Raw genomic sequence first — 90,402 nt, 5'->3', positions numbered from 1 at the left:
CGGCCGGCGGGCTGCTGACCGTCCGCGGCCTGCGGGACGAGCCGGCGCCCGTGGCCGCCGTGCAGTCCGTCCCGAGCACGCCGCCGGTCACCACCGCGTCCGCCCCGACGACGACCCCGCCGGCCACAACGACCACCACCCCTCCCCCGCCCCCGAGCAGCACCACGACCACCCCGCCCCCGCCGCCGAAGCCGACCAGCACGACGACGAAACGCACCACGACCACCACGAAGAGCACCCCGCGCGCCGACACGTCCCTCACTGGCCAGGTCCTGACACTGGTCAACGCCGAACGCGCCGCCGCCGGGTGCGGCCCCCTGGGCGCCGACTCCCGCCTCGCCACCGCCGCCCAGAAGCACAGCGACGACATGTCCGGGCGCGGCTACTTCTCCCACACCACACCGGAAGGCCGCACCTTCGCCGACCGCATCAAGGCCGCCGGCTACCCCAGCCCCGGCGCGGAGAACATCGCGAAGGGCTCGACGACCGCCGAGCAGACCATGAAGATGTGGATGAACTCCGACGGCCACCGGCGCAACATCCTCAACTGCTCCTACACCAAACTCGGCGTGGGCGTGGCGAGGTCCGGCTGGTACTGGACGCAGGACTTCGGCTTCTGAGCGTCCCGGCGCTGCGACAGCAGGCCTCCGCCCAAGCGGGTCAGGGCTCGATCCCGGCGGCTCGCAGCCACACGACCTGACAAGTCTCGGCTGCCTGGTCGAGCGCCTCGCGGGACACCGCTGAGGCGTGGTAGAAACTCCGCTCGATCATCCAGCACAACGCGCGCGCGACGGCCGGTGCGCCGTCCGGCCCGTCGTGGTCCGCGGCGCCGGCACGGATCAGGATCGCGGTGATGGCGTCGATGAAGATCTCCGCGGTCTCCGTCCACAGCGCACCGATCTCGGGGATGGTCGAGGCCTGGTCGATCGCGACGCGCATGATCAGGCCGTGCTCACGCCAGCGGTCGCGGGTGCGCCTCATGGCCGTCTCGATCGCGTCCCGCGGAGGTGCGGGATCGTCGGCCGCGGCGCGGGACTTCTCCCGAAGCGCCTCGACGGTCCTGGCGAAGAGCGCGACCAGCGCCTCCTGCTTGGAGCTGAAGTAGAAGTACATCGACGCCCGGGAAAGCCCCGCGCGTTCGGCGATGTCGTTGATCGTCAGCGCATCGAAGCTCTTCACCGCCAGCAGATCCTCGAGGACCTCGAGGATCTTCAGCTCCCGCAGGTCACCTTTGGACGGCGCGCCGGCCCGCCGCCGCCCCGCCTTGACCGGATCAGGCATCGCCCGCCCCTCCCCTTTCCGTCGACGGTCAATTCGCCGCGATCTGGTGGCCGTCCGGGAAGTCCGTGGACCGCGACAGCTCCTCCCACGCTTCGATGTCCGCGGCCACCGCAGCCCGCCCACTCGCCACGAGACGCAACGCATCCGAACCGAGCAGCAGATGCACCGGAGGCTTGTCCGCCTCGACCACCTTGAGCACGGCCTCGGCGGCCTTGGCGGGATCGCCGAGCTGGTTGCCGCTGGCCGCCTGCCGGGCCGCGCGGATCGGATCGAACAGCTCGTCGTAGTCCGCGATCGACCGCTCGCTGCGCACCATCGAGCGGCCCGCCCAGTCGGTGCGGAACGAGCCGGGCTCGAGGATGGTCACCCGCACACCGAGTCCCGCGACCTCCTTGGCCAGGGTCTCCAGCATGCCCACCACCGCGTACTTGCTGCTGCAGTAGTACGCCAGCCCGGGGACGGTCATCAGCCCGCCCATCGAGCTGACCGCGAAGATGTGTCCCGAGCGCCGCTTGCGCATCCCCGGCAGGACCGCGTGGACAGTGGCCGCCACACCGAACACGTTCGTGTCGAACTGCGCGCGCAGCTCCGCCATCGACGACTCCTCGAACACCCCCTCGTGGCCGTAGCCGGCGTTCGCGATCAGCACATCGATCGGCCCGACGCTGCGCTCGACCTCGCCGACCACGTCGAACACCGCTTGGTCGTCGGTCACGTCGAGCCGGCGCGCGTGGGCGAGCCCGGGCGCGAGGGCTTCGAACTTCTCCAGGTCTTCGGCTTTGCGCACCGTGCCGACAACGGTGTGACCGGCCGCCAGCGCGCCCTGCGCGAACGCGCGACCCAGGCCACTGCTCGCGCCGGTGATCAGGAAGGTTCGCTTCGTCATACCCGAAACTCTACACCACGTAGAAAGAAATCGACGATGTGTTGACGATCCACGCGTTGAACCGCCCGTGCGGACCCGACGTATCCCCCGTCGCCGGACGAACCCGACGACGGAGGACTGATGCGTCTACTGATCGTGCTGCTCGGACTCGTGCTCGCCGCGTGCGGGACCGGTCCCGCGAGCCCCGGCGGCAACGACGCGGACATCCGCTTCGCGCAGAAGATGGTGCCCCACCACGAGCAGTCGGTGCGGCTGGCCGGGCTCGCCGAGCAGCGGGCGGAGTCGGAGTTCGTCCGCGCCACCGCGCACGCGATCGCCGAGGAGGAGACCGCCGAGATCGCGCGCATGAACGGCTGGCTGCGCGACTGGAACGCAGGCCACGGCGGCGGCCACTCCGGGCACACGATGCCGGGAACGCTGCCGGAAACCACTTTCACCGCCCTGGAGGACAGCTACGGCGCCGAGTTCGACCGCGCCTGGCTCACCACGATGGCGCAGCACCTCGGCGCCGGCGTGGCGATGGCGCAGGCCGTGCTGTCCACCGGCCACCACGCGGAAACCCGCGCGCTGGCCGAGGAAATCGTGCGTGAACAGCAGGCGCTGATCGGCGAGATCAACGCGCGGCTGGCCCGCTGAACGTGTCCAGCAGCAACTCGGTCAGCACCTCCGCCCGCGCCGCGAACGCCACGCTGGCGTTCGGTTCGCCGGTCGCGTTAGGACGGAGGTCCATCACGGTGCGGCCGACGGTCAGTGCGCCGGTCGTCTCGACCTCCACGCGCACCGGTCGGGTCGTGATCACCTCGGGCCGCACCAGGTAGGCCACGCACACCGCGTCGTGCACGGGAGCGGAATCGGGTGCGTGCACGCCGTGGCCCGCGGAGTAGGCGTCGATGCGGCGGGTGATCAGGTCGGCGGCCGCGCGGCCGGCGGCGGTGCCCAGCCCGGCGAGTTTCGCGCAGTCGGCGCGGGTGACGAGCGCCTGGTGCGTGGCGTCGAGCGGGACGAGCGTCAGGCGCGGGAACCCGGCCGAGAACACCATCGCGGCGGCCTCCGGGTCGGTCCAGATGTTGAACTCGGCCGACGGGGTCACGTTGCCGTAGGCGTGCGCACCGCCCATGATCACGATCTCGTCGAGGGCGTCCCGGACGCCCGGGTCGGCGGCGAGCACCGTGGCGATGTTGCTCAGCGGCCCCACCGGCACCAGCGTCACCGGCTCGGTGGTGTCGCGCAGGGTGTGCAGCAGGAACTCCACGGCGGACTCGTCCCGCGCGGCGGTCACCGGCGCGGGCAGCGGCAGCGCCGAGCCGTGCATGTCCCGCTCCGAGTCGCGTTCGAAGTGCATCTGCCCCGGGAAGCCGCGGCGCGCGATCGGGTGCGCGAGGCCGGGGTGCACGGGGATGTCCGGCCGCCCGATCGCGTCCAGCACGCGCAGTGTGTTGGCGGTGGTGGCGGACAGCGGCACGTTGCCGTTGACCGTGGTCACCGCGGCCAGGTCGAGATCGGGGTGCAGGGCGCCCAGCATGATCGCGACCGCGTCGTCGGTGCCGGTGTCGACGTCGAGGATCACCTTGCGTGTCACGCGGGCAGCGTCCCACAACGGGAGGTCGTCATCATCCCGATTCCGCGGCGCGCCGCAGCCCGTCGGCCTCCATGGTCACGAACCGGCGGATCCGCGCGCCGAACAGGAGCCCGGCGAGCGGGGCGAGCGGACCGCGCTGCTCGACGCCGAGGACCGCCGTCACCGCGCCGTCACCGTCGGCGGTCAGCCGGTGCCAGCCGATCGACGTGACGCCGCGGGCCTGGGCCTGCCAGGTGAAGCTCCGCCGGTCGGTCAGCTCGGTGACCCGCCACACGAGCGGCGCCAGCCCCGGCTGTTTCACCACCGCTTCGCTGCCCACTCGCAGCCGGCCTGGGGTCCGCAGCCGGACCGAGGACATCGACGCCGTCCAGGACGGCCACTTCGCCACGTCGGTCAGGACGGCCCAGACGGTGTCCAGCGCGGCGTCGATCCGCCTGGTGACCTCGAACTGCATGGCCGGACCGTAGCGGACCCGGCCGCGACCGGGTACCGCCGGACGCGGATCTCCCGCTGTGGCAGGGAAACCCGCGTCCGGCGGCCGAGGATCAGGCGTCGATCTTCCCGAGTTGCGTCAGCATTTCCAGCTGGTCGAAGTAGAGGTGGCTGTCGGTCATCTTGCCCGCCTGCACGCGGTGCACCTCGCAGAACGGGATGTCCACCGTCCGCTGCGTCGCGGCGATCTCGCCGGCCGGGGTGACCAGCGGGCCGGTGTGGGTGCCCTGGAAGCGGCCTTCGAGCACGCCACCGTTGTCGTCGCCGTAGATGGCCACCACGGTGATCCGGTTGTCCGGGAACGCGTCGTGCCACGTCGACCACTCCGCGTCCAGCGCCTCCCGCCCGGCGAGCCGGAAACCGCCGGGGCCGCGGGTTTCGAAGGCCGACTGGTCGGTCATCGCCTGCCAGCCCTCGCGGTCGCCGGCGTTCCACAGGTCGGTCCAGCGCTGGGTGAGGCTGTTGGTGCCGCCCTCGCGGACGGTGGTGAACAGCAGCCGGTACTCGCCCACCGACCGCACCTGCGCGTGGACCCGCGCGAGCGTGTCGGCGCGCAGCCGGGCCACCCCGGCGCGGCTGGCGGCCAGGTGCTCGGCCGTCTCGTAGGCCGCGATCACCTGGCAGCGGCCCTCTTCGCGGTCGACCAGCATCTGGGCGCTGCACAGCCCCTCCATCTTCAGCAGGCCCGGCAGCGCGGTCTCGCGGAACGCCTGGACCGCGGCGCCGACCTCGCCGGGCGGGCAGTCGATGGTGGTCACCCGGATCCCCGCGCCGGGACCCGGCCTGCTGCGGCGCGCGAACACCGCGACCTCGAAGTGGTCCACGGTGATCATGCCGTCGGCCAGTTCGGCGGCCTCCTTGCGGGAGGCCTCCACGGCGTGCTCGGACAACGTCATCGATTCCGCGGAGTCCCAGTAGGACCCGACGACGGTGATGCCGAGGGTGCTGTCGGTCAGGACGGCCAGCCCGCGGTTGCCGGCCTGCGCCTCCACGAAGGGGCGCACGGTGGTTTCCAGGTAGTGCGTGACCTCGTCGATCCGGGCGGGGTCGCCGATGAGCGTGTTCATCCTTGCGTACACGGAACCCTCCCTGGGAAGTGCTGATGGTGCCCGGAACCTTCCAGGGTCGTCCTCGGCCGTGGCGGTGGCTAGGGCCGAAAGACCGGGGCTCAGGCCGGCTGGCTGCCCTCACCGGCTGCCGGCGGGGTCGGTGCCGGCGCATCCTCCGCGTCCCCGGGATCGGCCCGGTAGGCGTCCAGCGCGTCCAGGCCCGGCCGGAACCCGGAGCTGACGAGCTCACCCAGCACCCGCCACATGGCGCGTTCCTCGTCGAGCGTCCTGGGAAGCGTGAGCGCGAGTGCGGTGGCCAGGGGTTGCCTGCCGAGGTTGACCATCGCCCGGACCGCGCCTGCCCATTCATCGGTGGCCACGACGGCCAGGCGGTACCAGATCACCGTCAGCGGCAGCAGACCGGCCATGGTGGCCACCACCAGCCAAGGACGTGCGGCGCCCATGGCGAGGTCGATGGCGGCGGCCCCGGCGACGACCAGGTGGCCGTAGAGCAGGCAGATGAAGAAGTCGACGCTCATCCGGGCCTCGTCGGTCTGCTTGCGCACCGGTTCGGGGACGGCGGCGTTGAGTTCGAACCACAGCACCTGCGAATCGAGCCGGTACCGGTCGTACCCGTACTCCTCGAAACGCCGGATCGCGTTGCCGAGCCGGGTCGGCGCGACCTGCCCGTCGTCCAGCGGGTACCGGTGCAACCGCTCGTCCAGCACCGCGAACCAGACCGGGCCCTTGCGGAGATCCCGCGCGAGGTGGCGGCTGATGACCGGGTGGGCCCGGAAGGCCTTCAGTGCGGCCCGCTCGTCGTCGGTCAGGTGGCCCGCTCGTTCCCGCCCGGCCAGTGACGCGGCATCGAGGCGGTTGCGCAGCAGGTGCTTGCGGGCCAGGTGCCGCCTGCGGCGAACCCGGGCAAGCCAGTTGGGCCAGCCGAGGTAGCCTTCGAGGACGCGGTAGAGCGGGGTTTGCAGGGCGGCCAGGACCAGGCCGAGCACCGCGCTGGCGACCAGACCGAAGATCACGGACCGGGCCGCCTGGGCTCCGAGCGCGTCGAACCTGCTCAGTCCCGGCACCACGGCGAACCCGAGGATCAGTACGTTGATCAGGCTGGGCAGGACCCAGCCGACCAGCAACGCGCGCCCGCCGCCCAGGGCACTCTGGAATATCCCGGTCACTGACTACCCACGTCGCCGCCGCGACGCGAAGGCGCGGCGGAACCACGGCTCGCGCACATCGTCGTAGGGCCCGGGGACGCCCGTCTCCGGTGACGCCGCGGCAGCGGATTGCGCCACGACCTCCTGGGCCAACGGCAGGGCGCGCTCGTACAACCCGTCCAAGAGCGCCTGCCGCCGCTGTTCGGCGGGATCTTCGTAGAACCGCGGGCCGGCCGAAGGGCGCGCGCCGATCCGCCCCTCCGGCAGGGCACGGGGCGCGGGCGGAGGCTCGTCGAGCGTCGCGACGGTGACGTCGAGCTGCTCCTTGGACACGGCGAGCAGCACCTCGACTCCCGTGCTGGTGTGCGTGGTGAAGGACGCGTTCGCGACCCGGCGGCCCTCGAGGAACGCCGCCAACGCGACTCGCGGGTAGTAGGGGGCGATGCGCGGATGGGCGTCGGCGCCGCGGAGCACCATTTCCGCCCACGCGGGCATCACGGGTGCCACACTGGCGTCGAGCTCGTCCACCACCGCCTTCAGCGCGGCCCGTGCGCCTTCCGGCTCTGCGGCGTCCGGCTTCGTTCTCGTCCCCTCGCGGCGCAGTTGATCCAGAGCCCGGCCGAGGGCTTCGTGCACGGTGCGGACCACTCGCTCAGCCTCGGTCACGCGCTCACCGTACTCGACTTGCTACTGACGGTCCGCGAAATCGCGAAATTGGCGACCGGCGGGGGCGCCTCCGCTGTTCAGATCCCGCGGCCGGCTTCCGTGAGCTTGGCGACGGCGGTGGAGTCGCCTTCGAATTCGACGCGCACGGCGTCCCGGCCGAAGACGAACAGCAGGAGTTCCACCGGGTCGCCGAGGACGGTGACCTGCTCGGCGCCGCCGCGCACGGTGGCTTCGCGGCCGTCGGTGGTGCGCAGGGTGACGCCGACCGGCACGCGTCGGAGGTTGACCTTCGCCGCGCCGCGGGCGGCGCGCCAGGCGGCCGCGTCGCGTGCGGGGTCGGCGGGGCGCGGTTCCCAGCCCGGCCGTCCGCGGCGCACGTCCTCGTGGTGGACGAGGAACTCGGCGGTGTTGGTGAGCTCGTCGAGCCTGCCGATCGAGGTGGGCCAGTACCAGGCGGGGCCGCGGCGCACCCGCTCGACCAGCCGGGACCACGGCTGCGCGGCGATGCCGTCCTGCACGCGCCGGGTGTGCCCGGCCAGCGGCGGCAGGAGGATGCCCAGCGCGGCGTCGGGACGGCTCTCCCGCACGACGAGGTGCGCGGCGAGGTCGCGGGTCAGCCACCCCTCGCACAGGGTGGGCGCGTCCGGCCCGGTCTCGTCCAGCAGGCGGCTCAACTGACGTCGTTCCTCGGCGGCGACACCCATGACGCCACCCTACCCGCCGGTAACGCTCACCTGCGTGCGGAACGAGCAGCCGGCGGCGCCGCGGTGACCGGGTAGCCGAAGCGCAGCAGCGCCTGCGGCCGGCCCGGCAGGGCGAGGCGCTCGATCAGCTCGCCGCGCACCTCGTGCAGGTGCAGCGGCTGGGTCAGCACCGATCCGGCGAGGCCGTGGGTGATCGCGGCCAGCCAGGTCTCCTGCAGCGCGGTGCCGGCGAGCACGTGGTCGCGGCGGGTGTCGCCGTCGGTGAGAACGACGAGCATCGACTCGGCGGCGATCCGTTCGGCCAGCGTGACCGGGTCGGGCAGGCGGGTGTCGGCGCGGACCAGGCCGGACCAGGGCAGCGTGGTCGCCGCCGCGGGCACCTGGCGGAACTGCGCGGTCCACGCCGTCAGCTCGCGCTGGTAGGCCCAGTCGTCCCGGAGCACGAGTCCCGCGTGGCCGAGCAGTTCGGCCAGCGCGCCGGACTCGGTGCGTGGTTCGACCAGCCGCGCCCCGGCGCCGGGCGCGACCGCCGCGTGCGCCAGTTCCCGCAGCACCGGCGCCGGGACCGGGTGCAGGGCGAACGGGGCGCGGTAGCTGCTGCGCCGGTAGATCGCCGAGTACCGGCCCAGTTCGGACGGGCTGGGCTCGCCGCGGGCGGACGTGCGGACCTCGGCGACGACGTCGGGGCGGGGCAGGAGCGTGACCTGCGGGCGTCTGCCGAGCACCGAGAGCGCGAGCCGCAGGTTCACCAGCGCGGCCCCGCAGGACATCAGCCGGTCGCGGCCCTCCGGGTCGTGCCGGGGCAGCTCGACCTCGGTCCGTTCCCGGAGTTCGATCACGTCGTCGCCGGGCACGAGGGCCCACGGCTGCGAGTTGTGCACCGACGGCGCCTGCGCGACGGCCCTGGCCAGCACGCCCAGCTCGGCCGCCGTCCAGGTCACGACGGGGCTTCCGCGAGGTGCTGCGTCACCTGGTCCACCGAGCGGCGCCGGGTGGCCGGCGCGCTGAAGCCGTAGCCGAAGCGCAGCACGGCCTGCGGATGGGTGGGCCGCCCGAGCAGGCGGCGCAGGCCGGCCCGCGTCGCCGGGACCTCGACCGCCTGGGACAGGAACGACACGCTCACCCCGGCGGTGGTTGCGGTGAGCAGCACGCGTTGCAGCGCCTGGCCGGTGCGCACCTGCGCCAGCGGCACGTCGGTGTAGGAGGACAGCACGGCGAGCAGCGGGGTGCGCTCGTAGGGCCGCTCGCCGCCGCCCCCGCCGAAGCGGCGCAGCGCGAGCTGGGTGCCGGGTTCGGCGCGCGGACCGCCGGCCACCAGCGGCACGCCGTCGTCGCGGGCGCCCTCGGTGACGGTCCAGCGGGCCAGTTCGTCCTGGAACCGCGGGTCGGCGCGCTGGGTCCGCTCCGCGCGGCGCAGCAGCATGGCGAGTTCACCGGTGAGGCCCGGCTCGCGCACCAGGGTGAGTTCGGCGCCTTCGGCGATCGCGGCCCGCACCAGCGCCTCCCGCACGTGCGGGGGCACGGTGCGTTCGGTGAAGGGGCGCCGGTTGCTGCGGCGGTAGGCGACCGCCCTGGCCAGCGCCTGGTCTTCGGCGCCGGGTGCCCGCGGGCCGCCGACACGCACCGTGGCCAGCCGCACCGGATCGGAGTGGAGCTCCACGACGGGCGTCCGCCCGGCGGCCCGGATCGCGACGCGCAGGTTGAGGATCGCGGCGCCGCAGGACAGCCGCGCCTCGCGGCCGTCGGGGTCGGCTGCCTGGAGAACGCGGTCGCCGTCGAGGAGGACGTCGATCCGGTCGCCGGCGACCTCGAACCGCCAGGGCTGGGAGTTGTGCGGCGACGGCGCACGCACCGCCGCTTCGAGGGCGGAGCGGATCACGGACATGTGGTTCTCCCGGGACGGGCTGGAGTGCTTGCCCGCTCCACTGTTCCCGGACGCGGCCGCGCGGGGCAGAGCACAAGGGGCCCGACGGCGGGGACTTCGGTCCCTCAACGGCCGCGGCCGGGCCGAGCCGCGCTGCGGGCACCGGCCGGCACCGCCCGCGCGGTCCCGGCACCGCCCGGCACGTTCCCAACCGCCGCCCGCGCCGCGCCCGCACGTTGCGGGTTGGTGCCCGCGTGTTCGCGGGCCAATGCCCGCACCGTCCCAGCCGCCACCCGCACCCGGCCGGTGCCTGCGCGGTGCCGGGTGGCGGCTCGCGCGGCCTACGCGCTGACCGCCTCCTCGTCCGCGCCCACGATGTGGTCCACGAACCCGTAGGCGAGCGCCTCCTCGGCGTCGAACCAGCGGTCGCGGTCGGCGTCGGCCACGATGCGCTCCACCGGCTGGCCGGTCTGGCGCGCCGTGATCTCCGCGAGGCGGCGCTTCATGCGGCCGAAAACCTCCGCCTGGATCGCGATGTCGGTGGCCGCGCCGCCGATGCCCGCCGACGGCTGGTGCATCACCACGCGGGTGTTCGGTAGCAGATAGCGCTTTCCGGGCGTGCCCGAGGACAGCAGGAACTGGCCCATCGACGCCACGAAACCCAGGCCCCACGTGGAGACGTCGGGCTGGATCAAGCGCATCGTGTCGTAGATCGCCATGCCCGCGGTCACCGACCCGCCCGGCGAGTTGATGTAGAAGGTGATGTCCTTGCGTGGATCCTCGGCCGCCAGCAGCAACAGCTGCGCGGTGATCCGGTTGGCGACCGCGTCGGTCACCTCCGAACCGAGGAACACGATGCGGTCGCGCAACAACTGCTCGAACACCGAATCGTCCAAAGAGGCCGACGCGTTGGCCGACGGAAGAATTCGCAGGGTCATGCCCCGAACGTAGGCGGTACAACCACTTCCGGACAGGCGTGTTCGCCCTGAGCGTGGCGAGTTCGCCACGAGCGATCAACCCGCGTCGATCAACCCGCGTCGATCAGCCCCTCGCGGATGGCGAACAACGCGGCCTGCGTCCGCGACGGCAACTGCAGCTTGGTCAGCACGTGGCTCACGTGCGTGCGCGCCGTCCGTTCGCTGATGGACAGCTTCGTCGCGATCTGCCGGTTGGACAGACCCTTCGCGACCAGCGCCAGGATCGTCCGCTCGCGGGCGGTGAGCGCCGCCAGCCCCATCGGCGGCGACACCAGCTGCCGCGTCAACCGGGCCGCCACGGCCGGGTCCAGGTGCACCTCGCCGCGCGCCGCGGACCGGATCGCGGCCGCGACCTCGTCCGGGTCGGCGTCCTTGAGCAGGTACCCGGCCGCCCCGGCCTGCAGCGCCACGTGCACCCGCTCGGTCTCGCCGAAGCTGGTCAGCACCACCACCCGCACGCCCGGGTACTTCGCCGCGATCGCCTTGAGCGCGGTGATGCCGTCCACCTTGGGCATCAGCACGTCCATCAGCACGACCTGCGGCAGCTCGCCCTGCGCGGCCAGCCGCGCGAGTTCCGCCAGCGCCCGTTCGCCGTCGGCGGCTTCGGCGACCACCTCGATGCCCTCGGCGCTTTCCAGGTAGGCCGCGATGCCGCGCCGCACCACGGCGTGGTCGTCGACCACCAGCACCCCGATCACGCCGGTCACCGCGGGCATGGCATCCGCACCCTGACCCGGCACCCGGCGGCGGTGTTGCCGATCTCCATCGTTCCCCTCCAGCGCTGGGCTCGTTCCCGCATGGACACCACGCCGAGCCCGCCCGCGGGCGGCCCGGTCAGCCCGATCCCGTCGTCGCAGATCTCGACCACCAGTTCCCCGCCCGCCCTGGACACGCTGACCACCGCGGTGGTCGCCTGGGCGTGCTTGACGACGTTGTGCAGGCCCTCCTGCACGATGCGGAACACGTCCTCGGCCTGCTCGGCGGGCAGTTCCGGCTGCTCGCCCGACCAGAACCGGATCTTCACGCCGGAGGACGCCTGCACCGACTCGGCCAGCGTCCGCACCGCCTCGCCGAGCCCGCGCCCGGCCAGTTCCAGCGGGTGCAGCTGCAGCACCAGGCCGCGCAGGTCGGCCAGGGCCTGCTGGGCCAGGTCGAGCAGTTCGTCGGCGATGTCGCGCACCTTGCCGTCGCCGGCGTGCGCGCGCAGCGCCTTGGCCTGCATGCGCATCGAGAACACCTGCTGCACCACCGAGTCGTGCAGCTCGCGCGCCAGCCGGGCCCGCTCCTCCAGCCGCGCCTCCTGGCGGGAGCGGGCCAGCAGGTCGGCCGAGTCGACGGCCATCGCGGCCTGGTCGGCCATGGCCTCCAGGAACTCCAGCATCTCCCCCGCCGGGTCCTCGCCCGGCGAGTAGAACGCGTTGAGCACGCCGACCGCGCGGCCGCGCACCACGAGCGGGACCGCGGCGAAGGTGTCCCAATCGGGAGCGCCCATGATCGCGTGCAGCGGGCCCCACGCGGGATCGGCCAGCACCGCGGCCTTGCGGTGCGGCACGACGATCCGCTTCTGGGCCTGGAACGCTTCGACGAACATCAGCCGGGCGCCCAGCTTGCGGCACTCCTCCAGGCGTTCGGTGAAGTCGTCGGCGTCGGTGAACCCGGCCTTGCCGACGACCCGCATGGTGCCGCCCTCGACGCGCAGGATCTGCACGGCCGCGATGTGCGTGGCCTGCACCACCTCCCGCGCCACGACGTCGAGCGTCACGCTGAGCGAGGCCGCGTCGGCCACGCTTGAGGCGGCGCGGGCGATCGCGGCGAGCCGGCGTTGCCCGTCCCCGGCCGTCCGCGCACCGTGGTGGCAGGCGCTCGTCAGTTCGGTCAAGCTGGACCCCTTCGTTCAGCGGCCCCCAGTCTCACCAGCGCAAGCGCCCGCACGCAAGTGATCCGCGACAGATGTCCTACTCCGGACGGGCGGGTCGATGCCGAGCCACCGGAACGCGTTGCGCCACAACAGGTCCGCTTCCTGCTCGGCGGGGAGCCCGAGCAGGCGGGCGGTGCGGCCGGCCGGTTCCTCGCGCGGCATGGCCGGGAAGTCGGAGCCGATCAGCAGCCGGTCGGCGCCGAGCAGGTCCACCAGGTAACGCAGGGCGCGGACGTCGAACACCATCGAGTCGTAGTAGAACCGGCGGGCGTACTCCAGCGGCGACGGGCCGTCGTCGGGCATGATCGCCCGCTCCCGCACCGGGGGCTCCTCGTTCCAGGTGCCGCTCCAGAAGTACTGGGCCCGGGTCACCATCAGCGGGAAGCCGCCCGCGGCGTGGCTGAAGGAGATCCGCAGGCCGGGGCACTTGGCCGCGGTGCCGCCGCTGATCAGCGAGGCCGCCGCGAGCGCGCCCTCGATGCCGACCACGTAGGTGCCCATGGCCGACGCCGGCAGGCGGCCCATCGGGGCGGGCATGGCGTGCACGAACACCGGCAGGTCCAGCCGCTCGGCCTCGGCGAAGAACGGCAGGAACCGTTCGTCGCCGATCGAGGCGCCGAGCACGTTGGACGCGATCTCCACGCCACGCAGCCCGGCCTCGGCGATCGCGGTCAGCTCGGCGGCCGCGGTGTCCGGGTCCTGCATCGGCACCATCCCGAACCCGGCGAACCGCGCGGGGTCGGTGGCGCACAGCTGCGCGGTGAACTCGTTGACGTGCCGGGCGAGCGCGAGCCCGTCGGCGAGGGGCAGGTCGTAGCGCAGCAGCGGCGGCATCGGGGTGAGCACCTCGAAGTCCACCCCGGACGCGGCCATCTCCTCGATCCTGCGCTCGGCATCGAAGAACGCGTCCCGGGCGCGGAACCGCAGCGACCCGAACAGCAGCTCACGGGCGGTGTCGCCGTCGACGGGCGTCATGCGCGGGAAGCACTCCGGGGCGTCGGCCGGGTAGTCGCGGGGCAGCAGGTGGGCGTGGGCGTCGGCGAGCATCGGGCTCCTCACGGGTGGACGGAGACGTGGACAGCGGACTCGCCGGGCACCTCACCGGCGAGGGTCTCCATCGCCAGCGCCGCCTGTTCGAGGCCGAAGGTGTGGGTGTGCAGCTTCGCCAGCGGGTACCGGCCGGATTCGATGATGGCGATGGCCTGCTTGTTGGCGGTGGCGTCCACCCCGAACGCGCCGACGACGGTGAGCGCGCGGTTGATGATCAGGTCGGTGGGCACCGGGATCTCGCGGCCGCCCTTGAGCCCGGCCAGCACGACCCGCCCGCCCTGCCGCGCGGCCTTGAACGCGTCGGTGACCGGGGCGGCGGCCATCGGGGTCAGTTCCAGGACGACGTCGGCCATCGCGCCGCCGGTGACGTCGCCGACGAACTCGACGGTGTCCACGGCGTCGTCGCCGTCCACGACGATGGCGTGGTCGGCGCCCAGTTCGAGGGCGAGGTCGAGCTTGTGCCGGTCGGACTCCAGCCCGGTGACGATGATCGTGCCCGCCCCGGCGTGCCGGGCGGCGATCACGCAGGACAGGCCGCGCTGCCCGGCGCCGAGCACCAGCACCGTGTCGCCGAGCCCGACCTGGCCGAGCCCGCACGCCCACCGCACCCCGGCGCCCAGCGGGTTGAACATGGCCGCGACCTCGACCGGCACCGACTTGTCGATTTTGTGCAGCACCGCGCCGGGTGAGAGGTAGAGGTGCTCGGCGAGCCCGCCCCACAGCGACGGCGCGACGTCGATGCCGGTGACGCCGTGGCCGCGGGTGCGGTTGGGGCAGAACTGGTACCGGCCGGTCAGGCAGTGGTGGCAGGACCGGCACGGGATGATGACCTCCAGCGCGACCCGGTCCCCCGGCCGCACGCCCCACCGCTTCGCGGCTTCGTCGCCGATCTCCTCGACGATACCCAGCGGTTCGTGGCCGGGGATCACCGGGCCGCCGGAGCCCATGCGCAGGTGTCCCTTGTAGGCCTCGACGTCGCTGCCGCAGATGCCGTTGGCCTCCACGCGCAGCAGTCCGGTGTCCGGTCCGATCTCCGGGCGCGGGAACTCCCGCATCTCGATGGTTCGCGGGCCGGTCTGCACGGCGGCGCGGACGGTTTCTCCCATGGCGAGGCGCCTTTCTGTTCAGCCGGCGAGCCGGGTCAGGCGGGACTTCATCTCGGAGCGCTCCAGCGATCCGGGCGGGACGAGGGTGACCGCGGCCCGCACCGAAAGCCGGGAGCGGATCAGGTGCTCCAGTTCGCCGCGCAGCTGGTCGCGGTCGCCGGGGTGCTCGCCCCATTCGGCCTCGACGCACAGCGGCGGTTCGACGCGCGGGCCCGGTCCGGGCAGCACGATCTGCACCGCGCCGGTGGTGCGCGGGTGCAGGGTCTGCACCAGGTCGCGCACGGCGGAGGGGAACACGTTGACGCCGAGCACGATCAGCATGTCGTCGGTGCGCCCGACGCAGCGGATCAGCGGGGCGCCGTCGGCCGCGAGGCCGGTGACGACGACCCGGTCGCGGGTGCGGAACCGGACCAGCGGGCAGCATTCGCGGTCGACGGAGGTGTAGACCAGCTCGCCGGTGGCGCCGGGCTCGGGGACGACGGGCTGACCGGTCTCCGGGTCGATCAGCTCGACGACGACGTGCCGCCCGCCGGTGAACCGCATCCCGCCGGTGCCCGGTTCCTCGCCGAACAGGACCGGCGCCATGTCGGCGTTGCCGAGCCCTTCGGTGACGGTCGCGCCCCATTCGGCTTCCACGTGCGCCCGGAACGCCGGCTCTCCCCCACCGGGTTCGCCGCCGACGAACACCTTCCGCACCCCGAACTCGCGGGGGTCGCGGCCGTGCGAGCGCAGGTACTCGGCGAGGTAGCGGGCGTAGGACGGGGTCGAGTGCAGCGCGGTGACGCCGAGGGTTTCCAGTGCCAGCAACGCTTTCTCCGACGCGCCGGTGCCGATCGGGATGACGGTGGAGCCGATGGATTCGAGCGCGTCGCGGATGGGCAGGCCGCCGACGAACAGGGTGAGCCCGGCGCCGTGCAGGACGACGTCGTCGGGGCGGGCGCCCATGGTGCGGAAGGCGCGGGCCACCATTTCGGTCCAGGACTGGGCGTCGCGGCGGGTGACGCCGACCCAGCTGGGTTTGCCGGTGGTGCCGGTGGAGGCGTGGACGCGGATCACGTCGGCCAGGCCGGTGCCGGCGTGGCGGCCCAGCGGCGGCGCGGCGGCCTGCGACTCGCGCAGCATGGCCTTGGTGGTGAAGGGCAGTTTCGGCAGGTCGGCGAGCGAGTCGACGGCGGCGGGCTCGACGCCGTGCCCGGTCCAGAGGTCGGCGTAGAACGGCGACCGCGCGGGCAGCTCCCGCAGCTGTCCGCGCAGCGCTGCGGTGACGGCCTCGCGGTCCGCCGGCGCGACGAAATCGGGTGTGACCACAGGAGGACCTTTCTTGTGAAGCGGCGGAGCCGCTTGCGGTGGGCCGTCAGCCGGCACCGCCGCGGGTTCTGGGCGGCCCAGCCGCGCGGAGCGCGTCCGTTGAGGGTGGTGGTGGGCCGGCGGGTGGGAATTCATGAGGAGGCGATCCCACAGCGAGGGGCCGTCTCAGGTTCCGCCACCCGCACCGCCACGCAGGCCGCGTCCTACTGGCATCGCGGTGAGCGCGGGCCGCGTGAGGTGGGGAAGGACCTCGGCGCCGAGGAGGGCGATGTGCTCGAGGTCGTGGATGTCGTAGATGTGCAGGTACACGGTGTCCGCGCCGGCGTCGGCCAGGTCGCCGATCCGGTCGACGACCTGGGCCGGGGTGCCGACGGCGGCGTGCTCGCGGATGAAGTCGGAGCCGATGATTTCGCCGCGGCGGGCGGCTTGGGCGGGGGTGGCGCCGCAGGCGACGGGCAGCACCGCGGACAGCCGCGGCTCGGCGGGGTCGCGGTCGATCGCCTCGCAGGCCCGGTGGAAGGTCGCGTAGCGTTCGCGCAGGTCGCCGCCGAGGGCGCCGTTGAACTCAGTGGCGTAGCGCGCCGCGATCGCCGGGGTGCGTTTCGGGCCGCTGCCGCCGACGATGACCGGCGGGTGCGGGTCCTGGACCGGGCGGGGCGGGGTCCGGTTGTCGTCGATGCGGTAGTGCTTGCCCTCGAAGGAAAACGGGCTCTCGCGCCACAGGCCGGTGATGATCGCCAGCTGTTCCTCCAGCCGGTCGAACCGCTCACCGGTGCCGGGGAACGGGATGCCGAACGCGGCGTGCTCGCGTTCGTACCAGCCGGTGCCCAGTCCGAGCTCGGCGCGGCCGCCGCTCATCTCGTCGAGGCTGGCGACGATGGTGGCGAGGATGCCGGGCTGGCGGAACGTGGCCGCGCCGACCAGCGCGCCGAGCCGCACCCGGCTGGTGTCGCGCGCGAGGCCGCCGAGGGTGGTCCAGCAGTCGGTGGGCCGGTAGGTGGTGTCGGCGGGGTCGACGCCGAGCAGGTGGTCGGAGCGGAAGAACGCGTCGAAACCGGCGTCCTCGGTGGCTCGGGCCAAGGCGAGGATGTCGTCGTAGCGGGCGCCGTGGCGGGGCTCCATGAGCACCCGCAGCCGCAGGTCAGAGCGTGCCACGCAGCGACACCGCCTTCACCTGGGTGTAGTCGAGCACGGCGTCGGCGCCCATGGTGCGGCCGAAGCCGCTGCGCTTGTAGCCGCCGAACGGCGCGCCGGTGACCCCGGCGCCGAGCGCCGCGTTGACCGCGACCTGCCCGGCCTGCAGTCCCTTCGACATCCGCACCGCGCGCCCGAGGTCCCGCGTCCATACCGAGGCGACGAGGCCGTATTCGGTGCCGTTGGCCACGTCGAGCGCGTCCTCTTCGGACTCGACGGGGATGACCGACAGCACCGGGCCGAAGATCTCCTCCTGGGCGATGCGCATGTCCGGGGCGACGTGGTCGAACAGCGTCGGCTGGACGAAGAAGCCGCGGTCGAACCCGTCCGGCACGCCGCCGCCGAGGACCAGTTCCGCGCCCTCCTCGCGGCCGAGGCGCACGTAGTCCAGGACCCGGGCGTGCTGCTTGGCGTTGATGAGGGGGCCCATCTGGACCGGCTCGTGCCACGGCCCGACGCGCACCTTCGCCAGCTGCTCGGCCAGCCGCTGCACGACCTCGGCGTGCACGGACCGCTCGACGACGACGCGGGACCCGGCGGCGCAGATCTGCCCGGTGTTGAGCGTGATGCCCGTGGTGATCGCGGGGATCGCGGCGTCCAGGTCGGCGTCGGCGAAGATCACCTGCGGCGACTTGCCGCCCAGTTCCAGGTGCAGCGGCACGAGGTTGCGTGCGCAGGCGGCCATCACGAGCGAGCCGGTTTCCGGGGAGCCGGTGAAGCTCATCCGCCGGATGCCCGGGTGCACCGGCAGCGCCGCGCCCGCTTCGCCGCCGTAGCCGGTGACGACGTTGACCACGCCGGGCGGGATGCCCGCGTCGAGCGCGAGCCGGGCCAGCGCGAGCGGGGTGAGCGGCGCGTCCTCGGCGGGTTTGACGACGATGGTGTTGCCCGCGGCGATGGCGGCGCCGACGTCGTTGACGAACATCGGGCCGGGCGCGTTCCACGGGATGATGCTGCCGACCACGCCGTAGGGTTCGCGCAGCGTCAGGCCGAGCACGCCGGGGCCGGCGGGCAGCGACACGCCCTGCACCTTGTCGGCCTGCCCGGCGATGAAGGTGAGGATCCGCGCCAGCGGCGGCGGTCCCCAGTGCGGGCGGCCGACCTCGCGCGATTCGAGCTGGTCGATCTCGGTCTCGTGCTGCTCGATCAGCTGCACCCACCGCAGGATCAGCTTGCCGCGCTCGGTGGCGGGGGTGTCGCGCCAGGCCGGGAAGGCGGCCTGCGCGGCGGTGACCGCGGCGTCGATATCGGCGGCGCCGCCGCGGGGCACCCGGGCGAGGACGCCGCCGGTGGCCGGGTCGAGCACGTCGATGCTGTCCCCGCCGGCCGCGGGGACCCAGTCGCCGCCGACGAGGTGGGTGTTCTCCGTGACCAGGGCCCCGGGGCCCGGCAGAACAGTCGTCATAACCGCTCTCCTCGCTGTTGGTGAACCCGACTCTGCCGGGCCCGCGGCGAGCGGAGCGAGGCGTCTTTCGCGACGCGGAAAGGGTTCGCCGGGTGCCCCCGCCGATGCGGACGGGAGCACCCGGCGGGAGGTCAGAGCTTGCTGCTGGTCTTGGCGAGGACGCCGGCGAGCAGGTCGTAGTCGACGTCCTGCCAGATCCGGTACTCGTCGAGCAGGCCTGCCGCCGCGAGGGTCTCGGTCAGGCGGCCGGTGTTTGTCTCCTTATCGGCCGGACTGGCGGGGGTTCCGCCAGGTGGCGCTGTCGACGAAGTGGTTGTCGTAGCGCTCTTGTGCGCCGAGGACGGTTTCCGGTCCGGCGGCGCCGTTGCGGACCTGGTCGAGGAGCCGGAAGTACCCGAACCGCTCCACGCCGGGGGTGAACACGATCAGCAGGTCCGCTGGGGCGGGTGGGGCTCCTCCTCGCGCCGGCGCAGGAGAAGGTGTTCACGACGTTCGGGCTGCAGCGGGGCGAGTTCGACGTCCTCGCGGCGCTGCGCAGGTCGGGCGATCCGTACACGCTCACGCCGTCCCAGCTCTCCGCGACGCTGATGCTGACCCGGGCCGGCATGACGAGCCGGCTGGACCGGCTGGAGGCGGCGGGGTTCGTCGAGCGCACGCTCGACCCCGGGGACCGGCGCAGCTTCCGCGTCCGGCTGACCGACAAGGGCTTCGCCACGGTGGACGAGGCGATGACTGCGCACACCGCCAACGTGACCCGGCTGCTGTCCGCGCTCGACGGGAAGCGACTCGGCGCGCTCGACGACCTGCTGCGGATCCTGCTGCGCGCCCTGGACGGTTAGAGCCAGGTCGATGCGACATCCGTCGCGGGCCGCGCGCGGCAAGGGGCCGACGACGTGCGCCCGCCGTGCTCCTTTACTGGAGGCACCCGTTTCCTCCAGAGTCGAAGGTGGGTGGCTGCCGCATGGCCGGTTCGACACCCAGCAGGGCCTCGATCCTGCTGGCCAGCTGCGTCGGGACGTCGATCGAATGGTACGACTACTACGTCTTCGGCAGCGCCTCGGCGCTGGTGTTCGGATCGTTGTTCTTCCCGTCGTTCTCCCCGGTGGCCGGCACGCTCGCGGCGTTCGGCACGTTCGCGGTCGGCTTCATCGCGCGCCCGCTCGGCGGCGCGGTGATCGGGCACTTCGGCGACCGCATCGGCCGCAAGTCGATGCTCGTGCTGACGCTGATGCTCGCCGGGCTGGCCACGTTCCTGATCGGTCTGCTGCCGACGTACGCGGCGATCGGGGTGGCCGCGCCGATCCTGCTGGTGTTCCTGCGGCTGGTGCAGGGGTTCGGCGTCGGCGGCGAGTGGGGCGGCGCGGTGCTGGTCGCCACCGAGCACGCCAGCCCGCGGCAGCGCGCAGTGTACGGCAGCTTCGCGCAGTTCGGCGTACCGATCGGCGTGCTGACCTCGAACCTGGTGTTCCTGCTGGTCGTGGAGACCACCGGCGACGGGTTCGCCACCTGGGGCTGGCGGATCCCGTTCCTGGTCAGCGTCGCGCTGCTGGTGGTCGGGATGCTGGTGCGGCGCACGCTGACCGAGAGCCCGGAGTTCCAGCGGGTGCGCGAGAAGCGGCAGGTCAGCCGGGTGCCCGCGGCGACGCTGCTGCGGGAACGGCCGGGCACACTGCTGCTGGCGAGCCTGGCCGCGATCGCGCCGCCCGCGGTGGGTTACACGGTGATGGTCTACATGCTCAGCTACGGCACGCAGGCCGCCGGGTTCGGGCGCAGCACGCTGCTCACGCTGATCCTGGCCTCGACGGTGCTGTGGATCGCGGGGATCTACGTGGCGGCGCGGTGCGCGGACCGGTGGGGCAGCAAGCCGGTGTACGCGATCGGCGCGGGTTTCGCGGTGGTGTGGGCGTGGCCGCTGTTCCTGCTCGTGGACACCGGGAGCGTGGGCGCGGCGCTGCTGGCGTTCATGGTCGCCGGGATCGTGCAGGCGATCATGGCCGGGGCGCAGGGCGCGCTGTTCACCGAGATCTTCCCGGCGCGGATGCGGTTCAGCGGCGCGTCGATCGCCTACCAGATGGGCGGTCTGGTGGGTGGCGCGGTGACGCCGCTGGCCGCGACCGGGTTGTACGGCGCCTACCACTCGTCGACGCCCATCGCCGTCTACTTGGGACTGTTGTGCGCGGTGAGCCTGGTGGCGGTGCTGGTGCTGCCCGCGCCGTCGCGGGCCGCGGTGCCCGAGGCCGTCGGGAGCGTGCGATGACGACCGCGGCGGGCCGGGTGCTGGCGGTGCTATCGGCGTTCGGACCGCGGCACCGGTCGCTGACCTTGAGCGACATCGCACGGCGGGCCGGGCTGACGTTGCCGACGGCGCACCGGCTGGCGGGCGAGCTGGTGTCGTGGGGTGGCCTGGAGCGGGACCCGGCGGGCCGGTACTCCGTGGGGTTGCGGTTGCTGGAGCTGGCGGCGCTGGCGCCGCGCGGGTTGCAGTTGCGGGAGGCGGCGTTCCCGTTCCTGGACGATCTGCACTCGCTGACGCGCGGGAACGTGCACCTGGCCGTGCGGGACGGCCGCGAGGTCGTCTACGTGGAGACCCTGCGGGCCAGGGCGGCCGCGACGAACAGCCGGGTGGGCGACCGCTGGCCGATGCACGCGACCGGCACCGGGCTGGTGCTGCTGGCGCACGCGGAGCCCGCGTTCCAGGCCGAGGTGCTGCGCTCGCCGCTGGAGCGGTTCACCCGCTACACGATCACGGACCCCGGCGAGCTGCGGCGGCAGCTGGCGTTCATCCGACAGTCCGGGGTCGCGGTCGCGAGGGGCACGATCACGCCGGACGACCTGGTGGTGGCCGCCCCCGTGCGGGACCCGTCAGGCCGGGTCGCGGCGGCGATCAGCGTGGTGGTGCAGGTGGCCGGCGCCCGGCCGCGCGAGCTGGCACGCCTGCTGACGGCCACGTCGCGGTCGTTGTCGCAACGGCTGGCGCGAGGCTCGGCGCGGGTGGTAGAACCCGCTGGGGGACGGCCGGCGGGGTGGGCTGCAGCAGTCGCGTGCGCTGCCGACCGCTGACCGAGCCCATAGCTTGGGCGGCGCCGACCGCCGACCGCCTGCCACGGTCAAGTGCGGCCGGGTCGTAGCCGGCCGATGGAGACTCGGCATCATGAACGGCGATGACCGAGAGCAGGCGATCCGCGTCGCTCTCGACGTTGGAAGGTCACCACCTCACTACCACCTCGGTCCCGCCCAGGTTCCACGGCCGTGCGGCCCGCTGCCGCGCCGCCATCGTGGGCTCGTGATCACGGTGCGCTCCACAGGCGCTCATGTCACCCGGCCGAGTCGAGGGGCGGCAGGGCGCGGCCCGAGAACAGTGTCCAGCACGGCGCTAGCCATGCTGTCACGGTCAGCCCACCGGAACCGGGACGTTCACCGGGCTGACCAGGCTCCCGGACGGGGGTCGGGGCTTGGCAACCTCGGCCGGGAGACCACCGCGCGCCGAGAAGGGATCCCGAGTGTCCGAGACCATCGCCGGTTTTGGTTACGAGCTGGGAATTCTGAAGCGGATCCGCCGCTCGGGCTGGTGGCACGCGTCGCTCAGTTGGCCGGGCTCCTGGCCGCCGAGGAAGGCATCGGCGCGCGCGGCCTACCTCGCCATCTGGCACGACTCCCAGGAAACCCGCACCGGGGACCTGCCCCACACCGCCCAGCCCGGTGCCCGCGACGCGGACAAGCTGGAAATGCTGCTCCAGGCTGTGGAGTACCGGGAGACCGGCGTCCAACGGGTCCGGGGCTGGATCGAGAGCGCCCCGGCAGGCCTGACGACCGCGACTGCCCGGCGAGTCACCGAAGCGGGCATCTCCCTGTCCCCGCTCGCTTGGCGCGAGCGGTGAACTCAAGCCGGACTGAAGAATGGGCGGCGAACAACCGGAGCCGGGCGTCCGAGCAACAGCGATCGGCGCTGCTCTGTGTACCGGACCAAGAATGACGAAAAAGAGAGGCGGAGGTTGTAGCCGAAGTGGCGATACCCCGGAGCGAAGAAGCCGATGCCCCAGGCATCCGGCTCTCCGATCGGGACCCAGCAGCACGTCCAGCCATCGACCGTTTCACCCCAGGCGACCACCCCCGCTTCCGCGGGATGGACAGGTGGAAGCACGTCACGCGCGACAGCGCCGCGCACCCCTTGGCTGGTACGCCTCAGCAGGTCGAAAAGGTCAAGAGCGGGCGAATGAGGTACGGCTATACGCACATCGAGGAACGAGCCGGCTCCATGGTCCCGGACGAACAGCCGGTAGTCTTCCGGGAGACGCAACCCCAGTTCGTCGTGAACGGCTGCCCAGTCAACCGGGTCCGGCTCCTCTCTTCCTGAGCCCAGGAGCCGCTGCAACGCCGGGTAGTCACCCTTCACCCGCGGCGCCGTCCCCCAAGAATTCGGTCCCGCATTCCAGTAACCCCTGCCGCCTGGCAAACCACTCGAATTTCCCTGGGCAATTCGCAGCACGGGCGCACCGGGCGCGATTTTCATCCCCAGCGGCGAACCGTTGATCTCACCCGCGACCAGCTTGGACAGAAACTCACAGGCCGTACCCGAGGATCTCCCCCAGCGCTCGAACTGAGGAGAACACACCACGGTCGGCCATCGCTCACAATCGCCTTCGGTGAGCCAGAACAGCAACCCGTGCTGTCTCGTGCGCCCCCACGGAAGCAGACCGCCGGGCTCCGGATAAATGGGGAACGGGAAGCGCCGAGGCTCCCGCGCCCTCCACTCGCGCATCGTTTCGAGCCGCTGGAGGTAGTAGCCCGGGTACTCGTCTCGGGGAGATCTGTGATCGCCGGGACGAATGACGTGCACCGAACCCTGGAACAAACCCACCGGAAAGAGATCGGCGATTTTCTTGTAATCCGATGGCAACCGGACGCCCAATGACGCCTCGACTGCGTCCCAGTCATAGCCCTGAGACTCGGAGGTCTCGACCCTGACCGTCCGAGCCAACGCGCCTACACAGTCCGTCAACGTCCTTCCCTTGCTTCTCCCGAGCGGTCGGAGTGGCCGGAACAGGTCAACGGCCACTCCGGCACGACCGCCGCTGCGGAGACTGCTTACCACGTCCAGGCGACGGGGGCGGGAGCGGCCGGCGGACCCCCCGAGGGCCCGCCGGCCGAGTCGCCTCAGACGAGCGACGCTGTGAGGCCGCCGTCGAGGACGTAGTGGCTTCCGGTGATCCACGTGGCCCGGTCGGAGGCGAGGAACGCGGCCACCTCCGCGATGTCCTCGGGGGTGCCGAGCCTGCCCTGCTTCATCGCCACCAGGTCGCCGAAGGGGATCTGCGTCGCCGCCTCGAAGTCCGGCACCAGGCGCTCCACCATCGCGGTGTCGGCGAAGCCCGGGCAGACCGCGTTGACCCGCACGCCCGCAGGCCGCATCTCCACCGCCGCGACCCGGGTCAGCTGGATCAGCGCCGCCTTGGTCGCACAGTAGGAGCCGAGCAGCGGGCTGCCGCCGATGCCGGCGATCGAGGCGATGTTGACGACGTTCCCCTTCGACGCCACCAGGTGCGGCGTCGCCGCCTTCATCGCGACGAACGGGCCACGCACGTTGACCGCATAGATCCGGTCGAAACTCTCCGTCGACTGCTGCAGCAGCGGCGAGGAGATCTCGATGCCGGCGTTGTTCACCAGGACGTCGAGGCCACCGAGCAGGTCGGCCGCCTGCTGCACCGCGGCCTGGACCTGGGCTTCGTCGGTGACGTCGCAGTTCGCCACGCCCGCGGCGCCGATCTCGTCGGCGGCCCGCTTGGCCGCGTCGGCGTCAATGTCGCTGACCACGACACGCGCGCCGCGGTCGGTGAACAGCTTCGCGATCGCCTTGCCGATCCCGGCACCGGATCCGGTGACGAAGACCCGCTTACCGTCCAGTTCGGACATCTGTGTTCCTCTCACTTCGTTGTGGGATGGGATCTCGGTCGTGCGCGGTCGCTACATGGCCTCGACCTTCGGCATGATCTCCTCCTTGAGGCGCTTGAGGTCGTCCAGCGTCTTCGCGACCGGCACGTCGGCGAACGGCGGCCACAGCATCGGCATCGTCAGGCCGGCCTCCCGGTAGCGCTTGAGCATGTCGGTGATCTGCGTGGCGGAGCCCGCCAGGAGGTTGGTGCCCTTGCCCATCGGGGTCTGGTCCATGTCCTGGTCGGTGATGACGAACCAGATCATGCTGCTGATCTCGAGGTCGTCGATCGAGCGGGCGGTGTCGAGTTCGTCCAGCTCGCGCTGGATCTCGCCGCGCCACCGCTGGATGTCCTCGGGCGAGTCCTGGATGCCGATCCAGCCGGCGAGGCCGTACGTGGCGACCCGGTTCGCCGCGCGCTTGGGGTCCTTCAGGCCGCTGAAGAAGATCGGCGGGTGCGGCTGCTGCAGCGGCTTGGCCCCGAACCCGCACGGCTCGAAGTCGGCGAACTCGCCGTGGTACTCGAAGACCTCGTTGTTCCAGATGCCCTGGATCACCTCGATCGTTTCGCGCACGTGCTTGTTGCGCTTGGGGAAGATGTGCGAGGCGCTGGACGCGGCGAACTCCTCGGGCATCCAGCCCGCGCCGAGCGCGACGTTGAGCCTGCCGCCCGAGAGGTGGTCGATGGTGCCGAGTTCCGCGGCGAGCACACCCGGCGCGCGGTAGGGCGTGTCGATGACGCTCATGCCGATGCGAACCTTGGACGTCTTCGCGGCGAGCCACGGGATCAGCGGCATGCCCTGGAACCACTGGCCCCGCGAGGACACCGGCAGGCCCTTGGGGAAGCCTTCGATCATGCCGAAGGCGTACTGCAGCTCCTGCCGGTCCGACGACTCGGGCACGACGATCCGGTCCAGCGTCCAGACGGAGTCGAAGTCGAGGTCCTCGGCGAGGGCGGTGAGGTCCTCGAGTTCTCCGACGGTCACCTTTTCGCGGAAGTTGGGCAGGTACAGGGCGAGCTTCACGGTGCGGCCTCCTTGCGGCGACGTGAACGGGTGGCGCCTCAGCGGGTGCTGAGCCGGGAACGGATCTCGGTCTTGAGGACCTTGCCGACGGTTGAGCGGGGCAGATCGGGCCAGATCTCGATCTGCTTGGGCGCCTTGACGCCGCCGATGCGCGCTTTGACGAACGCGGTCAGGTCGTCGAGGTCGATCCCGGCGCCGGGCTGGAGCTGGACCACCGCGGTGACCCGTTCGCCCCACTTCTCGTCGGGCAGGCCGACCACGGCGCAGTCGCGCACGGCGTCGTGAGCCATCAGTGCCTGCTCGACCTCGGCGGAGTAGACGTTGAAGCCGCCGGTGATGACCATGTCCTTGGCGCGGTCGACGATGTGCAGGTAGCCGTCCGCGTCGAGGTACCCGATGTCGCCGGTGTGGTGCCAGCCGTGCGCGGAGACCTCCGCGGTCGCGTCCGGGTTGCGGTAGTAGCCGGCCATCACCAGGGAGCCGCGCACGCAGATCTCGCCCCGCTCGCCGCGCGGCACGGGTTTGCCGTGCTGGTCGAGGATGGCGACGGTGACCAGCGGAGACGGCTTGCCGGCGGAGGACAGCCGGGCGGTGTTGATCGTGCCGTCGGCGTTGCGGTGCTCGGCAGGCGACATCGTCGAGATCATCATCGGGGCCTCGGACTGGCCGAACAGCTGCGCCATCGGCCCGATGCGGTCGAGGGCCTCGGCGAGCCGGGCCGCGGACATCGGCGCCGCGCCGTACCAGAAGCACTGCAGCGACGACAGGTCCGTCCCGTCGAGCGCCGGGTGGCCGAGGACCATGTAGATCACCGTGGGGGGCAGGAACGTGTGGGTGACGCGATGCCGCTCGATGAGTTCGAGGAACCGGCCGACGTCGGGCTTGGCCATGATCACGACCTCGCCGCCGAGCGCCAGCACCGGGAAGCACAGGACGCCGGCCGCGTGGGTCAGCGGCGCCAGCGCCAGGTACACCGGGCGGCCGTGGAACGGGTAGCTCATCAGCGTGATCGCCGACATCGCCTCCAGGTTGCGGTCGGTGAGCATCACGCCTTTGGGGCGGCCCGTGGTGCCGCCGGTGCCGACCAGCGCCACGACGTCGCCGGGCGGCGCCGCCTCGGCTGACGGGTCGTCGCGGGCGGCGTCGAGCCAGCCGTCGAAGCCCGCGGCGAGGTCGTCGCCGTCGCCCAGCCGGACGAGCGTGGTCAGCTTCGGCAGGTTGGGCGCGATCGCGGCGACCAGGTCGTCGAACGCCGGCTGGTAGATCAGCGCCGAGCAGTCGAACAGGTCGAGCAGTTCCGCGTTCTCCGCCGCCGCGTTGCGCGGGTTGATCGGGCACCACACCGCGCCGGCCCGCGCGATGCCGAACACGCAGGCGAAGGCAGTCGGATCGTTGGCCGAGAGGATGCCGACCTTGTCCCCTGGCGCGACGCCCGAGCGGCGTAGCGCCCTGGCGACGGCGTGTGACAGGCCGGCGACCTCGCCGTAGGTCAGGGACTTCCCGTCGAGCGTCAGGCAGGGTGCGTCCGGGTCGAGGGAAGCGCCTTTGTCCAGGTAGAAGGTCAGGGACACCGTTGTCTCCGTCGGTCGCCGGGCGCGGGAAGGTCCGGATCGGAAGTGCGGCCGCCCGCGTCGGCGGCCTGACAGGACTGTTTCTCATCCTTGGACAGTTGTCAAGATTTTCTTGGACGCTTGGTTAAGAAAACGCTCAATGGGTATCGTCTTGGGCGTGACCAGCTCAGCAGCCGCGCGGCGGCGACCCCGTGCCGACAAGTTCGAGGACCGCAGGCGGGAACTCGCGGATGCGGCGCTGGCGACACTGGCCGACTTCGGGTACGCCCGGACGAGCCTGCGCACGATCGCCGACAACACCGAGTTCTCGCACGGGCTGCTGCACTACTACTTCGCGGACAAGATCGAGCTGATCACCTACTGCGTGCGCCGCTACAAGACGGCGTGCGTGCAGCGCTACGAGAACCTCCTGGCCGAGGCGTCCACCCTCGACGGCCTCGCCGCCGCCTGCGGGGACGGGCTGGCGGCCACGCTCGCCGAGGCGCCGCTGATGCACCGGCTCTGGTACGACCTGCGCACGCAGTCGATGTTCGAGGAGGCGTTCCGGGACGACGTCGCGGAGATCGACGGCAGCCTGCAGAACATGATCTGGCGGGTCGTCTGCGCGTACGCCGACCTGGGCGGCATGGAGCCGGCCTGCTCCCCCTCGCAGGCCTACGCCCTGTTCGACGGGCTGTTCCAGCAGGCGCTGCTGCGTCACCTGGCCGGTTCGGAGACCGCGCTGGACGACCTCCGCGCGGGGGCGCGCGACCTGCTGCCGCGCCTGTTCGCCTGACGGCGCCGCGCTGCGTAGGGGCGGCCGGAGCCGGGTGAGTTCTGGAGCCGGGTGCGGGCCCGACCGCGTGTGTCACTCGACCCAGCCCTTGTGGAGCGGGTGATGTTGGTGGAGTGCGGATGCGCCCGCGCGATCGTGGAATCGACCGAGGTCGCCCGGCCGATCCGCCCGACCGCGTCCGCGGTGGCGAGCAGGCCCTGCAGCACGGTGTCCCACGTGCCGCCGACCGCGAGACCACCGGCAGCGTCCCGAGAACCAGCCCCGATCTTCGTCGGACACGCAGCCGGTCACGGGGCGGACACGGGGCCGGCCGGTTCGGCACTCTGGCTCGCAGCCCGCGGGTCGGCGCGCCGGGCACGGGGCACGAGCGTCACGAGCACCGCTCCGAGAAGCGCCGGGGCGGCGAAGGCGTAGAACAGCGAGGCGGTGGGCAGCTCGGCGGAGAGCAGCATCCCGCCGTAGAGCGGGCCGAGGATTCCCCCGAGCCGGCCCACCGACAGCGCGACGCCGATCGCGGTCGCGCGCACGTGGACCGGGTACCGGCCGGCGATCAGCACGTTGATCAGGATCTGGGTGCCCACCGTGCCGACCCCGGCCAGCACGACCGCGACGTAGCGGAACACGAGCGGCATCGGCTGGCTGAGCACCGAAATGCCGACGACCGCGAGCAGGAACGAACCCGCGGTGGCGCGCTGGGAGCCGACGCGGTCGGCGAGACGCCCCACGAGCAACGGTCCGGCCGCGGTGCCGACGTTGAGCACGACGAGGAACGTCAGCGCGGACCCCAACTCGTGGCCCGCGGACCGCATCAGCTGCGGGAGCCAGGTGTACAGCCCGAACAACACCAGCAGCGACGCGAACGTGGTCAGGCAGAACAGCACGGTGGTCACCGCGTACCGGCGCGAGAAGAGCACCGCGAGCCGCCCGGTCCCCGCTCCGGCGGCGGCAGCCTCGACCGGCCCGGCGGGCCCTGGATCGAGGCGCAGGCGCGCGGCCCAGCGGCGAAGCTCGTCGCCGCGTCCCGTGGCGCGCAGGTAGACCAGCGACTCGGGCAGGTAGCGCACGGCCAGGGGGAGAACGACGAGCGCGCCCAGCCCGCCGATCAGGAACTCGGCGCGGAACCCGGCCGCGGGAACCACGACGGCGGCGACGACCGCGGCCAGGGCGCCCCCGGTGCCGACGCCGGCGAAGGCCAGTGCGGTGTCGAGGTTGCGACGCCGGGACGGGGAGTATTCGTAGACCAGGGCGGCGATGGACGGCAGCACACCGCCGACGCCCAGTCCCACCAGGATCCTGCCGAGCGCGAACACGGGGACACCGGGAGCGAGGGCGCACACCAGCATCGCCGCGGAGAACACGGTCACGCTCGCGAGGATGAGCCTGCGGCGGCCGACGATGTCGGTCAGCAGGCCCGCGGCGACGGCGCCGGCGAGCATGCCGACCGGGGTGAGGGTGCCGAGCACACCGGCCTGCGCCACGGTGATCTGCCACGAGCGGTCGGCGAGCAGGAACGGGAGAGCCGCGCCGTAGGCCACGACGTCATAGCCTTCGAGGGTCATGCACGCGAGGCAGAGCAGCAGCACGCTGCGCGGTGTCCGGGCGGGTTCCGCAGGTGACGGGGACACGGGCGAGGACATGGCGACGCCACCTTTCGGTCAGTCCAAAGAGGAGTGTGCAGTCAGGGCCGGGCGAGTTCGAACCGCTCGCCCAGCCAGCCCGCGATCTCCGCGGCGGCCAGCTCGTTGCCCGTGGGTTCACCCTCGGCGATGGGGCCGCCGAAGTGCAGGCCACGCACCACAGCGGTGCTGAGGTCCGTCGCGCCGAGCGCTCCGATCATCCGGCGCGAATCGGCCGGGAACGCGGCCTGGTCGCCGGTGAGCTCGATGAACAGGGTCGGGGCGGTCACCCCGGGCGCGCAACGGACGAAGTCGGCGTTGGAGCTGATCCCGGACCACGTCGACAGCCACGCTTCCGGGGTCGTGAGCCTGCCGAACCCGGCCTGGCCGTAGTTGATGAGATCGGGACGCTTGCCGAACAGCGAGCCGTACGGGCGTTCGCTGGGATCGAGCGACAGGTCGACGGTGCGCGGGTCGGCGTCGGTTCGGTAGACGGTGATGATCCGGGGCGCCAGCGAGCGGCGGCGGTCCTCGGCGCGGCCACCGGCCTTGAACGCGGCGCGCGCCTCGGCCGCGCGGGCGAGGTGGTGGCGGGCGACCGCGTCGATGCGTGCGACGCGGTCGCGCTGGGCCGCCCGGTACCGCTGCAGGAACTCCGCCTCGTAGGCGGAACTGGCCGGTGGCTCGGCGAATCCGTTGGCGGGGTCGAAGGGATCGAGTTCGGGCACGACGGACAGCGGGTCGGACTCGTCGGCGACCGACGGGTCGATGCAGGCCAGCAGGAGCCTGCCCTGCCCGGGGTGCGGGGCGAGGAAGACGGCGCCGTCGGCGAGCGGCATGGTCGCGTCGGCGAGCCGGGTGGGGCGACCGCCGGGGGTGGTGGCGATGCGCGCGCCTGGTGCGAGCGCGGCCTGTTCGAGGTAGAAGGCGTAGAGCGTGCCGCCGCCGGAGTGTCCCAGTAGGACGATCGAGTCGAAGTCCCGCTCCCGCAGGAAGACCAGACCCGCGGCGACGTCCAGCAGCGCCTGCTCGTGCACCAGGGTCAGGTCGTTGTTGACCGAGCGGGTGTGCTGGGTCCACACCGCGGCCCCGGCGTGCAGCAGCAACGGGACGAGCGGGTGGTGAGTGACGTCCTGGCGTGGGTGCATGAGGCACACCACGGTGCGCGCGCCGGGCACGGTGGTCAGCACGCCGCGCACGGTGGCGCCGTCGGCGGTGGTCAGCTCGTGCACGGTGGTGACGGCCGAGGCCGGCCGCTCCCCCGCGGCCAGGTACCGGCCGGCGCCGAGCCGGGAAGCGCTTTCCGTCACGCCGGCTCCACCCGCAGCGCGTCCTTGTCGTGCTGGGTGATGCGGCTGTCGCGGGCGACCCCGCCGACGGCGGAGTACCAGACCGCGTGGCGGCAGCCGGTGGCCCGGCGGTCGATCACGATCGCGCCCGCCGCGCTGATCTCGAAGTAGGGCCCGATCCGGCCGACGGTCACCGCCGGGTCCTCCGCGGCGACCTTCGCGACCGGCGTGTTCTCCGGGACGTCGAGGATGTAGAGCGTCGTCATCGGCCGCTCTCCTGCGCGAGTTCCCAGTCCGCGGCCCGCTCGACGATGAGTTCCGCCTTGCGCGCCAGCAGCTTGCCGAAGGTCGGCTCGGGCTCGCTCACCACGTCGATCAACGCGTCGATGGTGAGGTTCGCGTCCAGGTCCTCCTGCGGCGTCACCGGCCGCATCGCGCGGGTGATCTCGAACATGTAGCCGTTCGGGTCGTGGGTGTAGATCGACTCGATCGTCTCGTGCTGGATCTGCATTTCCACCGGCCAGTCGCTGGCGTCGAGGCGCCGCCGGTACTCCAGCAGGTCCTCCTCGTCCTCGACGTGGATCGCCAGGTGGCGGGACCGGACGAAGAACTCCGGCACGTCGGCGCCGAACCGGGCGTAGACGTCACCCTTCGCGCCCGGCTCGCCGCCGATCTCGCGGCCGGCGCCGAAGTAGTAGAAGAACGCGATCCGGTCGTCGTTGCCGATGTCGAAGAAGAAGTGGATGAAGTCCGGGTGGTCCTCGGGGCCCCAGCCCGCCGCGCAGATGGAATGCACGACCGGGAAGCCCAGGACGTCCCGGTAGAACCGCACCGTCGCGGCCGGGTCGAACGTCGGGAACGCGACGTGGTCGACCCCCTGCACGCGGTGGTCCAAGTCCGTCATAACCGGCCTCCTGCCTGATGGGAATGCGCCTTGCCGCACCGACGTTACGCCTCCGTTGACGAATGCGTCAACAGTTTGACTTAAGCGAAGAAGCCGGGGCCCTATGTGGTTGTCAAGCCGCAGCGGGCGTGGGCTTGGGTTGCGGGGTTCGTGTGAGCAGGCCGCGGATGCGGTTGCTCAGCCGGGTGGCTTCACCGGCCAGGTCGTCGTCGAACCCGACCAGCACCTCCGGCTCGGCCAGGGCCTCGTCACCGGCGTCGACCTGGTGGTGGCCTACCTGCCCGGCCTGGCGATGCGGCGCGTCGCCGATCTCTACCCGGGTACCGCCAAGACCGACGCCCGGGAGTGGTGCCCGCAGGCGCGGGCGACCGCGACCGGCAGTGCACCAATCCCGGTTGATCGACCACGACCAGCAGGGCCCGTGGGCGGCGCGCTTGTCGAACAGCGCCCGCAGTTTGGGTTCGCTGTTGGGAAGCGCCCCGTCACGCAGCCGCTACCCAGTCGGATCCAGGCCGACGGCGTGATGGCAGCCCTTGCCGAACATCCAACCCGAGGAACACGCCATGACCGCTGGTCATCCACCCCGGACGCTCGTCCGGCCGGCCAACGGCACCGGGCGGAGCGACTCCGCCACGGCGTCGAAGCCGTCGGCGGGAGTCAGTCCTTGAGCAGGCGTTCCAGGTGGTCGAGGTCCTGGCGGAGCATCTTCAGCGCGGCCTCGGGCCCCTCGCCGTCGAGGGTGTGGTGGTCGGGGCGCCGCAGCGCGGCGATCGCCATCTCGGCGAGCTGGTCGGTCACGGTCTCCACGTCATCGCGGCCGCCGGGGTGGAACCACCAGGCCACCCAGTTGCACATGCCCAGCACGCCCAGCGCGGCGACGCGGGCGTCGACCGGCCGGAACTGCCCGGCCCGGATCCCGTCCTCGACGACCTCGGCGATCGTCTTCAGCACGGCGCGACGGCTGTCGTCGTAGGCCGCGGTCAGTTCGTCCGGGAGCTCGGCTTCGGAGCGGATGAGCAGCCGGAACCGCGCCGGTTGCGTCGCACGGCGCCGCACGATGATCTCGACCAGCGCGCGCAGCTGGCCGACCGGGTCGAGGTCGGTGTGCGCGACCAGTTCCTTGAGCTCGTTCAGCGGCCCGTCGGTGACTTCCGTGACCAGCTTGGCGAGCAGTTCGTCCTTGCTCTTGACGTAGTAGTAGAGCGCCGGACGGGTGATGCCGATCGCGTCCGCGATGTCCTGCAGGCTCGTTCCGGCGAACCCGCGCTCGGCGAACAGCCGGGTGGCCTGCTCGTACATCTCGTTCTCGACGAGCTCGCGGCGGGCGGTGCTGGCGCGGGCCGGCTTGTCGCTGTCCGCCGCGCCGTCGCGCCGGGCCCGCGAGGACGACTCGGCCTTCCGCCGTGCGGGCGTTCGCCGCGAACCACTGGTCATGGCGGCCATTGTAGGGGAGCCGGTCCGGGCGCCGGGTTCATCGCGCCGCCGCCCGCTCCGCCGCCAAGAGGCGGCCCGCGCCGGGCAGCACGGTCGGCAAACCGAGGTGGCGCAACAGGGTGAACGCGCCGGCCGTGGCCGCGGAGAGGACGGGGATCCCGAACTCCGCCTCGGCGGGGCCGATCAGGTCCAGTGACGGCATCTGCACGCAGGCGGAGATGACGAGCGCGTCGGCGCCGGACAGGTCCAGGCCGCGCGCGGCCGCCATCACCCGGTCGCCCGGGATGCAGCCGACCTCGGCGTTGTCCCCCACTTCGAGCGCGGCCCAGTCGAGCACTTCGAGGCCCTCGGACTCCAGGTAGGACACCACCTGCTCGGCCAGCGGGCGCAGGTACGGGGTGACCAGGGCGATGCGGCGGGCGCCGAGGGCGGCGAGTGCCTCGACGAGCGCGCCGGCGCTGGACAGCACCGCGGGCCGCTGCCCGGCTTGCGCGAGCTGTTCGGTCACCGCGGCTTCGGTTCGCCGGTGCTCGCCAGGACCTTGCGCCATGAGCGCGACGAGGCAGGCGTAGAGCACCGCGTCCACCCCGGCGTCGGACAGTTCGCCGATGCACCGTTCGCGTTGCGCGTTCATCGCCCGCAGCTCCTCCGGGGACACCTTGTGCATCCGCATCCGGCTGGAGTGGAAAGAGAACCGCGCACCGGGGTGACGCCCGAGCAGGGCGGGAACCTCCGTTTCCACGGTGACGTTGGAGCTGGGCACGACGAGCCCGATGCGGTGGGTGGTCACGGATTTCCTCCTGAGGTGGTTGCGGGAGCCGTGCTGCGCGGCCGCCCGGTCCCGGCGCGTTCGGCGGCGACCTTGCGGGCGATGTCGGCGTGCAGGCGTTTCTTGTCCATCTTCCCGACCAGGGTGCGCGGGATTTCGGCGATCAGCTCGATGCGTTCGGGCCACTTGAACTTCGCCACCTGCAGGGCGGCGAAGTGGTCCTGCACGTCGCGCAGGGTGAGCGGCTCACCGGGCACGACGAGGTAGGCGCACGTGCGCTCGCCCAGGCGCGGGTCCGGCATGGCGACCACGGCCGCGGCGGTGATCCGGGGATGGCGGAGCAGCAACGACTCCACCTCCTCGGCGTTGATCTTCTCGCCGCCCCGGTTGATCAGATCCTTGATCCGGCCTTCGATCGTGAGGTACCGCTCCCCGTCGATCTTGCGGACCGCGGCGAGGTCCCCGGTGCGGTAGAAGCCGTCGGAGGTGAACGCCGTCGCGTTGTGCTGAGGGGCGTCGAAGTAGCCGCGGAGGGTGTAGGGGCCGCGGCAGCAGAGTTCGCCGATCTCCCCGTCCGGGACTTCGGTTTCGGTGCCGGGTTCCAGGATCCGGACTTCGTCCATTGGGGACAGTGGGGTGCCGACGGTTTCCGCGCGGGCTTCGCGCGGAGCGCCCGGGCGCGTGGTGATGAAGAGTCCTTCGCCCATGCCGAACAGCTGCCCCGACCACAGACCGCGGCGTTCCAGTCCGTCGAAGAGCGCGGGCGGCACCTTCGTGCCCGACAACACCACCTGGGTCACCGATTTCGTCGCCGCCGCGAACCCGGGCAGGCCGGCCGCCTTGAAGTGCCCGTGCCCGAGCAGGACGTGCGTGACCCGCTCCTCGGCCATCAGCGGGAACGAGACCTCCGGGTCCGCGGTGCCGAGGACCAGGCACGCGCCGACGCTGTGCGGCCCGTGGACCGCGCACACGATGCCCGCGTTGTGGATGACGGGGATCAGGTGGGCCACCCGGGTGTCCGGGCCCCAGCCCCAGGAACGCGCGTAGGCCAGGGCGTTGTACCAGTATTCGGCGTGCAGCCGCGGGATCACCTTCGGCACCCCGGTGGTGCCGCCGGAGAGCTGGAAGACCGCGACGTCGTCGGGATCGATGCCCCGCTGGATGTCCTCGACCGTCGCGCGGGCGGCCCGGGGATCGACGCCGGCGCCGAGCGACTCGACCGCGACGCCCGCGGCGCCGGCGGAACCGCCCAGCACCAGCACGTGACGCAGCGTGGGGTGGTCCCGCTGCTGCTCGACGGCGAAGCCGACCAGGTCGAACCCGCGGTTGTCCGCCTCCACCAGGTGGGCGACGGCGCCGACCCGCCTGCTGATCTCGCCGATCTCGTGGCCGCGGTGCGCGGCCAGGGTGCACACCGGCACCAGCCCGGCCTTGAGCACCCCGTACCAGGCGAGGATCGCCCCGAGCCGGTTCGAGACCTGGAACAGCACCGGATCACCGGGCGTCAGCCCCAGCCCGGCCAGGCCCGCCGCGAGGAGGTCGGTGCGCTCGTCCAGTTCCCGGAAGGTGACCCGCCCGTCGAGCGCGACGACCGCGTCGCGCTCCGGATGGGCCAGCGCGACCGCGTGCAGTTCGTCCGCGATCGTGGCGGTGCCCCACAGGCCCGCCTCCCGGTACCGGCGCACCACGTCACCGGGGTAGGTGACGAGCCGCTCGCCCCACCGGCTTGTCCTCATGCCGCCTCCTCGGTGAACGAGACCAGATCGCACCGGCCGCTGACCAGACCGGCCGCGAGATCGCCGCGCAAGCTCGGCGGGCCGTCCACGACCACCAGCCCGCCCGCCTCCGTGCGGACCCGTTCGGCCAGGTCGAGCCGGGTCAGTACGGCCGGCCGGTCAGCGGGGCCGGTGAACCGGAAACCGTCGGCCCCGTCCCGTCGAGCTTGACGCGCCCGCGCGACGACGGCATCTCCGGCGTCGTCCCAGGGATCGGCGACGACGTCGGCGAACGTGGTGAGCGCCAGGCCGGCGGGAACAGCCGGGAGAACGCGTCGCGGGAATTCGCCCCGCTCGTGCCGCAGGGGTTGTTCCAGCACCCAGTCGACCAGGCCCTGGGCCGGGGGTGTCGAGTTCGCGTACTGCTCGGCCGCGGCGGCGACGACGTCCGGGCTGGTGGCGGCGAAGCGGTCGAGGGGGACGTTGCCCGCCCTGGTCATGTAGGCGACCATCAGCCGCTCGACCGGGATGTGCAGCCGCGACGGGAACGACTCCCACCACAACTGGCTCCGTCGCGCCAGCTCCTGCATCCGCTCCACGTCCGGGCGGCGGGAGGCCTCGTAGCGTGCGAACGCCGCCGCCGCATCGGGTTCTCCGGCCAGCGCTTCGACCAGTCCGATCGCGTCCTCCATCGCGAGCTTGGTGCCCGAGCCGATGGAGAAGTGCGCGGTGTGCGCGGCGTCGCCGAGCAACACGACCCGCCCGGACGACCAGCGCTTGCACCGCACGGTGCGAAACCGCGTCCAGCGGGTCCGGTTGCCGATCAGCGGGTGCCCGCGCAGCTGCGCGGCGAACACCTGCTCCAGGTAGCGCAGCGAGGTGGTGTCCGACGCGTCGGGCGGTGTGGCGTCCGTGGAACGGTCGAACCCGGCGCGGCGCCACGTCTCCTCGTCGGTTTCGATCAGGAACGTGCTGCGGCCGCCGGAGTAGGGATAGGCGTGGGTGACGAACACCCCGTGTTCCGTGTCCACCGGGGCGAACATCGCGTCCGGCAGCGCGAACTCCGCGCCGCACCACAGGTAGAGCCCGCGGCCGACCTCGATGTCCTCGCCGAAGCCGCCGGTGCTCCGGGTGGCGCTGCTGACCCCGTCGGCGGCGATGACGATGTCCGCGTCGAGCTCGTCGGCCGCGCGCCGGGCGCCGTATTCCATGCGCACGCCCGCCTTCTCGGCGTGCCGCCGGAGCACGGCGAGCAGTTCGGTGCGGGCGACACCGATCAGGCGGTCGTTGCGGACCCGCGCGCTCCGGTCCCCCACGGTCATCGTCATGTCGTGCCGGTGCCCGGCGGCCAGGATGTCGCGCAGGGTGTCCGCGTCGGCCGCCTCGAGCCTGCGTTGCGTGCCGGCCGCCAGCCCCACCCCGAAACCGAACGTCTTGTCGGGCTCGCCCTGCTCGTGCACGACCACGTCGCACGAGGGCTGGGCCAGCTTGAGCAGACGCGCGGCGTAGAGACCGCCCGGGCCCCCGCCGAGCACCGCGGCGCGGCGTACTTGCATCCCGACCTCCAGGTTTGACGGCACTTCCCGCTCGTTGACTTCGGCGTAGAGTATTCGACGTACACGATGACAAGTCAAGCGCGGACGAGCTTGACTTCAAACACAGGCGTTTAATAGTCTACGTTGCCGTAACCACTCGTGGAGCCTGGGCGTGCCCACCTCGTCGGTGCCCCCGCGGTCTCAATCCACGCAAAGGAGCGTGAGTCATGGCGTATGTCATCGGCGTGGACGTGGGCGGTACGTTCACGGACGCCGTTCTCGACGACGACGCGGGCACCGTCCTCGCGGCCAAGTCGCCGTCCACCCCGCCGGACTACTCCCGGGGTGTTCTCGACGTGCTGGAGCTGCTCGCCGAGCAGCTGGGCAAGCCGCTGGAGGAGATGCTCGCCGACACCCACCACATCGCGCACGGCACCACGTCGTCGCTGAACGCGCTGGTCATGGGGAACGTGCCACCGGTCGGTTTCCTCACCACGAAGGGACACCGGGACTCGATCTTCATCATGAACGTCGAGGGCCGCTACCTCGGCCGGTCCCCGCACGAACTGCAGAACGTGCTGGGACAGGCCAAGGACCACACGCTGCTGCCGAAACGCCTCGCGCTCGAGGTGACCGAACGGATCGACCGCGACGGCAACGTCGTGGTCGGCCTCGACGAGGACGAGGCCCGCGCCGCGATCCGGACGCTGCTCGCCGACGGTGTGCGGGCGATCGCCGTGTCGCTGTTGTGGTCGTTCCGCAACCCGGTCCACGAACGGCGGCTGCGGGAACTGGTCGCCGAGCAGGACCCCGAGGTCTTCGTCGCGTTGTCCAGCGAAGTCAGCCCCCGCATCCGGGAGTTCGCCCGCAACGCCACCACGATCATGAGCACCCAGATCGGCCCCGGGCTGCGGGACTACCTCACCACGCTGGAGAACGCCCTCCGCGAGAACGACCTCGCCGGCCCGCTCCTGGTGATGCAGAGCAACGGCGGCGCGGTCGCGGCCAAGGAGGCCCCGGCCACCGCGATCAGCACCGTCGGCTCCGTCCTGACCGGCGGTGTCGTCGGCTCGGTGGCGCTCGGCCGCCAGCTCGGGCACCGCAACATCATCTCCACCGACGTCGGGGGCACGACCTTCCTCGCCGGGCTGGTCGTCGACGGCGAACCGGTGCGCGACACCACGACCGTGATCAACCACCACCCGATCAACGTGCCCACGCTGCGGGTGGACGCGATCGGTTCCGGTGGTGGCGCGATCGCCTGGCTCGACGCCGGCGGCAACCTCCGCATCGGGCCGCGTAGCGCGCAGGCCGTGCCCGGCCCGGCCTGCTACGGCAACGGCGGTACCGAACCGACCAACACCGACGCGAACCTGGTGCTGGGCATCCTGCCCGAGCGCGGCCTGCTCGGCGGGCGCAAACCGCTCTCGCTCGAGCTGGCCAGGCAGGCCATCGACACCCAGATCGCCAAACCGCTCGGGCTCTCGGTCGAAGAGGCCGCGGCCGCGATCTACACCGTGCAGAACGCCCAGACCGGCGACCTGCTGCGCAAAACCGTCGTCGAGGCCGGTCACGACCCGCGCGAGTTCGTGCTGTACGCCTTCGGCGGCGCCGGCCCCGCGCACTGCGCCGGCTACGCCGCCGAAGTGGGGGTCGACGAAGTGGTGGTGCCGCTGGGCCCGGTCGCCTCCGCGTTCTCCGCCTACGGCCTCGCGTCCTCGGACATCGCGCTGGCCGCCGAGCTGTCCGATCCCACCGTCGTGCCGTTCGACCCGGACCGGGCCGAACAGAACTTCCGGGACCTGGAAAAACAGGTCCGCGAAGGGCTGGACCGCCAGGGGGTGCGCTTCGACACCGTCGAGGTCCACCGCGAGATCGACATGCGTTACTCCATGCAGCTCGCGGAGGTCACCACCCCGGTCGCGGGCGGACCGCTGGACATGGCCGCGATCGAGCAAGCCGCGGCGGCGTTCGAGGAGCGCTACGCCGCGCTCTACGGCAAGGACGCCGGGTTCCGGGAAGCCGGCATCCAGGCCATCACCTTCCGGGTCCGGGGAATCGGGGTGCTGCCGTTCTCGCCGGAGCTGCCCGCGATCCCCGCCGCCACCTCGCCGGATCCGTCCGGGGCGCGGGTGGGCCACCGCCCGGTGTGCCTCGACGCCGCCACCGGCTACGTGGACACGCCCGTCTACGACTACCGCGAACTGCGTGCCGGCCACGAACTCGCCGGGCCCGCCATCGTCGAGGTCCCGACGACCACGGTCGTCGTGCCGGCCGGCACCACCGGCACGGTGGACTCGCTCGGCAACCTGACCATCCGCCGCACCTCCGCCAGGAGCGCCTCATGAGCATGCCCATCCCCGGTTCCGAGGTCTTCGCGAGCCGCCCGGTCGACCCCGGCGAGCTGCAGCGCTCGCTGCCCTCCACCCTGCCCACCCACACCGTCACCCAGGAGCAGATCGACGCGCTCGACCCGCTCACCTACGAGGTGGTGCGCCACCGGCTCTGGTCGGTCACCGACGAGATGGGCGAGGCGCTCAAGCGCATGTCCGGCTCGCCGATCGTCACCGACGCCAACGACTTCGACTTCGCCATCTCCGACGAACTCGGCCAGGAAGTCCAGGTCGGCCTGTACAACACGATGCTCGTCGGCGCGGTCGACCTGGCCATCTACTGGACGCTGCGCAACCGCGCCACCAACCCCGGCATCGCCGAGGGCGACATGTTCCTCACCAACGACCCGTGGGTCGGCGGCGGGCTGCACCAGAACGACGTGATGGTGTACCAGCCCGTTTTCCACGACGGCAAGCTGTTCGCCTGGACCAGCGCGATCTGCCACGAACCGGACCTCGGCGGCGTCGGGCTCGGCTCCTTCTCCCCCGCCGCGCAGGACGTGTTCGCCGAATCCCTGCCCACCCCGCCGGTCAAGGTGGTGCGCGACTTCCAGTTGCAACGCGACGTCGCCGACCTGTGGGTCCGGCGCTCCCGGGTGCCCATGCTCGTCGCACTCGACCTGCGCGCGAAGGTCGGCGCGAACAACGTCGGCCGGGAACGGTTGCACGCCCTGATCGAGCAGTACGGGGCCGACACGGTCAAGGCCGTCATGAAGCGGATGATGGCGGACGCGGAGGCCCGGCTGCGCGGCAAGCTCGCCGCCCTGCCCGACGGCAGCTGGACCGCGACCGGTTACCAGGACCAGTCCCACGAGGGCGACCGCGGCCTGCACAAGATCACCGTGACCACCACCAAGACCGGCGATCACCTCACGTTCGACTTCACCGGCACCGACCCGCAGTCCGGCGTCGTGAACTGCACCTACGCCGGGATGCGCGGCGGCGTGATGCTCGCCCTCCTCCCCGTGCTGGCGGGCGACATCCCGTGGTCGGCAGGCGGGCTCATGCGCTGCTTCGACCTGGTCACCGAGGAAGGCACGCTCAACAACGCGACCTACCCGGCCGCCGTCGGCCGGGGCCCGATCGGCCCGGCCTGGCTCACCGGCAACCTCGTCGCCGAATGCCTGGCGCAGATGCTCGACCGCGACCTCGAACTCGGCAAGAACGTCCAGGCGACCTGTTGCGGCACCTGGGACACCGCGGTCATCGCCGGACTCGACGAGCGCGGCGAGCAACCGGCACCGTTCCTCAACATCATCATGGAGCCGATGTCCGGCGGGTACGGCGCGCGGCCGCACGCCGACGGCATCGACACCGGCGGGCTCTTCTGCATCCCGATGGGCCGCATCCCCGACGTCGAGATGACCGAGTTCCTCTACCCGGTGCTGGCCCTGTGGCGGCGTGAGGTCCCGGATTCGGGCGGACCGGGGCGGCACCGCGGCGGGGTCGGGGCGTCGATCGCCATCACCCCGCACGGAACCAGCATCCCCATGGGACTCGTCCTCGCCTCCAACGGCAAGGCGGTGTCCCAGAACGGCGGCCTCGCCGGCGGGCACCCCGGCAACACCGGGCTCGACGTGCTGGCCCGGCACAGCCGCGTCACCGATCTCCTCGCCGCCGGGCGGATGCCCAGCGAGCTGTCCGAGGTCAGCGAGCACCTCGAACCGGCGCAGAACTACGCGTCCAGCCACCTGGCGCCGGGTGAGGTGTTCGTGATGACCTGGCAGGGCGGCGGAGGCTACGGCGACCCGCTGAACCGGGACCCCGAGGCGGTCGCCCGCGATCTCCGGGAACAGAAGATCACCGCCGGCGCCGCCCGGTCCGTCTACGGCGTCGTCGTCGAGAACGGCGCCGTGGACGAGGCGGCGACCGCGGCCGAACGGGACCGCCAGCGGTCGGCGCGGCGGCAACGCTCCCGGGTCCTTCGCGTGCCCAGCGGCCGCAAGACAGACGCGACCTCGGTGAAACGGCTCGACGACAACCTCGTCGAGGTCACCGACGGGGCGCAGGCCGCGGTGGCGTGCCGCCACTGCCACGAGATCCTCGGTGACGCCACCGAGGGCGACGACCTCGCCCTCGCGGTCTACGAAGGCCCGGCCACCGACGCCGGGCCCCAGATCATTGCGAACGCCGCGGACTACGTGGACGCTCCGGTGGTCTTCCGGCAGTACTGCTGCCCGTCCTGCTGGACGGCGCTGTACTCGGCGGTCGTACCCGCCGATCACCCCACGCCGCCGCTCGCCGGGCTGATCGCGACCCCGGCAGCGTGAGGCGGGCCGGCCGGGTGGGACGATGACCGTCCACCCGGCCGGCGCACCGGGATCAGCGGGCCAGGCGCAGCGCCGAGACGAGGAAGAAGATGCCGCCGAGCACCGCGTAACCGGCCACTGTGGACAGCGACGAGTCGGCGCCGCCGGCTCCGACGACGAAGCTGATGCCGGCCAGCACGGAGATGCCGCCGCTGAGGATCATCGGCCACTGACCGCCCATCCGGCGGCGCACGAGCGCCACGACCAGCTGAACGAGCCCGGCGACGATGGCCCACACGCCCCACACGACCAGGACCGCCGGCGCCCCGGAAGCGCTGCCGATCGCCACGCCGATGGCGGCGAGCAGGCTGATCCCGATGTTCACGTACAGCCCGCGGGCCGCCCCGGTGGCGCGGGACGAGCGGGCGTCGACGACCGCCGCGGCCACGTCGAACAGGGGGTACACGACCACCAGCGCGGCGCCGGCCGGCGAGAGGCCGGACTTGGTGGTGAGGAACAGCAGGATCGCCCAGACGATGGCGAACGCGAACCGGGCGAAGTACAACCGGCGCAGAGCACGGGCGATCCCGCTTGCCGCGGGTGTGCCGACAGTGGTCACGATGATCCCTTCACAGGCCTGGTCGTTCGGTCGCACTACCACGAGACCGAACGTTCTATCTGCGACAAGGATGAGGCCCGTACCGCCGGCGTGTCAAGACCGATCGTTCTATCTACGTCTGTTTGGCAAGACCGAACGTTCTCCCCGTACACTCGGGGTGAGCGGAAGGCAGGTGAGAGGGTGTCGGAAGCACGATCCCGGCTGCTCGGGACAGCCAGCCGGCTCTTCTACGCGGAAGGGCTGCACTCGGTCGGCATCGACCGGATCGTCGCCGAGGCGAAGGTGACCCGCGCGACGCTGTACCGGCACTTCCCGAGCAAGGACGACCTGGTCGTCGCCTACCTGACCGGGGCGGACGACCTGATCCGCGCCCAGATCGACACCGTGCGCCAGGCCGGGCACTCCCCCGCCGACACGGTGCGCGCGGTGGCCGGGACCATCGCCGAGGGCATCCGCTCCGACGGGTTCCGCGGGTGCGCCTTCCTCAACGCGGCCGCCGAGTACCCCGCGCCCGACCACCCGGTGCACCGCGCCGTCCTGACCCACCGGCAGTGGTTCCTCGACACGATCACCGAGCTGATGGCCGACACCGGCGAGACCGACCCCGAGCCGCACGCCCGCCACTTCGTCATGCTGCGAGACGGCGCGATGGCCGCGGGCTGCCTCGCCGACCCGGCCGCGGTCTGCGAAACGTTCCTGCTCGGCGTCGAGGGGATTCTGAAGTACCGCGACGCCCCGGTGGTGGACCAGGCCGCGGTGACGACCCGCCAACGCCGCCGCCCGGCGCGGGCGTCAGTCTGACAACTGCCCGCCCGGACCGGCCGGCCGGAGATCCCACGTGCCCGTCGCCGGCTTCGGCGAAGCGGGACTTCCCGGACGCGCCGTCAGACTCCTAGGCGGGGCGTCGCTCAGCGCTCGTCGATCTGGATCGTGTGCATCGCGGCCTCTTCGGCCGACGCGCCAGCTCCGTCGATGCCGATGTCGCGCGCGTAGAGGTCCACCTCGGCCTCGCCGTCGGCCAGGGCGATCAGCCGGCCGGTCCGCGAGTCGCCGACCTCGTCGTCCAGCAGCTCGCCGTCCGTGTCGTACGCGTCGCCCAGGCCGTCGCCCTCGTCGGCGCCGGACTCGGCCACCTCGCGCGCCAGACGCGCGGACAGCTCCTCCCCCGTCGCCTCCTCGCGCGCCGTCGTGCCCCAGCCCTGCGTGGCCCACGGCCGTTCCGCCGCCGAGTAGCCCTCGTCCAGCGGGTCGGCCGGACCCCTGGTGTCCAATGTGTCCGATGCGTCCAGCTGCTCGTAGACGTCGTCGTCGATCTCGTCGCGGTCCATGGTGCGCTCCCGTTCGTGCGAGCCTGCGCACAGCATCGCACGAACGGGAGCGCGCGCATCAGGGCGTCAGGATCGCGCGGCCCCGGATGCGGCCCGCATCGAGGTCGTCGATCGCGTCCTGGAACCGCTCCAGCGGGTACTTCGTGGTGTGCAGCCGCACCTTGCCCTGCGCCGCGAGCACCATCAGCTCGCACAGGTCGGTGTAGGAACCGACCAGGTTGCCGATGAAGTTGATCTCCGTGGAGATGATGTCGATCGTCGGCACGTCGATGTTCTCGCCGTACCCGACCACGTGGTAGTCCCCGGCCCGGCGCAGCATCCCGACGCCGTCGCGCGTCGCGCCGCCCTCCCCCACGAAGTCCAGCACCACCTCGGCCCCGGCGCCGCCGGTCAGGTCGAGCACCTCCTCCACCTGCCGCCCCTCGGCGACGACCCCGTGGTCGGCGCCGATCGACACGGCCAGCTTCACCGCGTCCGGGTTGCGGTCGACCACGATCAGCTCGGCCGCCGTCAGGGCCTTGAGCACCTGGATGCCGATGTGCCCGAGCCCGCCCGCGCCGATCACCACGCACCGGTTCCCCGGCCGCAACCGCCGCGCCGCCTTGGCCGCCGCGTGGTAGGCGGTGAGCCCGGCGTCGGCCAGCGCGGCGACGTCGGCCGGCTCCAGCGAATCGTCGATGCGCACCACGCTGCGCGCCGAGGTCTTCAGGTACTCCGCGTACCCGCCGTGCGTGTCGATGCCCGGGAACGCACTCGCCGAGCAGTGCACGTCGTCCCCGGCCCGGCACGCCGCGCACAGCCCACACGTGATCAGCGGGTGCACGATGACCTTGTCGCCTTCCGCGACGTTGGTGACCGCGCTGCCGACGGCGTGCACCCAGCCGGCGTTCTCGTGGCCGATCGTGTACGGCAGGGTGACGCCGGACTTCTCGGCCCACTGCCCTTCCAGGATGTGGATGTCGGTGCGGCACACGCCGGCCCCGCCGATCTTCACGATCACGTCCCAGGGCCCGGTGACCTCCGGTTCCGGCACCTCGGTCATCCGCAGGTTCTCGTGGTAGCCCACGACCTGTACTGCCTTCACGACACCTTCTCCTTCACGGGTGACTGGTCCGCCGCCGACTCCGGGTAACGCGTCCGGAGCAGGCCGCGGCAGAAATGGGCGTTGCCGTCGATCGAGATGCGGATGGACCGCGCGAACCGCAGCCGCAACGGCACTTCCTCGCGCGGGTAGCGGTTGCCGTCGTCGTCGACGAGCGCGAACGCCGACGGCTCGGTGCTCAGGCCGAGCGCCTCGCGGCGGCGCAGCAGCGCGGTCGTCGCCGGGCCGGGCGGCAGGTCGCCGAGGACGACGTCGTGCAGCCCGTCCTCGGGCAGGCCTGCCCGCAGCATCGCGGTGAGCACGCGTTCCATCGCCGCGGTGTGCGCCTTGCGGCGGAACGTGGCGCGCAGCTCCGCCAGGCTCTCCTCGGCCTCGTGCCCGAAGGTGCCGCGGTAGCCGGCGTCGGCGGCCAGCCCGCGGTTGATCAGGTCCGAGTCGTGGTGGTCGTCGAGGAACACCGCGACCTCACCGGCGCCCGGCAGCGCGGACAGCGCGTCCTTGGCGTCGGAGGCCATCAGGTAGGCGAAGTTCGGCGAGCAGAACGACGTCGGCAGCCGCAGGTGCACGGTCACGGCGGACCCGTACACCTCCAGGGACCGCACGAACCCGAGGTCGGTGATGGGCTCGTCCAGCTCCGGGTCGATCACCGTGTCCAGCGCGCGGCGGGCCTGCGCTTCGGTGACCATCACGCCACCGCCACGGCCTGCGGCTCCTCACGCGGGAGCTGCAGCTCGGCGGGCACCGGGATGTCGTACATCGCGGCGGCGTTGAGCCCGAGGATCTTCTTCTTCTGCGCGGTGGTCAGCGGCGCGTACTCGGTCATGTCCTCCGGGATCTGGAAGTCGACGAACCGCTCGACCAGCCACCGCGGCGTCCAGAGCGCGTAGTCGCTGGAGAACTGGATGCGGTTCTCGTCCAGCCAGTACAGCAGTTCGCCGATGATCTGCGCGAAGTACCGCGGTCGGGTGTGGATGAACGGGATCGCGACCGCGAGTCCGGCGTGGACGTTGGGCTCCTGCGTGGCGATCCAGCAGAAGTCCTCCAGCCGCGGCAAGCCGCAGTGCTCGACGACGAAGTTCAGGTCGGGGAAGTCGGTGGCGACCTTGTCGATGTCGGCGACGTCGAAGGCGTCCCGGTCCAGCGGCCGGATCGTCGGTCCCTTGTGGACGTGGATGTTGCGGATCCCCAGTTCCTGCGCGGCTTCCAGGTACTTGTAGGACCACGGATCGTCCAGTTTGTACCCGCGGGAGTCGCCCTGCCATTCGGCGGTGTAGAGCTTGACGCCCTTGAGGCCGAAGCGTTCCGCGTCACGGCGCAGCTGGTCCAGCCCGGCCTGCTCGAAGCGCGGGTCCCAGAAGTGGTTGTAGGTCAGCTTGTCCGGGTGGGCCTGGGTGAGGGCGAAGGCTTCCTCGGTCTGGCCGAAGCCGCGCTCGTAGAAGGCGCCGAGGTGAGCGGGCTGGAAGATGGCGTGGTCCACGTAGCCGTCTTCGAACAGATCCTTCATCAGGCGCACGCCGCCCTGGTAGAGGTAGTCCTCGTAGGGCCACACCTCGGACTCCGGGCTGAGGTTGCGGTGGTAGTCGTAGAAGCAGTCGATGAACTGCTTGCCGTGGATGTTGCGCTGGTTCTCCGGGCGGGCGTCCCACAGCGCGATGTGGGCGTCGACGATGAAGTAGCTTTCGCCGTCCTTGGTGTACATCAGTCCGGGTCCTTCCGACGTGGCGACCGTGGCACGTGCACCGGTGACGGTAGGTAGCCGGACGCCGCGGCGGGCCCCCGTGGAGTCTCAATATGAGACAGTCGGACGACCTGCCTGTCCGGCACGGCGCGGTAGCCTCGCCGGAAGACGCAACGATGCGGACGGGAGGTCGCCGATGGTGGATCAGCGGGCGGTCCTGCCGCCCCGGCTGGCCGCGTCCTGGCAGCGCAGCAGGCAGTACGGGGTGTCACCGGAGACGGTGCGGCCGGCGTTCACCGGCACCGTCGACCACGATTCGCTGTTCTTCGAGTGCGGTCAGGAGGTGCTCTCCGGCCTGCACACGACCCTGGCCAACGAACCGGTCAGCCTGATGCTGACCGACAGTGACGGCCTGGTGCTGAGCCGGCTGTGCGACGACAGCACCATCCTCCGTTCGCTGGACCGGGTCCACCTGGCACCGGGCTTCTCCTACGCGGAGCGCGACGCCGGCACCAACGGGCTCGGCCTCGCGCTGGCCGACCGCGCCCCGTCACTGGTGTCCGCCGAGGAGCACTACTGCACGGGCCTGTGGGGCTACACCTGCGCCGCCGCGCCGGTGCTGGAGCCGGGCACGAACCGGTTGATCGGCAGCGTCAACCTCACCACATGGTCGAGGTCGTCGAAGGAACTGCTGCTGGCGCTGGCCCAGGCCGCGGCGGGCAACACGGCCGCGCTGATGCTCGCCCGGTCGCACGGCCACCTCGCGCCGCCCAGTCCGCGTGGCGAGGTCTTCCACGTCTACTCCGACCGGTTGCCCGACGTCGCGGCGAACCTGTCCGGCGCCTGGTCCGACGCGCTCGCCGAAGCCCGCACGGCCATGGAGCACGGCCGTGTGGTGTGTGTGACCGGCGAGCCGGGCAGCGGGAAGGCCGCGCTGGCGTCGATGGCCCGCCGGTCGGTGCGCCCGCGGGAACGCGTCCTCAACGCCCGGCCGCCCGCGCCGCAGGACGCGGCGTCGTGGCTCGCGCTGTGGACGCCGGAGGTGGGCAAGGCCGACACGTGCGTGATCCTCTCCGGCGCCGACGCGCTGCCCGCCTACGCCGCGGAGGAGCTGGCCGCGCTGTTCGCCTCGGCGCGCGGAGGGTTCGTGTTGACGGCCGCCGACCACGCGGGCGTGCCGGACGCGCTGCGGGCCCTGGTCGACACGGTCGTCGAGGTGCCGGCGCTGCGGTACCGGCCGGACGACGTCCTCCCGCTGGCCGGGCACTTCGCGCGGGAGAGCCGCGGCCGCCCGGTCACCTTCACGCCGGCCGCCTCGCGGGCGCTGACGGCCTACCCGTGGCCGGGCAACGTCCGCCAGCTGCGGCAGGTGGTGCGCGAGGCCGTGTCGCGGGCTGATGTCGTCGATACCCGGCACCTGCCGCCGGAGGTGTTCACCAGCCCCGGCCGCCGCCTGACGCGGATGGAGGCCGTGGAGCGCGACGAAATCGTGCGCTGCCTGACCAAACCGGGCACGACGGCCGCGCAGGTGGCGTCGATGCTGGGCATGAGCCGCGCCACGGTGTACCGCAAGATCGCGCAGTACGGGATCAAGGTGCCGCGCCGGTAGGTACGCTTCCGCGTCATGCCCACCGAACGTCCCGGGATCCCGACCGTCGGCGGTGAGCGCGAACTGCTGCGCGCCCACCTCGACTACCACCGCGCCACGCTGGCCTGGAAGTGCGACGGACTGTCCGATGCGGACCTGCGCAAGCAGTCCATGCCGCCGTCGACGCTGTCGCTGCTCGGGCTGGTGCGGCACATGGCCGAGGTGGAGCGCGCGTGGTTCCGGCGGACGATCAACGGGGAGGCGGAGCTGCCGCTGGTGTGGTCGGACGAGGGCGATTTCCAGGTGGCCTACGACGCGCGGGAGTCCACGCGGTCGGAGGCGTTCGCGGCGTGGCAGGCCGAGGTCGAGCACGCCCGGCGCATCGAGGCGGCGGCCGATTCGCTCGACCTCGTCGTGCACTCGCCGCGTTGGGGCGCCGACGTGTCGCTGCGCGCGGTGATGCTGCACATGATCCACGAGTACGCCCGGCACAACGGGCACGCCGACTTCCTGCGCGAGGGCGTCGACGGGGTCACCGGCGCCTGACGTGCGAACCGCGCCGCGGCGCGGTAGGTGTGGTGTCGTGGACCCGGCACAGGCTTTGCGGCAGATCGCGTTCGAGCTGGAGCGCGCGGGCGCGCCGACCTACCGGGTGCGGGCGTTCCGGCGCGCGGCGGCCGTGGTGGCGGGGTTGCCGCCGGACGAGCTGGCCGAGCGGGTCCGGCTCGGCACCCTGAAGGCGCTGCCGGGCATCGGTCCGGCGACCGCGCAGGTGGTGGAGCAGGCGTGCGCCGGCGAGCAGCCGGACTACCTGGCGAAACTGCTCGCGGAGGCCCCGGAGCCGGACCGGTCGGGGCTGCGGGGTGAGTTGAAGGGCGACTGCCACACCCATTCGGACTGGTCGGACGGCGGCAGCCCGATCGAGGAGATGGCCGAGGCAGCGCGGGCGCTGGGGCACGAGTGGATCGCGCTGACGGATCACTCGCCGCGGCTGACGGTGGCGAACGGGCTGTCGGCCGAGCGGCTGCTGCGGCAGCTCGACGTGGTGGCGGAGCTGAACGAGAAGCTCGCGCCGTTCCGGATCCTGACGGGCATCGAGGTCGACATCCTCGAGGACGGTTCGCTCGACCAGCGCGACGACCTGCTGGAGCGGCTGGACGTGGTGGTGGCGAGCGTGCACTCGAAGCTGCGGATGCCGTCGGAGCCGATGACCGAGCGGATGCTGGCGGCGGTGCGGAACCCGCTGGTCGACGTCTTGGGGCACTGCACGGGGCGGATGGTGATGGGCCGCGGACGCCCCCAGTCGCAGTTCGACGCCGAGCGGGTGTTCGAGGCCTGTCGTGAGAGTGGGACCGCGGTGGAGATCAACTGCCGCCCGGAACGCATGGACCCACCCGACGACCTGCTCGCGATGGCCGCCGGGATCGGCTGCGTGTTCACCATCGACACGGACGCGCACGCGCCGGGGCAGCTGGACTGGCTCGGGAACGGGACGGTGCGCGCGGAGGCCGTGGGCATCGGGCCGGAGCGCGTGCTGAACACACTGAGCGCCACACAACTGGGCGGCTGACGAGGCTGGTTCCTCCCACAGCCGTCCCGCACGTGGCTGGTCTGTAGCCGTCACCGCGAGGTCGGCGAGCTATAACCGCAGGCGCCCTGCACTTGGCGCCCCGCCCGTCCGCTCAGCCGTGCACCCCTCCGGTCGTGCGCCCTTGCGCCCCCGGAACTTGCGGCCTGCCCGCCCCCGCACCCTCGCGGCACAGCCACAGCCCTCGCACCCTCACGGCCCGGCGCCGTCGCGGCCCGCCGCCTCCGGCGGCATCCGCGGCACCGCCGGGAACCCGCCCCACCACCCCTTCCCGCCAGCTCTCCCCCAGCTCCCCCGGCCCCTCTGCGCAGCTCACCCGCCCGCAACCGCTGCCGTGCGCGCCACTCGCGCCCGTGTCACCGTGATGTTGTGTTGACCGTGCTGCTGGCGGTGCTCGCCGCCGTCGCGAATGCCGCGGGTGCCGTCCTGCAGCGGGCCGGGGCGCGGAGGCAGCAGGGCAGCGACCTCGACGTCGGCGCGCTCAAGGGGCTCGTCAGGACCCCGGTGTGGGTCGCGGGGGTCGTCGTCATGCTCACCGGGCTCGTGTTGCAGGCGGCGGCGCTCGCGACCGGGCCGATCGTCCTCATCCAGCCGATCATGGTGTCCGAGCTGGCGGTCACGCTCGTCCTGGCGGGGCTGGTCTTCCGCACCCGCCTCGGCGTCCGGGACTGGGTCGCCGCGGTCGGGATGGCCGTCTCCGTCGGGCTGTTGCTGTTCGCGCTCGCCCCCGGCGGTGGGGACGCCCGGGGCGTCTCCGCGCTGGAGTGGCTGCTCGGCTGCGCCGTGACGGTCACCTGTGTGGGCGTGCTGTTCGTTGCGGGCAAGCGGGACGAGACCACCCACAGCGCGGCGTTCCTCGGCGCCGCGGCGGGGCTGTGGTTCGGGTTCACCGCGGTCCTCATGGCCGGGGTGACCGCGGCGCTCACGGCGGGCGGCGTGCCGGGGTTGTTCAAGGCGTGGCAGACCTACGCGATGCTCGTCGCCGGGCCTGCCGGGTTCTTCCTGCTGCAGACCGCACTCCGGGCCGGGCGGCTCGTCGCCGCCCAGCCCGGGCTCGTCCTGGCCAACCCGCTCGTCGCGCTGGGCTGGGGTCTGCTGGTGTTCGGGGAGCACGTCCGCGGCGGGCCGTGGATCGCGCTGGAACTGGTGGCCGCCGGTGGTCTGGCCGGGTGCACCGTGCTGCTGGCCGGGTCGCCGCTGCTGCGCGACGAGGACCCGGCCCCGCAGCCCGCCTGACTCACACCCCGGCCGGGACGCGCTCCACCCGCTCGGCCGCGCGGCGGCGCAGCAGGCCGCTCAGCGCGAACCGGCCCGGCCCGGCGACCGCGATCAGCAGGAACACCCACGCGTACAGGGCCGCGGTCTCGCCCATGTTCTGCAGCGGCAGCAGGGCCAGCGGCTGGTGCACGGAGAAGTAGGCGTAGGCCATCGCGCCGGAGCAGATCAGCGCCGCGCCCCGGGTGCCGAGGCCGAGCAGCACCAGCACCCCGCCTGCCAGCTCGATGACGCTCGCCCACCAGGCCGGCCACGCCCCGAGCGGCGCGGCGCCGCCCTGTCCGTCGATGCCGCCGAACGCGCCGAACCCCTGCAGCCCGTGGAAGGCGAACAACAGTCCGACCACGATGCGGACGACGCCCAGGACGACGGGGGTGAGGTGGGTCTGCGAAACCGGAATGCGAGCCATGATCGATCCTTCCTCCGAAGTTGCTGTCACCAACACGTCGAAGGAACCCGAGCCGGATCGACTACTCGCCCGATTATTTTTCCGGCGAAGTCACCATTGCTGCGGCGGCGGGCCGTAACCCGGCGGCGGCGCCTGGTACGGGACCGGCTGCTGCGGCGGGCGCTTGCCCCACTCGCACCAGCGGCCGGTGAGCGGCACCAGCGCCAGGACGAGCGTCGCGATCGCGGGCGACAGCGCGACCAGCAGGCCGCCGAAACCACCGCCGATCGCGGTCGCGCTGTCGAGGTCCCTGGTGAACCGGTCGTCCGAGGACAGCACGACCAACGCGACCAGCCCCTGCGCGATGTGCAGCGCGCTGCCCGCGGCGACCAGCCAGCGGCCCGCGGGCTTGCGCAGGAACAGCAGGATCGCGCCGGGCAGCAGGGTGGCGAACTCGAGCAGGTACACCGTGCCCTGGAAGATCACCAGCCACTTGAGGTCCTCGACCACGTCGTCGACGACGCCGAAGTTCATGATCCCGATGACGACGCCCCACAGGGCGCCGAGGATGGCCAACACCCCGGCGGTGATCGCGGTGCCACCACTGGGCGGTTGCCGGAGGGAGTACTGGTCGCCGGGGTAGGGCGGGGGCGCGGCCGGGTACTGGCCCGGCTGGGGCGGGTACGTCATGGGAACCTTCCGATCGGACTTGACCGGCGTGATCCAAACAGACGGGCCACCCGCGCGTGGCGGAAGTGACCGATTCGCGACCCGGATCACCGGTGCGAGTGAGGCGCCCAGGAGTACGGGCCGCGGCGCGCGCGCCGGCCACCGCCCGCGGCGGTCTCGTCGATCGCGGCACCTCGCGCACTCGCCGGAGCTGACAACGCCCGGACAACACCTAAGATCAGCCGGTGGCCCAGACCGAGCAGCAGCAGGCGTTCTTCACCGCCGACGGCGACGAGCTGGCGCCGGATCCGGTGGCGCGCAGCTGGTGGAACCCGGCGATGATCCACGGCCGCCTGCTGGGCGGGCTCGCCGCGCGGGCGCTGGAACGCGAGCAGGCCGCGCCGGGCCTGCACTTCAGCAGGCTGACCGTGGACCTCTTCCGCAACGCGCCGCTCGCCCCGGTGCGCGTCGAGACCGCGCTCGTGCGCGACGGGCGCCGGATCCGGGTCGCGGACGCACTGGTGCACGGCGCGAACGGGCTCGTCGCGCGTGCGACGGCCGTGTTGCTGCGCAGCGGTGAGCAGCCCGCCGCGCCCGTTCCGGCCACCCCGGCCTGGGACGCGCCGCCGCCCGAGGAGCTGTGGGAGCCACGGGAACAGGGCTGGTCGATCTGGCGGTTCGACGAGCACAACCAGCCGCTGCGCACCGGCCGTGGAACGGGGCGGCGCCGGGCGTGGCTGCGCGAGTCGCGGGAACTGGTCGCGGGCGAGGCGCTGTCGCCGTTCGTGCGGGCCGCGCTGGCGGCCGACAGCGCGAGCCCGCTCGCCCACGCCGGCGCCGAGAGCCTGGACTTCATCAACGCCGACTACACGTTGTCGCTGAGCCGGCTGCCGCTGTCGGACGCCATCGGGCTGGAGTCCTCGGGTCACCTCAGCGAGGACGGGATCGCCGTCGGGCACTGCACCCTGCACGACACCGCCGGGCCGATCGGGTTCTGCCTCACCACGGCGGTCGCGAACCCGGGCCGCAAGGGCTGACGGTTCCGTTTGGGCGGCCGGCCGGCGGGAATCCGACCGGATCACCGATGGGAGGCTCCCATGAACGGCAACGCGAACAACCAGCCGGAGTCGGCGCCGGGCATCCCGGAGTCCGATCCGCCGCAGGGCGGGCCGAACGCCGACAACGACACGCCCAACCCGGCCGACCTCGCGCCTGGTTTCGGCGGCACGTCCCGCACCCGTCCGCTGAGCACCGAGGAGGAGGACCAGACCGGCAACGGCTCGTGACCCCGGCCTGATCGAGCCCGCCGCCGCGGGCGCCGGAGCCGCCGGCCCGGCGGCATGAGCGCGGAGGAGTCGTTCCGGCAGCGGCGCGGATCGGCGCGCGCGGGTTTCGCCGGTCACTGGACCGGGGGACCTCCCGCTCCGCGGCGGCGCGCCGGTGCCAAGATGACGATCTTGGGGGACGTGGCAGGGGGCCGCGTCGTGACTGGGGGACACGATGGCGGCGCTCGGCCACGCACGGATCACCCACGCCCGCCTGCGCTGGATCACCCGCGCCGCCGCCGTGGTCCTCCTCCTCACCACGGTCGGCTGGGTGCTCGTCTTCCAGGGCTTCCTCGACCTGCACGTCTACCGCACCGGCGGCTTCGCCTGGCGGACCGGCACCGCGCTGTACGAGCCGGGCTTCGCGGCCCTCGTGCCGGGCATGCCGCTGCCCTTCACCTACCCGCCGTTCGCCGCGATCCTGTTCGCGCCCGTCGAGCTCCTCCCGTGGCATGTGGCGAAGTTCGCGATCAGCCTCGCGTCCGCGGCCGCCCTCGCGGTCACCACCACGATCACCGCCCGGCGCCTGGTCGCCGACCGCGCCGCCGCGGACGCCCTCGGCATGTCGGTGGCCGCCCTGTGGGCGCTCTTCGAGCCGGCCCGGCAGACCATCGGGTTCGGCCAGATCAACCTGATCCTGATGGCCCTGGTCGCCGCCGACTGCCTGCTCCCCCGCACCCGCTGGCCGCGCGGGCTCCTGGTCGGTGTGGCGGCGGCGACCAAGCTCACCCCGGCCGTTTTCGTGCTGCTGTTCCTCCTCCGCGGCCGCTACCGGGCCGCCGCCACCGCGGTCGCGTCCTTCACCGCCTGCGGGCTCGCCGCGCTGCTGCTCGCGCCCCGCGACTCCGCGCAGTACTGGCTGCACACCCTCTTCGACCCGGAACGCATCGGCGGCCTCGCCTACGCCTTCAACCAGAACATCCAGGCCGTCCTGGTCCGCCTGCTGCCCGCGAACACCCTGCTCTGGGCCGTGCTGGCGGCCGCCGTGATGGCACTGGCCGCGACCGCCGCGCGCCGCGCCCGCGACGACGTCACCGCTCTGCTCGCCATCGCCGCGGGCGGGCTCCTCGCCTCGCCGGTGAGCTGGTCGCACCACTGGGTCTGGGTCCTGCCCGCCGCCGTGGCCGTGCTGGTCCGCGCCCCGCGCTGGACCCCGGTGCTGCTGGTCTTCGCCGTCGCGCCGCATTCGTGGCTGCCGCAGACCCACGACCTCGAGATGCATTGGACGTGGTGGCAGCACCTGCTGGGGTCGTCCTACGTGCTGGTGACCATGGTCGCGCTGTATAGGTCGTTATACGCCGGGAATTCGGCATCGGCCCCGATCGTTGAACAACACGGCCGCCGGTTTCGCCCGTCCCGATCTGGCGACACCGGCGGCCCTGGTACCGGCACCGCCCGCCCGGTAGCGTCCGGGGAGTCCGAGGACGTGATCAACACGGTGAGGTGAGACGGTGCCGTCCCTGCTCGTCGCGAACCGGGGCGAGATCGCCGTCCGGATCCTCGGAACCGCCGCCGGCCTGGGCTTCCGCACCGTCGCCGTGCACCCGCCGGACGACGCCGACTGCGCCCACGTCACCCGCGCCGACCACGCGGAACGCCTCGACGGCAGCTACCTCGACGCGGCCGCGATCGTGGCCGCCGCGCAGCGCACCGGCTGCGAGTTCCTGCACCCCGGCTACGGATTCCTGTCCGAAAGCCCCGAACTCTCCCGCCGCTGCGCCGAGGCCGGCATCCGCTTCGCCGGACCGTCCCCGGAAGCCCTCGAACTGTTCGGCGACAAGACCCGGGCCCGCGCACGCGCCCGCGAGCTGGGCATCCCCGTCCTCCCGGGCACCGACGGCCCCACCGACGCGGCCGCGGCCGAGGCGTTCTTCGCCGAGCACGGCGCCGTGATGGTCAAGGCGCTCGCCGGTGGCGGCGGACGCGGCATGCGGCCGGTGACCGACGCCGCCGACCTGCCCGCCGCGCTGCGCCGGTGCGCCTCCGAGGCCGCGGCCGCGTTCGGCGACGGCTCGGTCTACCTCGAACGCCTCCTCCCCCGCGCCCGCCACGTCGAGGTGCAGATCGCCGCCGACGGCGAGACGGTGCTCGCGCTCGGCGACCGCGACTGCAGCCTCCAGCGCCGGCGCCAGAAGCTCGTCGAAATCGCGCCCGCGGCGCTTGACCGGGACCTGCGAAAGCGTTTGCACGAAGCCGCCACCGCGCTCATCGGGTCCACTGTGTACCGCGGTCTGGCCACTGTGGAGTTCCTGGTCGACGGCGACGACTTCGTGTTCCTGGAGGTGAACCCGCGGCTCCAGGTCGAGCACACCGTCACCGAGGAGGTCACCGGGCTCGACCTGGTCGAGATCGGGCTCCGCATCGCCGCCGGCGAGCCGCTGGACCACACCGCCCCCGAGCCGCGCGGGGTGGCGATCCAGGCCCGCGTCAACACCGAGACGGTGCGACCGGACGGGACCGTGCTGCCCGGCGGCGGCACGCTCACCACGTTCCAGCCGCCCACCGGGCGCGGCGTGCGCGTGGACACCCACGGCTACCCGGGCTACGCGGGCAACCCGCGCTACGACTCGCTGCTGGCCAAGGTGATCGTCACCGGCCCCGACCTCGCCGCGGCCGCCGCCCGGGCCCGCCGCGCGCTCGGCGAGTTCGCCATCGCCGGACCGCCCACGAACCTCGCCCTGCTCCGGGCGCTCCTGGCCGAGCCGCTCGACGCGGCCGACACGACGTTCGTGGACCGCCGCCTGCCCGATCTGGTGGACGAGATCGCCGGGCCTGCCGCCGCGCCCGGCACGGTCACCGCGCCGCAGCAGGGTGTCGTGGTGCAGGTGTGCGTGGCCGAGGGCGAGACCGTGACGGCCGGTGCGGAACTCGTCGTGCTCGAGGCGATGAAGATGGAGCACGTGATCACCGCCGAGCGGGGTGGCGTCGTGCTCGGTGTCGCGGTCAAACCCGGCGACGCGGTGAGCGCCGGGGCGGTGCTGGCGACCCTGCGGGAGAACGGCGACACGACCGCGGCCGGCGAGGTGACCGACGCCGATCTCGACCACGTGCGGCCGGACCTCGCGGAAACCCTGGCGCGGCACGAGATCGGCCTGGACGCCGCCCGCCCGGACGCGGTGCGCAAACGCCACTCCGCCGGACGCCGGACCGCGCGTGAGAACGTCGAGGACCTGTGCGATCCCGGCAGCTTCACCGAGTACGGCGCTCTCGCGATCGCGGCACAGCGCCGCCGCCGGGATCTCGGCGACCTGATTCGCCGCACCCCCGCCGACGGCATGGTCACCGGAACCGCGACCGTCGGCGGCCGTCCGGTCGTGGTGCTGGCCTACGACTACACCGTCCTGGCCGGCACGCAGGGCGTGCACAACCACCGCAAGACCGACCGGATGCTGCGGATCGCGCGCGACCGGAAGCTGCCGGTGGTGCTGTTCGCCGAGGGCGGCGGAGGCCGGCCGGGTGACACCGACACCTCCGCGGTCGCCCAGCTGGACGTGCCGACGTTCCGGATGGCCGCCCAGCTGGCCGGCGAGGTGCCGACGGTCGCGATCGTCTCCGGCTACTGCTTCGCCGGGAACGCGGCGCTCGCCGGGGTGTGTGACGTGGTCATCGCGACCGAGGGCAGCTCGCTGGGCATGGGCGGCCCGGCGATGATCGAGGGCGGCGGCCTCGGCGCCGTCGCGCCCGGGGACGTCGGGCCGATGCCGGTGCAGTACGCCAACGGCGTCGTCGACGTGCTGGTCGCCGACGAGGCCGAGGCGGTGGACGTCGCCCGGCGTTACCTGTCCTACTTCGCCGGCCCGGCCGAGGCGGGCGAGCCGGACGACCAGCGACGGTTGCGGCACCTGGTCCCGGAGAACCGCGTCCGCGCCTACGACGTCCGGCCGGTTCTGTCCACAGTGGCCGATCCGGGCAGCCTGCTGGAACTGCGGTCCGGGTTCGGCGCCGGGGTGATCACCGCGCTGGCCCGGATCGGCGGGATCCCGGTCGGCGTGCTGGCGAACAACCCGGGCCACCTGGGCGGCGCGATCGACGGCGACGCCGCCGACAAGGCCACCCGGTTCGTGAACCTGTGCCGTGCCCATTCGCTGCCGGTGGTGTCCTTCGTGGACACTCCCGGGTTCATGGTGGGCCCGGAGGCGGAGAAGACCGCGACGGTGCGCCGGTTCGGCGACCTGTTCGTCGCCGGGGCGAGGCTGACCGCGCCGCTGGTCGCGGTGGTGCTGCGTAAGGCCTACGGCCTGGGCGCGATGGCGATGACGGGCGGTTCGCTGCACGCGCCTGCGCTGACCGTGGCGTGGCCGACCGGCGAGTTCGGCGGCATGGGCCTGGAGGGCGCGGTGCGGCTGGGTTTCCGCAAGGAGCTGGAGTCGATCGCCGACCCGGAGGCCCGTCACGCCCGCTACACCGAGCTGGTCGCCGAGTACTACGAGCGCGGCAAGGCCCTGAGCACGGCGACGGTGTTCGAGATCGACGACGTGATCGACCCGGCGGACACCCGGGAACGGATCGTCCGCACCCTCACCGCCACCACCTGAGCGCGGAACTCGCGCCCGTCGAGTGTGGAACTCACGCGCGCGGACCCACCTGGCCAACGTGGAAATCACACCGCTGGGCGTGGCAGTCACACCCGCGAAGGTGCAACCCACCCGGCCAGGCTTCGCACCCGCGCCCAGCCGGGCCGGCGGCTCACCAGCGGTCGTGCACCTGCGCGCGGATCCGCCGGTCGTACAGCTCCCGAACCGCCTCCAGTGTCGACGGCGGCAGCGGCTCCAGCCCAGCGGCCGCGGCGTTGGCGCGCGCCTGTTCCGGCGACCGCGCGCCGGGGATGACCGACGTCACGCCCGGCTGCTGGATGATCCACCGCAGCGCCGTCTGCGCGGGCGTCGCCCCGGCGGGGGCCAGCTCACTGAACTCCGCGGCCGCCTCCACGCCCGTCGCGTAGTCCACCCCGCTGAACGTCTCGCCCTGGTCGAACGCCTCGCCGTGCCGGTTGAACGTGCGGTGGTCGTCCGCGGCGAACACCGTCTCCTTCGTGTACCGGCCGGACAGCAGGCCGGACGCCAGCGGCACCCGCGCGATGATCCCGACCCCGGCCTCGGCCGCCGCGGGCAGCACCCGCTCCAGCGGCTTGAGCCGGAACGGGTTGAGGATGATCTGCACGCTCGCGGTGCCCGGCCGGGCGATCGCGGTCAGCGCCTCGTCGCAGGTCTCCACGCTCACCCCGTACGCGGCAATGCGCTTCTCCGCCACCAGCGCGTCCAGCGCGTCGTACACCGCGTCCCGCGAGTACACCGGCGTCGGCGGGCAGTGCAGCTGCACCAGGTCGAGCGTGTCCACCCCGAGGTTGGCCCGCGACCGGTCGGTCCAGGCCCGGAAGTTGTCCAGCGTGTACTCGGCCGGGTCGAGCGGCGCGCGCCTGCCCATCTTGGTCGCCACGAACACGTCCGGGTGCTCCCGCAGGAACCGCCCGATGATCTGCTCGCTGCGGCCGTCGCCGTAGACGTCCGCGGTGTCGAAGAACGTGACACCGGCCTCGGCCGCGGCCGACAGCACCGCGAGCGCCTGCTCCTCGCCGACCTCGCCCCAGTCCGCGCCCAGCTGCCATGTGCCGAGCCCGACCACCGACACCGCCCGGCCGGTCCGGCCGAGTACCCGTTGCTCCATGCCGCCGATACTAGGCGCACCCACGGACCGTCCCGCGGCCGCGCGCAAACCGCCCGCGAGATCACAAAACCCCCACACGAGCGCACTTAAGCTGGACCGGGTGACCACCACCCCGGCCCCCACCCGCGCCCCGCGGATCCTCGCCCTGGCCTGCCTCACCGCGATCGCCGGGGGCGCCGCGCTCGTGCTGCTGCTGCAGTTCCTCCCGCCCACCGACCAGATCAGCCCGGTGCGCCGCACGATCAGCGAGTACGCGCTGAGCGCCAACAAGTGGATCTTCGACGTCGCGGTCCTGCTGATCGCGGTCGGCTCCGCGGTGCTGTTCGCCGCGCACGTGCTGATGCGGGCACTGCCGGTGCGCTCGGCCGCGGTCGTGCTGGGTGCACTGTGGACGGTGAGCCTGCTGGTGGTCGTCGCGTTCCCCAAGACCGACTGGTCCGTCGGGCCGAGCCTGGGCGGCGTCGTGCACCGCTACGCCAGCGTCGTCGGGTTCGTGTGCCTGCCGGCCGGGCTGCTGTTCGCCGCGCGCCGCATCTTCCCGGACTCGCCGGGCTGGCGCTGGGCGGCGCGCGTGCTGGCGATCGTCTCGCTCGCGTGGTTCGGGCTCATCCTCGGCGCGGTCGGCTACATGCTGGCCGGCGGCGGCCCGTGGTGGCGCACGATCCCGCTGGGCCTGGTGGAACGCCTGCTCGCGGCCACCGAACTGCTCGCGCTCGCCACACTGGCCGTCCCGTTACTACGATCGAACCGAGCCGAGGTGACCCAGGTCACTTAGGCGCTCCGGGCCGGAGGCGAGTAGCTTTCTAAGCGCTCGCTTACCGACGCGCTCAACGACGAGGAGGAGTTCCCGTGACCGAGTCCCACTCCCGGGTCGCCATCGTGACCGGCGCCGGCCGAGGCATCGGCGCCGCTGTCGCGCGCAAGCTGGCCTCGGACGGTTTCGCCGTCGCACTGCTGGACCTCAACGAGGAGTCCGTGAAGCAGGGCGCGGAGGACATCGTCGCGGCCGGCGGCAGGGCCATCGGGGTCGCGCTCGACGTCAGCAACACCGAGCAGGTCGAGGCCGCCGTCGCCCGCGTCGCCGAGGAGCTGGGCGCGCCGACCGTGCTGGTCAACAACGCCGGCATCACCCGGGACAACCTGATCTTCAAGATGACCGACGAGGACTGGGACTCGGTCATGAACGTGCACCTCAAGGGCTCGTTCCTGATGACCCGCGCGGTCCAGAAGCACATGACCGAGCAGCGCTGGGGCCGGATCGTGAACCTGTCCAGCACCTCGGCGCTGGGCAACCGCGGCCAGGTCAACTACTCCGCGGCCAAGGCGGGTATGCAGGGCTTCACCAAGACGCTGGCCATCGAGCTGGGCAAGTTCGGCGTCACCGCCAACGCGATCGCGCCGGGCTTCATCGAGACCGACATGACCGCGGCGACCGCCGAGCGGCTGGGCGTGCCGTTCGAGGACTTCAAGGCCTTCGCCGCCAAGGAGATCCCGGTGCAGCGTGTCGGCAAGCCCGAGGACATCGCCAACACCGTGTCGTTCCTGGTCAGCGAGGGCGCGGGCTTCGTGTCCGGCCAGGTCATCTACGTCGCCGGCGGACCGAAGGACTGAGCATGCGCGTCTTCAACGGACTGGACGAGTTCACCGCCGCGGTCGGCGAGCGGCTCGGCGTCAGCGACTGGCACACCGTCACCCAGGAGCAGGTCAACACGTTCGCCGACGCCACCGGGGACCACCAGTGGATCCACGTCGACATCGAGAAGGCCAAGCAGGGCCCGTTCGGCGGGCCGATCGCCCACGGCTTCCTGACGCTGTCGGTCCTGCCGCTGCTCTCGGCCGCCACGTACCGCGTCGACGGGCTGAAGATGGGGATCAACTACGGCCTGAACAAGGTCCGGTTCCCGCAGCCGGTCAAGGTCGGCTCGAAGATCCGCGGGGTCGCCGAGCTGGCCGAGGTCACCGACGTGCCCGGCGGCAAGCAGGTGGTGACCCGGTGGACGATCGAGATCGACGGCGAGGCCAAGCCGGCGTGCGTGGCCGAGTGGGTCACGCGCCTGATCGCCTGACGCGCGAGCCCGCCTCCGGGCGGGCTTCCGCTACGGTAGGGACATACCGACTGGTCGGTATAGCTATCTGGACAAGGAGGCCTAGTGACCCAGCAGGACCTGCCCGGACTCGACCTCGCACGGCTGCGGGGCTACCTGGACGAGCACTCCCCCGGGCTGGTCGGCGGCCCGCTGACCGGTGAGGTGGTGCAGGGCGGCCGCTCGAACCTGACCTACATCGTCGGCGACGGCACGAGCCGCTGGGTGGTCCGCAGGCCGCCGCTGGGGCACGTCCTGCCCACCGCGCACGACATGGCCCGCGAGCACCGTGTGATCAGCGCGCTCGCGGACACGCCCGTGCCGGTGCCGCGCACCATCACGCTGTGCCAGGACGCCGAGGTGCTCGGCGCGCCGTTCTACGTGATGGAGTTCGTGCCGGGCACGCCCTACCGCGCCGCGAGCGAGCTGGAGGCGCTCGGGGCGGAGCGCACGAAGGCGATCGCCGAGTCGCTCGTGGACACCCTGGTGGACCTGCACGCGGTCGACCCGTCCGCGGTCGGGCTCGGCGACTTCGGCCGCCCGGAGGGGTTCCTGGAGCGGCAGGTGCGCCGCTGGAAGAAGCAGCTGGACGCCTCGCGCAGCCGGGACCTGCCGGGCATCGACGACCTGCACGACCAGCTGGCCCGCGCCATCCCGGCGTCCGGGCCTGCGGCCGTCGTGCACGGCGACTACCGGCTGGACAACGTGCTCGTCGACGAGACCGACCGCATCACCGCGGTGCTGGACTGGGAGATGTCCACGCTCGGCGACCCGCTGACCGACCTGGCCCTGCTGGTGGCCTACGCCGAGCGCGGCAAGGTCAACCTGGAGATCGTGTCCAACGTCAGCACCGCGCCCGGCTACCCGGGCACGGACGAGATGATCGCCCGCTACGCGGCCCGGTCCGGTCGGGACGTCTCGGCGCTGGACTGGTACGTCGGGTTCGCGTTCTTCAAGCTGGCGGTGATCCTGGAAGGCATCTACTACCGGTTCAGCCAGGGCAAGACCGTCGGCGCCGGCTTCGACCAGATCGGCGCCGCCGTGGTCCCGCTCGTCACCCTCGGCCTCGACACCCTCAAGGACTGATCATGGATTTCACGTTCGACGCCAAGACTGAGGAGCTGCGGACGAGGCTTCTCGAGTTCATGGACTCTCACATCTACCCCGCCGAGCCGGTCTACGAGGAGCAGCTGGCCGAGCGCGAGAACGAGTGGACCTTCCCGCCGGTCGTCGAGGACCTCAAGGCCGAGGCGCGCAAGCGGGGCCTGTGGAACTTCTTCCTGCCGGGCGAGCACGGCGCGGGGCTGACGAACCTGCAGTACGCGCCGCTGGCGGAGATCACCGGCCGCAGCCCGCACCTGGCGCCGGTCGCGCTGAACTGCTCGGCGCCGGACACCGGGAACATGGAAGTGCTCGCGATGTTCGGCACCGAGCAGCAGCGCAAGCAGTGGCTGCAGCCGTTGCTGGACGGTGAGATCCGCTCGGCGTTCGCGATGACCGAGCCGGACGTGGCGTCCTCGGACGCGCGCAACATCGGCACCAGCATCCGCCGCGACGGCGACTCCTACGTGATCACCGGCCGCAAGTTCTACATCACCGGCGCGATGAACCCGAACTGCAAGATCTTCATCGTGATGGGCAAGACCGACCCGGATGCCGAGCCGCACCGCCAGCAGAGCCAGATCCTGGTGCCGCGGGACACGCCGGGCGTGCACGTCAAGCGCGGCATGAACGTGTTCGGCTACACCGACGGCTCGCACGGCGGGCACGCCGAGGTGGTCTTCGACGAGGCGCGGGTGCCCGCGGAGAACCTGATCGGCGAGGAGGGCGACGGGTTCGCCATCGCGCAGGCCCGCCTGGGCCCCGGCCGGATCCACCACTGCATGCGCTCGATCGGCATCGCTGAGCGGGCCATCGAGATGATGTGCCGCCGCACGCTGGGCCGGTCCACGTTCGGCAAGCCGATCGCCGAGCAGGGCGTGGTGCAGGACTGGATCGCCGAGTCCCGGGTGAAGGTCGAGCAGCTGCGGTTGCTGGTGCTCAAGACCGCGTGGCTGATGGACACCGTCGGCAACCGCGGCGCGCACACCGAGATCCAGGCGATCAAGATCGCCACCCCGAAGACCGTGGAGTGGATCCTGGACAAGGCGATCCAGGCGCACGGCGCGGGCGGGCTGTCGCAGGACTACCCGCTCGCCGAGATGTGGGCGGGGATCCGCACGCTCCGCTTCGCCGACGGACCGGACGAGGTCCACAAGCGCTCGCTCGCCCACCGCGAGCTGAAGAAGTACCGATCGGAGGCCCGATGAGCACGCTGACCGCCGACGACCTGCGCGCGCGGGTGGGTGAGTTGCTCGCCGCCCACCCGCCGGCGAGCACGGACCGGCTGGAGTTCCTGCGGGCGCGGTTCGACGCCGGGCTGGCCTGGGTGCACTACCCGGCCGGCCTCGGCGGCCTGGACGCGCCGCGTGAGCTGCAGAACGTCGTCGAAGCCGAGCTGGCGAAGGCCGGCGCGCCGGACAACAACCCGCGCCGTATCGGCATCGGGCTGGGCATGGCGGCGCCGACCATCCTGCGGTTCGGCACCGACGAGCAGAAGCAGCGCTACCTGCGTCCACTGTGGACCGGCGAGGAGGTGTGGTGCCAGCTGTTCAGCGAGCCGGGCGCCGGATCGGACCTCGCGGCGCTGGGCACCCGCGCGGTGCGCGACGGGGACGAGTGGGTGGTCAACGGGCAGAAGGTGTGGACGTCGGTCGCGCACATCGCCCGCTTCGCCATCCTGGTCACCCGCACCGACCCGGACGTGCCCAAGCACCAGGGCATGACGTACTTCATCTGCGACATGACCGATCCCGGTGTCGAGGTGCGGCCGCTGCGGCAGCTCACCGGTGAGGCGGAGTTCAACGAGGTGTTCCTGTCCGGGGTGCGGATCCCGGACGCGAACCGGCTCGGCGCGGTCGGCGAGGGCTGGAAGGTCGCGCAGACGACGCTGATGAACGAGCGCGTGGCGATCGGCGGCAACGCGATCCCGCGCGAGGGCGGCCTGATCGGGATGGTGTCGAAGACCTGGCGGGACCGGCCGGAGCTGCGCACGCCGGAGCTGCACGACCGGTTGCTGAAGTTGTGGGTGCAGGCCGAGGCGGCGCGGCTGGCCGGCACGCGGTTGCGCCAGCAGCTGGCCGTCGGCGCGCCGGGTCCGGAGGGCTCGGCGATGAAGCTGGCGTTCGCGAACCTCCAGCAGGCGCTGACCGGGCTGGAGATCGAACTGTCCGGTGAGGACGGTCTGCGTTACGACGACTGGACGTTGCGCAGGCCGGAGAAGGTCGACATGCTCGGCCGCGGGCCCGGGTACCGCTACCTGCGGGCGAAGGGGAACTCGATCGAGGGCGGCACCTCCGAGGTGCTGCGCAACATCATCTCCGAACGCGTGCTCGGGCTGCCGTCCGAGCCGCGGGTGGACAAGGACGTCGCGTGGAAGGACCTGCCGCGGTGAGCGATCTGCTGTACTCCGAGGTCGAGGAGGACCTCCGGGCGAGTGTCCGTGACCTGCTGACCGACCGGGCCGGGTTCACGTCCGTGCTGGCGCGCACCGAAAGCGCCGAACCGTACGACCTGAAGCTGTGGCGCACGCTCACCGCGGATCTCGGGCTGGCCGGGCTGGCGGTGCCGGAGGAGCTGGGCGGGCAGGGCGCGTCGTACCGCGAAGTGGCGGTCGTGCTGGAGGAGCTCGGGCGGTCGGTGGCGCCGGTGCCGTTCCTGGGCAGCGCGGTGCTGGCGACGGCGGCACTGCTGGCGGCCGGTGACACCGAGCTGTTGCCGCGGCTGGCGGGCGGTGAGCTGATCGGGGCGCTGGCGGTGCCGCTGACCACGGCGCCGGACGCTGGGTTTCCGGGTGGCGTGTCGGCCAACACCGAAGGTGCGCTGAGCGGTTCGGTGCGGACGGTGGCGGACGCGTCGGTGGCGGACGTGCTGGTCGTGCCCGCGGTGGGCCCGGACGGCCCGGGGCTGTACGCGGTGGAAAAGGCCGGGGCGACGGTGACCGAGGCGGTGTCGCTGGATTTGACGCGCCGGCTGGCGGACGTGTCGTTCGACAACGCGTCGTCGCGGTTGCTGGCTTCGGGGCCGGGCGCGGAGTCGGCGTTGCGGCAGGCGTTGCTGGTGGGCGCTGGGTTGCTGGCGTCGGAGCAGGTCGGGGTCGCGCAGTGGTGTCTGGATGAGACGGTCGCGTACCTGAAGCAGCGCTACCAGTTCGGGCGGCCGGTGGGTTCGTTCCAGGCTCTGAAGCACCGGCTGGCGGACCTGTACCTGGAGATCGTGTCGGCCCGCGCGACGGCGCGTTATGCCGCGGACACGCTGGCTACGGGTGATTCGGATGTGCCGGTCGCGGTGGCGGTGGCGCAGTCGACGTGCTCGGCGGTCGCGTTGCACGCCGCCGAGGAGTCGGTGCAGCTGCACGGTGGCATCGGGATGACCTGGGAGCACCCGGCGCACCTGTACCTCAAGCGCGCCAAGAGCAGCGAGCTGGCGCTCGGCACGCCGGGGCGGCACCGTGCTGCGTTGGCGGGGTTGGTGAATCTGCCGCCCGCGTGAGTTGCGGGGTTCGCGGGTTTCGGGGGCCGGTGCCGGTGGTGCCGGCCCCCGTTTTTGTTGATCTGGGGGCCGTTCGCGGGGTGGCGGAACGGTGAGCCGGATCGTGCGGCCGCGAATCGCGCGGTCGTTCAGGCGACAAACCCGGTTGCCCGGTTACGAGCGAGTGGGGCAGTCATGGCGATCGTGATCCGATGCTGGTCCAATCGCAGCCACACCAGTGGGCACCTCGCGCCGCACGAGCGGACATGTCGCGCCGCGCGAGCGGGTATCTCGTGGCCACCCCACACGAATGGACACCTCATGGCCGCGCGAACGGTCATGTCACGGCCACACGAACGGACATTTCATGGCCGCGCCGCGCGGATGGACATCTCACGTCCGCGCCGATGGGCATCTCGCGGCCCCACCGCGCACCGGCACCTCGCGACCGCACCGATGGGCACCTCACGGCCCCACCAGTGGACACCATGCGGCCCCACCGATGGCCATCTCGCGTGCCACCCCGTGGCAAGGTCAGGGCCGCAGCGAATCGACCAGCAGATCGGCGTAGTGGGTGCCGACCTCCTGCGCGCTCAGCCGCCCGTCGCTGCGGTACCAGACCGCCAGGTGGTGCACGGAGCCGAAGAAGAAGTCCACCACGATGTCCGCCGGTTTGTCCGTCCGGAACACGCCCTCGCGCTGGCCCTCTTCGATCAGCGACCGGAACAGCACGTGGTAGCGCCGCCGGTCGGCGCGTACCGCTTTGCGCTTCGACGGGCTGAGCTGGTGCATGGACTGGAAGAAGATCGTCGTGTCGTCGAGGTTGTCGATGCTGCTCACGACAACATCCGAGGCGGCCGCGTGCAGGCGCGCGCTCACCGGCTCGCCACTGGCCACGACCTTCTCCAGCTGCTCGGTCTGCAACCGCAGGACGCGGCCGTAGATCTCGTGCAGCAGGTCGTCCTTCGAGCCGAAGTAGTGGTACATCGCGCCCTTGGTGACGCCGGCCGCGGCGACGATCTCCTGCACCGACGTGCGGTCGAACCCCCGCTCGGCGAACAACCGCGTCGCCGCCGACAGCAGCCTCGCCGGCACCGGCTCCTCGGTCATCCGCACGTCCTTCCTCGACCGGCACAGCATATCCGCGGCCCCGGTCGCACCTCCCGGGTGCGACCGGGGCCGACCGTCACTCGCCCAGCGCGGACTCCACCTTGCGCTGCAGCTTGTTCATCCCGCCCAGCCACCGGTCCGTCTGTGTCGCGCGGGTGGCGTAGTACTCGGCGACCTCGGGGTGCGGCAGGATCAGGAACCGGTCGTCCACGAAGGCCTCCATCACCGTGTCGGCCACCTGGTCCGGCTCGATCGCCGAAGCGCCCATGATCAGCTGCCCGCCGACGCCCGTCGCGGCCAGCATGTTCGTCCGCACCCCCTGCGGGCAGATCGCCTGGACCGTGACGCCCCGGTGCCGGTACGTCGCCGACAACCACTCGGCGAACGCCAGCGCGCCGTGCTTGGTGACCGAGTACGGCGCGGACCCCAGGCTGGTCAGCAGCCCGGCCGCGGACACCGTCGCGAGGAACCGGCCCCGCCCGCGCTCCAGCCACCCGGGCAACAACAGGTGAGCCGCCCGGACGTGGGCCATCACGTTGACGTCCCACGCCCGCGCCCACACCTCCTCGGGCACCTCCGGCCCGCCGTGCGGGGCGATCCCGGCGTTGGCGCAGAACAGGTCGATCGCGCCCAGCTCCGCCGACGCCCGCGTGATCAGCGCCGCCACCCCGTCGACCCCGGCCGCGTCGCCGGCGACCGCGACCCCGCCGACCTCCGCGGCCACCGCCTCGGCGGCCGGGCCGTCCAGGTCCGCCACCACGATCCGCGCGCCCGCCGCGGCGAACCGGCGCGCCAGCGCCGCCCCGATCCCGCCGCCACCGCCGGTGATGACGACCCCGGCGCCGTCCAGTTCGAAGCTCACAGCCCGCCTCCCAGGGTCACGCCGCCGTCGAGAACCACGGTCTGCCCGGTGATCCACCCGGCCTCGTCGGACAGCAGGAACGCCACCGCGCCCGCGATGTCCTCCGGCACGCCCAGCCGCTTCATCGGGTACGCCGCGGACACCTCCTCCTCGCGGCCTTCGTACAGCGCGGTGGCGAACTTCGTCTTCACCACGGCCGGGGCGACCGCGTTGACCCGGATCTTCGGCCCCAGCTCGACCGCCAGCTCCTGGGTCAGCCGGATCACGGCCGCCTTGCTCACGCCGTACATGCCGATCCCGGGCGAGGCACGCAGCCCGGCGATGGAGGCGACGTTGACGACCGACCCGCCGTGCTCGCCCATCCACGCGTCGCGCGCGTGGCGCAGCCAGGCCAGCGGCGCGAGCACGTTCACGGCGAGGATCTTCGCGGCGGCCGCGGGGTCGATGTCCAGCACGGGGCCGTAGACCGGGTTGATGCCGGTGTTGTTGACCAGCATGTCCAGCCGCCCGAAGGTCTCGACCGTCTTCGCGACCGCCTCCTCCTGGTGCGCCGCGTCGTCGGCCTTGCCGGGCACCGCGATCGCCACGCCCGGCCCGCCCAGCTCGTTCACCGCGTCGGCGAGCGGCTCGGGCTTGCGGGCGGTGATGCACACCCGCGCGCCGCGCTGCACCAGCTCGCGGGCGACGCCGAGGCCGATGCCCCGGCTCGCCCCGGTGACGATCGCGACGCGGTCCTTGAACGAGTTCACCATCGGGCTCCTGTCTCCTGTCCACCTTGACTAAGCGCTCGCTTACAATGGGAACGGCCGGACCGCCGTGTCAAGTCTCCCGCCAGGCGGTTCCTTACTGGGAGGATTCCGCCATGACGATCTCGCTGTCCGCCGAACTCTGGCCGGAGGTGCAGCCGGACGCGGCACGGCGGCTGATGCTGGCCGGTGTCGAGTCCTTCGCCCGCCGCGGCTACCACGCGACCACGACACGCGACATCGCGAGCGCGGCAGGCATGAGCCCGGCGGCGCTGTACGTGCACTTCCCGTCGAAAGCCGCGCTGCTGTTCGCGATCAGCAAGAGCGGGCACCAGCAGACGCTCGACCTGGTCGAGGACGTCGCCAAGCGCGCCGACGAGCCGGCCGAGCGGATGCGCCGCATCGTCGCCGACTTCGTGGCCTGGCACGCGCGGCGGCACACCGTGGCGCGCGTCGTGCAGTACGAGCTGCAGGCGCTGCCCGAGCAGGAGTACCAGGTCGTGGCCGACCTGCGGCGCCGCATCGAGCACCTGGTGCGGGGCGTCATCGAGGACGGCGTCGCGCAGGGGCAGTTCGTGGTCGCCGACGTCAAGACCGCCGCGCGAGCGGTCCTGTCGCTCGGCGTCGACGTGGCGCGCTGGTACAGCGAGCGCACCGGCAAGACGCCCAAGGCGCTCGGCCGCGAGTACGCGGACCTCACCCTGCGCATGCTCGGCGCGCAACCCTGACAGCGACGGTGCCACGACGGCCACCGTACCCCACATACTAAGCGGTCGGTAACCTCGTTCCCGGCGTGATCGGCGCTACCGTCACGGCATGAGCGAAATCCGCCCGTTCCACCTCGACGTCCCGCAGTCCCAGCTCGACGACCTGCACGCGCGCATCGACCTGACCCGCTGGCCCGACGAGCTGCCGGGCGTGGGCTGGAGCTACGGCATCCCGCTCGGCTACGTCCAGGAGCTGACCCGGTACTGGCGCACGAGCTACGACTGGCGCGCGTACGAGAAGCGGCTCAACGAGCTGGGCCAGTTCACCACGGAGATCGACGGCCAGCGCATCTACTTCCTGCACGTCCGCGCGGCCGACGACGACGCGCTGCCACTCATCCTCACGCACGGCTGGCCCGGCTCGGTCGTGGAGTTCCTGCCGGTGATCGAGGCGCTGTCGGCGCGGCACCACCTGGTCATCCCGGCCATCCCCGGCTACGGATTCTCCGGCCCGACCACCGACACCGGCTGGGACGTGCCGCGCATCGCCCGCGCGTTCGCCGAGCTGATGCGCCGCCTCGGCTACGACCGCTACGGCGCACAGGGCGGCGACTGGGGCTCGGCGATCTCGCGGCAGCTGGGAATCGACGACGCCGCTCACGTCGCCGGCGTACACGTCAACATGCTCGGCACCGCCCCGTCCGGCAACCCCGCCGAACTGGACGAGCTGTCCCTGGCCGACAAGGAGCGGCTGGGACGACGCGAGCACTACCAGCGTGAGCTGTCCGGCTACATGAAACTGCAGTCCACGCGCCCGCAGACCCTGGCCTACGCGCTGCACGACTCCCCCGTCGGTCAGCTCGCCTGGATCGTCGAGCGGTTCCAGGAGTGGACCGATTCGGACGGCACCCCGGAGGACGCGGTCGACCGGGACCTGATGCTGACCAATGTGATGATCTACTGGTTGACCGGCACGGCCGGGTCGTCGGCGCGGCTGTACCGGGAGTCGGCCCGCAGCTGGGGCAGGCAGCCCGGGCTCGACGTGCCGATGGCCGTCGCCGTGTTCCCGCACGACATCGTGCTCCCCGTGCGCCGCCTCGCCGAGCGCGACAACAACATCGTGCGCTGGACGGAGTTCGACCGGGGCGGGCACTTCGCGGCGATGGAGGAACCCGACCTCTTCGCCGAAGACGTCCTGGCGTTCTTCGCTTCGCTCTAGAGTGGGCGCATGCTGAAACCCGATCCCGGCCGGCTGCTCGCCGTCGCCCGCGAAGAGGCCCTGCTCGGCAAGTCCGAGGGCGGCGTGCCGATCGGCGCGGCGCTGTTCACTGTGGACGGTGAGCTGCTCGGCCGGGGCCACAACCGGCGGGTCCAGGACGACGACCCGTCGATGCACGCCGAGACCGCGGCCTTCCGCAACGCGGGCAGGCGCCCGCACTACCGGGACACGGTGATGGTGACCACACTCTCCCCCTGCTGGTATTGCAGTGGTCTGGTGCGGCAGTTCAGCATCTCCCACGTGGTGATCGGCGAGGCCCGCACCTTCTCCGGTGGCCACGACTGGCTGGCCGGGCTGGGTGTCGGCATCACGATCCTCGACGACCCCGCGTGCGTCACGCTGATGACGGAGTTCATCGAAGAGCGCCCGGATCTGTGGTTCGAGGACATCGGGGTCGAAACTTCCTGAGGAGCTGCCATGTCACCGTCCGTTCCGCTGATCGACCTGACGTCCTGGTTCGACGGCACCGGCCGCGAACGGGTGGCCGCCGAGGTGGATCGCGCGCTGCGGGAGTCCGGCTTCCTGCTGATCACCGGGCACGGCGTGCCGGACGAGCTGCGCGCGCGGGTGCGGTCGCGGGCGCGGGAGTTCTTCGCGCTGCCCGCCGAGGTGAAGCGGCGGTACGCGGTGACGGTCGGCGGGCGCGGCTGGCTGCCGCCCGGGGTGGAGGCCAACGGGTACGCCGAGGGCACCGAAACCCCGCCGGACCTCAAGGAGTCCTACTCGGTCGGCGCGGACGCCGCGGTCGGCGTGCCGGAGGTCGACGAGTTCTGGTTCCAGCCCAACGTATGGCCGTCGGAGGTCCCGGAGTTCGCGGCCGCGTCACGCGAGTACATGGCGCGGATGCGGGAACTGTCGGACGAGCTGCTGACGGTATTCGCGGCCGCGCTCGGCCTGCCCGCAGACCACTTCACGCGGCACACCGGGCACCCGACATACACGTTCAACATCAACTGGTACCCGGCGCTGAACCGGGTCGGCGCGCCGGAACCGGGGCAGTTCCGGATCGGGCCGCACACCGACTTCGGCACGGTGACGGTGCTGGACCGGCAGGCCGGGGTCGGCGGGCTGCAGGTCTGCACCAGTGACGGCGAGTGGGTGGACGCGCCGTTCGACCCGGCGGCGTTCACGGTGAACATCGGGGACCTGATGGCCCGCTGGACGGGCGACCGGTGGCGCTCGACGCGGCACCGGGTGCTGCCGCCGTCGGCGGACGCGCCGGACGAGGACCTCGTGTCGCTCATCTTCTTCTACGAGACCGACCACGACGCGCGGATCGCCTCGCTCGCGCCGCCGCTGGGCCGCACGGCGTACCCGGAGGTCGTGGCGTCGGAGTACCTGCGCGGCAAGCTCGACGCGATCACCGTGGCGCCCCCTGACCCGGGTGGGCCAGGGGGCGCCACGACGTCAGTTGCGGCCGTACTCCCCGCCGCAGTCACAGCAGTTGCCGCAGTTGCAGTTGCCCGGCGTCTCCATTGTGGTGTCCCTTCCGTTCGGAGGTGGTTCGCCGTCCTGGTCGCCGGGCCGCCCGGGATAGTTCCGCCGTTCACCCGATGGTGCAACACGGACGCAACATCGACTGCCTACGGTGCTGCCATGGCGACCACGACAGGGCGAAAAACAGGCGAATACGGCGAAAAAGTCGTCGCGGTCGAACCGGGCGGTGTCGAGCCGGTGCCGGTCGCGGACCGGCACGGCAGGCCGCGGCAGCTGTTCTGGACCTGGGCCTCGCCCAACCTGGAGTTCGCCACGATCTTCGTCGGCGTGCTGGCGGTGTCGGCGTTCGGGCTGAGCTTCGCGCAGGCGGTGGTCGCGGTCGCGATCGGCAACGGGCTGGGCGCGGTGTCGCACGGCGTGCTGTCGGCGCGCGGGCCGCGGTTCGGGGTGCCGCAGATGGTGTTGAGCCGCCTGCCGTTCGGCTACCGCGGCAACGCGGTGCCCGCCGCGTTGATGTCGGTGACGGCGGGGATCGGCTGGTTCGCGGTCAACAGCGTCAGCGGGGCGTTCGCGCTGAACACGCTGACCGGGATGCCGGTGCTGCTGTGCCTGGTGATCGTGGTGGTGCTGCAGATCGGGATCGCGTTCTTCGGACACAACCTGGTGCAGGCCTACGAACGCTGGATCTTCGGGGTGCTGGCGGTGGTGTTCGCGATCGGGGCGGTGGTCACGTTCGCGCAGGCGTCGCCGAGCGCGGTCGGCGGGACCGGCGGGGTGGGCGGGTTCCTGCTGACGGTCGGCGCGGCGTTCGGGTACACCGCGGGCTGGAACCCCTACGCGGCGGACTACACGCGGTACCTGCCGGAGTCGGTGAGCGGCCGGGCGGTCGGCTGGGCCGCGGGCAGCGGCTTGTTCGTGGCGACGACGGTGCTGATGGCGACGGGCGCGGCGTCGGCCACGCTGGGCGGCGGGGACGGCAGCCCGACGGCGGCGTTCACCGGGCACATGCCGGGCTGGTTGTCCGCGCTGACGCTGCTGGCGATCGCGCTCGGAGCGGTGGCCGCCAACGCGCTGAACGTCTACTCCGGAGCGCTCGCGTTCCTCACGCTGGGCGTGGAGCTGCCGCTCGCGTGGCGGCGGGCGATGGTGGCGGTCGCGTTCGGCGTCGTCGGGTTCGTGCTGGCGTGGCTGGGGCTCGCCGACGCGGGGACGGCCTACGAGCACTTCCTGCTGGTGATCGCGTACTGGGTGAGCCCGTGGCTGGGTGTGGTGTTCGCCGACCAGTTGATGCGGCGCGGGCAGGCCGGGCTGGCGCGCCTGCTGCCGGACACCCGGCGGTGGGGCTGGCAGGGACTGGTGGCGTTCCTGGTCGCGGCGGTGGTGTCGATCGCGTTGTTCGCGAACCAGACGCTGTACGCGGGTCCGGTGCCGCGGGCGGTGCCGGAGGTGGGCGACGTGACGTGTTTCGTCGGGTTCGCGCTGGCGGCCGGGTTGTACGCGGCGGTGGGCCGTCGCTGGGCGCGCGCTTGAGGCTCACCAGCGGTCCCAGTGCAGGACCTCGCGCCGGTCGATGCGCGGCGCGGGCCGGAATTCGGTGCCGAGGGTGAAGGCGAGCGGCACGAGCGCGGCCAGCATGACCTCGTCGTGCGGCACGCCGAGGGTGGCGGCGAGTTCCTTCTCCAGCGGCGCGTGTGCGGTGGTCCAGACCGTTCCGAGGCCGCGGTTGCGCGCGGCGAGCATGAAGCTCCAGACGGCGGGCAGGATCGAGCCCCACGTCATCGCCTGGTCCAGCACCGGCGCGTGGTCGGTGCGGCCCTCGACGGCCGGGATCACGAACGCCGGCACCCGGTGGATGTTGTCGTAGAGGTACTGGGCGCCCTCGCCGATGCGCCGCATCGATCCGGGGTGGGCGGTCATGCGGCGCAGGTCCTTGTCGGTGAGCGGCCGGCCGCTCGCCAGCTGGACCGCGCGCCGGAAGATGCCGGCCACCGCGGCGCGCTGGGCCTTCCCCGTGACGACCAGGAAGTGCCAGCGCTGGCGGTTGCGTCCGGTCGGGGCCTGGGTGGCGAGGTCGACGCACTCCTCGATCAGGTGGCGCGGCACGGGCCGCGTGAAGTCGAGGCGCTTGCGCACGGCACGAGTGGTGGACAGGACCTCGTCGGCGGTCAGATCGAGCGTCATCAGTGTCTCCCAGATCGTCTGTCAGCAGATTGTTTGCGACCATACGGTTGTGATTGATCTGCTGTCAAACAATTGGCGAGCAGACGATTCGTGGTAGTGTGCGCGTCATGGCGGCCAGATCGGAGGAGTCCTACTTCCCGCGGCTCGCGGCGGAACGGCTCGACATCGCGCTGTGCCGCGCGTCGGCGTCGGTGGCCCGGGCGGCGGAGAAGGCCGCGGGCGAGCAGGGACTGGGGGTCGGGCAGCACCTGGTGCTGAAGATGCTCGCGGCGGTGGGGCCGTGTTCGCAGCAGGTGCTGAGCGAGGAACTGCGGATCGACCGCAGCGTGATGGTCGGGATCGCCGACGACCTGGAGAAGGCCGGCCACGTCCGGCGGGAGCGGGATCCGCGGGACCGGCGGGCGTACGCGGTGACGATCACCGCCGGCGGGCGCCAGGCGCTGGCGAAAGCCGAGGCGGCGACGCCCGGGTTCCTGGACCGCACGTTCGCGGCGCTGTCCGCGGGGGAACGCGATCAGCTCGCGGCGCTGCTCGGAAAGCTGCTGACCGCGGATTGACCGCGGCCCCGATCATGCGGGACCGGCGCCGGCAACTCAGCGCCGGAGTTCCGACCCGGTACCGCGGCGGCGATCAGCCGGTGCCGGGGGCGCACCAAGGCACCCCGGAGCCGCGCCTCGGGTCAGCACCACCGTGATCAACCTGCCGGGGCGCACCAAGGCGCCCCGGAGTCGTGACTCGGGTCAGCGCGGCCCTGATCAGCCAGCCGGAGCGCTCCACGCCCGGCGCCGCAGCTCGGATCAGGCGACGTGCCCGACGACCGGCACCAGCACCGCCCGCCCGGCCCCGGTCAGCACCCCGGGCACCAAGCGCTCCCCAGCACCACACGACGGCGATCAACCTGCCGGGGCGCACCAAAGCGCCCCGGAGTCGTGGCTCGGGTCAGCGCGGCCCTGATCAGCCAGCCGGAGCGCACCACGCCCGGTATCACGGCTCGGGTCAGGCGACGTGCCCGACGGCCGACACCAGCACCGCCCGCCCGGCCCCGGTCAGCACCCCGGGCACCAAGCGCTCCCCAGCACCGCACGACGGCGATCAACCTGCCGGGGCGCACCAAAGCGCCCCGGAGGCGCGCCTCGGGTCAGCACCACCGTGATCAACCTGCCGGGGCGCACCAAGGCGCCCCGGAGTCGTGGCTCGGGTCAGGCGACGTGCCCGACGGCCGGCGCCAGCACCGCCCGCCCGGCCTCGGTCAGCACCGCGGGCACCAGGCGCTCCCCGTCGCCGTCCGGGCGGATGTAGCCGCCGTGGGCGAGGGCGTGCGCGGCCATCTGGTCGCAGCAGGCGACTCCGTCGATGAAAAGGTCCGGTTCGACGCTGGACGACATCACGGCGCGGCCCTGGGCCACCGCTCGCAGCATCGCCATCGCCCGATGGGACAACTCTTCACCTGTACCGGACACCGGGATCTACCCCCTTGCGTCGTCACCTGCTGTTGCCTCTGTTATCGCACACTGGTCCATTAGTGTTAACGACCGGTCCCGCGACACGCCGTCAACCACCCACCGCGGTGACTTCCGGCTCGGGCAGGGCGGGGCCGAGGACCCGGGCCCACTGGCGGATGATCCGGCGCCGCCGGGAGGTGTCGTCGGCGAGGAGGTTCGCCAGGCCCAGCCCGCGGGCCAGGTCGAGTGTCGACTGGACCAGTTCCCGCACCCCGGGCCGCGCCTCGTCGACCCCGAGCAGGTCGACCGCCAGCCGGTGCGCCTCCCGGCCGACCTTGGCCTGCAGCGGCACCAGCACCGCCCGCAGGGACTCATCGCTGGACGCCGCGACCCACAGGTGCAGCGCGGCGCGGAACATCGGGCCGGTGTAGAGGTTGAGCAGCATGTCGACGACCGGTTCGATGCGGGACCGCCCGGACGGCAGCCCCTCGGCGCCGCGCCGCATCTCGGCGATCTGCACCTCGCCGACGTACTCGACCGCGGCCGTGACCAGGTCCTCCCGCGTGGGGAAGTGGTGCTGGGCGGCCCCGCGCGAGACCCCGGCGCGCTGCGCGATGAGCGCGACGGTGGTGCCGGCCCACCCGACCTCGCCGATGCAGTCCACGGCTGCGTCGATGAGCTTGCGACGGGTGGTCCGGCTGCGCTCCTGACGGGGCTCCGGCACGGGTCTTCCTCCTAGTACGACTTCGGCAGGCCGAGGGAGTGCTGGGCGACGAAGTTGAGGACCATCTCGCGGCTGACCGGGGCGATCCGGCCGACGCGGACGGCCCCGAGCAGCGTACCCAGCCCGTATTCGGACGCCATGCCGTTGCCGCCGTGGGTCTGGATCGCCTGGTCGACCGCCTTGATCGCGACCTCGGCGCCGGCGTACTTGGCCATGTTCGCCGCCTCGCCCGCCCCGAAGTCGTCGCCGGAGTCGTACAGCGCGGCGGCCTTCTGGGTCATCAGCTTGGCCAGCTCGAGCTCGATCTTGACCTGCGCCAGCGGGTGCGCGATGCCCTGGTGGGTGCCGATCGGCGCGCCCCACACGCTGCGCTCCTTCGCGTACGCCACACCCTTTTCCAGCGCGTACCGGGCGATGCCGATGGAGAACGACGCGCCCATGATCCGCTCCGGGTTGAGCCCGGCGAACAGCTGCGCCAGCGCCGCGTCCTCGGACCCGACGAGCGCCTCGGCGGGCAGTCGGACGTCGTCGAGGAACAGGCCGAACTGCTTGTCGGCCGAGACGAGGTCCATCTCGATCTGCTTGTACTCGAACCCGGGCGTGCCGGTGGGCACGATGAACAGCGCCGGCTTCAGCTTGCCGGTCTTGGCGTCCTCGGTGCGGCCGACGACGAGCACCGCGTCGGCCTCGTCGACACCGGAGATGAACACCTTGCGCCCGTTGAGGATCCAGTCGGCGCCGTCCCGGCGTGCCGTCGTCTTGAGACGGTGCGAATTGGACCCCGCGTCGGGTTCGGTGATGGCGAAGGACATCCGCACCTCGCCGGTGGCGAACCGGGGCAGCCACGAGCGCTTCTGCTCGTCCGTGCCGTACCGGGCGATCACCGTGGCGCAGATCGCCGGGGACACCACCATCAGCAGCATCGGCGTGCCCGCGGCGCAGAACTCCTCGCACACCGCGGCGAGGTCGCCGATCCCGGCGCCACCGCCGCCGTACTCCTCGGGCACCGACACCCCGAGGTACCCCAGCCGCCCGGCCTCGTTCCACAGATCGCTGGTGTGGCCGCCGCTGCGCGCGACCTTCACGTAGTACTCGTGCCCGTAGGCGCGGGCCAGGTCGCCGACCGCCTTGCGCAGCGCGATCCGCTCTTCGGACTCGACGAAATTCATGCTTGCTCCTTCGGCGTGACGACGGCGAGAACGGTGCCCGGTTCGACCTGCTGCCCCACCGTCACGGGCAGGTCGGTGACCTCGCCGTCGGCCGGCGCGGTGATCCGGTGTTCCATCTTCATGGCTTCCAGCCACAGCAGGGGGTCACCGGCGGCGACGGTGTCCCCGGCCGCGACGGCGATCCGCAGCACGGTGCCCGGCATCGGCGCGACCAGCGAACCCGCGGCGAGCGCCGCCTCCGGGTCGGTGAACCGCGGCACCGGGACGAGGTCGACGGCGCCGAGCGCGGAGTCGACGCACACCAGCCCGCGGTACCGGCCGACGAGGAACACGCGCCGGACGCCGTCGACGTCGAGCACCACCCGGTCCGGGGTGGCCTCCACGACTTCCGCGTCGTCCAGGCGGAGCCCGGGACGGTAGGTGACCTCGACCTCGGTGTCCCCGGCGAGGTAGCGCTTGCGCAGCGGCGCGGAGGCCACATTGCGCCACCCGGCGGGCAGCCTGCCGAGGGTCCGCGCCGATGCCCGGTTGGCGGCGGCCTCGGCCAGCGCCGCCGCGGTCGCCGACCACCGCACGCCGGCGGCGTCCGCGGCGGGCCGGGACAGGACGTCCAGCCCGTGCCGGTCCAGGAACGCCGTGTCTGTCTTGCCGGCCAGGAACTCCTCGTGCCGCAGGATGTTGACCAGCAGGTCACGGTTGGTGCGCAACCCGTGGATGCGTGCGCCGGCCAGCGCCCGCGCCAGGCGCCGTGCCGCTTCGGCGCGCGTCGGGGCCCAGGCGATCACCTTGGCGAGCATCGGGTCGTAGTGCACGCCCACCACCGAGCCGTCCACCACGCCCGCGTCCAGCCGCAGCCCGGCCTCGCCGCCGAGGGCGAATTCGGCGTCCACGCCCGGGATCTCGAACCGGTGCAGCGTGCCGCTCTGCGGCTGCCACCCGGCGGCTGGATCCTCGGCGTACAGCCGCACCTCGATCGCGTGCCCCCGCGACGCGGGCGGCTCGGCGGGCAGCCGCTCGCCCTCGGCGATCCGGATCTGCAGAGCCACCAGGTCCAGGCCGGTGACGCATTCGGTGACCGGGTGCTCGACCTGCAGGCGCGTGTTCATCTCCAGGAAATAGAACCGCCCGTCGGATGTGGCGAGGAACTCGACGGTGCCGGCGCCGACGTAGTCGATCGCCTTCGCGGCCTTGCGCGCGGCGTCGAACAGCTCGGCCCGCATCGCGTCGTCGACCAGGGGCGACGGCGCCTCTTCGACGACCTTCTGGTGCCGCCGCTGGATCGAGCACTCCCGCTCCCCCAGCGCCCACACCGTGCCGTGGGTGTCGGCGAGCACCTGGACCTCGATGTGCCGCCCGGTCTCCAGGTACCGCTCGCAGAACACCGTCGGGTCGCCGAACGCCGACGCGGCCTCCGCGCTCGCGCTCCGCACGGCCTCGGCGAGTTCACCGAGCGTCCGCACCACGCGCATCCCGCGCCCGCCGCCACCGGCGGATGCCTTGACCAGCACCGGAAGATCGCCTTCGGTGACCGCGGACGGGTCCAGTTCGGACAGCACCGGCACCCCGGCGGCGTCCATCAGGCGCTTGGACTCCACTTTGGAGCCCATGGTCTCGATCGCGGACGGCGGCGGGCCGATCCAGGTGAGCCCGGCGTCGATCACCGCCCGCGCGAACCCGGCGTTCTCGGACAGGAACCCGTAACCGGGGTGGACGGCGTCCGCGCCCGCCGAGCGCGCGGCCTCGACCAGCAGGTCGGCGCGCAGGTAGGTCTCGGACGGCGTGTTGCCGGGCAGCCGGACCGCCGCGTCCGCCTCCGCCACGTGCGGTGACGCGGCGTCGGCGTCGGAGAACACGGCCGTCCGGGCAATGCCCAGCGCCGAGCAGGTGCGGAACACGCGGCGGGCGATCTCCCCGCGGTTGGCGACCAGAACGTTGTCGATCACGTCACTCACATCCGGAAGACGCCGAAGCCCTCGGCGCCCCTGATCGGTCCATTGTGGATGGCGGACAGGCACAGCCCGAGCACGGTCCGGGTGTCCCGCGGGTCGATGATGCCGTCGTCGTAGAGCATGCCGGACAGGAACATCGGCAGCGACTCGGCCTCGATCTGCTGCTCGACCATCGCGCGCATCGCGGCGTCGGCGTCCTCGTCGTAGGGCTGGCCGCGCCCGGCCGCGGCCTGCCGGGCCACGATCGACAGCACACCGGCCAGTTGCGCCGGGCCCATCACCGCGGACTTCGCGCTGGGCCAGGCGAACAGGAACCGCGGCCCGTACGCGCGCCCGCACATGCCGTAGTGCCCGGCGCCGTAGGACGCGCCCATCAGCACGGACAGGTGCGGCACCTTCGAGTTGGACACCGCGTTGATCATCATCGCGCCGTGCTTGATGATGCCGCCCTGCTCGTACTCCTTGCCGACCATGTAGCCGGTGGTGTTGTGCAGGAACAGCAGCGGCGTGTCGGTCTGGTTGGCGAGCTGGATGAACTGCGTCGCCTTCTGCGACTCCTCGCTGAACAGCACGCCCTGCGCGTTGGCGAGGATGCCGACCGGGTAGCCGTGCAGGCTCGCCCATCCGGTGACCAGGCTGGTGCCGTAGAGCGGTTTGAACTCGTCGAAGTCGGAGCCGTCCACGACGCGGGCGATCACCTCGCGCGGGTCGAACGGGACCTTCAGGTCCGCGGGCACGATGCCGAGGAGGTCCTCGGCGTCCAGCAGCGGCTCGTCGTAGTCCGGTTTCGGGGACGGGCCCTGCTTGTGCCAGTTCAGCCGCTTGACGATGCTGCGGCCGATGCGGATCGCGTCCTGCTCGTCGTGCGCGAGGTAGTCGGCCAGGCCGGAGGTGCGCGCGTGCATCTCCGCGCCGCCCAGCGACTCGTCGTCGGACTCCTCCCCCGTCGCCATCTTGACCAGCGGCGGGCCGCCAAGGAACACCTTCGCGCGTTCCTTGACCATCACCACGTAGTCGGACATGCCGGGTAGGTAGGCGCCGCCCGCGGTGGAGTTGCCGAACACCAGCGCGATGGTGGGGATGCGCTCGGCCGAGGAGTTCGTCAGGTTGCGGAAGGTGCGCCCGCCCGGGATGAAGATCTCCTTCTGGGTGGGCAGGTCCGCGCCGCCGGACTCGACCAGGTTGATCGTCGGCAGCCAGTTCTCCGCCGCGATCTCCGCCGCCCGCAGGCTCTTCTTCAGCGTCGCCGGGTTGCTCGCGCCGCCCTTCACGGTCGGGTCGTTGGCCACGATCATGCACTCGACGCCTTCCACGACGCCGATGCCGCTGACCACGCTGCCGCCGACGGTGTAGTCGGTGCCCCAGGCGGCCAGCGGCGACAGTTCGAGGAACGGGGAGTCCTCGTCGATCAGCAGCTCGATCCGCTCGCGCGCGAGCAGCTTGCCGCGCTTGCGGTGGCGCGCCACGTACTTCTCACCGCCACCCGCGATCGCCTTCGCGTGCTCGGCCTCGAGTTCGGCGAGCTTGGCCGCCATCGCCTCCCGGTTGGCCGCGAACTCCGCGCTCCCTGTGTCCACTCCGGACCGGATCACGCTCAAGCCGTGTACCCCAATCGTTTCGCCGCGAGACCCGCCAGGATCTCGTTGGTGCCGCCGCCGATGCCGAGGATGCGGACATCGCGGTAGTGCCGTTCCACTTCGGACTCCCGCAGGTAGCCGAGGCCGCCGTGCAGCTGGACCGCCTCGTTGACCACCCACTCGGCCGTCTCGACCGCGGTGTTCTTCGCGAAGCAGGCCTCCGCGATGACCTCCTCACCGGCGACGAACCCCTGCGCGACGTGCCGGGTGTAGACGCGGGCGAGGTCGATCCGCCGGGCCATTTCCACGAGCTTGTGCTGCACCAGCTGGCGGGAGATCAGCGGACGGCCGAACGTCTGCCGCAGCCGGCACCACTCCAGCGTCAGGTCCAGCGCGCGCTGGGCAGTCGCGTAGCCCTGCACCGCGAGCGAGAGCCGCTCGGTCACGAAGTGGGTCGCGATCTGGATGAACCCGGTGTTCTCCTCGCCGACCAGGTTCGTCGCGGGCACCCGGGCGTCCGCGAAGGACAGTTCCGCGGTGTCCGAGCAGTGCCAGCCCATCTTTTCCAGCTTGCGGCTGACCGTGAACCCCGGTGTGCCGCGCTCGATCACCAGCAGCGACACGCCGTGAGCGCCCGGGCCGCCGGTGCGCACCGCGGTGGTCACGAAGTCAGCGCGAGTGCCGGAGGTGATGTAGGTCTTGGCGCCGTTGACGACGTAGTGGTCGCCGTCGCGGCGAGCGGTGGTACGGATGCCGGCGACGTCGGAGCCGCCGTCGGGCTCGGTGATCGCCAGCGACCCGATGAGGCGGCCCTCGATGGTCGGCCGCACCCAGCGTTCGATCTGCTCGGGGTCGCCCGCGGTGACGATGTGCGGCAGCGCGATGCCGTTGGTGAACAGCGACGCGATCAGCCCGCCCGATCCGCCCGCGTACAGGATCTCCTCGGTGACGGTCATCGCGTCCAGGAAGTCGCCGCCACCGCCGCCGGCGCTCTCCGGGAACGACACCCCGAGCAGGCCGATCTCGCCTGCCTTGCGGTGCAGGTCGCGCGGCAGCTCGCCGGCGCGCTCCCACTCGTCCAGGTGCGGCAGCACCTCGGCCTCGACGAACCGGCGCACGGTCTTGCGCAGCGCGGTCCGCTCGGGCGTGGCGAACGGGTCGGTCACAGCAGCACCTCCGGGATGTCGGCGTGACGGGAGCGCAGCCACTCGCCGAGCGCCTTGGCCTGCGGGTCGAACCGGGCCTGCGCCGCGACGCCCTGGCCGAGCAGTCCTTCGACGACGAAGTTGAGCGCACGCAGGTTGGGCAGCGCGTACCGGCGGACGGTGAGGTCCGCGGTTTCCGGCAGCAGCCGCTGGAACTCCTCGACGGTCAGGTGGTGCGCGAGCCAGCGCCACGCGTCGTCGGAGCGTGCCCACACGCCGAGGTTGGCGTCGCCGCCCTTGTCGCCGCTGCGGGCGCCGAGGATCGTGCCCAGCGGCACGCGGCGGGCCGGCCCGTCGGGCAGCGGTTCCGGGAGTTCCGGCTCGTCCACTTCGGACAGCGGCAGGGTGTCGGAGGCGGGGGCGATGTCCACCCGGGAGCCGTCCGGCAGCACGGCCACGTGCGGCACCTCGGCGGCGTCCACGTAGGCCGCGGTGTAGACGCCGTACGGCGAGGCGTCCGAGGGCGGCGCGGTGACGTGGAAGCCGGGGTAGCTGGCCAGGGCCAGTTCGATCGCCGCGCCGCTGAACGCGCGCCCGGCCACCTTGGGGTCGGCGTCCTTGACCGCGCAGTGCAGCAACGCGCTGGCGCGCTGCTCGGTGTCGGCGTCCTCGTGGTCGGTGCGGGCCAGCGTCCAGCGGATCTCGGCGGGCGGCCGGTCCTTCAGCGCGTCTTCGAGCTGGTCGCGCACCAGCTCCGCCTTGGCCTCGATGTCCAGTCCGGTCAGCACGAACGTGGTCTCGTTGCGGAAGCCGCCGAGGGTGTTCAGGCAGACCTTGAGCGTCGGTGGTGGCGCCTCCCCGCGGGTGCCGGAGATCCGCACCCGGTCCGGGCCGTCCTCGGTCAGCGTCAGCGTGTCGAACCGGGCGGTGACGTCGGGCCCGGCGTAGCGGGCGCCGGCGATCTCGTAGAGCAGCTGGGCGGTGACGGTGCCCGCGGTCACCGCTCCCCCGGTGCCCGGGTGCTTGGTGATCACGCTGGAGCCGTCGGCGGCGATCTCCGCGATCGGGAAGCCGGGGGTGCCGGTGTCGTGTTCGGTGAAGAACGCGTAGTTGCCGCCGGTGGCCTGGGCGCCGCATTCGATGACGTGCCCGGCGGCGACCGCGCCGGCGAGGGCGTCGTAGTCGTCGCGGGCCCACCCGAAGTGCGCGGCGGCCGGGCCGACGACCAGCGAGGCGTCGGTGACGCGGCCGGTGACCACCACGTCCGCGCCGCGCTCCAGGCACGCGGCGATGCCCCACGCGCCGAGGTAGGCGTTGGCGGTCAGCGGTTTCCCGAGCCCCAGCTCGTCCACTCTGGACAGCAGATCGTCGCCCTCGACGTGGGCCACGGCGATGTCCAGGCCCAGCTCCCCGGCCAGCTCGCGGATCGCGGCGGCCAGTCCGGCCGGGTTGAGTCCGCCCGCGTTGGTGACGATCCGGACGCCGTTCTCCTTGGCCAGCGCGAGGTTGTCCGCCATCTGGCGCAGGAAGGTCTTGGCGTAGCCGCGGCTGGGGTCCTTGAGCCGGTCGCGGCCGAGTATCAGCATGGTCAGCTCGGCGAGGTAGTCCCCGGTCAGCACGTCCAGCGGGCCGCCGGTGAGCATCTCGCGCACGGCGGAGAACCGGTCGCCGTAGAACCCGGAGGCGTTGCCGATGCGCAGCACGTCGCTCATGCGAACTGCCCCGCCTTCCGGCCCGCGCCGGGCGGCCCGGCGAAGGCCTGCGCGATCTCCAGCCACTTCTCGGCGTCCGGCCCGATGGCGACGACGTCGGTGTCGGCCGGGTGCCGCCGCTGCGTGACGACGAGGCAGAACCCGAGCGCGGACCCGGTGACGCGCTGCGCCGCGTCCGCCGGGCCGAACGTCCACTCCTCACCGTCTACACCGGACAGTTCGACGCGGAACTCCTCGGCGGGCGGTGCGAGTCCGTGCACCGAGAACGCGAAGTCGCGGGTGCGCACGCCGAACCGCGCGATCTGCCACAGCCGCCGGGCCGGCTCCCGCCGCAGGCCGAGCGCGTCGTACACGTCCTGCGCGTGCGCCCAGGTTTCCATCAGCCGCGCGGTCGCCATGGACGCGGCGCTCATCGGCGGCCCGTACCAGGGCAGCTTCTGGCCCTCCGGCACGCGCGCCAGTTCGCGGGCCAGCTCGTCGCGCCCGGACCGCCACATCGCCAGCAGCTCGTCACGTGGTTTCGCGGCCAGTTCCCGCGCGCCCTGGTCGACGAACTCGTCGCCCGCGGCCAGCGCCCGCTGCACTTCGGCCGGGAACTCGTCCGGGGTGCGCACCGCGATCAGCGACTTGGCGTCGGTCCACGCCAGGTGCGCGATCTGGTGCGCGATCGTCCAGCCCTTCGCCGGGGTCGGGGTCGACCACCTCGCCTCGCTCACCAGGTCGTCGAGCTCCCGGCTCTCGTCGGCCAGGTCCCGCAGGATCGGTCCGGGGTCCGCCACGCCATCGCCTCCTCGCGCACGCTTGGAGGCGAGCCTGGCACCAGTCCGCGGAAAAATCAAGCACGCTTGATTGTTTTGGCTAGCACGCCACGCCGACACGCCCGCATCTTGGGGTATCTGGACAGGGCGACCCCAAGATGTAGTCTTCGATCACCGGCAGGGTCCGACGGCTGGGGAAGCGAGCGCGGGCCCGTCCGGTACGAGTCGTGCCCACCCCCAGCACGCCGGCACCCAGGCCGGTGTGCCGATGAAACGCGCCCGAAAACGGAGTGATGCATGTCTGTGGAAACCTCCCCGGCGCCGGCAGCCACGCTGCGGGTGATCCGCCGGGACGGCGAGGCGTCGCCGTTCGACGCGAGCCGGATCTCCGTCGCGCTGACCAAGGCCTTCCTCGCGGCCGAGGGCGACGGGGCCGCCGCGTCGTCGCGGATCCACCACGTCGTGGCCGAGCTGACCGCGCAGGTCGAGGCCTCGCTGCGCCGCCACGCCACCGGTGACGCCGTGCACCTGGAGCAGATCCAGGACCTGGTGGAGCTGGCGCTGATGCGCGGTGGCTACCACAAGGTCGCCCGCGCCTACGTGCTCTACCGCGAGGAGCACGCCAAGGCCCGCGAAACCACGCCCCCACCAGCGGCGATTAGGGTCACGCACCCGGACGGCGAGCTGCGCCCGCTGGACCGCGAGCGCATCGCCCGCGTCGTCGGCGAGGCGGTCGCCGGGATCGCCGACGTCGCGGCCGAGCCGGTGCTGACCGAGGCCGAGCGCAACCTCTACGACGGAATCAGCGCCGACGAGCTGGCCCTGGCGCTGATCATGGCCGCCCGCACCCTGGTCGAGCGGGAGCCGAACTACTCGGCCGTCACCGCCCGCCTGCTGCTGGACAAGCTGCGCGGCGAGGCGCTGAGCCACCTCGTGGGCGAGCCGCGCCAGGCGTCGCAGGCCGAGCTGGACTACCCCGCCTACTTCCGCGACTACCTGCGCCACGCGATCGAGCTGGAGCTGGTGGACCCGGAGCTGGCCCGCTTCGACCTGGACAAGGTCACCGCCGCGATCCGCCCGGAGCGCGACCTGGACTTCGGCTTCCTCGGGCTGCAGACCCTCTACGACCGGTACTTCCTGCACGAGCGAGGCACCCGGTTCGAGCTGCCGCAGGCGTTCTTCCTGCGGGTGGCGATGGGCCTGGCCCTGCGTGAGGACGACCGCGAGGCCCGTGCCGTCGAGTTCTACGACCTGCTGTCCAGCTTCGACTTCATGGCCTCCACGCCGACGTTGTTCAACTCCGGCACCACCCGGGCGCAGCTGTCGTCGTGCTTCCTCACCACGGTCGAGGACAGCCTGGACGCGATCTTCCAGTCCTACAAGAACAACGCGCTGCTGGCGAAGTACTCCGGCGGGCTGGGCAACGACTGGACCCCGGTGCGCGGCCTCGGCGCCCACATCAAGGGCACCAACGGCACCTCCCAGGGCGTGGTGCCGTTCCTGAAGATCGCCAACGACACGGCGGTGGCGGTCAACCAGGGCGGGAAGCGCAAGGGCGCGGCGTGCGCGTACCTGGAGACCTGGCACATCGACGTCGAGGAGTTCCTCGACCTGCGCAAGAACACCGGCGACGACCGGCGCCGCACCCACGACATGAACACCGCCAACTGGGTGCCCGACGAGTTCCTGCGCCGTGTCGAGGCCGACGCGCAGTGGACGCTGTTCTCCCCCGACGAGACCCCGGACCTGCACGACCTCTACGGCAACGCGTTCGCCCATCGCTACCGCGAGTACGAGGCCGCGGCCGATCGCGGCGAGATCCGGGTGTTCCGCCGGGTGCGGGCGGTGGAGCTGTGGCGGCGGATGCTGACCATGCTGTTCGAGACCGGGCACCCGTGGATCACCTTCAAGGACCCGTGCAACCTGCGCTCGCCGCAGCAGCACGCGGGCGTGGTGCACTCGTCCAACCTGTGCACCGAGATCACGCTGAACACCAGCGCCGACGAGGTCGCCGTGTGCAACCTCGGCTCGGTCAACCTGGCCCGGCACGTCACGGCCGACGGCCTGGACACCGCGAAACTGGAGCGCACGGTGCGCACGGCGGTGCGGATGCTGGACAACGTCGTGGACATCAACTTCTACACGATCCCGGAGGCCCGCCGGTCCAACCTGCGGCACCGCCCGGTCGGGCTGGGGCTGATGGGCTACCAGGACGCGTTGTTCACGCTCGGCCTGCCGGTGGACAGCCCGGAGGCAGTGGAGTTCGCCGACCGCAGCATGGAGCACCTGAGCTATCACGCGATCGCCGCGTCCGCGCAGCTCGCCCAGGAGCGGGGCGCCTACGAGACGTTCGAGGGCTCGCTGTGGAGCCAGGGCGTGCTGCCGCTGGACTCGCTGCGGCTGCTGGCCGAGGCGCGCCAGGGTGACGCGCTGGACGTCGACTCGTCGTCCACTCTGGACTGGGACGCGCTGCGTGCGGTGGTGCGCGGCGGGATGCGCAACTCCAACGTGATGGCGATCGCGCCGACCGCGACGATCTCCAACATCTGCGGGGTCGGGCAGTCGATCGAGCCGCTGTTCCAGAACCTCTACGTCAAGTCGAACATGTCCGGCGACTTCACCGTGGTCAACCCGCACCTGGTCGCGGCGCTGAAGGAGCGCGGGCTGTGGGACGAGGCGATGGTGGCGGACCTGAAGTACTTCGACGGCAGCCTCGCGCAGATCGACCGGGTGCCGGCCGATCTGAAGCGGCTGTACGCGACCGCCTTCGAGATCGACAGCCGCTGGCTGGTGGACGCGGCGTCGCGCCGGCAGAAGTGGATCGACCAGGCCCAGTCGCTCAACCTCTACATCGCCGCGCCGAGCGGCCGCAAGCTCGACGAGCTGTACCGGTACGCCTGGCACAAGGGCCTGAAGACGACCTACTACCTGCGTGCCAAGGCCGCCACGAGCGTGGAGAAGAGCACCCTGCGTGGCACCGACGGCAAGCTCAACGCGGTGCCCGCCGCGGTTCCGGCTGCCGTGCCCGCTGCCGTGCCGGAGCCCGAGTTCGCCGCGTGCCGGATCGACGACCCCGACTGCGAGGCCTGCCAGTGAACACCACCGAAACCGACGCCACCGGGCTGGGCGCGATCAGCCGCGGCGCGGACCGGGTCAGCGTCGACGACAAGGCGATGATCAACGCCCGCGCCGACGTCAACCAGCTGCTGCCGCTGAAGTACCACTGGGCGTGGGAGAAGTACCTGGCCGGCTGCACGAACCACTGGATGCCGACCGAGGTGGCGATGCAGGCCGACATCGCGCTGTGGAAGTCGCCGGACGGGCTGACCGAGGACGAGCGGCGCATGGTCAAGCGCAACCTCGGGTTCTTCGCCACGGCCGAGTCGCTGGTGGCGAACAACCTGGTGCTGGCGGTGTACCGGCAGATCACCAACCCGGAGTGCCGCCAGTACCTGCTGCGCCAGGCGTTCGAGGAGGCCGTGCACACGCACACGTTCCAGTACATCTGCGAGAGCCTCGGGTTGGACGAGGGCGAGTTGTTCAACGCCTACCGCGAGGTCCCGTCGATCACCGACAAGGACGCGTGGGCGCTGAAGTACACGCGGAACCTGGAGAACCCGGACTTCGCGACCGGCACGGCGGCCGCCGACCAGGACTTCCTGCGTGACCTGGTGGCGTTCTACGTGGTGTTCGAGGGCATGTGGTTCTACACCGGGTTCGCGCAGATCCTGTCGCTGGGGCGGCGCAACAAGATGGTGGGGATCGCCGAGCAGTTCCAGTACATCCTGCGCGACGAGTCGATCCACCTGAACTTCGGCATCGACTGCATCAACCAGATCAAGATCGAGAACCCGCACCTGTGGTCGCCGGAGTTCCAGGCCGAGGTGCGGCAGATGCTGACCGAGGCGTGCGAGCTGGAGGTCGCCTACGCGCGGGACACGATGCCGCGCGGGATGCTCGGGCTGTCGGCGGCGCTGTGCGAGCAGTACCTGCGCTTCATCACCGACCGGCGTGCCCAGCAACTCGGACTGGCCCCGATCTTCGGCGAGAACGAGAACCCGTTCCCGTGGATGTCGGAGGCGATGGACCTGCGCAAGGAGAAGAACTTCTTCGAGACGCGGGTGACCGAGTACCAGACGGGCGGGTCGCTCGCCTGGGACTGAGCGCTCGCTAAATTTCACCCTTGCCGGGAGTGGGGGTGGTGCGGGACGGTGTGATCACACGTGTTGTCGCAAGGAGGCGCGATCGTGACCAGTGCCGTCGTCAGGGCATTCCGGGAACGTGTTCCACCCCTGACCGCCATCCCCCTCCCCCGGGCCGTCGACCGCCGCCTGATGGACCAGCGGTGGCCGGTGCGGGAGCTCGCCACGCCACCCGCGGGCAGCGGGCTGTCCCCGATCGTGGGTGACGCGGGCGCGCCGATCATCGGGCACGCCATCGAGTCGATGCGGTTCGGGCTGGACTTCGCGCTGCACCGCTTCGAAAAGTACGGGCCGGTGTCGTGGATGGGGGCGTTCGGGCAGCGGATCGTCGTGCTGGCCGGCCCGGACGCCACCCAGACCGCGCTGGTGAACAAGGACAAGGCGTTCTCGCAGGAGGGCTGGCAGTTCTTCATCGAGCGGTTCTTCCACCGCGGGCTGATGCTGCTGGACTTCGAGGAGCACCACCTGCACCGGCGGATCATGCAGGAGGCGTTCACGCGGGACAAGCTCGCCGGCTACATGCGGCAGGCGGCGCCCGTGCTGCGCTCCGGTGTGGCAGCCTGGGCGGGCGCCGAGCGGCCACGGTTGTACTGGCTGCTGAAGCGGCTCACGCTGGATGTGGCGTCGCGGGTGTTCATGGACATGCCGCCGGGCGCGGACGCCGACGCGATCAACCGGGCGTTCGTGGGCACGGTCCGGGCGGCGACGGCGCTGGTGCGGGTGCCGGTGCCGGGCGGCCGGTGGGCGGCGGGCCTGCACGGGCGGCGGGTGCTGGAGCGGTACTTCGCGGAGAAGCTGCCGTCGAAGCGGGGCAGCGAGGGCGCGGACCTGTTCTCGGCGCTGTGCCACGCGCGCGGCGACGACGGGGCCGAGTTCACCGACGACGACGTCGTGAACCACATGATCTTCCTGATGATGGCGGCCCACGACACGGCGACGATCACCAGCTCCGCGGTCGCCTACCACCTGGCGAAGCACCCTTCGTGGCAGGAGCGGGCGCGGGAGGAGTCGCTGGCGCTGGGTGACGAGCTGCCGGACCTCGAGGCGCTGGAGTCGTTGAAGACGCTGGACCTGGTGATCAAGGAGGCGCTGCGGCTGACCGCGCCGGTGCCGTCGCTGCCGCGCAAGACGGTGAAGGACACGGAGGTGCTGGGCCACTACATCCCGGCCGGCACGATGTGCAGCGTCTCGCCGAACACCAACCACTACTCGCCGGACCACTGGACGAACCCGCGGGCGTTCGACCCGGAGCGGTTCGCGGAGGGCAGGCGGGAGGACAAGTCGCACCGGTTCGCGTGGATGCCCTTCGGCGGCGGGGCGCACAAGTGCATCGGGATGCACTTCGGGAACAACGAGGTGAAGCTCCTGATGCACGAAATGCTGCGCACGTACCGCTGGTCGGTGCCCGAGGGATACCGCATCAAGTGGGACTACGTGTCGCTGCCGGTGCCGGTGGACGGCCTGACGGTGCGGTTGCAGCGCCTGCGGTGAGCGATGGGCGCGCGGCCGCTACCGGCTGCGCGGCGTTTGGCTGCCTGCCGACCAGCTGCCGCGCTGGCGCGGCGGCAACCGCGCGGGCGCGGCGGCAACCGCGCGGGATCGTGGTCAGCGGTCGCACGGCCGCACCGGCAACCTGCCGGCCACCGCCGCCGCGCCGCCCTCGGCGGCCGCGCCAC

General features: G+C 72.0%; 84 protein-coding genes and 2 pseudogenes. 33 read left to right on the top strand and 53 right to left on the bottom strand.

Annotated elements, in window-relative coordinates; all coding sequences use genetic code 11:
* A partial coding sequence (locus tag ACCP09_RS32435; protein WP_433752553.1) for a hypothetical protein occupies nt 1-262 on the bottom strand: 262 nt, incomplete at its 3' end.
* Between the two features lie 10 nt (nt 263-272).
* On the opposite strand from ACCP09_RS32435, the gene ACCP09_RS32430 reads away from it, so the two are divergent.
* Nucleotides 273-620 carry a CAP domain-containing protein gene (locus ACCP09_RS32430; RefSeq protein WP_433752551.1) on the top strand — a complete coding sequence of 116 codons (348 nt, stop codon included), beginning with the start codon at nt 273-275 and terminating at the stop codon, nt 618-620.
* A gap of 40 nt (nt 621-660) precedes the next feature.
* Here ACCP09_RS32430 and ACCP09_RS32425 read toward each other — a convergent pair whose 3' ends face one another.
* Nucleotides 661-1,281: a TetR/AcrR family transcriptional regulator gene (locus ACCP09_RS32425; protein WP_027928856.1), complete on the bottom strand. Its 621-nt coding sequence runs from the start codon at nt 1,279-1,281 to the stop codon at nt 661-663.
* Between the two features lie 28 nt (nt 1,282-1,309).
* The gene (locus ACCP09_RS32420) at nt 1,310-2,167 is read right to left on the bottom strand and encodes an oxidoreductase (RefSeq protein ID WP_433752549.1); all 858 of its coding nucleotides are present in this window, start codon (nt 2,165-2,167) and stop codon (nt 1,310-1,312) included.
* Between the two features lie 120 nt (nt 2,168-2,287).
* On the opposite strand from ACCP09_RS32420, the gene ACCP09_RS32415 reads away from it, so the two are divergent.
* The gene (locus ACCP09_RS32415) at nt 2,288-2,803 is read left to right on the top strand and encodes a DUF305 domain-containing protein (protein ID WP_433752548.1); all 516 of its coding nucleotides are present in this window, start codon (nt 2,288-2,290) and stop codon (nt 2,801-2,803) included.
* Here ACCP09_RS32415 and ACCP09_RS32410 read toward each other — a convergent pair.
* The 17 genes from ACCP09_RS32410 to ACCP09_RS32330 form a co-directional block, all read right to left on the bottom strand.
* The gene (locus tag ACCP09_RS32410) at nt 2,781-3,746 is read right to left on the bottom strand and encodes a nucleoside hydrolase (RefSeq protein WP_123686034.1); all 966 of its coding nucleotides are present in this window, start codon (nt 3,744-3,746) and stop codon (nt 2,781-2,783) included. The genes ACCP09_RS32415 and ACCP09_RS32410 overlap by 23 nt on opposite strands.
* Nucleotides 3,747-3,777: 31 nt before the next feature.
* A complete protein-coding gene (locus ACCP09_RS32405) occupies nt 3,778-4,200 on the bottom strand; it encodes an SRPBCC family protein (protein WP_433752546.1) in 423 nt (140 codons plus the stop codon).
* A gap of 91 nt (nt 4,201-4,291) precedes the next feature.
* Complete coding sequence (locus tag ACCP09_RS32400; protein WP_208722443.1) at nt 4,292-5,317, bottom strand: ester cyclase; 1,026 nt, start codon at nt 5,315-5,317, stop codon at nt 4,292-4,294.
* An 89-nt stretch (nt 5,318-5,406) separates the two neighbouring features.
* Nucleotides 5,407-6,474 (bottom strand): hypothetical protein, encoded by a 1,068-nt coding sequence (locus ACCP09_RS32395; RefSeq protein WP_433752544.1) that lies wholly within the window; start codon nt 6,472-6,474, stop codon nt 5,407-5,409.
* 3 nt (nt 6,475-6,477) lie between these two features.
* Complete coding sequence (locus ACCP09_RS32390) at nt 6,478-7,119, bottom strand: hypothetical protein (protein ID WP_433752542.1); 642 nt, start codon at nt 7,117-7,119, stop codon at nt 6,478-6,480.
* A gap of 77 nt (nt 7,120-7,196) precedes the next feature.
* A complete protein-coding gene (locus tag ACCP09_RS32385; RefSeq protein ID WP_433752540.1) occupies nt 7,197-7,823 on the bottom strand; it encodes a TIGR03085 family metal-binding protein in 627 nt (208 codons plus the stop codon).
* Nucleotides 7,824-7,849: 26 nt separating this feature from the next.
* Complete coding sequence (locus ACCP09_RS32380; protein ID WP_433752538.1) at nt 7,850-8,764, bottom strand: Acg family FMN-binding oxidoreductase; 915 nt, start codon at nt 8,762-8,764, stop codon at nt 7,850-7,852.
* Nucleotides 8,761-9,708, bottom strand: a complete 948-nt coding sequence (locus ACCP09_RS32375) for an Acg family FMN-binding oxidoreductase (RefSeq protein ID WP_378364345.1) — start codon at nt 9,706-9,708, stop codon at nt 8,761-8,763. Before ACCP09_RS32375 ends, ACCP09_RS32380 begins: the two co-directional genes overlap by 4 nt.
* A gap of 320 nt (nt 9,709-10,028) precedes the next feature.
* Entirely contained in the window at nt 10,029-10,625 is a 597-nt protein-coding gene (locus tag ACCP09_RS32370) for a ClpP family protease (RefSeq protein WP_378332409.1), read from the bottom strand.
* Nucleotides 10,626-10,714: 89 nt separating this feature from the next.
* Nucleotides 10,715-11,380 (bottom strand): response regulator, encoded by a 666-nt coding sequence (locus ACCP09_RS32365; protein ID WP_027928844.1) that lies wholly within the window; start codon nt 11,378-11,380, stop codon nt 10,715-10,717.
* Nucleotides 11,368-12,543 (bottom strand): GAF domain-containing sensor histidine kinase, encoded by a 1,176-nt coding sequence (locus ACCP09_RS32360; protein WP_123686027.1) that lies wholly within the window; start codon nt 12,541-12,543, stop codon nt 11,368-11,370. The genes ACCP09_RS32365 and ACCP09_RS32360 overlap by 13 nt, the downstream gene beginning before the upstream one ends.
* A gap of 15 nt (nt 12,544-12,558) precedes the next feature.
* A complete protein-coding gene (locus ACCP09_RS32355; RefSeq protein ID WP_433752534.1) occupies nt 12,559-13,629 on the bottom strand; it encodes an amidohydrolase family protein in 1,071 nt (356 codons plus the stop codon).
* An 8-nt stretch (nt 13,630-13,637) separates the two neighbouring features.
* Nucleotides 13,638-14,738: a zinc-dependent alcohol dehydrogenase gene (locus tag ACCP09_RS32350; protein WP_027928841.1), complete on the bottom strand. Its 1,101-nt coding sequence runs from the start codon at nt 14,736-14,738 to the stop codon at nt 13,638-13,640.
* An 18-nt stretch (nt 14,739-14,756) separates the two neighbouring features.
* Nucleotides 14,757-16,046, bottom strand: coding sequence for a phenylacetate--CoA ligase family protein (locus ACCP09_RS32345; RefSeq protein WP_123686024.1), 1,290 nt, complete (start codon nt 16,044-16,046; stop codon nt 14,757-14,759).
* A 165-nt stretch (nt 16,047-16,211) separates the two neighbouring features.
* Nucleotides 16,212-17,201, bottom strand: a complete 990-nt coding sequence (locus tag ACCP09_RS32340) for an LLM class F420-dependent oxidoreductase (RefSeq protein WP_433752531.1) — start codon at nt 17,199-17,201, stop codon at nt 16,212-16,214.
* A complete protein-coding gene (locus ACCP09_RS32335) occupies nt 17,188-18,645 on the bottom strand; it encodes an aldehyde dehydrogenase family protein (RefSeq protein ID WP_433752529.1) in 1,458 nt (485 codons plus the stop codon). Before ACCP09_RS32335 ends, ACCP09_RS32340 begins: the two co-directional genes overlap by 14 nt.
* A 261-nt stretch (nt 18,646-18,906) precedes the next feature.
* The gene (locus tag ACCP09_RS32330) at nt 18,907-19,068 is read right to left on the bottom strand and encodes a hypothetical protein (RefSeq protein ID WP_208722442.1); all 162 of its coding nucleotides are present in this window, start codon (nt 19,066-19,068) and stop codon (nt 18,907-18,909) included.
* Nucleotides 19,069-19,091: 23 nt separating this feature from the next.
* On the opposite strand from ACCP09_RS32330, the gene ACCP09_RS32325 reads away from it, so the two are divergent.
* The 4 genes and pseudogenes from ACCP09_RS32325 (at nt 19,092) to ACCP09_RS32310 (ending at nt 22,523) form a co-directional block, all read left to right on the top strand.
* A complete protein-coding gene (locus ACCP09_RS32325; protein ID WP_433752527.1) occupies nt 19,092-19,484 on the top strand; it encodes a MarR family winged helix-turn-helix transcriptional regulator in 393 nt (130 codons plus the stop codon).
* A 122-nt stretch (nt 19,485-19,606) separates the two neighbouring features.
* Nucleotides 19,607-20,902 (top strand): MFS transporter, encoded by a 1,296-nt coding sequence (locus ACCP09_RS32320; protein WP_123686021.1) that lies wholly within the window; start codon nt 19,607-19,609, stop codon nt 20,900-20,902.
* Entirely contained in the window at nt 20,899-21,705 is an 807-nt protein-coding gene (locus ACCP09_RS32315) for an IclR family transcriptional regulator (protein WP_027928836.1), read from the top strand. Before ACCP09_RS32320 ends, ACCP09_RS32315 begins: the two co-directional genes overlap by 4 nt.
* A 440-nt stretch (nt 21,706-22,145) precedes the next feature.
* Nucleotides 22,146-22,523 (top strand): annotated as a pseudogene (locus tag ACCP09_RS32310) (hypothetical protein).
* A 2-nt stretch (nt 22,524-22,525) separates the two neighbouring features.
* Here ACCP09_RS32310 and ACCP09_RS32305 read toward each other — a convergent pair.
* From ACCP09_RS32305 to ACCP09_RS32290, 4 genes are all read right to left on the bottom strand, one after another.
* Nucleotides 22,526-23,644: a hypothetical protein gene (locus tag ACCP09_RS32305; RefSeq protein WP_433752525.1), complete on the bottom strand. Its 1,119-nt coding sequence runs from the start codon at nt 23,642-23,644 to the stop codon at nt 22,526-22,528.
* Nucleotides 23,645-23,799: 155 nt separating this feature from the next.
* A complete protein-coding gene (locus ACCP09_RS32300) occupies nt 23,800-24,555 on the bottom strand; it encodes an SDR family NAD(P)-dependent oxidoreductase (RefSeq protein ID WP_027928834.1) in 756 nt (251 codons plus the stop codon).
* A 51-nt stretch (nt 24,556-24,606) separates the two neighbouring features.
* Complete coding sequence (locus tag ACCP09_RS32295) at nt 24,607-25,599, bottom strand: LLM class flavin-dependent oxidoreductase (protein ID WP_123686010.1); 993 nt, start codon at nt 25,597-25,599, stop codon at nt 24,607-24,609.
* Nucleotides 25,600-25,637: 38 nt separating this feature from the next.
* On the bottom strand, nt 25,638-27,170 hold the full coding sequence (locus ACCP09_RS32290; RefSeq protein ID WP_123686009.1) for an acyl-CoA synthetase: 1,533 nt from the start codon (nt 27,168-27,170) through the stop codon (nt 25,638-25,640).
* Between the two features lie 157 nt (nt 27,171-27,327).
* Between ACCP09_RS32290 and ACCP09_RS32285 the strand changes: the two genes are divergently transcribed.
* Nucleotides 27,328-27,945, top strand: coding sequence for a TetR/AcrR family transcriptional regulator (locus ACCP09_RS32285; protein WP_027928831.1), 618 nt, complete (start codon nt 27,328-27,330; stop codon nt 27,943-27,945).
* Nucleotides 27,946-28,232: 287 nt separating this feature from the next.
* Here ACCP09_RS32285 and ACCP09_RS32280 read toward each other — a convergent pair whose 3' ends face one another.
* The 9 genes and pseudogenes from ACCP09_RS32280 to ACCP09_RS32240 all read right to left on the bottom strand — a co-directional run bounded on the left by ACCP09_RS32280 (nt 28,233) and on the right by ACCP09_RS32240 (nt 37,228).
* Nucleotides 28,233-29,582, bottom strand: a complete 1,350-nt coding sequence (locus tag ACCP09_RS32280; RefSeq protein ID WP_433752521.1) for an MFS transporter — start codon at nt 29,580-29,582, stop codon at nt 28,233-28,235.
* Nucleotides 29,583-29,623: 41 nt separating this feature from the next.
* Nucleotides 29,624-30,871 carry an alpha/beta hydrolase gene (locus ACCP09_RS32275; RefSeq protein WP_433752519.1) on the bottom strand — a complete coding sequence of 416 codons (1,248 nt, stop codon included), beginning with the start codon at nt 30,869-30,871 and terminating at the stop codon, nt 29,624-29,626.
* Nucleotides 30,868-31,116: a hypothetical protein gene (locus ACCP09_RS32270; RefSeq protein WP_027928828.1), complete on the bottom strand. Its 249-nt coding sequence runs from the start codon at nt 31,114-31,116 to the stop codon at nt 30,868-30,870. Before ACCP09_RS32270 ends, ACCP09_RS32275 begins: the two co-directional genes overlap by 4 nt.
* On the bottom strand, nt 31,113-31,754 hold the full coding sequence (locus ACCP09_RS32265) for a VOC family protein (RefSeq protein ID WP_433752517.1): 642 nt from the start codon (nt 31,752-31,754) through the stop codon (nt 31,113-31,115). The genes ACCP09_RS32270 and ACCP09_RS32265 overlap by 4 nt, the downstream gene beginning before the upstream one ends.
* 151 nt (nt 31,755-31,905) lie before the next feature.
* A pseudogene (locus tag ACCP09_RS32260) lies at nt 31,906-32,332 on the bottom strand (IS110 family transposase); the annotation flags it as partial.
* A gap of 79 nt (nt 32,333-32,411) precedes the next feature.
* Nucleotides 32,412-33,188 (bottom strand): TetR/AcrR family transcriptional regulator, encoded by a 777-nt coding sequence (locus tag ACCP09_RS32255; protein ID WP_037323160.1) that lies wholly within the window; start codon nt 33,186-33,188, stop codon nt 32,412-32,414.
* Between the two features lie 37 nt (nt 33,189-33,225).
* Nucleotides 33,226-33,978 carry a maleate cis-trans isomerase family protein gene (locus ACCP09_RS32250; RefSeq protein ID WP_378364426.1) on the bottom strand — a complete coding sequence of 251 codons (753 nt, stop codon included), beginning with the start codon at nt 33,976-33,978 and terminating at the stop codon, nt 33,226-33,228.
* Nucleotides 33,975-35,693 carry a (2,3-dihydroxybenzoyl)adenylate synthase gene (locus ACCP09_RS32245; protein WP_433752515.1) on the bottom strand — a complete coding sequence of 573 codons (1,719 nt, stop codon included), beginning with the start codon at nt 35,691-35,693 and terminating at the stop codon, nt 33,975-33,977. Before ACCP09_RS32245 ends, ACCP09_RS32250 begins: the two co-directional genes overlap by 4 nt.
* On the bottom strand, nt 35,690-37,228 hold the full coding sequence (locus ACCP09_RS32240) for an FAD-dependent monooxygenase (protein ID WP_433752513.1): 1,539 nt from the start codon (nt 37,226-37,228) through the stop codon (nt 35,690-35,692). Before ACCP09_RS32240 ends, ACCP09_RS32245 begins: the two co-directional genes overlap by 4 nt.
* 206 nt (nt 37,229-37,434) lie before the next feature.
* Here ACCP09_RS32240 and ACCP09_RS32235 point away from each other — a divergent pair, with 206 nt between their 5' ends.
* Nucleotides 37,435-39,555 (top strand): hydantoinase/oxoprolinase family protein, encoded by a 2,121-nt coding sequence (locus ACCP09_RS32235; RefSeq protein WP_433752511.1) that lies wholly within the window; start codon nt 37,435-37,437, stop codon nt 39,553-39,555.
* Entirely contained in the window at nt 39,552-41,870 is a 2,319-nt protein-coding gene (locus ACCP09_RS32230) for a hydantoinase B/oxoprolinase family protein (protein ID WP_433752509.1), read from the top strand. Before ACCP09_RS32235 ends, ACCP09_RS32230 begins: the two co-directional genes overlap by 4 nt.
* Nucleotides 41,871-41,922: 52 nt before the next feature.
* Here the strand turns inward: ACCP09_RS32230 and ACCP09_RS32225 are convergent, their stop codons facing one another.
* A complete protein-coding gene (locus tag ACCP09_RS32225; protein WP_433752507.1) occupies nt 41,923-42,468 on the bottom strand; it encodes a hypothetical protein in 546 nt (181 codons plus the stop codon).
* Nucleotides 42,469-42,648: 180 nt separating this feature from the next.
* Between ACCP09_RS32225 and ACCP09_RS32220 the strand changes: the two genes are divergently transcribed.
* Entirely contained in the window at nt 42,649-43,269 is a 621-nt protein-coding gene (locus ACCP09_RS32220) for a TetR/AcrR family transcriptional regulator (RefSeq protein WP_433752505.1), read from the top strand.
* A gap of 107 nt (nt 43,270-43,376) precedes the next feature.
* Here ACCP09_RS32220 and ACCP09_RS32215 read toward each other — a convergent pair whose 3' ends face one another.
* Genes ACCP09_RS32215 through ACCP09_RS32200 form a run of 4 tightly spaced genes read right to left on the bottom strand, consistent with a single transcriptional unit; the run spans nt 43,377 to nt 46,597 of the window.
* Nucleotides 43,377-43,796: a DUF5709 domain-containing protein gene (locus tag ACCP09_RS32215; RefSeq protein WP_037323159.1), complete on the bottom strand. Its 420-nt coding sequence runs from the start codon at nt 43,794-43,796 to the stop codon at nt 43,377-43,379.
* A 58-nt stretch (nt 43,797-43,854) separates the two neighbouring features.
* Nucleotides 43,855-44,880, bottom strand: a complete 1,026-nt coding sequence (locus ACCP09_RS32210; RefSeq protein ID WP_433752503.1) for an NAD(P)-dependent alcohol dehydrogenase — start codon at nt 44,878-44,880, stop codon at nt 43,855-43,857.
* Nucleotides 44,877-45,584 (bottom strand): iron-sulfur cluster assembly protein, encoded by a 708-nt coding sequence (locus ACCP09_RS32205; RefSeq protein WP_433752501.1) that lies wholly within the window; start codon nt 45,582-45,584, stop codon nt 44,877-44,879. Before ACCP09_RS32205 ends, ACCP09_RS32210 begins: the two co-directional genes overlap by 4 nt.
* Nucleotides 45,584-46,597 (bottom strand): amidohydrolase family protein, encoded by a 1,014-nt coding sequence (locus ACCP09_RS32200; RefSeq protein WP_378332371.1) that lies wholly within the window; start codon nt 46,595-46,597, stop codon nt 45,584-45,586. The genes ACCP09_RS32205 and ACCP09_RS32200 overlap by 1 nt, the downstream gene beginning before the upstream one ends.
* 175 nt (nt 46,598-46,772) lie before the next feature.
* Here ACCP09_RS32200 and ACCP09_RS32195 point away from each other — a divergent pair, with 175 nt between their 5' ends.
* The 4 genes from ACCP09_RS32195 (at nt 46,773) to ACCP09_RS32180 (ending at nt 50,988) form a co-directional block, all read left to right on the top strand.
* Entirely contained in the window at nt 46,773-48,185 is a 1,413-nt protein-coding gene (locus ACCP09_RS32195; RefSeq protein WP_027928814.1) for a GAF domain-containing protein, read from the top strand.
* A gap of 15 nt (nt 48,186-48,200) precedes the next feature.
* A complete protein-coding gene (locus ACCP09_RS32190) occupies nt 48,201-48,710 on the top strand; it encodes a DinB family protein (RefSeq protein WP_378364434.1) in 510 nt (169 codons plus the stop codon).
* Nucleotides 48,711-48,747: 37 nt separating this feature from the next.
* Nucleotides 48,748-49,734 (top strand): PHP domain-containing protein, encoded by a 987-nt coding sequence (locus ACCP09_RS32185; RefSeq protein ID WP_027928812.1) that lies wholly within the window; start codon nt 48,748-48,750, stop codon nt 49,732-49,734.
* A 387-nt stretch (nt 49,735-50,121) separates the two neighbouring features.
* On the top strand, nt 50,122-50,988 hold the full coding sequence (locus tag ACCP09_RS32180) for a DMT family transporter (RefSeq protein WP_433752498.1): 867 nt from the start codon (nt 50,122-50,124) through the stop codon (nt 50,986-50,988).
* A gap of 1 nt (nt 50,989) precedes the next feature.
* Here the strand turns inward: ACCP09_RS32180 and ACCP09_RS32175 are convergent, their stop codons facing one another.
* Nucleotides 50,990-51,436, bottom strand: coding sequence for a DoxX family protein (locus ACCP09_RS32175; RefSeq protein WP_123685996.1), 447 nt, complete (start codon nt 51,434-51,436; stop codon nt 50,990-50,992).
* A gap of 90 nt (nt 51,437-51,526) precedes the next feature.
* Nucleotides 51,527-52,105 (bottom strand): hypothetical protein, encoded by a 579-nt coding sequence (locus tag ACCP09_RS32170; RefSeq protein ID WP_433752496.1) that lies wholly within the window; start codon nt 52,103-52,105, stop codon nt 51,527-51,529.
* Nucleotides 52,106-52,329: 224 nt separating this feature from the next.
* On the opposite strand from ACCP09_RS32170, the gene ACCP09_RS32165 reads away from it, so the two are divergent.
* The 4 genes from ACCP09_RS32165 (at nt 52,330) to ACCP09_RS32150 (ending at nt 57,944) form a co-directional block, all read left to right on the top strand.
* A complete protein-coding gene (locus tag ACCP09_RS32165; RefSeq protein WP_433752494.1) occupies nt 52,330-53,121 on the top strand; it encodes an acyl-CoA thioesterase domain-containing protein in 792 nt (263 codons plus the stop codon).
* Between the two features lie 60 nt (nt 53,122-53,181).
* Nucleotides 53,182-53,370: a hypothetical protein gene (locus ACCP09_RS32160; RefSeq protein WP_020416152.1), complete on the top strand. Its 189-nt coding sequence runs from the start codon at nt 53,182-53,184 to the stop codon at nt 53,368-53,370.
* A gap of 214 nt (nt 53,371-53,584) precedes the next feature.
* Nucleotides 53,585-54,856 carry a glycosyltransferase 87 family protein gene (locus tag ACCP09_RS32155; RefSeq protein ID WP_433752491.1) on the top strand — a complete coding sequence of 424 codons (1,272 nt, stop codon included), beginning with the start codon at nt 53,585-53,587 and terminating at the stop codon, nt 54,854-54,856.
* A gap of 4 nt (nt 54,857-54,860) precedes the next feature.
* Complete coding sequence (locus tag ACCP09_RS32150) at nt 54,861-57,944, top strand: carboxyl transferase domain-containing protein (RefSeq protein ID WP_433752489.1); 3,084 nt, start codon at nt 54,861-54,863, stop codon at nt 57,942-57,944.
* Between the two features lie 151 nt (nt 57,945-58,095).
* On the opposite strand, the gene ACCP09_RS32145 is transcribed toward ACCP09_RS32150, so the two are convergent.
* On the bottom strand, nt 58,096-59,073 hold the full coding sequence (locus ACCP09_RS32145) for an aldo/keto reductase (protein ID WP_027928805.1): 978 nt from the start codon (nt 59,071-59,073) through the stop codon (nt 58,096-58,098).
* A gap of 100 nt (nt 59,074-59,173) precedes the next feature.
* Between ACCP09_RS32145 and ACCP09_RS32140 the strand changes: the two genes are divergently transcribed.
* The 7 genes from ACCP09_RS32140 to ACCP09_RS32110 all read left to right on the top strand — a co-directional run bounded on the left by ACCP09_RS32140 (nt 59,174) and on the right by ACCP09_RS32110 (nt 65,747).
* Complete coding sequence (locus tag ACCP09_RS32140; protein WP_027928804.1) at nt 59,174-59,848, top strand: DUF998 domain-containing protein; 675 nt, start codon at nt 59,174-59,176, stop codon at nt 59,846-59,848.
* 74 nt (nt 59,849-59,922) lie between these two features.
* Nucleotides 59,923-60,684 (top strand): beta-ketoacyl-ACP reductase, encoded by a 762-nt coding sequence (locus ACCP09_RS32135; protein ID WP_433752486.1) that lies wholly within the window; start codon nt 59,923-59,925, stop codon nt 60,682-60,684.
* Nucleotides 60,685-60,686: 2 nt separating this feature from the next.
* Nucleotides 60,687-61,139: a MaoC family dehydratase gene (locus ACCP09_RS32130; protein WP_123685989.1), complete on the top strand. Its 453-nt coding sequence runs from the start codon at nt 60,687-60,689 to the stop codon at nt 61,137-61,139.
* 84 nt (nt 61,140-61,223) lie between these two features.
* The gene (locus ACCP09_RS32125) at nt 61,224-62,243 is read left to right on the top strand and encodes a phosphotransferase family protein (protein ID WP_433752484.1); all 1,020 of its coding nucleotides are present in this window, start codon (nt 61,224-61,226) and stop codon (nt 62,241-62,243) included.
* A gap of 2 nt (nt 62,244-62,245) precedes the next feature.
* Nucleotides 62,246-63,466 carry an acyl-CoA dehydrogenase family protein gene (locus ACCP09_RS32120; protein WP_433752482.1) on the top strand — a complete coding sequence of 407 codons (1,221 nt, stop codon included), beginning with the start codon at nt 62,246-62,248 and terminating at the stop codon, nt 63,464-63,466.
* Nucleotides 63,463-64,650, top strand: a complete 1,188-nt coding sequence (locus tag ACCP09_RS32115; RefSeq protein ID WP_027928799.1) for an acyl-CoA dehydrogenase family protein — start codon at nt 63,463-63,465, stop codon at nt 64,648-64,650. Before ACCP09_RS32120 ends, ACCP09_RS32115 begins: the two co-directional genes overlap by 4 nt.
* Nucleotides 64,647-65,747: an acyl-CoA dehydrogenase family protein gene (locus ACCP09_RS32110; protein WP_433752480.1), complete on the top strand. Its 1,101-nt coding sequence runs from the start codon at nt 64,647-64,649 to the stop codon at nt 65,745-65,747. Before ACCP09_RS32115 ends, ACCP09_RS32110 begins: the two co-directional genes overlap by 4 nt.
* 513 nt (nt 65,748-66,260) lie before the next feature.
* On the opposite strand, the gene ACCP09_RS32105 is transcribed toward ACCP09_RS32110, so the two are convergent.
* From ACCP09_RS32105 to ACCP09_RS32095, 3 genes are all read right to left on the bottom strand, one after another.
* Nucleotides 66,261-66,836, bottom strand: coding sequence for a TetR/AcrR family transcriptional regulator (locus ACCP09_RS32105; RefSeq protein ID WP_208722439.1), 576 nt, complete (start codon nt 66,834-66,836; stop codon nt 66,261-66,263).
* Between the two features lie 76 nt (nt 66,837-66,912).
* Entirely contained in the window at nt 66,913-67,698 is a 786-nt protein-coding gene (locus ACCP09_RS32100; RefSeq protein ID WP_433752478.1) for an SDR family NAD(P)-dependent oxidoreductase, read from the bottom strand.
* Nucleotides 67,695-68,450: an SDR family oxidoreductase gene (locus tag ACCP09_RS32095; RefSeq protein WP_433752476.1), complete on the bottom strand. Its 756-nt coding sequence runs from the start codon at nt 68,448-68,450 to the stop codon at nt 67,695-67,697. Before ACCP09_RS32095 ends, ACCP09_RS32100 begins: the two co-directional genes overlap by 4 nt.
* 110 nt (nt 68,451-68,560) lie before the next feature.
* On the opposite strand from ACCP09_RS32095, the gene ACCP09_RS32090 reads away from it, so the two are divergent.
* From ACCP09_RS32090 to ACCP09_RS32075, 4 genes are all read left to right on the top strand, one after another.
* Nucleotides 68,561-69,172, top strand: a complete 612-nt coding sequence (locus ACCP09_RS32090; protein ID WP_027928794.1) for a TetR/AcrR family transcriptional regulator — start codon at nt 68,561-68,563, stop codon at nt 69,170-69,172.
* An 88-nt stretch (nt 69,173-69,260) separates the two neighbouring features.
* Nucleotides 69,261-70,370, top strand: a complete 1,110-nt coding sequence (locus ACCP09_RS32085) for an epoxide hydrolase family protein (protein ID WP_433752474.1) — start codon at nt 69,261-69,263, stop codon at nt 70,368-70,370.
* Nucleotides 70,371-70,379: 9 nt separating this feature from the next.
* On the top strand, nt 70,380-70,838 hold the full coding sequence (locus tag ACCP09_RS32080) for a nucleoside deaminase (RefSeq protein ID WP_017982963.1): 459 nt from the start codon (nt 70,380-70,382) through the stop codon (nt 70,836-70,838).
* Between the two features lie 9 nt (nt 70,839-70,847).
* Nucleotides 70,848-73,397 (top strand): cytosine permease, encoded by a 2,550-nt coding sequence (locus tag ACCP09_RS32075; RefSeq protein WP_433752471.1) that lies wholly within the window; start codon nt 70,848-70,850, stop codon nt 73,395-73,397.
* Between the two features lie 3 nt (nt 73,398-73,400).
* On the opposite strand, the gene ACCP09_RS32070 is transcribed toward ACCP09_RS32075, so the two are convergent.
* Nucleotides 73,401-74,048, bottom strand: a complete 648-nt coding sequence (locus ACCP09_RS32070) for a nitroreductase family protein (RefSeq protein ID WP_027928790.1) — start codon at nt 74,046-74,048, stop codon at nt 73,401-73,403.
* Between the two features lie 107 nt (nt 74,049-74,155).
* Here ACCP09_RS32070 and ACCP09_RS32065 point away from each other — a divergent pair, with 107 nt between their 5' ends.
* Nucleotides 74,156-74,605 carry a MarR family winged helix-turn-helix transcriptional regulator gene (locus tag ACCP09_RS32065; protein WP_433752469.1) on the top strand — a complete coding sequence of 150 codons (450 nt, stop codon included), beginning with the start codon at nt 74,156-74,158 and terminating at the stop codon, nt 74,603-74,605.
* Between the two features lie 642 nt (nt 74,606-75,247).
* Here the strand turns inward: ACCP09_RS32065 and ACCP09_RS32060 are convergent.
* From ACCP09_RS32060 to ACCP09_RS32025, 8 genes are all read right to left on the bottom strand, one after another.
* Nucleotides 75,248-75,472, bottom strand: a complete 225-nt coding sequence (locus ACCP09_RS32060; protein WP_017982967.1) for a hypothetical protein — start codon at nt 75,470-75,472, stop codon at nt 75,248-75,250.
* 127 nt (nt 75,473-75,599) lie between these two features.
* Entirely contained in the window at nt 75,600-76,214 is a 615-nt protein-coding gene (locus ACCP09_RS32055; protein ID WP_027928788.1) for a TetR/AcrR family transcriptional regulator, read from the bottom strand.
* 11 nt (nt 76,215-76,225) lie between these two features.
* Entirely contained in the window at nt 76,226-77,383 is a 1,158-nt protein-coding gene (locus ACCP09_RS32050; RefSeq protein ID WP_433752466.1) for an acyl-CoA dehydrogenase family protein, read from the bottom strand.
* Nucleotides 77,380-79,326: a biotin carboxylase N-terminal domain-containing protein gene (locus tag ACCP09_RS32045; protein WP_027928787.1), complete on the bottom strand. Its 1,947-nt coding sequence runs from the start codon at nt 79,324-79,326 to the stop codon at nt 77,380-77,382. Before ACCP09_RS32045 ends, ACCP09_RS32050 begins: the two co-directional genes overlap by 4 nt.
* 5 nt (nt 79,327-79,331) lie before the next feature.
* Nucleotides 79,332-80,930, bottom strand: coding sequence for an acyl-CoA carboxylase subunit beta (locus tag ACCP09_RS32040; RefSeq protein WP_433752463.1), 1,599 nt, complete (start codon nt 80,928-80,930; stop codon nt 79,332-79,334).
* Nucleotides 80,927-82,075 carry an acyl-CoA dehydrogenase family protein gene (locus tag ACCP09_RS32035; protein ID WP_433752461.1) on the bottom strand — a complete coding sequence of 383 codons (1,149 nt, stop codon included), beginning with the start codon at nt 82,073-82,075 and terminating at the stop codon, nt 80,927-80,929. Before ACCP09_RS32035 ends, ACCP09_RS32040 begins: the two co-directional genes overlap by 4 nt.
* A complete protein-coding gene (locus ACCP09_RS32030) occupies nt 82,072-83,766 on the bottom strand; it encodes an acyclic terpene utilization AtuA family protein (protein WP_433752459.1) in 1,695 nt (564 codons plus the stop codon). The genes ACCP09_RS32035 and ACCP09_RS32030 overlap by 4 nt, the downstream gene beginning before the upstream one ends.
* Nucleotides 83,763-84,545: a TIGR03084 family metal-binding protein gene (locus ACCP09_RS32025; protein WP_123685981.1), complete on the bottom strand. Its 783-nt coding sequence runs from the start codon at nt 84,543-84,545 to the stop codon at nt 83,763-83,765. Before ACCP09_RS32025 ends, ACCP09_RS32030 begins: the two co-directional genes overlap by 4 nt.
* Nucleotides 84,546-84,821: 276 nt before the next feature.
* Here ACCP09_RS32025 and ACCP09_RS32020 point away from each other — a divergent pair, with 276 nt between their 5' ends.
* The 3 genes from ACCP09_RS32020 to ACCP09_RS32010 all read left to right on the top strand — a co-directional run bounded on the left by ACCP09_RS32020 (nt 84,822) and on the right by ACCP09_RS32010 (nt 90,217).
* Nucleotides 84,822-87,620 (top strand): ribonucleoside-diphosphate reductase subunit alpha, encoded by a 2,799-nt coding sequence (locus tag ACCP09_RS32020; RefSeq protein ID WP_433752456.1) that lies wholly within the window; start codon nt 84,822-84,824, stop codon nt 87,618-87,620.
* Complete coding sequence (locus tag ACCP09_RS32015) at nt 87,617-88,687, top strand: ribonucleotide-diphosphate reductase subunit beta (RefSeq protein WP_433752454.1); 1,071 nt, start codon at nt 87,617-87,619, stop codon at nt 88,685-88,687. Before ACCP09_RS32020 ends, ACCP09_RS32015 begins: the two co-directional genes overlap by 4 nt.
* An 84-nt stretch (nt 88,688-88,771) precedes the next feature.
* Nucleotides 88,772-90,217, top strand: coding sequence for a cytochrome P450 (locus ACCP09_RS32010; RefSeq protein ID WP_433752452.1), 1,446 nt, complete (start codon nt 88,772-88,774; stop codon nt 90,215-90,217).
* Nucleotides 90,218-90,402 lie beyond the last annotated feature (185 nt).

It is taken from the genome of Amycolatopsis sp. 3B14 (assembly GCF_050958625.1).
In the GTDB taxonomy this organism is placed as follows: domain Bacteria; phylum Actinomycetota; class Actinomycetes; order Mycobacteriales; family Pseudonocardiaceae; genus Amycolatopsis_E; species Amycolatopsis_E thermoflava.
Note: the sequence above shows the minus strand (reverse complement) of the source record. Positions and strands in the feature narration are given on the sequence as shown.

Coding starts and splice junctions, on each gene's coding strand:
- ACCP09_RS32235 (WP_433752511.1), top strand. CDS start 37,435: ATGGCGTATGTCATCGGCGTGGACGTGGGCGGTACGTTCACGGACGCC.
- ACCP09_RS32255 (WP_037323160.1), bottom strand. CDS start 33,188: ATGACCAGTGGTTCGCGGCGAACGCCCGCACGGCGGAAGGCCGAGTCG.
- ACCP09_RS32385 (WP_433752540.1), bottom strand. CDS start 7,823: ATGGGTGTCGCCGCCGAGGAACGACGTCAGTTGAGCCGCCTGCTGGAC.
- ACCP09_RS32170 (WP_433752496.1), bottom strand. CDS start 52,105: ATGACGTACCCGCCCCAGCCGGGCCAGTACCCGGCCGCGCCCCCGCCC.
- ACCP09_RS32315 (WP_027928836.1), top strand. CDS start 20,899: ATGACGACCGCGGCGGGCCGGGTGCTGGCGGTGCTATCGGCGTTCGGA.
- ACCP09_RS32215 (WP_037323159.1), bottom strand. CDS start 43,796: ATGGACCGCGACGAGATCGACGACGACGTCTACGAGCAGCTGGACGCA.
- ACCP09_RS32420 (WP_433752549.1), bottom strand. CDS start 2,167: ATGACGAAGCGAACCTTCCTGATCACCGGCGCGAGCAGTGGCCTGGGT.
- ACCP09_RS32335 (WP_433752529.1), bottom strand. CDS start 18,645: ATGACGACTGTTCTGCCGGGCCCCGGGGCCCTGGTCACGGAGAACACC.
- ACCP09_RS32245 (WP_433752515.1), bottom strand. CDS start 35,693: ATGAGGACAAGCCGGTGGGGCGAGCGGCTCGTCACCTACCCCGGTGAC.
- ACCP09_RS32065 (WP_433752469.1), top strand. CDS start 74,156: ATGGCGGCCAGATCGGAGGAGTCCTACTTCCCGCGGCTCGCGGCGGAA.
- ACCP09_RS32120 (WP_433752482.1), top strand. CDS start 62,246: ATGGATTTCACGTTCGACGCCAAGACTGAGGAGCTGCGGACGAGGCTT.
- ACCP09_RS32070 (WP_027928790.1), bottom strand. CDS start 74,048: ATGACGCTCGATCTGACCGCCGACGAGGTCCTGTCCACCACTCGTGCC.
- ACCP09_RS32075 (WP_433752471.1), top strand. CDS start 70,848: ATGTCACCGTCCGTTCCGCTGATCGACCTGACGTCCTGGTTCGACGGC.
- ACCP09_RS32270 (WP_027928828.1), bottom strand. CDS start 31,116: ATGACGACGCTCTACATCCTCGACGTCCCGGAGAACACGCCGGTCGCG.
- ACCP09_RS32145 (WP_027928805.1), bottom strand. CDS start 59,073: ATGGAGCAACGGGTACTCGGCCGGACCGGCCGGGCGGTGTCGGTGGTC.
- ACCP09_RS32105 (WP_208722439.1), bottom strand. CDS start 66,836: ATGACCGAGGAGCCGGTGCCGGCGAGGCTGCTGTCGGCGGCGACGCGG.
- ACCP09_RS32190 (WP_378364434.1), top strand. CDS start 48,201: ATGCCCACCGAACGTCCCGGGATCCCGACCGTCGGCGGTGAGCGCGAA.
- ACCP09_RS32200 (WP_378332371.1), bottom strand. CDS start 46,597: ATGTACACCAAGGACGGCGAAAGCTACTTCATCGTCGACGCCCACATC.
- ACCP09_RS32350 (WP_027928841.1), bottom strand. CDS start 14,738: ATGGGAGAAACCGTCCGCGCCGCCGTGCAGACCGGCCCGCGAACCATC.
- ACCP09_RS32095 (WP_433752476.1), bottom strand. CDS start 68,450: ATGGTGAACTCGTTCAAGGACCGCGTCGCGATCGTCACCGGGGCGAGC.
- ACCP09_RS32205 (WP_433752501.1), bottom strand. CDS start 45,584: ATGGTCACCGAAGCGCAGGCCCGCCGCGCGCTGGACACGGTGATCGAC.
- ACCP09_RS32280 (WP_433752521.1), bottom strand. CDS start 29,582: ATGTCCTCGCCCGTGTCCCCGTCACCTGCGGAACCCGCCCGGACACCG.
- ACCP09_RS32160 (WP_020416152.1), top strand. CDS start 53,182: ATGAACGGCAACGCGAACAACCAGCCGGAGTCGGCGCCGGGCATCCCG.
- ACCP09_RS32370 (WP_378332409.1), bottom strand. CDS start 10,625: ATGACCCTGCGAATTCTTCCGTCGGCCAACGCGTCGGCCTCTTTGGAC.
- ACCP09_RS32020 (WP_433752456.1), top strand. CDS start 84,822: ATGTCTGTGGAAACCTCCCCGGCGCCGGCAGCCACGCTGCGGGTGATC.
- ACCP09_RS32265 (WP_433752517.1), bottom strand. CDS start 31,754: ATGACGGACTTGGACCACCGCGTGCAGGGGGTCGACCACGTCGCGTTC.
- ACCP09_RS32320 (WP_123686021.1), top strand. CDS start 19,607: ATGGCCGGTTCGACACCCAGCAGGGCCTCGATCCTGCTGGCCAGCTGC.
- ACCP09_RS32195 (WP_027928814.1), top strand. CDS start 46,773: ATGGTGGATCAGCGGGCGGTCCTGCCGCCCCGGCTGGCCGCGTCCTGG.
- ACCP09_RS32085 (WP_433752474.1), top strand. CDS start 69,261: ATGAGCGAAATCCGCCCGTTCCACCTCGACGTCCCGCAGTCCCAGCTC.
- ACCP09_RS32240 (WP_433752513.1), bottom strand. CDS start 37,228: ATGCAAGTACGCCGCGCCGCGGTGCTCGGCGGGGGCCCGGGCGGTCTC.
- ACCP09_RS32375 (WP_378364345.1), bottom strand. CDS start 9,708: ATGTCCGTGATCCGCTCCGCCCTCGAAGCGGCGGTGCGTGCGCCGTCG.
- ACCP09_RS32415 (WP_433752548.1), top strand. CDS start 2,288: ATGCGTCTACTGATCGTGCTGCTCGGACTCGTGCTCGCCGCGTGCGGG.
- ACCP09_RS32355 (WP_433752534.1), bottom strand. CDS start 13,629: ATGCTCGCCGACGCCCACGCCCACCTGCTGCCCCGCGACTACCCGGCC.
- ACCP09_RS32155 (WP_433752491.1), top strand. CDS start 53,585: ATGGCGGCGCTCGGCCACGCACGGATCACCCACGCCCGCCTGCGCTGG.
- ACCP09_RS32365 (WP_027928844.1), bottom strand. CDS start 11,380: ATGCCCGCGGTGACCGGCGTGATCGGGGTGCTGGTGGTCGACGACCAC.
- ACCP09_RS32080 (WP_017982963.1), top strand. CDS start 70,380: ATGCTGAAACCCGATCCCGGCCGGCTGCTCGCCGTCGCCCGCGAAGAG.
- ACCP09_RS32130 (WP_123685989.1), top strand. CDS start 60,687: ATGCGCGTCTTCAACGGACTGGACGAGTTCACCGCCGCGGTCGGCGAG.
- ACCP09_RS32050 (WP_433752466.1), bottom strand. CDS start 77,383: ATGAATTTCGTCGAGTCCGAAGAGCGGATCGCGCTGCGCAAGGCGGTC.
- ACCP09_RS32300 (WP_027928834.1), bottom strand. CDS start 24,555: ATGTCCGAACTGGACGGTAAGCGGGTCTTCGTCACCGGATCCGGTGCC.
- ACCP09_RS32030 (WP_433752459.1), bottom strand. CDS start 83,766: ATGAGCGACGTGCTGCGCATCGGCAACGCCTCCGGGTTCTACGGCGAC.
- ACCP09_RS32090 (WP_027928794.1), top strand. CDS start 68,561: ATGACGATCTCGCTGTCCGCCGAACTCTGGCCGGAGGTGCAGCCGGAC.
- ACCP09_RS32405 (WP_433752546.1), bottom strand. CDS start 4,200: ATGCAGTTCGAGGTCACCAGGCGGATCGACGCCGCGCTGGACACCGTC.
- ACCP09_RS32175 (WP_123685996.1), bottom strand. CDS start 51,436: ATGGCTCGCATTCCGGTTTCGCAGACCCACCTCACCCCCGTCGTCCTG.
- ACCP09_RS32230 (WP_433752509.1), top strand. CDS start 39,552: ATGAGCATGCCCATCCCCGGTTCCGAGGTCTTCGCGAGCCGCCCGGTC.
- ACCP09_RS32060 (WP_017982967.1), bottom strand. CDS start 75,472: ATGGCGATGCTGCGAGCGGTGGCCCAGGGCCGCGCCGTGATGTCGTCC.
- ACCP09_RS32115 (WP_027928799.1), top strand. CDS start 63,463: ATGAGCACGCTGACCGCCGACGACCTGCGCGCGCGGGTGGGTGAGTTG.
- ACCP09_RS32425 (WP_027928856.1), bottom strand. CDS start 1,281: ATGCCTGATCCGGTCAAGGCGGGGCGGCGGCGGGCCGGCGCGCCGTCC.